The organism is Bradyrhizobium nitroreducens, from assembly GCF_002776695.1.
Classification (GTDB): domain Bacteria; phylum Pseudomonadota; class Alphaproteobacteria; order Rhizobiales; family Xanthobacteraceae; genus Bradyrhizobium; species Bradyrhizobium nitroreducens.
This window is the reverse complement of sequence record NZ_LFJC01000003.1, coordinates 4,208,166-4,318,336: the sequence shown is the minus strand read 5'-3', so window position 1 is coordinate 4,318,336 and position 110,171 is coordinate 4,208,166. Positions and strand designations below refer to the sequence as shown.

118 protein-coding genes and 1 tRNA gene (2 of these 119 cut by a window edge) are annotated in these 110,171 nt (G+C 62.3%); 51 read left to right on the top strand and 68 right to left on the bottom strand.

The window, feature by feature from the left end; translation table 11 throughout:
* The 4 genes in view from TSA1_RS20820 to TSA1_RS20805 are tightly spaced (at most 32 nt apart) and all read left to right on the top strand, a layout consistent with a single transcriptional unit that may run on beyond the window.
* Positions 1-573, top strand: partial view of a TonB-dependent receptor gene (locus TSA1_RS20820; RefSeq protein ID WP_100177972.1) — the 3' portion only. Its footprint begins 1,791 nt before the window's first position; 573 of the gene's 2,364 nt are visible here — the last part of the coding sequence; its start codon lies off the left edge, out of view; it ends in the stop codon at positions 571-573.
* A 32-nt stretch (positions 574-605) separates the two neighbouring features.
* On the top strand, positions 606-881 hold the full coding sequence (locus tag TSA1_RS20815; RefSeq protein ID WP_100177971.1) for a hypothetical protein: 276 nt from the start codon (positions 606-608) through the stop codon (positions 879-881).
* 5 nt (positions 882-886) lie between these two features.
* Positions 887-2,431, top strand: a complete 1,545-nt coding sequence (locus TSA1_RS20810; RefSeq protein ID WP_100177970.1) for a PepSY-associated TM helix domain-containing protein — start codon at positions 887-889, stop codon at positions 2,429-2,431.
* Positions 2,428-2,751 carry a DUF3325 family protein gene (locus TSA1_RS20805; RefSeq protein ID WP_100177969.1) on the top strand — a complete coding sequence of 108 codons (324 nt, stop codon included), beginning with the start codon at positions 2,428-2,430 and terminating at the stop codon, positions 2,749-2,751. Before TSA1_RS20810 ends, TSA1_RS20805 begins: the two co-directional genes overlap by 4 nt.
* On the opposite strand, the gene TSA1_RS20800 is transcribed toward TSA1_RS20805, so the two are convergent.
* Positions 2,712-4,034 carry an ATP-binding protein gene (locus TSA1_RS20800; RefSeq protein ID WP_100177968.1) on the bottom strand — a complete coding sequence of 441 codons (1,323 nt, stop codon included), beginning with the start codon at positions 4,032-4,034 and terminating at the stop codon, positions 2,712-2,714. The two genes, TSA1_RS20805 and TSA1_RS20800, sit on opposite strands and share 40 nt — an antisense overlap.
* A gap of 85 nt (positions 4,035-4,119) precedes the next feature.
* Between TSA1_RS20800 and TSA1_RS20795 the strand changes: the two genes are divergently transcribed.
* From TSA1_RS20795 to TSA1_RS20775, 5 genes are all read left to right on the top strand, one after another.
* Positions 4,120-4,764 (top strand): response regulator transcription factor, encoded by a 645-nt coding sequence (locus TSA1_RS20795; RefSeq protein WP_100177967.1) that lies wholly within the window; start codon positions 4,120-4,122, stop codon positions 4,762-4,764.
* 442 nt (positions 4,765-5,206) lie between these two features.
* Positions 5,207-6,625, top strand: a complete 1,419-nt coding sequence (thrC, locus tag TSA1_RS20790) for a threonine synthase (RefSeq protein WP_174718993.1) — start codon at positions 5,207-5,209, stop codon at positions 6,623-6,625.
* The gene (locus TSA1_RS20785) at positions 6,622-7,911 is read left to right on the top strand and encodes a M16 family metallopeptidase (protein ID WP_100177965.1); all 1,290 of its coding nucleotides are present in this window, start codon (positions 6,622-6,624) and stop codon (positions 7,909-7,911) included. The genes thrC and TSA1_RS20785 overlap by 4 nt, the downstream gene beginning before the upstream one ends.
* 39 nt (positions 7,912-7,950) lie before the next feature.
* A complete protein-coding gene (locus tag TSA1_RS20780; RefSeq protein ID WP_100177964.1) occupies positions 7,951-8,538 on the top strand; it encodes a GNAT family N-acetyltransferase in 588 nt (195 codons plus the stop codon).
* A 123-nt stretch (positions 8,539-8,661) separates the two neighbouring features.
* Entirely contained in the window at positions 8,662-9,312 is a 651-nt protein-coding gene (locus tag TSA1_RS20775) for a hypothetical protein (protein ID WP_100177963.1), read from the top strand.
* Positions 9,313-9,511: 199 nt separating this feature from the next.
* Here TSA1_RS20775 and TSA1_RS20770 read toward each other — a convergent pair whose 3' ends face one another.
* The 5 genes from TSA1_RS20770 to TSA1_RS20750 form a co-directional block, all read right to left on the bottom strand.
* Positions 9,512-9,997, bottom strand: a complete 486-nt coding sequence (locus TSA1_RS20770; protein ID WP_100177962.1) for a F0F1 ATP synthase subunit B family protein — start codon at positions 9,995-9,997, stop codon at positions 9,512-9,514.
* 5 nt (positions 9,998-10,002) lie between these two features.
* Entirely contained in the window at positions 10,003-10,569 is a 567-nt protein-coding gene (locus TSA1_RS20765) for a F0F1 ATP synthase subunit B family protein (RefSeq protein WP_100177961.1), read from the bottom strand.
* Between the two features lie 61 nt (positions 10,570-10,630).
* Positions 10,631-10,858: a F0F1 ATP synthase subunit C gene (locus tag TSA1_RS20760; RefSeq protein WP_018643436.1), complete on the bottom strand. Its 228-nt coding sequence runs from the start codon at positions 10,856-10,858 to the stop codon at positions 10,631-10,633.
* A 53-nt stretch (positions 10,859-10,911) separates the two neighbouring features.
* On the bottom strand, positions 10,912-11,661 hold the full coding sequence (locus tag TSA1_RS20755; RefSeq protein WP_100177960.1) for a F0F1 ATP synthase subunit A: 750 nt from the start codon (positions 11,659-11,661) through the stop codon (positions 10,912-10,914).
* A 112-nt stretch (positions 11,662-11,773) separates the two neighbouring features.
* Entirely contained in the window at positions 11,774-12,148 is a 375-nt protein-coding gene (locus TSA1_RS20750) for an AtpZ/AtpI family protein (RefSeq protein ID WP_100177959.1), read from the bottom strand.
* A 75-nt stretch (positions 12,149-12,223) separates the two neighbouring features.
* Here TSA1_RS20750 and TSA1_RS39790 point away from each other — a divergent pair, with 75 nt between their 5' ends.
* The 3 genes from TSA1_RS39790 to TSA1_RS20735 all read left to right on the top strand — a co-directional run bounded on the left by TSA1_RS39790 (position 12,224) and on the right by TSA1_RS20735 (position 13,669).
* Positions 12,224-12,466, top strand: a complete 243-nt coding sequence (locus tag TSA1_RS39790; protein WP_174718992.1) for a hypothetical protein — start codon at positions 12,224-12,226, stop codon at positions 12,464-12,466.
* A 42-nt stretch (positions 12,467-12,508) separates the two neighbouring features.
* Positions 12,509-13,027: a hypothetical protein gene (locus TSA1_RS20740; protein ID WP_100181247.1), complete on the top strand. Its 519-nt coding sequence runs from the start codon at positions 12,509-12,511 to the stop codon at positions 13,025-13,027.
* Between the two features lie 162 nt (positions 13,028-13,189).
* On the top strand, positions 13,190-13,669 hold the full coding sequence (locus TSA1_RS20735) for a secondary thiamine-phosphate synthase enzyme YjbQ (RefSeq protein ID WP_100181246.1): 480 nt from the start codon (positions 13,190-13,192) through the stop codon (positions 13,667-13,669).
* A 182-nt stretch (positions 13,670-13,851) separates the two neighbouring features.
* On the opposite strand, the gene TSA1_RS20730 is transcribed toward TSA1_RS20735, so the two are convergent.
* On the bottom strand, positions 13,852-15,477 hold the full coding sequence (locus TSA1_RS20730; RefSeq protein WP_174718991.1) for an MFS transporter: 1,626 nt from the start codon (positions 15,475-15,477) through the stop codon (positions 13,852-13,854).
* A 338-nt stretch (positions 15,478-15,815) separates the two neighbouring features.
* Here TSA1_RS20730 and TSA1_RS20725 point away from each other — a divergent pair, with 338 nt between their 5' ends.
* The gene (locus TSA1_RS20725) at positions 15,816-16,487 is read left to right on the top strand and encodes a response regulator (protein WP_100177957.1); all 672 of its coding nucleotides are present in this window, start codon (positions 15,816-15,818) and stop codon (positions 16,485-16,487) included.
* Positions 16,488-16,510: 23 nt separating this feature from the next.
* On the opposite strand, the gene TSA1_RS20720 is transcribed toward TSA1_RS20725, so the two are convergent.
* On the bottom strand, positions 16,511-19,351 hold the full coding sequence (locus TSA1_RS20720) for an ATP-binding protein (RefSeq protein ID WP_100181245.1): 2,841 nt from the start codon (positions 19,349-19,351) through the stop codon (positions 16,511-16,513).
* Between the two features lie 199 nt (positions 19,352-19,550).
* Between TSA1_RS20720 and TSA1_RS20715 the strand changes: the two genes are divergently transcribed.
* From TSA1_RS20715 to TSA1_RS20700, 4 genes are all read left to right on the top strand, one after another.
* Entirely contained in the window at positions 19,551-19,970 is a 420-nt protein-coding gene (locus tag TSA1_RS20715) for an organic hydroperoxide resistance protein (protein WP_100177956.1), read from the top strand.
* A gap of 32 nt (positions 19,971-20,002) precedes the next feature.
* Complete coding sequence (locus TSA1_RS20710; protein ID WP_100177955.1) at positions 20,003-21,031, top strand: alpha/beta fold hydrolase; 1,029 nt, start codon at positions 20,003-20,005, stop codon at positions 21,029-21,031.
* A gap of 71 nt (positions 21,032-21,102) precedes the next feature.
* The gene (locus tag TSA1_RS20705; RefSeq protein WP_100177954.1) at positions 21,103-21,666 is read left to right on the top strand and encodes a cytochrome P460 family protein; all 564 of its coding nucleotides are present in this window, start codon (positions 21,103-21,105) and stop codon (positions 21,664-21,666) included.
* 185 nt (positions 21,667-21,851) lie between these two features.
* Entirely contained in the window at positions 21,852-22,481 is a 630-nt protein-coding gene (locus TSA1_RS20700) for a hypothetical protein (RefSeq protein ID WP_100177953.1), read from the top strand.
* Between the two features lie 869 nt (positions 22,482-23,350).
* Here the strand turns inward: TSA1_RS20700 and TSA1_RS20690 are convergent.
* Complete coding sequence (locus tag TSA1_RS20690) at positions 23,351-26,860, bottom strand: PAS domain-containing hybrid sensor histidine kinase/response regulator (RefSeq protein ID WP_100177952.1); 3,510 nt, start codon at positions 26,858-26,860, stop codon at positions 23,351-23,353.
* Positions 26,861-27,182: 322 nt separating this feature from the next.
* Positions 27,183-28,412 (bottom strand): 5-aminolevulinate synthase, encoded by a 1,230-nt coding sequence (gene hemA / locus TSA1_RS20685; RefSeq protein WP_100177951.1) that lies wholly within the window; start codon positions 28,410-28,412, stop codon positions 27,183-27,185.
* Between the two features lie 341 nt (positions 28,413-28,753).
* On the opposite strand from hemA, the gene aroQ reads away from it, so the two are divergent.
* Entirely contained in the window at positions 28,754-29,185 is a 432-nt protein-coding gene (aroQ, locus tag TSA1_RS20680; protein ID WP_100177950.1) for a type II 3-dehydroquinate dehydratase, read from the top strand.
* A 57-nt stretch (positions 29,186-29,242) separates the two neighbouring features.
* On the opposite strand, the gene TSA1_RS20675 is transcribed toward aroQ, so the two are convergent.
* From TSA1_RS20675 to TSA1_RS20660, 4 genes are all read right to left on the bottom strand, one after another.
* Entirely contained in the window at positions 29,243-30,316 is a 1,074-nt protein-coding gene (locus TSA1_RS20675) for an MBL fold metallo-hydrolase (RefSeq protein WP_100177949.1), read from the bottom strand.
* A 132-nt stretch (positions 30,317-30,448) separates the two neighbouring features.
* Positions 30,449-32,599: a methyl-accepting chemotaxis protein gene (locus tag TSA1_RS20670; protein ID WP_100177948.1), complete on the bottom strand. Its 2,151-nt coding sequence runs from the start codon at positions 32,597-32,599 to the stop codon at positions 30,449-30,451.
* Positions 32,600-32,762: 163 nt separating this feature from the next.
* Positions 32,763-33,488 (bottom strand): outer membrane protein, encoded by a 726-nt coding sequence (locus tag TSA1_RS20665; RefSeq protein ID WP_100177947.1) that lies wholly within the window; start codon positions 33,486-33,488, stop codon positions 32,763-32,765.
* Positions 33,489-33,712: 224 nt separating this feature from the next.
* Positions 33,713-34,033, bottom strand: coding sequence for a hypothetical protein (locus tag TSA1_RS20660; RefSeq protein WP_100177946.1), 321 nt, complete (start codon positions 34,031-34,033; stop codon positions 33,713-33,715).
* 119 nt (positions 34,034-34,152) lie between these two features.
* Here TSA1_RS20660 and TSA1_RS20655 point away from each other — a divergent pair, with 119 nt between their 5' ends.
* Together TSA1_RS20655 and TSA1_RS20650 are read left to right on the top strand one after the other, a co-directional pair.
* Complete coding sequence (locus TSA1_RS20655; RefSeq protein WP_100177945.1) at positions 34,153-34,494, top strand: hypothetical protein; 342 nt, start codon at positions 34,153-34,155, stop codon at positions 34,492-34,494.
* Positions 34,495-34,612: 118 nt separating this feature from the next.
* Positions 34,613-34,891 (top strand): hypothetical protein, encoded by a 279-nt coding sequence (locus TSA1_RS20650; protein WP_100177944.1) that lies wholly within the window; start codon positions 34,613-34,615, stop codon positions 34,889-34,891.
* Between the two features lie 24 nt (positions 34,892-34,915).
* Here the strand turns inward: TSA1_RS20650 and TSA1_RS20645 are convergent, their stop codons facing one another.
* The 6 genes from TSA1_RS20645 to TSA1_RS20625 all read right to left on the bottom strand — a co-directional run bounded on the left by TSA1_RS20645 (position 34,916) and on the right by TSA1_RS20625 (position 40,858).
* On the bottom strand, positions 34,916-35,125 hold the full coding sequence (locus TSA1_RS20645) for a hypothetical protein (protein ID WP_100177943.1): 210 nt from the start codon (positions 35,123-35,125) through the stop codon (positions 34,916-34,918).
* Positions 35,122-35,295: a hypothetical protein gene (locus TSA1_RS39785; RefSeq protein ID WP_174718990.1), complete on the bottom strand. Its 174-nt coding sequence runs from the start codon at positions 35,293-35,295 to the stop codon at positions 35,122-35,124. Before TSA1_RS39785 ends, TSA1_RS20645 begins: the two co-directional genes overlap by 4 nt.
* A gap of 378 nt (positions 35,296-35,673) precedes the next feature.
* Complete coding sequence (locus tag TSA1_RS20640; RefSeq protein WP_174719321.1) at positions 35,674-37,293, bottom strand: ABC transporter ATP-binding protein; 1,620 nt, start codon at positions 37,291-37,293, stop codon at positions 35,674-35,676.
* Between the two features lie 2 nt (positions 37,294-37,295).
* Complete coding sequence (locus tag TSA1_RS20635; protein ID WP_145984351.1) at positions 37,296-38,135, bottom strand: ABC transporter permease; 840 nt, start codon at positions 38,133-38,135, stop codon at positions 37,296-37,298.
* Positions 38,132-39,103 (bottom strand): ABC transporter permease, encoded by a 972-nt coding sequence (locus TSA1_RS20630; protein WP_100177941.1) that lies wholly within the window; start codon positions 39,101-39,103, stop codon positions 38,132-38,134. Before TSA1_RS20630 ends, TSA1_RS20635 begins: the two co-directional genes overlap by 4 nt.
* Before the next feature lie 204 nt (positions 39,104-39,307).
* Positions 39,308-40,858 carry an ABC transporter substrate-binding protein gene (locus TSA1_RS20625; RefSeq protein ID WP_100177940.1) on the bottom strand — a complete coding sequence of 517 codons (1,551 nt, stop codon included), beginning with the start codon at positions 40,856-40,858 and terminating at the stop codon, positions 39,308-39,310.
* A gap of 216 nt (positions 40,859-41,074) precedes the next feature.
* Between TSA1_RS20625 and TSA1_RS20620 the strand changes: the two genes are divergently transcribed.
* The 3 genes from TSA1_RS20620 to TSA1_RS20610 all read left to right on the top strand — a co-directional run bounded on the left by TSA1_RS20620 (position 41,075) and on the right by TSA1_RS20610 (position 43,227).
* Complete coding sequence (locus tag TSA1_RS20620; RefSeq protein WP_100177939.1) at positions 41,075-41,713, top strand: TetR/AcrR family transcriptional regulator; 639 nt, start codon at positions 41,075-41,077, stop codon at positions 41,711-41,713.
* A gap of 249 nt (positions 41,714-41,962) precedes the next feature.
* A complete protein-coding gene (locus tag TSA1_RS20615; protein ID WP_100177938.1) occupies positions 41,963-42,625 on the top strand; it encodes a DUF3313 domain-containing protein in 663 nt (220 codons plus the stop codon).
* A gap of 32 nt (positions 42,626-42,657) precedes the next feature.
* Entirely contained in the window at positions 42,658-43,227 is a 570-nt protein-coding gene (locus TSA1_RS20610; RefSeq protein ID WP_100177937.1) for a DUF2147 domain-containing protein, read from the top strand.
* 9 nt (positions 43,228-43,236) lie between these two features.
* On the opposite strand, the gene TSA1_RS20605 is transcribed toward TSA1_RS20610, so the two are convergent.
* On the bottom strand, positions 43,237-43,548 hold the full coding sequence (locus TSA1_RS20605; protein ID WP_100181244.1) for a hypothetical protein: 312 nt from the start codon (positions 43,546-43,548) through the stop codon (positions 43,237-43,239).
* Between the two features lie 178 nt (positions 43,549-43,726).
* Between TSA1_RS20605 and irr the strand changes: the two genes are divergently transcribed.
* On the top strand, positions 43,727-44,212 hold the full coding sequence (irr, locus tag TSA1_RS20600; protein ID WP_100177936.1) for a Fur family transcriptional regulator Irr: 486 nt from the start codon (positions 43,727-43,729) through the stop codon (positions 44,210-44,212).
* 97 nt (positions 44,213-44,309) lie between these two features.
* On the opposite strand, the gene TSA1_RS20595 is transcribed toward irr, so the two are convergent.
* Positions 44,310-45,857 carry a winged helix-turn-helix domain-containing tetratricopeptide repeat protein gene (locus tag TSA1_RS20595; RefSeq protein WP_100177935.1) on the bottom strand — a complete coding sequence of 516 codons (1,548 nt, stop codon included), beginning with the start codon at positions 45,855-45,857 and terminating at the stop codon, positions 44,310-44,312.
* 133 nt (positions 45,858-45,990) lie between these two features.
* Between TSA1_RS20595 and mddA the strand changes: the two genes are divergently transcribed.
* Together mddA and TSA1_RS20585 are read left to right on the top strand one after the other, a co-directional pair.
* Positions 45,991-46,779, top strand: coding sequence for a methanethiol S-methyltransferase (gene mddA, locus TSA1_RS20590; protein WP_174718989.1), 789 nt, complete (start codon positions 45,991-45,993; stop codon positions 46,777-46,779).
* A 216-nt stretch (positions 46,780-46,995) separates the two neighbouring features.
* Positions 46,996-47,418, top strand: a complete 423-nt coding sequence (locus TSA1_RS20585; RefSeq protein ID WP_100177934.1) for a GFA family protein — start codon at positions 46,996-46,998, stop codon at positions 47,416-47,418.
* 163 nt (positions 47,419-47,581) lie between these two features.
* Here the strand turns inward: TSA1_RS20585 and TSA1_RS20580 are convergent, their stop codons facing one another.
* On the bottom strand, positions 47,582-47,806 hold the full coding sequence (locus TSA1_RS20580; RefSeq protein WP_094895875.1) for a hypothetical protein: 225 nt from the start codon (positions 47,804-47,806) through the stop codon (positions 47,582-47,584).
* A 237-nt stretch (positions 47,807-48,043) separates the two neighbouring features.
* Between TSA1_RS20580 and TSA1_RS20575 the strand changes: the two genes are divergently transcribed.
* Positions 48,044-48,334, top strand: coding sequence for a hypothetical protein (locus TSA1_RS20575; RefSeq protein WP_100177933.1), 291 nt, complete (start codon positions 48,044-48,046; stop codon positions 48,332-48,334).
* Positions 48,335-48,599: 265 nt separating this feature from the next.
* Here the strand turns inward: TSA1_RS20575 and TSA1_RS20570 are convergent, their stop codons facing one another.
* From TSA1_RS20570 to TSA1_RS20520, 11 genes are all read right to left on the bottom strand, one after another.
* Positions 48,600-50,558 carry a sensor histidine kinase gene (locus TSA1_RS20570; RefSeq protein WP_100177932.1) on the bottom strand — a complete coding sequence of 653 codons (1,959 nt, stop codon included), beginning with the start codon at positions 50,556-50,558 and terminating at the stop codon, positions 48,600-48,602.
* Positions 50,555-51,238, bottom strand: a complete 684-nt coding sequence (locus TSA1_RS20565; protein WP_174719320.1) for a response regulator transcription factor — start codon at positions 51,236-51,238, stop codon at positions 50,555-50,557. The genes TSA1_RS20570 and TSA1_RS20565 overlap by 4 nt, the downstream gene beginning before the upstream one ends.
* A 166-nt stretch (positions 51,239-51,404) precedes the next feature.
* Entirely contained in the window at positions 51,405-51,632 is a 228-nt protein-coding gene (locus tag TSA1_RS20560) for a hypothetical protein (protein WP_142251285.1), read from the bottom strand.
* A 16-nt stretch (positions 51,633-51,648) separates the two neighbouring features.
* The gene (locus TSA1_RS39780; protein ID WP_174718988.1) at positions 51,649-51,999 is read right to left on the bottom strand and encodes a hypothetical protein; all 351 of its coding nucleotides are present in this window, start codon (positions 51,997-51,999) and stop codon (positions 51,649-51,651) included.
* A gap of 466 nt (positions 52,000-52,465) precedes the next feature.
* Positions 52,466-52,768, bottom strand: a complete 303-nt coding sequence (locus TSA1_RS20550; RefSeq protein WP_100177929.1) for a hypothetical protein — start codon at positions 52,766-52,768, stop codon at positions 52,466-52,468.
* A gap of 443 nt (positions 52,769-53,211) precedes the next feature.
* Complete coding sequence (locus TSA1_RS20545) at positions 53,212-54,132, bottom strand: class I SAM-dependent methyltransferase (protein ID WP_100177928.1); 921 nt, start codon at positions 54,130-54,132, stop codon at positions 53,212-53,214.
* A gap of 24 nt (positions 54,133-54,156) precedes the next feature.
* Positions 54,157-56,754, bottom strand: coding sequence for a hypothetical protein (locus tag TSA1_RS20540; protein WP_145984350.1), 2,598 nt, complete (start codon positions 56,752-56,754; stop codon positions 54,157-54,159).
* Positions 56,744-57,391, bottom strand: a complete 648-nt coding sequence (locus TSA1_RS20535; RefSeq protein WP_161497253.1) for an ABC transporter permease — start codon at positions 57,389-57,391, stop codon at positions 56,744-56,746. The genes TSA1_RS20540 and TSA1_RS20535 overlap by 11 nt, the downstream gene beginning before the upstream one ends.
* A 113-nt stretch (positions 57,392-57,504) precedes the next feature.
* Positions 57,505-58,494 (bottom strand): ABC transporter substrate-binding protein, encoded by a 990-nt coding sequence (locus tag TSA1_RS20530; RefSeq protein WP_100177925.1) that lies wholly within the window; start codon positions 58,492-58,494, stop codon positions 57,505-57,507.
* Positions 58,491-59,306 carry an ABC transporter ATP-binding protein gene (locus TSA1_RS41170; RefSeq protein WP_100177924.1) on the bottom strand — a complete coding sequence of 272 codons (816 nt, stop codon included), beginning with the start codon at positions 59,304-59,306 and terminating at the stop codon, positions 58,491-58,493. The genes TSA1_RS20530 and TSA1_RS41170 overlap by 4 nt, the downstream gene beginning before the upstream one ends.
* Positions 59,307-60,143: 837 nt before the next feature.
* The gene (locus TSA1_RS20520; RefSeq protein WP_161497252.1) at positions 60,144-60,926 is read right to left on the bottom strand and encodes a CHC2 zinc finger domain-containing protein; all 783 of its coding nucleotides are present in this window, start codon (positions 60,924-60,926) and stop codon (positions 60,144-60,146) included.
* 149 nt (positions 60,927-61,075) lie between these two features.
* On the opposite strand from TSA1_RS20520, the gene TSA1_RS20515 reads away from it, so the two are divergent.
* Complete coding sequence (locus TSA1_RS20515; RefSeq protein ID WP_145984349.1) at positions 61,076-61,324, top strand: hypothetical protein; 249 nt, start codon at positions 61,076-61,078, stop codon at positions 61,322-61,324.
* A 56-nt stretch (positions 61,325-61,380) separates the two neighbouring features.
* Here the strand turns inward: TSA1_RS20515 and TSA1_RS20510 are convergent, their stop codons facing one another.
* From TSA1_RS20510 to TSA1_RS20490, 5 genes are all read right to left on the bottom strand, one after another.
* A complete protein-coding gene (locus tag TSA1_RS20510; protein WP_161497251.1) occupies positions 61,381-61,560 on the bottom strand; it encodes a C2HC-type zinc finger protein in 180 nt (59 codons plus the stop codon).
* A gap of 5 nt (positions 61,561-61,565) precedes the next feature.
* Positions 61,566-62,615: a hypothetical protein gene (locus TSA1_RS20505; RefSeq protein WP_145984348.1), complete on the bottom strand. Its 1,050-nt coding sequence runs from the start codon at positions 62,613-62,615 to the stop codon at positions 61,566-61,568.
* A 106-nt stretch (positions 62,616-62,721) separates the two neighbouring features.
* The gene (locus tag TSA1_RS20500) at positions 62,722-65,007 is read right to left on the bottom strand and encodes a type IV secretory system conjugative DNA transfer family protein (protein ID WP_100177919.1); all 2,286 of its coding nucleotides are present in this window, start codon (positions 65,005-65,007) and stop codon (positions 62,722-62,724) included.
* Positions 65,004-65,525, bottom strand: coding sequence for a hypothetical protein (locus TSA1_RS20495; protein ID WP_100177918.1), 522 nt, complete (start codon positions 65,523-65,525; stop codon positions 65,004-65,006). The genes TSA1_RS20500 and TSA1_RS20495 overlap by 4 nt, the downstream gene beginning before the upstream one ends.
* Before the next feature lie 74 nt (positions 65,526-65,599).
* Positions 65,600-66,871: a type IV secretory system conjugative DNA transfer family protein gene (locus tag TSA1_RS20490; RefSeq protein WP_100177917.1), complete on the bottom strand. Its 1,272-nt coding sequence runs from the start codon at positions 66,869-66,871 to the stop codon at positions 65,600-65,602.
* A gap of 721 nt (positions 66,872-67,592) precedes the next feature.
* Between TSA1_RS20490 and TSA1_RS20485 the strand changes: the two genes are divergently transcribed.
* Complete coding sequence (locus TSA1_RS20485) at positions 67,593-67,904, top strand: hypothetical protein (RefSeq protein WP_100177916.1); 312 nt, start codon at positions 67,593-67,595, stop codon at positions 67,902-67,904.
* 36 nt (positions 67,905-67,940) lie between these two features.
* On the opposite strand, the gene TSA1_RS20480 is transcribed toward TSA1_RS20485, so the two are convergent.
* Both TSA1_RS20480 and TSA1_RS20475 read right to left on the bottom strand, forming a co-directional pair.
* Positions 67,941-68,168, bottom strand: coding sequence for a type II toxin-antitoxin system HicA family toxin (locus tag TSA1_RS20480; protein ID WP_100177915.1), 228 nt, complete (start codon positions 68,166-68,168; stop codon positions 67,941-67,943).
* A 1-nt stretch (position 68,169) separates the two neighbouring features.
* The gene (locus tag TSA1_RS20475) at positions 68,170-68,421 is read right to left on the bottom strand and encodes a type II toxin-antitoxin system HicB family antitoxin (protein WP_100177914.1); all 252 of its coding nucleotides are present in this window, start codon (positions 68,419-68,421) and stop codon (positions 68,170-68,172) included.
* Between the two features lie 75 nt (positions 68,422-68,496).
* Between TSA1_RS20475 and TSA1_RS20470 the strand changes: the two genes are divergently transcribed.
* Complete coding sequence (locus tag TSA1_RS20470) at positions 68,497-68,913, top strand: hypothetical protein (RefSeq protein WP_100177913.1); 417 nt, start codon at positions 68,497-68,499, stop codon at positions 68,911-68,913.
* A 46-nt stretch (positions 68,914-68,959) separates the two neighbouring features.
* Here TSA1_RS20470 and TSA1_RS20465 read toward each other — a convergent pair whose 3' ends face one another.
* The 11 genes from TSA1_RS20465 to TSA1_RS20410 form a co-directional block, all read right to left on the bottom strand.
* The gene (locus TSA1_RS20465; protein ID WP_100177912.1) at positions 68,960-70,201 is read right to left on the bottom strand and encodes a hypothetical protein; all 1,242 of its coding nucleotides are present in this window, start codon (positions 70,199-70,201) and stop codon (positions 68,960-68,962) included.
* Positions 70,202-70,429: 228 nt separating this feature from the next.
* Positions 70,430-70,753, bottom strand: a complete 324-nt coding sequence (locus TSA1_RS38940; protein WP_145984347.1) for a DUF3768 domain-containing protein — start codon at positions 70,751-70,753, stop codon at positions 70,430-70,432.
* A gap of 376 nt (positions 70,754-71,129) precedes the next feature.
* Positions 71,130-71,519, bottom strand: a complete 390-nt coding sequence (locus TSA1_RS20455) for a helix-turn-helix domain-containing protein (RefSeq protein WP_100177910.1) — start codon at positions 71,517-71,519, stop codon at positions 71,130-71,132.
* Positions 71,520-71,557: 38 nt separating this feature from the next.
* Complete coding sequence (locus TSA1_RS20450) at positions 71,558-72,121, bottom strand: hypothetical protein (protein WP_145984346.1); 564 nt, start codon at positions 72,119-72,121, stop codon at positions 71,558-71,560.
* 214 nt (positions 72,122-72,335) lie between these two features.
* Positions 72,336-73,376, bottom strand: a complete 1,041-nt coding sequence (locus tag TSA1_RS39205) for a TIR domain-containing protein (protein WP_148666863.1) — start codon at positions 73,374-73,376, stop codon at positions 72,336-72,338.
* A 23-nt stretch (positions 73,377-73,399) separates the two neighbouring features.
* Positions 73,400-74,869 carry an SAVED domain-containing protein gene (locus tag TSA1_RS20440; RefSeq protein ID WP_145984345.1) on the bottom strand — a complete coding sequence of 490 codons (1,470 nt, stop codon included), beginning with the start codon at positions 74,867-74,869 and terminating at the stop codon, positions 73,400-73,402.
* A gap of 9 nt (positions 74,870-74,878) precedes the next feature.
* A complete protein-coding gene (locus TSA1_RS38935) occupies positions 74,879-75,751 on the bottom strand; it encodes an SMODS domain-containing nucleotidyltransferase (RefSeq protein WP_145984344.1) in 873 nt (290 codons plus the stop codon).
* Positions 75,752-75,754: 3 nt separating this feature from the next.
* Positions 75,755-77,206: a ThiF family adenylyltransferase gene (locus tag TSA1_RS20425; RefSeq protein WP_100177905.1), complete on the bottom strand. Its 1,452-nt coding sequence runs from the start codon at positions 77,204-77,206 to the stop codon at positions 75,755-75,757.
* The gene (locus TSA1_RS20420) at positions 77,203-77,658 is read right to left on the bottom strand and encodes a hypothetical protein (RefSeq protein WP_145984343.1); all 456 of its coding nucleotides are present in this window, start codon (positions 77,656-77,658) and stop codon (positions 77,203-77,205) included. Before TSA1_RS20420 ends, TSA1_RS20425 begins: the two co-directional genes overlap by 4 nt.
* 8 nt (positions 77,659-77,666) lie before the next feature.
* The gene (locus TSA1_RS20415) at positions 77,667-78,608 is read right to left on the bottom strand and encodes a Mov34/MPN/PAD-1 family protein (protein ID WP_161497250.1); all 942 of its coding nucleotides are present in this window, start codon (positions 78,606-78,608) and stop codon (positions 77,667-77,669) included.
* A gap of 531 nt (positions 78,609-79,139) precedes the next feature.
* On the bottom strand, positions 79,140-80,093 hold the full coding sequence (locus TSA1_RS20410; protein WP_100177902.1) for a DUF4238 domain-containing protein: 954 nt from the start codon (positions 80,091-80,093) through the stop codon (positions 79,140-79,142).
* Positions 80,094-80,204: 111 nt separating this feature from the next.
* On the opposite strand from TSA1_RS20410, the gene TSA1_RS20405 reads away from it, so the two are divergent.
* Together TSA1_RS20405 and TSA1_RS41165 are read left to right on the top strand one after the other, a co-directional pair.
* A complete protein-coding gene (locus TSA1_RS20405; RefSeq protein WP_100177901.1) occupies positions 80,205-80,411 on the top strand; it encodes a hypothetical protein in 207 nt (68 codons plus the stop codon).
* Positions 80,412-80,419: 8 nt separating this feature from the next.
* Positions 80,420-80,692 (top strand): DUF559 domain-containing protein, encoded by a 273-nt coding sequence (locus tag TSA1_RS41165; RefSeq protein WP_100181241.1) that lies wholly within the window; start codon positions 80,420-80,422, stop codon positions 80,690-80,692.
* On the opposite strand, the gene TSA1_RS38930 is transcribed toward TSA1_RS41165, so the two are convergent.
* The gene (locus TSA1_RS38930) at positions 80,600-80,800 is read right to left on the bottom strand and encodes a hypothetical protein (protein WP_145984341.1); all 201 of its coding nucleotides are present in this window, start codon (positions 80,798-80,800) and stop codon (positions 80,600-80,602) included. The two genes, TSA1_RS41165 and TSA1_RS38930, sit on opposite strands and share 93 nt — an antisense overlap.
* 20 nt (positions 80,801-80,820) lie before the next feature.
* Here TSA1_RS38930 and TSA1_RS20395 point away from each other — a divergent pair, with 20 nt between their 5' ends.
* Entirely contained in the window at positions 80,821-81,393 is a 573-nt protein-coding gene (locus TSA1_RS20395; protein WP_100177900.1) for a hypothetical protein, read from the top strand.
* A gap of 236 nt (positions 81,394-81,629) precedes the next feature.
* Here the strand turns inward: TSA1_RS20395 and TSA1_RS20390 are convergent, their stop codons facing one another.
* From TSA1_RS20390 to TSA1_RS20375, 4 genes are read right to left on the bottom strand one after another with little or no spacing between them, the layout of a single operon-like run.
* Positions 81,630-82,820 (bottom strand): SCO family protein, encoded by a 1,191-nt coding sequence (locus TSA1_RS20390; RefSeq protein ID WP_100177899.1) that lies wholly within the window; start codon positions 82,818-82,820, stop codon positions 81,630-81,632.
* 13 nt (positions 82,821-82,833) lie between these two features.
* Positions 82,834-83,676 (bottom strand): hypothetical protein, encoded by an 843-nt coding sequence (locus TSA1_RS20385; protein WP_100177898.1) that lies wholly within the window; start codon positions 83,674-83,676, stop codon positions 82,834-82,836.
* Between the two features lie 35 nt (positions 83,677-83,711).
* Complete coding sequence (locus tag TSA1_RS20380; protein WP_145984339.1) at positions 83,712-85,175, bottom strand: tyrosinase family protein; 1,464 nt, start codon at positions 85,173-85,175, stop codon at positions 83,712-83,714.
* A 44-nt stretch (positions 85,176-85,219) separates the two neighbouring features.
* Complete coding sequence (locus tag TSA1_RS20375) at positions 85,220-85,618, bottom strand: hypothetical protein (RefSeq protein WP_100177897.1); 399 nt, start codon at positions 85,616-85,618, stop codon at positions 85,220-85,222.
* A 208-nt stretch (positions 85,619-85,826) separates the two neighbouring features.
* Here TSA1_RS20375 and TSA1_RS20370 point away from each other — a divergent pair, with 208 nt between their 5' ends.
* The 3 genes from TSA1_RS20370 (at position 85,827) to TSA1_RS20360 (ending at position 87,767) form a co-directional block, all read left to right on the top strand.
* The gene (locus TSA1_RS20370) at positions 85,827-86,252 is read left to right on the top strand and encodes a hypothetical protein (RefSeq protein WP_100177896.1); all 426 of its coding nucleotides are present in this window, start codon (positions 85,827-85,829) and stop codon (positions 86,250-86,252) included.
* A 545-nt stretch (positions 86,253-86,797) separates the two neighbouring features.
* A complete protein-coding gene (locus TSA1_RS38925; RefSeq protein ID WP_145984338.1) occupies positions 86,798-86,986 on the top strand; it encodes a hypothetical protein in 189 nt (62 codons plus the stop codon).
* 13 nt (positions 86,987-86,999) lie between these two features.
* Positions 87,000-87,767: a DUF2182 domain-containing protein gene (locus TSA1_RS20360; protein ID WP_210421901.1), complete on the top strand. Its 768-nt coding sequence runs from the start codon at positions 87,000-87,002 to the stop codon at positions 87,765-87,767.
* A gap of 119 nt (positions 87,768-87,886) precedes the next feature.
* On the opposite strand, the gene TSA1_RS20355 is transcribed toward TSA1_RS20360, so the two are convergent.
* From TSA1_RS20355 to TSA1_RS20335, 5 genes are all read right to left on the bottom strand, one after another.
* Complete coding sequence (locus TSA1_RS20355) at positions 87,887-88,174, bottom strand: cupredoxin domain-containing protein (protein WP_100177895.1); 288 nt, start codon at positions 88,172-88,174, stop codon at positions 87,887-87,889.
* A gap of 12 nt (positions 88,175-88,186) precedes the next feature.
* On the bottom strand, positions 88,187-89,989 hold the full coding sequence (locus tag TSA1_RS20350) for a multicopper oxidase family protein (protein WP_161497249.1): 1,803 nt from the start codon (positions 89,987-89,989) through the stop codon (positions 88,187-88,189).
* A gap of 397 nt (positions 89,990-90,386) precedes the next feature.
* Positions 90,387-90,575 carry a helix-turn-helix transcriptional regulator gene (locus tag TSA1_RS20345; RefSeq protein WP_100177893.1) on the bottom strand — a complete coding sequence of 63 codons (189 nt, stop codon included), beginning with the start codon at positions 90,573-90,575 and terminating at the stop codon, positions 90,387-90,389.
* A 100-nt stretch (positions 90,576-90,675) separates the two neighbouring features.
* Positions 90,676-91,881, bottom strand: coding sequence for a tyrosine-type recombinase/integrase (locus tag TSA1_RS20340; protein ID WP_100177892.1), 1,206 nt, complete (start codon positions 91,879-91,881; stop codon positions 90,676-90,678).
* Between the two features lie 162 nt (positions 91,882-92,043).
* Positions 92,044-92,128 (bottom strand) — tRNA-Leu (locus TSA1_RS20335).
* Positions 92,129-92,284: 156 nt separating this feature from the next.
* On the opposite strand from TSA1_RS20335, the gene TSA1_RS20330 reads away from it, so the two are divergent.
* The gene (locus tag TSA1_RS20330) at positions 92,285-92,824 is read left to right on the top strand and encodes a disulfide bond formation protein B (protein WP_100177891.1); all 540 of its coding nucleotides are present in this window, start codon (positions 92,285-92,287) and stop codon (positions 92,822-92,824) included.
* Between the two features lie 3 nt (positions 92,825-92,827).
* On the opposite strand, the gene TSA1_RS20325 is transcribed toward TSA1_RS20330, so the two are convergent.
* Together TSA1_RS20325 and TSA1_RS20320 are read right to left on the bottom strand one after the other, a co-directional pair.
* Positions 92,828-93,913 carry an AbrB family transcriptional regulator gene (locus TSA1_RS20325; RefSeq protein ID WP_100177890.1) on the bottom strand — a complete coding sequence of 362 codons (1,086 nt, stop codon included), beginning with the start codon at positions 93,911-93,913 and terminating at the stop codon, positions 92,828-92,830.
* A 100-nt stretch (positions 93,914-94,013) separates the two neighbouring features.
* Entirely contained in the window at positions 94,014-94,295 is a 282-nt protein-coding gene (locus TSA1_RS20320; protein WP_100177889.1) for a PsiF family protein, read from the bottom strand.
* Between the two features lie 204 nt (positions 94,296-94,499).
* Between TSA1_RS20320 and TSA1_RS20315 the strand changes: the two genes are divergently transcribed.
* Positions 94,500-94,997, top strand: a complete 498-nt coding sequence (locus TSA1_RS20315; RefSeq protein WP_100177888.1) for a hypothetical protein — start codon at positions 94,500-94,502, stop codon at positions 94,995-94,997.
* A gap of 46 nt (positions 94,998-95,043) precedes the next feature.
* Here TSA1_RS20315 and TSA1_RS20310 read toward each other — a convergent pair whose 3' ends face one another.
* Positions 95,044-95,592 carry a TetR/AcrR family transcriptional regulator gene (locus TSA1_RS20310; protein WP_100177887.1) on the bottom strand — a complete coding sequence of 183 codons (549 nt, stop codon included), beginning with the start codon at positions 95,590-95,592 and terminating at the stop codon, positions 95,044-95,046.
* A 140-nt stretch (positions 95,593-95,732) separates the two neighbouring features.
* Here TSA1_RS20310 and TSA1_RS20305 point away from each other — a divergent pair, with 140 nt between their 5' ends.
* The 4 genes from TSA1_RS20305 (at position 95,733) to TSA1_RS20290 (ending at position 98,102) form a co-directional block, all read left to right on the top strand.
* Positions 95,733-96,182 (top strand): PaaI family thioesterase, encoded by a 450-nt coding sequence (locus tag TSA1_RS20305; RefSeq protein ID WP_100181239.1) that lies wholly within the window; start codon positions 95,733-95,735, stop codon positions 96,180-96,182.
* Positions 96,183-96,253: 71 nt separating this feature from the next.
* Positions 96,254-96,637 (top strand): CidA/LrgA family protein, encoded by a 384-nt coding sequence (locus TSA1_RS20300; protein ID WP_100177886.1) that lies wholly within the window; start codon positions 96,254-96,256, stop codon positions 96,635-96,637.
* Positions 96,634-97,356, top strand: coding sequence for an LrgB family protein (locus TSA1_RS20295; RefSeq protein ID WP_100177885.1), 723 nt, complete (start codon positions 96,634-96,636; stop codon positions 97,354-97,356). The genes TSA1_RS20300 and TSA1_RS20295 overlap by 4 nt, the downstream gene beginning before the upstream one ends.
* Positions 97,357-97,442: 86 nt before the next feature.
* Positions 97,443-98,102 carry a DsbA family protein gene (locus TSA1_RS20290; RefSeq protein ID WP_174718987.1) on the top strand — a complete coding sequence of 220 codons (660 nt, stop codon included), beginning with the start codon at positions 97,443-97,445 and terminating at the stop codon, positions 98,100-98,102.
* A gap of 79 nt (positions 98,103-98,181) precedes the next feature.
* Here TSA1_RS20290 and TSA1_RS20285 read toward each other — a convergent pair whose 3' ends face one another.
* From TSA1_RS20285 to TSA1_RS20275, 3 genes are all read right to left on the bottom strand, one after another.
* Positions 98,182-98,388: a hypothetical protein gene (locus TSA1_RS20285; protein ID WP_008142940.1), complete on the bottom strand. Its 207-nt coding sequence runs from the start codon at positions 98,386-98,388 to the stop codon at positions 98,182-98,184.
* 82 nt (positions 98,389-98,470) lie between these two features.
* Positions 98,471-99,541, bottom strand: coding sequence for an alpha/beta hydrolase (locus TSA1_RS20280; protein WP_100177883.1), 1,071 nt, complete (start codon positions 99,539-99,541; stop codon positions 98,471-98,473).
* Positions 99,542-99,563: 22 nt separating this feature from the next.
* Complete coding sequence (locus TSA1_RS20275; RefSeq protein ID WP_100177882.1) at positions 99,564-100,535, bottom strand: S1C family serine protease; 972 nt, start codon at positions 100,533-100,535, stop codon at positions 99,564-99,566.
* Between the two features lie 235 nt (positions 100,536-100,770).
* On the opposite strand from TSA1_RS20275, the gene TSA1_RS20270 reads away from it, so the two are divergent.
* From TSA1_RS20270 to TSA1_RS20230, 9 genes are all read left to right on the top strand, one after another.
* Positions 100,771-101,385, top strand: coding sequence for a hypothetical protein (locus tag TSA1_RS20270; protein WP_142250933.1), 615 nt, complete (start codon positions 100,771-100,773; stop codon positions 101,383-101,385).
* Positions 101,382-101,771: a hypothetical protein gene (locus tag TSA1_RS20265; protein ID WP_028134102.1), complete on the top strand. Its 390-nt coding sequence runs from the start codon at positions 101,382-101,384 to the stop codon at positions 101,769-101,771. The genes TSA1_RS20270 and TSA1_RS20265 overlap by 4 nt, the downstream gene beginning before the upstream one ends.
* Before the next feature lie 151 nt (positions 101,772-101,922).
* Positions 101,923-103,341, top strand: coding sequence for a M20 family metallopeptidase (locus TSA1_RS20260; RefSeq protein WP_100177880.1), 1,419 nt, complete (start codon positions 101,923-101,925; stop codon positions 103,339-103,341).
* Positions 103,342-103,602: 261 nt separating this feature from the next.
* Positions 103,603-105,393, top strand: a complete 1,791-nt coding sequence (locus TSA1_RS20255; protein ID WP_100177879.1) for a peptide ABC transporter substrate-binding protein — start codon at positions 103,603-103,605, stop codon at positions 105,391-105,393.
* A gap of 29 nt (positions 105,394-105,422) precedes the next feature.
* Positions 105,423-106,382, top strand: a complete 960-nt coding sequence (locus TSA1_RS20250; RefSeq protein ID WP_100177878.1) for an ABC transporter permease — start codon at positions 105,423-105,425, stop codon at positions 106,380-106,382.
* Positions 106,348-107,265, top strand: a complete 918-nt coding sequence (locus TSA1_RS20245; RefSeq protein ID WP_063197783.1) for an ABC transporter permease — start codon at positions 106,348-106,350, stop codon at positions 107,263-107,265. The genes TSA1_RS20250 and TSA1_RS20245 overlap by 35 nt, the downstream gene beginning before the upstream one ends.
* Positions 107,265-108,260, top strand: a complete 996-nt coding sequence (locus TSA1_RS20240; protein WP_100177877.1) for an ABC transporter ATP-binding protein — start codon at positions 107,265-107,267, stop codon at positions 108,258-108,260. Before TSA1_RS20245 ends, TSA1_RS20240 begins: the two co-directional genes overlap by 1 nt.
* Positions 108,257-109,225: an ABC transporter ATP-binding protein gene (locus TSA1_RS20235; RefSeq protein WP_100177876.1), complete on the top strand. Its 969-nt coding sequence runs from the start codon at positions 108,257-108,259 to the stop codon at positions 109,223-109,225. The genes TSA1_RS20240 and TSA1_RS20235 overlap by 4 nt, the downstream gene beginning before the upstream one ends.
* 46 nt (positions 109,226-109,271) lie before the next feature.
* Positions 109,272-110,171 carry the 5' portion of an MFS transporter gene (locus tag TSA1_RS20230; protein ID WP_245448371.1) on the top strand. It continues 354 nt past the right edge of the window, so 900 of the gene's 1,254 nt are visible here — the first part of the coding sequence; the start codon lies at positions 109,272-109,274; its stop codon lies beyond the right edge, outside the window.

Sequence of the window (110,171 nt, the reverse complement as noted above, 5' to 3'; positions counted from 1 at the left end):
GCCGGAATCAAGATCGATGCCGGGCGCATCACCACGACCCTGAGCGGGTTCGATATCTCGCAGCCGAGCATCATCTCCGTTGCCGTGCCGGGCGGAACGGAGCAGCGGCTCAACGGACGCCAGCGCAATCGCGGCATCGAGCTCAACGTGTTCGGCGAGGTCACGCCGGCGATCAGGCTGCTCGGCGGCGTCGCCATGATCCATGGCGTGCAGGAGCAGGCGGCGCTGGCCTCGAACAACGGCAAGGATGCGGTCGGCGTGCCGGGCGTGACAGCCAATATCGGCGCGGAATGGGATACGCCCTTCCTCCGTGATTTCACCCTCACCGGGCGCGTCGTCTATACCAGCTGGCAATATGTCGACGTCGCCAACACGTTGACGATTCCGGAATGGACCCGGGTCGACCTCGGCGCGCGCTACACCTTCACCTCGCCGTGGAACGGCAAGCCCATCGTGGTCCGCGGCAGCATCGAGAACGTCTTCAACAAGGCCTATTGGGCCTCCGCCTATAGCGGCGTGATCACGCTGGCGGCACCCCGGACCTATCTGGTCTCGACCACTTTCAACTTTTGACATTGCGGGGATTCGCAGCAGGCCGGCAACACATGAAGACCTTCGCCAGAACCATGCTCGCCATCGTCGGCGGCTATGTCGGGACATCGGCGATCATCGCCGCGCTCGCCGGCATCGCCGTCGCCGCGGGCGGCATGGAGCGCAGCGAAGCCGCCACATTGACGTCCATGCTCGGGTTCGTGATCTATCTCGCCGTCATCATCTGGTCGTTCGCCGATCCCGCTTTGCTGCGTGTCGCGCTCGGCCTCGGCGCGGTCTCGGGGCTGAGCTACGCGGTCGTCTTGCTGCTCGCCCGGGCTCCGGTGTAGCGCGCATGCAAGTAGGCTTCCGCGCATCGATGAACTGGCTCCACACCTGGTCGGGCGTGGTGCTGGGCTCGCTCTTGTTCGCGATCTTCTGGATGGGGACCCTGTCGGTGTTCGACAAGGAGATCGACCGCTGGATGATGCCGGCGACGCGGCTGGCCATGCCGGCGGCGTTTTCCTACGAGACCATGCGCCCGGCCTACCTGGCGGGCGTGGCGGCCAAGGCGCCGGCCGTGCTGCTGCTGGTGCCGAACGAGCGCAATCCGGTCGTCACGGCGCTGTGGCGCAATGCCGACGGCTCCTTCACCCAGCGCCTGTTCGATCCGTCGACGGGCGCCGAACTGCCGGATCAGGGCACGCTGGCCGCCTCCCGCTTCATCTATCCGTTCCACTACACACTGAACCTGAAAATGTTCGGTGTCGGCTACTGGATCGTCGGTCTTTGCGGCATGATGATGATGGCGCTGTGCGTGTCGGGCGTCGTCATCCACCGCAAGATCTTCGCCGACTTCTTCACGTTCCGGCCCGAGCGCAAGGTCGGCCGTGCCACGCTCGATCTGCACAATGTCGCGGGCGTGCTCGGCCTGCCGTTTCACGTCGTGATCAGCCTGTCGGGCCTCGTGATCCTGTTCGCGATCTACTTTCCCAGCAGCATCTGGGCGGTCTACGGCAAGGATGCGCGCCTGTTCGGCCGCGAGGCCTACGGCTCCTATGCGCGGCCGCCGGCCAAGCAGGCCGCCGACCTGATCTCGTTCGATGCGATCGTCGCCAGGGCAAAGGCATCATGGGGGCAGGGCGAACCCAACTATCTCTACGTCTTCAATCCCGGCGACGCCACCGTCTATGTCCAGGCCAACCGCGCCTCCGAGGATGTCGTCGGCAACATCTCGGCCGTCGCCTATATCGACGGCGTCAGCGGCGACCTGCTCGCGGCCAGCAAGCCCGAAAAGCCGGCGGCCGTGGTGCAGCGCTTCATCGCTGGCCTGCATTTCATCCAGTTCAGGCACTGGACGTTGCGGTGGCTGTATTTCGGGCTTGGCCTCGCCGGATGCGTGCTGATCGCCACCGGCCTGTTGTTCTGGGTGGAATCGCGGCGCGAGCGGCACCGCAGGCTCGGTCGCTCCGGCGCTGGAATCGTCGAGGCGGTGACGGTCGCGAGCGTCACCGGCATATTGATTGCGACCTGTTGCTACATGATATCCAATCGTGTCCTGCCGCTCGGCGTGACGGTCCTCGGCCTAGATCGGATCGCGATCGAGATCATCGTCTTTCATCTCGCATGGTTGGCCACCTTGCTGCACGCCTGGGTCGCCGGCCGCAAGGCCTGGGCCGGCCAATGCATGGTCGTCGCCGTGCTGGCCGCCTCAGCCGTTCTGCTCAACGCCCTGACGACGGGAGATCATCTGCTCAAGGCGGTGGCGCATCGTCATTCGTGGCCGGTAGCCGGCATCGACGCCATGCTGCTGCTGACGGCGGTCGTCGCGGCGCTGGTGGCGCGTCGACTGGCCGGAGAACGGCCGCCCGAGCGGGCGGCCCGGGAGGCGCGCGCGTGATCGTTGCGTTCGCGCTGCTCATGGCGGGGTGGAGCCTGATCGCCGGCAGTCAGCCCAAGCAGTACGGCCGGGTCTTTCACGGTGGGCATCTGTCCGGGCCGCTCAGGAAGGCGATCCGAGGCGTGGGCGTGGCGCTGCTGCTGGCCGCTCTGGCGGTCATGGCGCGCTCCGACAGTGCGGCCTTTGCGGTGCTGAGCTGGGTCTGCCTGTTGAGCGTCAGCGCGATGCTCGTGGCGTTGATCCTGGCCTGGCTGCCCCGATGGGTATCTGCGCGTCGGCCTCAGGCGGATTCCGTCACGGGCAGGCGGCAGCGCACGTAAGTTCGCTCATCAACGCGCAAAAGCGACAGCGATCCGCTCAGCGCCCGCACGCGCTCGTGCATGCCGGTGAGGCCCCGGCCGAAGACGTTGTCGGCAGGAAATCCGGCGCCGTCGTCGGAGATCTCTATGTCGAGCGTCTCGCCGATGACGGTCACCTGCACGTGGGCCTGGTGCGCGCCGGCATGACGCAGCACGTTGGTGAGAGCTTCCTGGACCACCCGGTAGACGGTCCGGGCCAACGGCCCGTCGATCACGTTCAGATCCGGATCGATCGTGTCCGTCAGGACGATATGCGGTGCCTGCTTGCGATAGCTCTGGAGCAGCGTCTGCACGCTGGTCGAAAGGCCCAGTTCCTCGATGTAGAGCGGTCGCAGCCGGTCGAGGATGCGGCGGTTGGTCTGTTGGAGCGCTTCGACCGATTGCAGCAGCTCCTCGGCCGAATTGCTGAAATTTCCTGCCTGCGGCGCGGCGTCGATCAGCGCGATCGTGCCGGCGCGGATGCTGAACAGCAGCGGTCCGAGCTCGTCGTGCAATTCGCGGGCGAGATCACGCCGCTCGTCGTCCTGGAGCGACACCAGGCGATGCATCAGATCGCGATTGTCCTGGCTCAATTGCGCAAGCGTTGCAGCCAGTGCGTTCGCCTCCGCACAGCTCTGCCGAATCTCCGGCGGCCCTCCGACCGGGATCGGCTTCGTGTAATCGCCACGCCGCATCCGCGTCAGGCCTTCGCCGAGATGCTGCAGGGGGCGCAGTGCCGATCCCGCGAAGACATAGGCGATGATTCCGGTGAGCACCGTCAGCACGGCGACGAGGCTGGTCAGCGCCAGGAAGCCGATCCACTTCTCGAACACGTCGGCGGACAGGTCTGGCAGGAACACGATATCGCCGATACGTCTGCCATCGATCAGCACCGGGGCTGCAGTGTCCGTGTCGGGTACCATGATCAGGTTTATGAACCACTGCGGTACCCCTTTTAGGTTGTGAATGCGGTCCTGTGGCGAAGGCGCAGGAGCGCCTTCCGCGGAGCGGAATTGAATGTCGGAAGAGGTGGTCAAGGATTGGATGAAGGCGTCGAGCGTCTTCCGAGGATTGTCCGCGGCGCTCAAAGTGTTGTTGAGTGCGGCGGCGATCGTGCGGGTCGAACGTCGGGCGGGCTCATTCTCGTCGGCCAGCTGACCGCTCGCGAATATCTGGAGCAGCACGCCGGCGAGGATCAGCGCTGCGAGAAAGCTCGCGCCGAGTGGAACAAACAGTTGCGTTCTGAACGAGAGTCGTTGCCACATTGGGACAATTCTAACGCGCACCGGCGGAATTACTCTTTCCATTTGTTCCCGCCGGTCTATGAGTTGAAAAACAAGAGAGCGCGCGATGCAAGATACCGCCAAACCCGGGACCCGGGTTCTGATTGTCGACGACCATCCCGTGGTGCTGTCCGGTTGCCGCACCCTGTTCGCGGCGGATCATTCGATCCGTATCGACGAGGCGTCCGACGCCAAATCCGGGCATCGCGCCTATGTCAGCAAGCGGCCCGACGTCACCGTGATCGACATCAGCCTGCCCGACGTCTCCGGTTTCGAGCTGATGCGGCGCATCCGCAAGGACGACCCCGGCGCCAAGATCATCATGTTCAGCATGAACGACGACCCGGCCTTCGTGGTGCGGGCAGTCGAGCTTGGGGCGCAGGGCTATGTCTCCAAGGGCGACGATCCCCGGATCCTGCTCAAGGCGGTGCGCAAGGTGGTGGCGGGCGACAATTTCATCTCCCCGCAGCTCGCGGAAGCCGTGACGTTTTCCGGCGCGGCCATCAAGGCCAACCCTGCCTCGCAGATGACGCCACGGGAGCTCGAGATTCTCCGTTTGCTCGGACGCGGCGACAAGATCGTGGAAGTGGCCGAGGCACTCGGCATTTCCTACAAGACGGTCGCCAACACCACGTCCTTGCTCAAGCAGAAGTTGGGAGCCAAGAACCATTCCGACCTGATCAGGATCGCGGTGGAAATCGGGATGAATTGATGGTCCGGGGGACCCGGCATTGATTTGCCCCCGAGATGTCCCGGAATTCGGGAAATGACGGCAACGCGCAGGCGTGCTGCGGCCTGGCTGTCCTTGTCGGCGCCGAACTTCGATCGGGAAAAATAGGAACATTCTCTCGCATATCTCGTTTTCGCCCTTGACGGTTTCGTGACAGGCGACGAAAGGTTGCGCGATCAGTTTTGACGGGTCGGGCGACCCGGACGAGGCAAACCGGTCTGCACATATCAACGACAGACCTTCCAAGAGAGGGGCTGCGGCATCGCCGCAGCCCTTTTTCGTTGGGCGGGGTGGGGGCGGGAAGCGGTTTCCCGATGCCGCAAAACACTTTATGGTGGCCCAAAGCCTCTGGCTGTTAGCAAGTAGTTTCACAGAATCAAAGGCTTAACGAGCGGCTCAGGCCGGTCGGCCTTTGGAGGGCAGTTTGACTCGTTATATCTCGACCCGGGGCGAGGCCCCCGAACTCGGCTTCTGCGACGTGATGCTGACCGGGCTTGCCCGCGACGGCGGCCTGTATGTGCCGACCGTCTGGCCGCAACTCTCCACTGATGCCATCGCCGGCTTCTTCGGTCGCCCCTATTGGGAGGTCGCGGTCGACGTGATCCGTCCCTTTGTCGGCGGTGAGATCTCCGACGCCGAGCTCGGCCGCATGGCGAACGAGGCCTATGCCACCTTCCGCCATCCCGCCGTGGTGCCGCTGCGCCAGATGTCGCCGCACCAGTTCGTGCTGGAGCTGTTCCACGGCCCGACGCTCGCCTTCAAGGACGTGGCGATGCAGCTGATTTCGCGGCTGATGGACCACGTGCTCGCCAAGCGCGGTCAGCGCACCACCATCGTGGTCGCGACGTCGGGCGATACCGGCGGCGCCGCCGTGGAAGCCTTCGCCGGCCTCGAGAATGTCGATCTCATCGTGCTGTTCCCGCACGGCCGCATCTCCGAGGTGCAGAGGCGGATGATGACGACGACGGGCGCGGCCAATGTCCATGCGCTCGCCATCGAGGGCAATTTCGACGATTGCCAGGCGCTGGTGAAGGGCATGTTCAACAACCATCGCTTCCGCGACGCGACCTCGCTCTCCGGCGTCAATTCCATCAACTGGGCGCGCATCGTCGCCCAGGTGGTCTACTATTTCACCTCCGCCGTTGCCGTCGGCGCGCCGGCGCGCGCGGTGGATTTCGTGGTCCCGACCGGCAATTTCGGCGACATCTTCGCCGGCTACGTCGCCAAGCGCATGGGACTGCCGGTGCGAACCCTGCGCATCGCCGCCAACGTCAACGACATCCTGGCGCGCACCCTGAAGACCGGGATCTACGAGGTGCGCGAGGTGCATGCGACGGCGTCGCCCTCGATGGACATCCAGATCTCGTCGAATTTCGAACGGCTGCTGTTCGAGGCCGGCCGGCGCGATGCGGCGGGCGTGCGCCGTCTGATGGATTCGCTGAAGCAGTCCGGACGTTTCGTGCTGCCCGATGCGACGCTGGCGGCCATCCGCGAGGAGTTCGACGCCGGTCGCGCCGACGAGACCGAGACTGCGGCAGCGATCCGCGCCGGCTGGCGCGAGGCGGGCGAGCTGGTCGATCCCCATACGGCGGTGGCGCTCGCTGTCGCCGACCGCGACACCACCGACACGCGGGTTCCGAGCATCGTGCTCTCGACCGCCCATCCGGCCAAATTCCCCGACGCTGTCGAAGCGGCCTGCGGCCAGCGGCCGCAACTGCCGGCCTGGCTCGACGGGTTGATGACCAAATCCGAACACATGAAGGTGATGAAGAACGATCAGGCCGAGCTCGAGCGGTTCGTGTTGTCGGTCAGCCGCGCCGCAAAGCAGGGAGTTGCCGGATGAGTGTCGAGATTTCCAAGCTTGCCTCCGGCCTGACCGTCGTCACCGACAAGATGCCTCATCTGGAGACCGCCGCGCTCGGCGTCTGGGCCGGCGTCGGCGGGCGCGACGAGAAGCCGAACGAGCACGGCATCTCGCATCTGCTCGAGCACATGGCGTTCAAGGGCACGACGAAGCGCTCCTCGCGCGAGATCGTCGAGGAGATCGAGGCGGTCGGCGGCGACCTCAATGCCGGCACCTCGACCGAGACGACGTCCTATTACGCGCGGGTGCTGAAGGCCGACGTGCCGCTCGCGCTCGACGTGCTCGCCGACATCCTGGCCAATCCCGCCTTCGAGCCGGACGAGCTGGAGCGCGAGAAGAACGTCATCGTGCAGGAGATCGGGGCGGCGCAGGACACGCCCGACGACGTCGTGTTCGAGCATCTCAACGAGCTCTGCTATCCCGACCAGCCGATGGGCCGCTCGCTGCTCGGCACGGCCAAGACGCTGCGCAGCTTCAACCGCGACATGCTGCGCGGCTATCTGTCCACGCATTATCGCGGGCCCGACATGGTGGTGGCGGCGGCCGGCGCGGTCGATCACGGCCAAGTGGTCGCCGAGGCCGAGAAGCGCTTTGCGAGTTTCGAGGCGGCGCCGGGCCCGAAGCCGCAAACCGCTCAATTCGGCAAGGGCGGCGCCAAGGTGGTGCATCGCGAGCTGGAACAGGCGCATCTGACGCTGGCGCTGGAAGGCGTGCCGCAGGCCGATGCGTCGCTGTTCTCGCTCCAGGTCTTCACCAACATCCTCGGCGGCGGAATGTCGTCGCGCCTGTTCCAGGAGGTGCGCGAGAAGCGCGGTCTCTGTTACTCGATCTACTCGTTCCACGCGCCCTATACCGATACCGGCTTCTTCGGCCTCTACACCGGCACCGATCCGGCCGATGCGCCGGAGATGATGGAGGTCGTGATCGACATCATGAATGAGTCGGTGGAAACGCTGACCGAGGCCGAGATCGCACGGGCCAAGGCGCAGATGAAGGCGGGCCTGCTGATGGCGCTGGAGAGCTGTTCGTCCCGCGCCGAGCAGCTCGCCCGGCATGTTCTCGCCTATGGGCGGCCGCAGACGGTCGAGGAGCTGGTTGGCCGGATCGACGCCGTCAGCGTCGAATCGACCCGGGACGCGGCGCGTGCACTGCTTTCGCGCAGTCGCCCTGCCGTTGTCGCATTAGGCAGTGGCAGGGGTCTGGACACGGCGGTGTCTTTTGCGGAAGGATTGACCCGGGCACGTGCCAAGGCGCGGCTGCATTAGGAGCCGCACACGGGCCGATCTGCCCCGGAAAGCATCACCATGGCCCTCTTTCGTCTGCCGTCCAGTGGACCCGCCGCCCTCGCGCCGCGCGGCAACGGGCTGCTCTTGCGCGCACCGCAGATGTCGGACTTCCTGCAATGGGCGCATTTGCGCGAAACCAGCCGCGACTACCTGACGCCCTGGGAGCCGATCTGGCCCTCGGACGACCTGACGCGCTCCGGCTTCCGTCGTCGCCTGCGCCGCTATTCCGAGGATATCGCCGCGGACCGCTCCTATCCCTTCCTGATCTTTCGCGAGCTCGACGGCGCCATGGTCGGCGGCATCACGCTGGCCAATGTCCGGCGCGGCATCGTGCAGGCCGGCACCATCGGTTACTGGATCGGTCAGCCCCATGCGCATCGCGGCTACATGACGGCGGCGCTGCGGGTGCTGCTGCCGACGTTGTTCGGCGAGCTGAACCTGCACCGGGTGGAGGCGGCCTGCATTCCCACCAATGCGCCCTCGATCCGGGTGCTGGAGAAATGCGGCTTCTCCCGCGAGGGTCTGGCGCGCCGCTACCTCTGCATCAACGGGGTCTGGCAGGACCATTTGCTGTTCGGCCTCTTGCACGAGGATTTCCGCGGCTGAGCCGCCCCATTCGTGCGGCCAAATCCCCCTTTTTGCTGCCTTGGGTTCGCCGGTTTTGGCGATATAACCCGCATGTTCCGGCCGGTGATCGGCCGGACAAGTGTCATTGGAGTACGGGCTTTGATGGTGAAGCAGCTTCGGTCATCGGAGAATGTGCTGCGGCGGATGCCGGCGATCATGCTGGCATTGTCGATGTCGTTCGCGGCGGTTTCGCCGGTGGCCGCCCAGTCCCTGACCGACCGTTTCAAGAACCTGTTCGGCGGCAAGTCCGACGAGCCGGCTCAGCCCAAGCCGCCGCCCGCGCCCGGCCAGCCGGCTGAAGACGATCTCGATTGCCCGCAGGTGACGGTGCGCGCGGGGGCCTCGACCTACGCGGTCGGCGCCGGCAACAAGCCGGCGGTCGGCAATGAGATCCGCTTCCAGGCCACGATCACCAAGATGGCGCGCGAATGTGCCCGCAGCAGCGGCGGCATCACGGCCCGGATCGGCATTCAGGGCCGCGTCATTGCCGGACCTGCCGGTGCGCCTGCCACGGTCGAGGTGCCGCTGCGCATCGCCGTCGTGCAGGGTGGCGTCGGCGAGAAGGTGATTGCTTCGAAGGCCTATCGGACCACGGTCGACATGACCGAGGGCGGCAGTGTGCCCTTCACCTTCGTCGTCGAGGATGTGACCTATCCGGTGCCGCCGCCTGCGGTCGCCGACAACTACATCTTCTATGTCGGCTTCGACCCGCAGGCGCTCTCGCCCGAGCCGAAGGGGCGGAAGAAGAAGTAGCGAACGACTCGTGCCCCGGACGCAGCGCAGCGCTTCTTCAGCGGTGCGCTGCAGAGCCGGGGCCCATGCCGCGACACACTGGGTCCCGGCTCTGCGTCGCGTCATTTCATGCCGCGCCGCGTCCGGGACACGAAGTTCTTTCAACAAAAAAAGCCGGCGCTCATCGCGCCGGCTTTTTTGATTGGTGAGGGCGACGCCCTCAGTTCAGCTTCTGCCTGACTTCGGTGATGCCCTTGGCGAGCAGGTCGTCGGCCACCTGGCCCTTGACCGACTGCGACAGGATCGTGGAGGCGGCCTGGACGGCGGCTTCCGCGGCTGCGGCGCGGACATCGGCCAGCGCCTGGGCCTCGGCGAGCGCGATCTTGCCCTCCGCGGTCTTGGTCCGGCGGGCGACGAAGTCTTCCACCTTCGCCTTGGCCTCAGTCGCGATGCGCTCGGCTTCGCCTCTGGCGTTGGCGATGATCTCGGCGGCCTCGCGTTCCGCCGAGGCGGTGCGCGCCTTGTAGTCGGCGAGAACCTTGGCCGCTTCCTGCTTGAGGCGCTGGGCGTCGTCGAGCTCGGCCTTGATGCGGGCGGCGCGATGATCGAGCGCGGTCATCGCCGACTTGAAGACCCCGAGATAGCCGAACACGACCATCAGGATCACGAAGGCGACGGCGACCCAAGTCTCCGGATCGAAGAACATATCGACTAACCCTTCAAGGACGCGTCAACGGCGGCATTGACCGAGGCCGCATCCGGAACGACGCCGGTGAGCTGCTGCACGATCTGGCCTGCCGCATCGGCCGCGATGCCGCGGACGTTGCTCATGGCGGCGGCGCGGGTCGAGGCGATGGTCTTCTCCGCCTCGGCGAGCTTGGCCGCCAATTGTTCTTCCAGCGCCTTGCGCTCGGCGTCAGCCTGCGCATTCGCCTTGTCGCGGGATTCGTTGCCGATCGCCTGTGCTCGCGTGCGCGCCGAGGCGAGCTCGCTTTCATAGGCCTTCAGCGCCGCCTCGGACTGATCCTTCAGCTTCTGCGCCTCAGTGAGGTCACCCTCGATCTTGTTCTGACGCGCCTCGATCGCACCACCGACCTTCGGCAGAGCGAGCTTGGACACGATCACGTAAAGCAGGACGAAGAAGATCGCGAGCGACACCAGCTGCGAAGCAAAAGTGCTGCTCTCGAACGGCGGAAAACCGCCGCCGTGATGACCGCCATCGGCTTCGGTGTGAGCGCCCGCCGCCGGACCTTTTGCCCCGCCATGACTCTCGGCCATGGAGTACTCCTGTTGCTGTCACGCGCCGCTTCGGATGAAGCGGCGCGAAAGAAGTCGTTCTTTAGAAAACGAACAGCAGAAGCAGCGCGATCAGCAGCGAGAAGATGCCGAGCGCTTCGGTCACGGCGAAGCCGAAGATCAGGTTGCCGAACTGGCCCTGAGCGGCCGACGGGTTGCGGACGGCTGCGGCGAGGTAGTTGCCGAAGATCACGCCCACGCCGACGCCCGCACCGCCCATGCCGATGCACGCGATGCCCGCGCCGATAAGTTTTGCTGCTGCCGGATCCATTTTAGACTCCTTGGAAGAAAGATGGGGTTGTGGGTGGAAATTCCCCGGACCGCTCAGTGTCCCGGATGAATGGCGTCGTTGAGGTAGATGCAGGTCAGGATCGCAAACACATAGGCTTGCAGGAACGCGACCAGAATCTCGAGGGCGTAGAGCGCGACCGTGAGTGCCAGCGGCAGCACGCCGCCGACCCAGCCGATGGCGCCGAGCGAGAAGCCCAGCATGGCGACGAAGCCCGCGAACACCTTCAGCGCGATGTGGCCGGCCAGCATGTTGGCGAACAGACGAATGCTGTGCGAGACCGGCCGCAGGAAGAACGACAGGACCTCGATGAACATGACCAGCGGCAGGACGTAACCGGGGACGCCGTGGGGAACGAAAATCTTGAAGAACTTCACGCCGTTCTTGGCGATGCCGTAGATCAGCACGGTGAAGAAGACCAGCAGCGCCAGCCCCGCGGTGACGATCAGATGGCTCGAGATCGTGAAGGTGTAGGGAATGATGCCGACCAGGTTCGAGACGCAGATGAACATGAACAGCGAGAAGATCAGCGGGAAGAACTTCATGCCTTCCGAGCCGGCCGTCGAACGGATGGTCGAGGCGACGAACTCGTAGGAGATTTCGGCGACCGACTGCAGGCGCCCGGGAACCAGCTGCGTGCCGCTGGCGAGCATCAGGAGCGAGATGATCGCAACTGCCACCAGCATGTAGAGCGACGAATTGGTGAAGGCGATCGTCTGATTGCCGATATGGCCGATCGTGAAGAGAGGCTCGATGTTGAACTGGTGGATCGGATCGATTTTCATCGGCGCGGCATCTCTTGGTCTGCCGGGCGATGCCGGCGGGTCTCGGTCTGCCGGCCGGGCCGGCCCGTACCGGCGGAACCGGCACGATCATTCCTCTCCTGGTGGGATTGCCTTAAGAACCACCGCGCCTGTTTTGACCCGCGCCCGCCGATCTCACCACATTCACCACGCCGGCCACGAAGCCGAGCAGCAGGAACACGATAAATCCGAAAGGCGACGTCGACAGCAAGCGGTCGAACCCCCAGCCAATCCCCGCCCCGACAGCGACACCGGCGACCAACTCGGAGGATAACCGAAAACCAAGCGCCATCGCCGAGGCTCTGGCCGCTCCGTCTCCACCGTCACCTGCGGGTTGCTCGGTCTTGATCCGGCGGTCGCGAAATTCGGACAACCGCTGATCGAGACTTCCGAGCCGTTCGGAAAGCGCAGCTTCCTCGGACGATCTATCGCGATCTCCATTCTCGCCGTGTCCCGTGCCCTGTGTCATGCAACGAAGACCCGAAACGCCGCGGCTGAATGGAAATTGCGCCCGCCACCCTCAAAAGCCGCGCGGACCATACTGATGGCCCATAATCAAGTCAAGCCAAGTCACGATTGCGTCTCTTTCGCTTATGTCATTGATTTGTTTGATGATATCGGCGCGCACGGCAGCGCTGCACACAGCGTGACGCCGCACCGCAGCAGCTCGCCTCGTGATCCGCTGACACGGTCGCCATTTCGCCGCGCTGCCGGGATCAATGGGGATGGCTGGATCGTTCATGTCCGGCGGGTGTTTTGGGCGGCGGATCACCTCGCCGGGGTGTAGAATTTGCGGGAGTGCCACCTCGACGTCGTGGCGGAGAGCGCGATGAGACCAGTGACATCATCCACAACATCCTGGCTGGCGGCGGCGTTCGCCGCGGCGATGACCGTCAGCGGCGGCATCGTGGCGGCACAATCCGCGCCCGATGGCGAAAACGGCCGCTACAGCATGACGCCGATTCCCGAGGGCGTGCTGCGGCTCGACACGCGCACGGGCACGGTTTCGACCTGCAGCAAGAACGGCGCCGGCTGGGCCTGCTACGCCGTTCCCGACGAACGGACCGCACTCGACGCCGAGATCGGCAGGCTCCAGGCCGAGGTCGAGAAGCTGAAAGGGCAGCTCGCGGCGGGGCCGACGGTGGCGGGCAAGATCGACGAGGCGCTGCCGAAATCCGACCCGTTGAAGAAAGCCGAGCCCAAGGTGGCCGAGGGCGAGCGCAAGATCGAGATCCCGCTGCCGAGCGACCAGGACGTCGATCGTGTCATGTCGTTTCTGGAAAAGGCCTGGCGGCGGCTGATCGACATGGCCAACCGCGTGCAGAAGGACGTGTCGCGGAAGATTTGAGGACCCCTTCGCGCCGTCCACGCGTTGAGGTGGCGTAGGATGGGCAAAGGCGTTCTTACGCCGTGCCCACGATGTCTCTACGACGGAAAAGAAGATGTGGGCAGGTCGCTTCGCGCCCTTGCCCACCCTGCGGCAGTGTCCGATGCAGCGAGACCTTTGATGATGACATCAGCCAAATCCATCACGCGCTCGGCGCCGTCGTCGGTGCAAGCCACCACCATCGCGTCGTCGCTGCTGACCGTGCAGACGCCGGGCTGCGGCTTCATCGATCTCACCAGCGAGGCTGCGAAGTTCGTCGCCGAGGTCCGCGCGCGCGACGGCGCGCTGACGCTGTTTATCCGCCATACCTCGGCGTCGCTGACCATCCAGGAGAACGCCGACCCTTCCGTGCTGGTCGACCTCACCGCGGCGCTGGCGCGCTTCGCGCCGGACGACGAGGATGCAGGTTGGACTCACGACACCGAAGGGCCGGACGACATGCCGGCGCACGTCAAGACCATGCTGACGGGGACTTCGCTCCACGTGCCGGTCCTGGACGGCAAGCTCGCACTCGGGACCTGGCAGGCCATTTATCTGATCGAGCATCGGAACCGTCCGCATCGCCGCGAGGTCGTGCTGCAATTCGTCGGCGCGTCGCGCTAAAGCATGATCCGGATCCGCAGGACCGCGTCAGCGCAAAGTGCGCAGCGGTTTTCCGAAAAGCTCATGCGCAATAACCTGAAACGCGATGGCGATTCTTCCCAATCGCATCGCGCTTTAGCCAAAACAAAACCGGCCGCGGGAAGCCGCGGCCGGTTCGTGTTGGTTGAGATCGCTGCTTTCGATCAGGTCGCCTTGATGTCGACGTCCTTGGTCTCGGGCAGGAAGAAGAAGCCGATCACGACGGTAATCGAGGCGAAGATGATCGGATACCAGAGGCCGGCATAGATGTCGCCGGTCGAGGCCACGATGGCGAAGGCGGTCGCCGGCAGCAGGCCGCCGAACCAGCCGTTACCGATGTGGTAGGGCAGCGACATCGAGGTGTAGCGGATGCGGGTCGGGAACAGTTCGACCAGCATCGCTGCAATCGGGCCGTACACCATGGTGACGTAGACCACGAGCACGAACAACAGCCCGATGATCGCCGCCACCTGCGGACGGAAGATGTCGAACGGATGCGCCATCTTCACGATCCCGGCGTCGCCGGTCTTCGGATAGCCGGCGGCCAGCACGGCGGCGAGCACTGCCGGGTTGCCGTCCTTGGCGTTGGCGTAGGCGACGTCCTTGCCGTTGACCATCACCTTCACGCCCGAACCGGCCGGACCCGACGTGGTCGAGTACTTGACCGACGACTGCGACAGGAAGGCACGTGCGGTGTCGCAAGGCGCGCTGAAGACGCGGGTGCCGACCGGGTTGAACAGGTCGCCGCAGCCCGCGGGATCGGCCACCACCTCGACCTTGACCGATTCGATCGCCTTTTCCAGCGCCGGGTTGGCGTTGGTGGTGATCATCTTGAAGATCGGGAAGAAGGTCAGCGCCGCGATCAGGCAGCCGCCGAGGATGATCGGCTTGCGGCCGATCTTGTCGGACAGCATGCCGAACACGATGAAGAAGCCGGTGCCGAGCAGCAGCGACCAGGCGATCAAGAGGTTGGCGGTGTAGCCGTCGACCTTCAGGATCGATTGCAGGAAGAACAGCGCGTAGAACTGGCCGGTGTACCAGACCACGCCCTGGCCCATCACGCCGCCGAGCAGCGCGAGCAGCACGAGCTTGCCGTTCTGCCAGTTGCCGAAGGCTTCCGTGAGCGGCGCCTTCGAGCTCTTGCCCTCGTCCTTCATCTTCTGGAAGATCGGGGACTCGTTGAGGCGAAGCCGGATCCAGACCGAGACGCCGAGCAGCAGCACCGAGACCAGGAACGGGATGCGCCAGCCCCAGGCGGCGAAATCGGGTTCGCCGGTCGCGGTGCGGGTGAACAGGATCACCAGCAGCGACAGGAACAGGCCGAGCGTCGCCGTGGTCTGGATGAAGGAGGTGTAGTAGCCGCGCTTGCCGTTCGGAGCGTGCTCCGCGACGTAAGTCGCCGCGCCGCCATATTCACCGCCGAGCGCCAGGCCCTGGGCGAGGCGCAGCGCGATCAGGATGATCGGGGCCGCGATGCCGATGGTGGCCGCGCTGGGCAGCAGGCCGACGATGAAGGTCGACAGGCCCATGATCAGGATGGTGACGAGGAAGGTGTATTTGCGGCCGACGATGTCGCCGATGCGGCCGAACACGATCGCGCCGAACGGACGCACCAGGAAGCCGGCTGCGAACGCCAGCAGCGCGAAGATGTCGCGGGTTGCCGGCGGATAGGCCGAGAAGAACTGCGCGCCGATGATGCTGGCCAGCGAGCCGTAGAGGTAGAAATCGTACCACTCGAAGACGGTACCGAGCGAGGAGGCGAGAATGACGAACCGTTCGTCCTTCGTCATCCCTCCCGCGCCTGCTTGAGATACAGCCATTGTCGACATGTTGAGTCGCTCCCCGAAATGCGTTTCCTCGCGCCCCGGATGTCCGGCCACGCCGGATCAACCCAGGTCTTGGCTGCCAAAGTAACATCGCCGTGAAACCGGCCCCAATACGACTTTCGGCCTTGCGCACTGACGCGCAGCTGACGTCCGGTATCATGCGCCGGCACGAGGCCACGGAGGCTTGGGGATTAACCCCTTTGCGGCAAAGGGATAATGTGTACTTGCATGCCACGGCCGCTCGGGGAAGAATTGAGACATTCGGATCGGTCCGCCGGCCTGCGAACGACAGCAAGAGAACGATGAACGCTCCCTCGACCCATCTCGTCATTGCCGATGACCATCCCCTGTTCCGCGACGCGCTGCGACAGGCGGTGGCGGGCGTGCTGACCTCCGCGCGAATCGACGAAGCCGGATCGTTCGAGGATCTGACCAAGCTTCTGGAACAGACCTCGGACGTCGATCTGATCCTGCTCGACCTCTCGATGCCTGGAATTTCCGGCTTTTCCGGTCTGATCTATCTGCGCGCGCAATATCCGGCGATCCCGGTGGTGATCGTCTCGGCGTCAGACGACAGCGCGACGATTCGCCGCTCGCTCGATTTCGGCGCGTCCGGCTTCATTCCGAAGCGTTTCGGCGTCGAGACGCTGCGCGATGCCATCCTCAAGGTGATGGAAGGCGACGTCTGGGTTCCCAACGACACCGATTTGTCGGCAGCCGCCGATCCCGACATGACGCGCCTGCGCGACCGTCTGGTGACGCTGACGCCGCAGCAGGTCCGGGTCCTGATGATGCTGTCGGAGGGCCTCCTCAACAAGCAGATCGCCTACGAGCTCGGCGTCTCCGAGGCCACCATCAAGGCGCACGTCTCGGCGATCCTGCAAAAGCTCGGCGTGGAGAGCCGCACCCAGGCCGTGATCGCCGCGGCGAAGATCGCCGGCGGCCAGTGGAAGCAGGGCACGCCGACGGGGTGAACGGAGTTGGTGCGGAGCCCCGGCTATAGCGTCTCGAGGAGGCTGTCGGCGGCTCGAATATCCGCCGTCGCCGAGCCCTCCGCAAAACCCTCGAGCGCCGATTGAAGCAATTGCCTGGCTTCGTCGCGCCGGCCGCGTTCGGCGATGACGCCGGCGAGGTCGATCGCGGCCCGCAGTTCCCATGCCTTGGCGCCATTGCGGCGGCTCAAATCCAGCGCCTGCATGAAGCGGGCTTCCGCCTGCTCTGCATCGGGCTCCGGCAACGACAGCAGGACCCTGCCCTTCATCCGCAGCAGCTCCGGCATGTAGAGATGATCGCCGCTCCGATCGACGAGGCGAGTGGCCTCGTCGATCAGCTCCGCGCCCTGCTCGATCCGTCCGAGCGCGAGCAGGCCCTGGACCAGCGCGATGTCGAAGGTCGTGGTGAGCAGCTCGTAGCCGGCCTCGTGGAGCTCGCGCAGGCAGGTCCGGATCGTCTCGACGCCGCCGGCGGCATCGCCGCGCCGGATCGCCAGCTCGCCTTTGACGCCGCGGCCGACGGCGAGATAGGGGCCCATCGAGCGCGAATTGGCATGCGCGATGAAGCGGTCGATGCTTGCCTCCGCGCCATCGAGATCTCCGCTCCAGAGCGCGATCGAGACCGCCCAGATCAGCGCAATGCAGAGCGTGATCGGGTGATCCATCTCCGCGGCCTCGGTGACCGTCTGCTGCGCCAGTTGCAACGCATCCGCAGGCCGTCCCTGCAGCCAGAGCTCGCGGGCCAGCGTGATGCCGGCCCGGTTGCGGTGATCGAAGCCGTACACCGTGCTGATTCGCGCCGTGCCCGGTCCCTGCCAGGCAACCTCCAGCATCTTCAGCGCCTCGTGATGCCGGCCTGCCAGATGCAGCGAGACGCCGAGGAGGGAATGGGCGAGGGCGATCGAGGCGGTATCGCCCAGCGAGCTTGCGACTGCGAGGCTCTGCTGCGCATAGCCGAGCGCGGCGTCGAACTCCCCCATCCGCTCGTGAAAGATATGCATGCGGCCGAGCAGCTGGAGCTGGTTGACCTCGTCGCCGCGCGCCTCGGCGATCGCAAGGCTCCGGCTCAAGGCGCTGCGCGCCGCTTCGCTGCCGCCGCGGGTGAACATCAAGGTCAGTCCGAGGGCGGCCTGGATGTGCATCTCCTCGGCGCTGCCGCGCGAGGAGGGGGCGATTGTTTGCAGCGCCCGTTCCGACCAGCGCCGGCATTCGATCAGCAAGGACATCGCCAGGAAGATCGGTGCCGCGGCGGCGGCGAGCGCGATGCCGATGCCGGGATCGCCGTTCGCGCCGAAGCACCAGTCGAGCGCGGCGCGCACGTTGTGAAGCGCGGAGAAGTGCACCGCCCGTTCGTCCGCGCTCGGCGTCGTCGCCCATGACAGGCCGGCCTGCTCCAGCCATCGCCGGTAATAGGTCGCATGGCGGGCGGCGAGCGCCGCGTCGTCGGGTTCGATCTCGCGCAGATAGGCGCGCGTGGTGTCGAGCAGGCGGTAGCGCATCATGGCGCCGATCGGGCGCGGCGCGACCATCGATTTGGCAACGAGGCTGTCGACGGCGTCGAACAGATGGGCGTGATCGACGCGCGCATCCGGCACGACCTCGAGTGCCGCGTCGAGGGTGAAATGGCCGGCGAAGATCGCGAGCCTGCGCAGCACGATCCGTTCGCGATCCGAGAGCAGTCCGTAGCTCCAGTCGAGCGTGGCCTGCAGCGTCTTCTGCCGGGGTGGCGCGGTGCGCTGGCCCTGCCAGAGCAGGTTGAGGCGCTCGTCCAGCAGTGCGGCGGTCTGCGTGAGGCCATAGGCCTCGACCCGGCCGGCGGCGAGCTCGATCGCCAGCGCCATGCCGTCGAGCTTGCGGCAGATGCTCGCGATGACCGGGGCGTTGGCGTCATCGAGCGCGATCTGCGCGCCGCCGGACGTGGCGCGTTCGAGGAACAATTGCAGCGCCGGATAAGTCCGTGCCGCGGCGGCCGTCAGCGCGGCACCGTCGGGTGGAACGGCCAGCGGGGCCAGGCGATAGACCTGCTCGCCCTCGACGCGCAGCGCCTCGCGGCTGGTGGCGAGGATATGGACGTGCGGCGCGGCGTGGAAGATCTCCGCTGCCAGCGGCGCGGCGGCTGCGATGACGTGCTCGCAATTGTCGAGGATCAGCAGCATCCGCTTGTCACGCAGATGCGCCAGCAGCGCGGGCAGGGGATCGTCGGTCTGGGCCGGCAAGCCCAGCATCAGCAGGATCGACGTGATCACGAGATCGGGATCGCTCAGCGCGGCAAGGTCCACGAAGTGCGCGGCGTCCGAAAATGTCTCGAGCAGATCGTGGGCGATGGCCACGGCGACCGCGGTCTTGCCGACGCCGCCGGGGCCGGCGATCGTGACGAAGCGCGAGGTGACGAGCTTGTCGGAGACGGCGGCGATCGCATCGGCGCGTCCGACCATCCGCTGCAGCCGGTTCGGCAATTTCACGGGCGGCAGCTCCAGCCGCGGTCCGGGGCGCTGACCTGGCGCGCCATCTGTTTGCGAGATCGGCGCCACGAAGCAATAACCGCGGCCGGAGAGCGTCGTGATGTAGCGGGCGCCGTCCTTGCCGTCGCCGAGCGCCTTGCGAAGCGCAGCGACGTGAAAGCGCAGATTGGTCTCTTCGACCGTGACGCCGGGCCACACCAGCGCCATCAGGTCCCATTTGCTGACGACCTCGTTCGGCCGCGACATCAGCGCCATCAGCGTGTCGAACGCTTTCGCGCCGAGCGGCAGCACCACGCCGTCGCGCGTCACGAGCCTTTCATGTGGCGTCACGGAGAATGGCCCGAACGACAAGGTTCCCGTCGTGGTGCCGGCCGGCTCGGTCATGGCGAAAATCATGGTTCCTTCGACAGACCCGATAGCCAGATGAACGCGATCCAGCAAGGCCGTGCCTGCATCGACATAGGCCGCGAACGCAGGCCTTGTGAGGCCCGTAAGCCAAGGCCTCACAATTTCTCACAAGTCCAAACGGGTTTGCTGCCGCATCCGCTGCTAGTCAGTGCCGTGACGGCAAGGAGGCTTCCCGATGACGCAGGCGGCAAAGACACTCTATACGGCGAGGACCCACACCAGCGGCGGACGCGGCGACGGCAGCTCGCGCAGCTCGGACGGCCGCCTGGACGTCAAGCTGTCGCCGCCGGGCGGCGCGGGCAGCGGCACCAATCCCGAGCAATTGTTCGCCGCCGGCTGGTCGGCGTGTTTCGAAGGCGCGATGGAGATCGCGGCGCGCAAGCGGAAGATCGAGCTTCCCAGGAAATGCGCGATCGATGCCGAAATCGATCTCGTGCTCGAAGACGGCGCCTATTCGCTGCGGGCGCGCCTCAATGTGAGTCTTCCGGGCCTGGACGGCGAGACCGCACGCGGCATCATCGATGATGCGCACCAGACCTGTCCCTATTCGAAGGCCGTTCGCGGCAACATCGACGTCACCGTCGCGCTGATCTGACGCATCATCATCAACATCGAGAGGTAGCAATCATGATTGAGATTATCGACCAGCATCGCCGGACGTTCTTCGGCCTCGCGGCCGGAACCGTCGCCGTCGGCCTCGGCGTGATCGACCTTGCGCGCGCCGAAACCGACGCGCCGCGATCATCCGGATCGACCGCGTCCTTCGGCCCGATCAAGCAGATCGATGCCGGCGTCCTCAATGTCGGCTATGCCGAGGCGGGGCCGTCGAACGGTCCCGTGGCGATCCTGCTGCACGGCTGGCCCTACGACATCCACGCCTTCGTCGACGTCGCGCCGATCCTGGCCAAGGCCGGCTATCGCGTGATCATCCCCCATTTGCGCGGCTATGGCACGACGCAATTCCTCGCCAGTGAGACGCCGCGCAACGGCGAGCCCGCCGCGATGGCCGCCGACATCATCGCGCTGATGGACAAGCTCGACATCAAGAACGCGGTCGTCGCCGGCTTCGACTGGGGCGCGCGCACCGCCGACATCATCGCCGCGCTGTGGCCCGAGCGCTGCCGCGCGCTGGTGTCGGTCAGCGGCTATCTGATCTCGAGCCAGGCTGCCGGCAACGTGCCGCTGCCGCCGCAGGCCGAGCTGCAATGGTGGTACCAGTTCTATTTCGCGACCGAGCGTGGCCGCGCCGGCTACGAGAAGTACACGCACGATTTCGCGAAACTGATCTGGAAGCTCGCCTCACCGCAGTGGAAGTTCGACGACGCCACCTTCGCCCGGAGCGCGGCCTCGCTCGACAACAAGGATCATGTCGCGATCACGGTCCACAATTACCGCTGGCGGCTCGGGCTTGCCCAGGGCGAGGCGAAATACGACGAGCTCGAAAGGAAACTCGCGGCCGGCCCGGTGATCAGCGTTCCCACCATCACGATGGAAGGCGATGCCAACGGCGCGCCGCATCCCGAGCCCAGCGCCTATGCCAAGAAGTTCTCGGGCCGTTACGAGTTTCGCCTGATCACCGGCGGCATCGGTCACAATCTGCCGCAGGAAGCACCGCAAGCCTTTGCCAAGGCGGTCATCGACGCCGATGGCACCTGATCATCGCTGTGATGCCTCGGTCCGGCGTGCTGGACCGAGGATGTGCCGCGCCTCCAGCCCGAGGAAAGGTCATGACATTGATCGAACCTGAAAAGAACAAGCGTTCCTACGTCACGGCGATCACGCTGGCCGTGCTGCTGCTGGTCGTTCTGCTGACTTGCGTGCCCTATCTGGTCTCGATCGCGCTCGCCGAGGGGCCCGCGCAGGTCGACAGAGCCGACGCTTCGCCGATCTTCGGCGTCACGATTCCGCCGGGCTACAAGCAGTGGGAGCTGATCGCGCCGGCGGAAGAGGCCGCGCCGCTCGACGAGCTTCGCGCCGTCGTCGGCAACCAGACCGCGATCGATGCGTATCAGGCCGGCAAGCTGCCGTTCCCCGACGGCACCATCCTGGTCAAGCGTGCCTGGAAGCGGAAGCAGTCGCCGGAGTTCGCCTCCGCGACGATCCCGGGCGCTGCCACCACCGTGCAGGTGATGGTCAAGGACTCCCGGAAATACGCGGCGACCGGCGGCTGGGGCTTCGGCCGCTTCGTTGGCGGCAAGCCGGTCGATGAAGCCCAGCACCGCACCTGCTGGGGCTGTCACGAAGCCCGCGCCAGGAGCCGCGACTACGTCTTCACCCGGCCTGCGCCCTGAAGCGGATTTCGGCCGGCGATCATGCGGCGCGCTGAGAGCCTTGCTGGCTTTGCCCGAACCGGAAGCTGCCCGGGTTCGCGGATGAACCATTTGAAGTGTGAACCCGACCAAGGTCGGAAGAGTGTCCGGGGAATAGCGATCGGCTATCCCTGCCGCTCCGATCCACGTGCGGAAATTGTGGGCCGATGCGGTTGAAAAAGACGCTCTTCTTGCTGCTTCTGTTTCTCGCGATTCCAGCGGACCACTGCTCCGCGCAGACACCGCCGCCGCCACTCCACGAACATGCGTTCGAGCGCGTGCCGTCGACGGTCGCGAAGAGATTGGCGATCCGTTTTTCGCTGGGCGCATTCGCCGGCCGCTTCGAGGAGACGCCGCTCGGCGCGGTCCGCAAGGCCGTGGGCGCAGGAACCATCCAACACCAGGGCGATGCTGGAGATAGCATCTATTGGCTGTGTTACAGGCGCGCGCAGCATCGGTTATGGGTCGTGTCCAGCGGAGAGATGGGCGGTCCGGACCACCGCGTCACGGAGATCGTTGAAGAGCTCACCGAGAAGGACGCGGAGACCCCGACCGATTGCGCCGTCATCCCGGAGAAGTTCGCGCCCGTCGTCTTCGACGGCAAGCTGCATTTGGGTATGTCGCGTTCGGAGGTCGTCACGGCGCTGGGACCGCCGTCGAAGTCGGAAGCTGCCGGGATGGTGTATTCTCACGACGGAAAGCTCGCAAACGGCTTCGATGAGACCGCATGGCTCATTCTCCGGTTTCGCGAGGACAAGCTCGTGTCCATGCGCGGCGGCAAGACGACGACGAATTGAAGCAGCTCACCCCAAGGGCTTGCGTCTTGGTCGGGCGAAACAGCAATTGCTGGGTCAATCGGTTCGCTGGCAGATATTCTGCTTTACAGAAATTCGGATTTATCGTAGATGTCGCCCGTCCTGATCCGACGAAGAGGGGCGGTCGTACGTCGTCACGAGCCGCGGATCAGGTTGCGGTGGACGCCTTGGAGCCGTCGCGGATGCGGGACGCAGGGCGGGGTGATGGATTGAGCCGATCCCCGTGAGCTTCTCGCAAGCCGCGTTGTACGAACGGCGCCGTGTGCGTACGGCAAAACCGTGTGGTCCTGGCCGTCGTTGCTACGGTCAAGTCTTGCGGAGGCGACATGGCGCCAACCGGTGCCATGTCGGTGAATTCCGTGAGGCGAGGGAGGCCAGAGGGAAAGTTCGGCTCCCGGGAGAGCACGGCATAAGCCGTCCGACCATCGCGCAGGGAAGGCCGAGCGTTCGGCGTCACCTGTATGCTGCTGTGCGGTTCTTCCTGCGTGTGCATTTCGCGCAGCGGACCGCGGGTGCCAGCCGGCGCCCGGCCTTCCCTGCGCCCTTTTCTCCAGGAGGGCGTGACGAGAAGCGCAAAACTCGGGCGAAACGCGCCGCGGGAAGGCGAAGGCGTGTCAATCGGTCAACAGCAGTCTCTCGTGCCCCGGACGCAGCGCAGCGCTCCCCTGGCGATGCGAAGCATCGTCCAGCGAGCGATGCGCTGCAGAGCCGGGGCCCATGCATCAGCAATCCGTGCGGCTTCCTGGGTCCCGGCTCTGCGCCGCAGCGTTTCACGCTGCGTCGCGTCCGGGACACGAGAGAACGAATGCTTCGCTCGCAACGACGATGTGGAGAAAGCAGAGCCGTCCGTCCTACTCCGCCGCCACCATCTGCTGCGTGCGCCACTGGCCGAGCAGGGCGCGGAGCGAGGCCGGCTTCACCGGCTTGTTGAGCACGGCGATCTTCTCGTCGCGCGCGGCCATTTGCACGGCGGGGCTGCGGTCGGCGGTGATCAGGATCGCGGGGATGCCGTCGCCAAAGCGGCGGCGGATCTCGCGGATCGCGGCGATGCCGTTGCCGCGGTCGAGATGATAGTCGACCAAAAGGCCGGTGACGCGGCGGCCGGCCGTCTCGATCGCGGCGATCGCGCCTTCGGGATCGGCGACCGCGATCACCTCGGCATCCCACGCCTTCAGGAGCGTGCGCATGCCGTCGAGGATCGCCGCGTCGTTCTCGATGCAGACGATCAGCGCGCCCGAGATCGGCGTCCGCGCCAGCGGCGTCGCGCTGGTCACGGCGGCGGTGTGGGTGATCGCCTTCGCGGTCGGCACCGTCACCGAGAACACCGAGCCGCCGCTTCTGTTGCCGTCGATGGCGATGCCGTGCTTGAGCACGCGGGCGAGGCGCTCGACGATCGACAGGCCAAGGCCGAGGCCGCGCGCGATCCGCGCGCCCTGCTCCAGGCGGTGGAATTCCTTGAAGATCTCGCCGCGCTTGACCTGGGGAATGCCGACGCCGGTGTCGTAGACGCAGATCTTGAGCGAAGCGCCCTGGCGGCGGCAGCCGACCAGCACGCGGCCGCGCGGGGTGTATTTGATCGCGTTCGAGATCAGGTTCTGCAGCAGGCGCCGCAGCAGCAGCCGGTCCGACTCGACCGGCAGCGAGCAGGGCACGAAAGTGAGCTCCAGGTTCTTGGCGCGCGCGATCGGCGCGAACTCGATCTCCAGCGAACGCATCAGGTCGGCCATCTTGAAGCTCGAGATCGAGGTCGTCATCGCCCCGGCGTCCAGCCTGGAGATGTCGAGCAGCGCGCCGAGGATCTCTTCGATGGCCTGCAGCGATTCGTCGATGTTCTCGACCAGCCGGGTCTCCTCGCCGCTGTGCTGGCGTTCGACCAGGCTCGTGACATAGAGCCGCGCCGCGTTCAGCGGCTGGAGAATGTCGTGGCTGGCGGCGGCGAGGAAGCGCGTCTTGGAGATGCTGGCATCTTCGGCCGCGCTCTTGGCCAGCGCCAGCTCGGAGTTCAGCCGCGTCAGCTCCTCGGTGCGATCGCGCACGCGCTTTTCCAGCGTCGCATTGGCGCGCTCCAGCGCTTCGGCGGCCTCGAAGGTGGGTGTGACGTCGGTGAAGGTGATGACGAAGCCGCCGCCGGGCATGCGGTTGGTGAGCACCTCGATCACCATGTGGCGTTCCGGCAGGCGTTCGAGATATGGCTCGCTGTCGGTGGTGTAGGCTATGAGCCGCTGCTCGATCATCGCCTCACGGTCGGCCTGATGGTCCGGATCGCTCACGCCCATGAATTCCAGGATCTCGCGCAGGGGCGTACCGAACTGGACGATGTGCGGGGGCACGTTGAGGAGATCGCCGAACTGCCGGTTGGAGCAGATCAGCTGCAGGTCGGCATCGAACACGGCGATGCCCTGGCGCACGTGGTTGAGCGCAGTCTGCAGGATCTCGCGGTTGAAATGCAGGGCCGCATGCGAATCGTCGAGCAGTTTCAGCGCAGCCTTCGCCGACACCGTGCGCTTGCGCAGCAGCAGCGACATCACGAGGCGCGAGGAGGCCGCGCCGATCGAGGAGGCGATCAGGTGCTCGGCGTGCTGCAGCAGCTCGAAATCGGCAGGTGCACCTAGCTCCAGCCGCAGATTGCGCCGCGCGGAAAAGGCCTCGAAGGAATGCCGTGCACGGTCGGGGCCGAGATATTGCGCGACGGTGGTCTGGATGTCCTGAACGGTGACGGTGGTGCGCCAGCGCCGGAAGCCCGGCGAGATCGGCGCGAGCGTGTTGGGCACGAACAGGTCGGCCTGCAACAGCTCGATGGACGAGGGCCTTCGCGCCAGCGACAGCAGCACATAGGTCAGGATGTTGAGCGACAGCGACCAGATCACGCCGTGCATCAGCGGCGGCAGATCGGCGCCGAACAGCGCCTGGGGCCGCAGCGCCTCGATGCCGAACGGGCCGTGCTGCAGCAGCAGGATGCCCGATGTCGAGGAATCCATGAAGCTCGGGATGAACAGCGTGTAGAGCCACACCGCAAAGCCCACCAGCATGCCGCCGATCGCGCCGCGCGCGGTGGCGCGCCGCCACAGGAGGCCGCCGAAGAAGCTCGGTGCCAGCTGGGCGATGGCGGCAAAGGACAACAGGCCGATCGCCGCGAGCTGGGTGTTGCCGAGCGCGCGGTAGTAGAAATACGCCATCACCATGATGGCGAAGATCGCGAGCCGCCGCGAGCGCAGCAGGAAGTCGCTGAAATCGGCGCCGCCGGTGCGCCCCTCCGGCCGCCGCTGCAGCACCAGGGGCACGATGAGGTCGTTCGAGACCATGATCGAGAGCGCAACGCATTCGACGATCACCATCGCGGTCGCCGCCGACAGGCCGCCGACGAAGACGGCGACGCTGAGCAGGTCCGCGCCGCCCTCCATCGGCAGCGCCAGCACGTACATGTCGGGGTCGGCCGCGCCGAACGGGAAGCTGACGAGGCCGGCGAGCGCGATCGGGATCACGAACAGATTGATGGCGACGAGGTAGAGCGGGAACAGCCAGCGCGCCCGGCCGACCTCGGCATCGGACGAATTCTCGACGACACTGACGTGGAACTGGCGCGGCAGCAGCATGATCGCGCACAGCGACAGCAGCGTCATGGTGAGAAAATTGCCGATCGACGGCGAATAGTTGATGGCGCGCACCGCCTCCGGCGTCTTCATGGCGCGCTCGATCAGTTCGTGCGGCGAGAACATCACGAAGGTGACGAAGATGCCGGCGGTGAGGAAGGCGACCAGCTTGATGATGGATTCGGTCGCCACCGCCAGCATCAGGCCGTGCTGGTGCTCGGTCGCGTCGGTCTGCCGCGTGCCGAACAGCACGGCGAAGGCCGCCATCGCCAGCGTCACCATCAGCGCGACGTCGCCGATGATCGGGATGTGGGAGAAGGCCTGGTCTTCGCTCAGGATCGTCGCGAGCGAGGAGGCGACCGCCTTGAGCTGCAGCGCGATGTAGGGCACCGAGCCGATGATCGCGATTCCGGCGACGGTGGCCGCCACGGCCTGGCTCTTGCCGTAGCGGGCGCCGATGAAGTCGGCGATCGAGGTGATGTTGTGGGCTTTCGCCAGCTGGATCACGCGGCGCAGGATGCCGGCCCCGAGCCCGATCATCAGGATCGGGCCGACATAGATCGCGAGGAAGTCGGTCGAGGTGCGCGTCGCAAAGCCCACCGAGCCGAAGAAGGTCCAGGAGGTGCAGTAGATCGCCAGCGACAGCGGATAGATCAGCCCGGAGGCGCGGCCGCGCCCGGCCGGCGAGCGGCGGTCGCCGTGGCTCGCCACCAGGAACAGGAAGCCGATATAGCCGAAGGCGGCGGCGATCACGCCCCAGTCGTGCAGCATGGCGAGCGTGTTTCTCCCATGGGCGCGAGGGCCGCGCCCGCTCTCATTTTCCCTGCAAACCTAGCGCGTTGGACGGTCGCAAGCGACAGCGAAATGCCGGGGCGGGGGGAGGAACCGGGGTTGTCGTTAAGGTGCAAGCATGCACCGCGGGTGCCTACCCTCCCCTGGAGGGGGAGGGTCGATCGCGCGCAGCGCGAGCGGGGTGGGGTGATCTATCCACTTGGGCACTGTTGGATGAGGAGACACCGTCACCCCACCCCGGCCCACATTTCGCTGCGCTCAATGTGAGCCGACCCTCCCCCTCCAGGGGAGGGTAAGAACCCTACTCCGCGGCCAGCGACTTTGCGCGCAGCGGCAGGCCGAGACGCTCCCACACTTGCAGCAGGGCCTCGGCGAGCTGATCGATCAGGCCGTCGTCGTGATACGGCGAGGGCGTGATGCGCAGCCGCTCGCTGCCTTTGGGAACGGTCGGATAGTTGATCGGCTGGATGTAGATGCCGTGCTCCTCGAGCAGGAGGTCGGACGCCTGCTTGCACTTCTCGGGATCGCCGACGAACAGCGGCACGATGTGGGTGTCGCTCGACATGACAGGCAGGCCGGCGGCGTTGAGGATCGCCTTGACGCGGGCGGCACGGTCCTGGTGGCGCTCGCGCTCCCAGTTCGAGGTCTTCAGATGCTTGATCGCGGCGGTCGCGGCCGAGCAGATCGCCGGCGGCAGCGCGGTGGTGAAGATGAAGCCCGGCGCATAGGAGCGCACGGCGTCGATGATCTGGCCGTTGGCGGCGATGTAGCCGCCGAGGCAGCCGAACGCCTTGGCGAGGGTGCCTTCCAGCACGTCGATGCGGTGCATGACGCCGTCACGCTCGGCGATGCCGCCGCCGCGCGGGCCGTACATGCCGACGGCGTGGACCTCGTCGACATAGGTCATCGCGTTGTATTTTTCGGCGAGATCGCAGATCTTGGCGAGCGGGGCGACGTCGCCGTCCATGGAATAGAGGCTCTCGCAGACGATCAGCTTCGGACGGTTCGGGTCCGCCGCCTTCAGCAGCTCCTCGAGATGGGCCAGATCGTTGTGACGGAACACGACCCGCTCGCAGCCGGACTGGCGGATGCCCTCGATCATCGAATTGTGGTTGAGCTCGTCCGACAGAATGAGACAATTCGGAATGAGCTTGGCGATGGTCGGAATGCCGGTCTGGTTCGAGACATAGCCCGAGGTGAACAGCAGCGCGGCTTCCTTGCCGTGGAGATCGGCGAGCTCGGCCTCGAGCTGGACCAGCGGATGATGCGTGCCGGCGATGTTGCGGGTGCCGCCGGCCCCGGTACCGACGCGGGTCGCGGTCTCGACCATGGCGCCGACCACCTTGGGGTGCTGGCCCATGCCGAGATAATCGTTGGAGCACCAGATCACGACGTCGCGCTTGCCCTTGGGCGAGTGCCAGACCGCGTGCGGGAATCGGCCGGCCGTGCGCTCGAGGTCGGCGAACACGCGGTAGCGCCGCTCAGCGTGGAGACGATCGAGGGCGGTATCGAAGAACTGGTTGTAATCCATCGGAGAAACCTGTCACGGAACCTGACCACGGCGGCCACTCGTTTTTAGAGCTTTTCCAGCTCCAATGTCTATGCGCCAGCACACATTTGTGGCGAGGCGTGCGGGTATATTGATAGCGCCGCCTGGCGGGCGATAGTTGATGTGGATCAAACGCCTAGCACTTGCCCGCAGGCGCAGGCAGAGGCTTTCGGAAAAGCACGGGACTGTTGCAGCCGGCTTGGGCATTTTGTCCATGGGGCACGCTCCGTCCATGATGGCTGAGCCGGTCGCACCGATGTCGTAGCCTCGCATTCTGCGAGGCGCGGATCGGCGCCCGGCAAGCTTATGCGAAAGGACGCCCGATGAAGCGTGTGATGATCTTGAACGGTCCCAACCTCAATATGCTCGGTATCCGCGAGCCGCACATCTACGGCACGACGACGCTCGCCGAGGTCAACGCCGGCTGCGAGGAGGTCGCGGCCAAGCTCGGCCTCAAGCTCGCCTTCCACCAATCCAACCATGAGGGCGTGCTGGTCGACCTGATCCAGTCGGCGAGGCAGGATGCCGACGCCATCATCATCAATCCGGCCGGCCTCTCCTTCACCTCGGTCGCGATCATGGATGCGATCAAGACGTTCGAAGGCCCGGTGCTGGAAGTCCACATCTCCAACATCCACGCCCGCGACGAGTATCACCGCCACTCCAGGATCTCGTTCGTGGCGACCGGTGTGATCTGCGGACTCGGACCGTTCGGCTACATCGCAGCGCTGCACGCGATCGCGAACATGAAGTGAGGGGGATCCGCGGGGACGGTGCGCTTCCTCCCCCCGCGAGCGGGGAGAGGCGAAGACTCACGTCGTCCGGAACTGCAGCACGCCGTCCTTCGTCTCGGCCGTCAGGCGGCCCTCGACGAGCATGTAATTGACGTGGGCGACGAGCTCGCCGGCGGCAAAGCCCATCTGGTGCTCGTCGAGCACGTGCTTGTTGAAGACGACAGGCACCAGAGCGCGCGAGGTCTGCGGCACCTCGCGGCAGGCCTCCGCGATCAGGCGGCAGCGCTCTTCATGGTGGTCGGCGAGCTGCTTGATGCGGGTCTTCAGTCCGTAGAACGGCACGCCGTGGCCCGGCAGCACCAGCACGTCATAGGGCAGCGTCGTGGTGAGGCTGGCGAGCGAGGCGAGATATTCGCCGAGCGAGTTCTGGTCGGGCTCGACCGCCCAGACGCTGACATTGGGCGAGATCTTGCTCAGCACCTGGTCGGCGGAGAGGAACAGCTTGTCGTCGGCGCAATACAGCATCACCTGGTCGAGCGCGTGGCCGCCGCCGGTGATCACCTTGAAGCGGCGCGTGCCGATCACGACGTCCTCGCCATGGGAGATGCGGCGGTAGGAAGGCGGCAGCACCGAGACGCGCTTGAGATAATCCTGGCCGCGGCCGAGCAGCTTCTCGGTGAGCGACTCGTCCATGCCGTGACGGCGGAAGAACAGCCGCTGCGCTTCCTGCCGCTCCGCAGTGCCGCGGTTCTGGTGATAGACCGATTGCAGATATTCGACCTGCGACATCACCAGCGGGCAGTTGAAGCGCTCGACGACCCAGCCCGCAAGCCCGACATGGTCGGGGTGGGAGTGGGTCACGATCAGGCGCGTGATGGTGATGCCCTTCAGCGGTCCGTCGAACAGCTTGGTCCAGGCCTCGATCGTCTCCTCGTTGCCGAAGCCGGTGTCGACCATCGCATAGCCGTCGCCGTCGGCGAGCAGGTAGATGTTCACGTGGTTGAGGCGGAACGGCAATTTCAGCCGCGCCCACAACACGCCGGGCCTGACCTCGACGATCTCGTCGTGGCCGGGATGCTGTTCCCAGGGGTAGCGCAGGGCCTCGGCCGAGGACTGGGCCAAGGACTGCGCAGTGTCGGTTTTCGCGTTCATGCTATCGGCTTAAACCCAGCGCGCGCGGGGCGCCAGCCGAAAAAGGCTGGCCCGTGGTCTGCGCATGGCGGTCATACCGGCAGTTTCCCGTAGCCCGGACGAAGCCGCCGCCCGGGCCACGGGACGGCGCTGCTACGCCGCCCGCATGTTGTTGAGGAACGCGTCGATCTCTCCGCGCAGCATGTCGGCTTCGCGGCGGAGCGCGTCGGAGGCGCCGAGCACCTCGTTTGCCGCCGCGCCGGCTTCGGCGGAGGCAGTGGAGACGCCGACGATGTTGCTGGAGACCTCGCTGGTGCCGCCAGCCGCATGCTGGATGTTGCGGGCGATCTCGCGCGTCGCCGCGCCCTGCTCCTCGACCGCGGCCGCGATCGTCGTGGTCACGTTGTCGATCTCGCCGATGATCCGGCCGATGCCCTGGATGGCGCCGACTGCCGACGTGGTGATGTCCTGCATGCTGGCGATCTGGGTGCGGATTTCCTCCGTCGCCTTGGCGGTCTGGCTGGCGAGGCTCTTCACCTCGGAGGCAACCACGGCGAAGCCGCGGCCGGCCTCGCCCGCACGCGCCGCCTCGATGGTGGCGTTGAGCGCGAGCAGATTGGTCTGCGAGGCGATGGTCTGGATCAGATCGACCACGACGCTGATGCGGCTCGCGCTGTCGGCGAGGCTCTGTACCGTGGCGTCGGTCGCGCCGGCCTCGTCGACCGCCTTTTTGGCAATCGCGGCCGAGGTCACGACCTGCTTGCTGATCTCCTCGATCGAGGACGACAGCTGCTCGGTGCCCGACGACACGGTCTGCACGTTGACCGAGGTCTCCTCGGCGGCGGAGGCCACCGCGTTCACCAGCGCGTTGGACTGGTCGGCGGTGGTCGACATGCTCTGCGCGGTCGACTGCATCGAATTGGCCGACTGCGCCAGATTGTCGAGCGCGGAGCGCACCGTGTTCTCGAATTCGGCGATCTTCGCTTCCATGCGCGCGGCGCGCTCGGCCTTGGCGATCCGGTCCTTCTCCTGCTCGCCGGCGAGTGCCCGGGCCTCGATCATGCTGTCGCGGAACACGGTCAGCGTTTCCTTCATCACGCCGATCTCGTCGTTCTGCCGGGAGCGGACGATCTCGGTGTCGAGGTCGCCGGCCGACAGCAGCTGCATGGCGCGCTGAAGCTCGCGGATGCGGCGCAGGATGTTGCGGCCGACATAGAGCCAGACGAACAGCGCCGAGCCGACCAGCATCAGGGCGCCGAGCGCCAGCATCACGGTCGTCGCGAGCGAGGTTTCCTGCTGCGCCTGGGAGGTCGAGGCGTTGGTCTCTTTCTGCACGCCGTCGACGAGCTGCTGCACGCTGATGCCGAGGCCGACATTGAGCTTGCGCGTCTCGTCCAGGATGGTCTGGCCGTAGTCGATGGAGTCGAGCTCCTTTTCACGCAGATTGAACACGCCCGTCTTGCCGGTGCCGAGCGCGAGCAGCTTCTCCGCCGTCTCGCGCAGCATCTTGTTGCCTTGGTTGTCGGGCAGCAGATCGAGGTTGGAGCGCAGGCGGCCCTGTGCCGTCTTGAATTCCTTCTGGATGTCGTCGAGCTTGTCGCTCGTGCTCGCCGACAGCGCCGCGCTCATGTCGGCGGCGGCGAGATTGCCGCTGGCGACGACGTTGCCGAGCTGGCCGACGGTCTGCGCGGCGTCGCTGGCATCCGCGGCCGACAGGTCGGCCGAGCCGAGAATGGCGTTGACCCGGGTCTGCGCGTCGAGCATCGCCGGGCTGGCCGCGCCGACGAAGGCGCCCTGCGCGTTGCGCAGGGCATCATATTGTTTCTCATGAAGCGCGGCGATATCCAGCCGCTCGCGGGCGGCCTTGGTGAGGCTCTGGGCCGCCTCGTTGATGCTCTTCATGGTTTCGCTGAGGCCGGAGACGACGCTCTTGTCGCCGCCGAGCTGGATGATCTCGGTGAGCTTCGTTTGCGTCTGCTCCTGCAATTCCCTGAGCTTCTTGGTGCGCTCGTTCAGCGCTTCCTCGCTTTGCGCCGCGAGCAAGGCCGGTCCCTGCGCCGCCAGACTCGCGCTCAGTGCCGACAATTGCAGGCTGGCGGCAAGGCGCGGAATGTCCCGCCCGCTCAGTTCGGTCATGCGTCCGCCGAGATTCTGCAGCGCGAGGCCCGCGCCGGCCGCGATCACGAGGCCCATGCCCGCGATCACCGCGAAGGCCGCGAACAGGCTGCCGCGCACGCCCCATGTCGGCAGTTTGAAGCGCGGCAGAAAACGGCCCAAGCGGCCAAGCCCCAGACGGATCGCCATCGAAAATTCCCCCAGCTCTTGCTTATCTTTGTGGCCGGCAGTATCGGCACCGCCGGTTAAGAATTCGCAATCTCCGCAAACGCTTGCATCTGTTCCGCAGGGCGAAAAAAGGAAGGGCCGGCGAGATCGCCGGCCCTTCCGTCGTAAAGGTCCTGGTAACCGATCAGTAGCGCGCGACCGCCGGGCTGGCCCAGTTGAAGCGGTAGTTCACGCCCGCCTTGATGGTGTGGTCGTCGGTCGTGAAGCTGCCGGTGCCGGTGAGCGGGCCGCCGGTGAAGCTCGCGTCGCCGAAATTGTAATACTGGTACTCGGCCTTGGCCGACCAGTTCGGGGCGAACATGTATTCGAGGCCGGCGCCGACGGTGTAGCCGTTTTTGTGATCGCCGGTGATGACGAAGGCAGCCGGCACGCCGCCGACGGTCACCTTCTCGTTGTTGTCGGAATAGGCGTAGCCGCCCTTCACGTAGACCAGGCCCGGGCCCCAGGTGTAGCCGACGCGGCCGGTGATCGAGCCGAGGCCGCGCTGGTCGTTGGTGTAGGCGATGCCGCCCGGAAACACGGCGCCGACGCTGCCGGAGAGCCAGGAATACTGGCCCTCGACGCCGACCACGAAGTTCGGGTGGAACTGCCAGTCCGCACCGACCTGCACGCCGCCGAGGAAACGGCCGTTGCCGTTGTTGCCGGTGGAGAGGCCGCTGAAATTGTTGTCGCTGGAGAACGCGCCGCCGACATGGCCACCGATGTAGAAACCGGTCCAGTTGTAGATTGGCGCGGCATAGGCCGGCGCGGGCGCCTTGTAATAGTTGCGGTTGCCGAGATCGGCACCGACGGCCGGCGCAGCCGCGCCCACCACGAGCAGCGCAACGGTCGCAAACAGAATCTTCTTCATCGTCCTGAACTCCAGCACTCAATGTCCCCGGCAGGCGCGCTTTCCGCGCCGCGTTGGTTTTGCAGATAGCTCGCTTTTGACGAAAATGCTGTCACATGCATGGCACAACGGCAGCCAACCCAACTTATTGGGCTGCAATTGGTTTTCGTGCTTAATGCCGGCTTAAGAAGTGGTGAAGGAAGGCTTAATTCCGGATCGTCCCGGTAACATCCACGCGCGCTTCGTTAACCGAGGCGCCGGCGCGCCTCGTCGCGCATCTGCTGGCGGAATGCGGCGCGCTTTGCGGGACGATCCTCCTCGCGCACATCATGGCGATCGAAGATGTCGAACTTCTCCAGGATCGGATAGCGCTCGCTCGCCATCGCGAGCACGCGCAGCACCTTGGTCGCCGATGGCGTCGGGCCGCTCACTTCCCAGCGCCGGATGGTGTCGCCGCCGCCTTGCTCCGGCAATCCGCAGAGCTTTGCCATGTCGGCCGCAGTGAGCTTCCGCTCGAGGGCATCGGAAAGGTCGGCGCGGAGTTGCTTCAGTTCGGGGCCGGTCATGTCGCCTCAATGCGGGAAGTCCTCGAGGGCAATGCCCTAGCGCTGATTCGGGTCCATCCGAAGGCGGGCATGATCGTGATAGTGTTTTCTCGCCGGCCAAAGTCAGCGAGGGAAATCGCATGCCCGTGTTCAAGCTGCCCCTGTCGGGAGATGTCGTCCAGTCCATCTATCCGTCGTTCTTCAGCCCAACCGGCGGCCAGTTCGGCCTCGTCAACATCACCGTCGGACAGTCCTCGGCACCCGATGTCGAGAAGGACGTGTTGTCGGATGTCGGCAGCTACGGCAAGCAGATCGGGCAGGTCGCCGATGCGCTGCTGGCCGTGATCGAGCATCTTGAGGCAAATGACGCCGGCCCCCTCGGCGAGGACAAGGCGATCACCGCCTTCAAGGACTTGATGCATTCGGTCGCGAACGTGAAGGACCGGCACGGCCGTCATGCCTGCCGTCCGAAGCGGAGGTGACTAATGGCATCGCTTCGGCACATTCGCCCGCGCACGAAGTTATGAACTTGTGCCTCTGGACATCGCCCGGTGAGTGAACACATGGCACAAGGGGCTCCCAGCGACCGAGGGATCAGCCATGACAGGCATCAAACTCGCCATTGCCGCGCTCGTCACGACCGGGTTGCTTGCCGCGCCCTTCGCAGCTGAAGCGAAGAAGGCCCGGTCGAGCCGTAACTACAACACCGGCGTGGTGGCTCCGAATTACGGTGCCTCGCCGGCGGCGCAGCCGACAGCACCCTATGGCTCGTCCGGACAGACCGTCGGCACCGTCACGGCGCCCTCGATCGGATCGTACAATTGGCCTTCGGTCGGCGTGACCAACGCGGTGCCCACCTGGAGCAATACTACGAGATAGGGCGCGATGAGGCGGCCTCCGGGCTCAGATGCCCCGCCCACCCTGGTTTCCGATGACGCAGCGCCATGCTGCAAGCCGCTCGGCCGGATGCTGGCTCATCCAGTCGGCGAGCTGCGGCGCGCCCATCAGGCAGGACTGCACCGAGACCTCGGCAAAATCCGAGCTGGTGACCAGCTGCTCGTGACAATTGCTCGGAGAGGCGAGACTGCAAAGCACCGCAATGATCTTGATCACGACCGGGTGCTCCCGTCGCCGACGAACGTCCGGCCCATCGGTGTCTTGTCCTGACCTTCGCCAGCCGGATCGGCCGACGGGAAGATGCTGTCGTAGATGGCGCGCGCTTCCTGGATGAGACGCGTTCGCTCGCGCTCGGACTTCGAGACAAATCGTATAACTTCGCCCATGATGGCTCCGTATCAATTGCTGTCCGTCATCAGATGACGTTGATCATTCAATTTCGATCTATGGTGTCGTCCTCGCCTTTGAAGCGACGCCGTCGATCACGGGGGAACAAAAATGCGTGAGCGCATCCGGGGCTTCCCACACTTCCGGCGTCTGATGCGCCGGGTCGGGAAGCCGCTCACCACATGTGTTCGCCGCAAGACTCCAGCCAAAGACTTTTCTGGCCGCATGGGCGAACGCCGGTATCAGCCTGCTTCTTGCCGTCGTCGGCAAGACCGTTCACGCAAAGCAAATTCCGTCGAATCAAATATGTTTCACGTCTCGAGGTCGCCAAGTTTTTGGAACCATCCCGGCGTCCGGTGATCGATGCGGGCACCGTTTCACGCCGCCGGTGCGCGCTCCTTCCGTCCCGGCACCGCCGCCAGCAATTCGCGCGTGTACGCGTGCTCGGGCGCGGCGAAGAGCTGCGCGGTCGGCTTCAGCTCGACGATGGCGCCGCGCTGCATCACCGCGATGCGGTCGCAGATTTGCGCGGCGACGCGCAAGTCGTGGGTGATGAACAGCATCGAAAGCCCAAGGCGGGTCTTGAGATCTTCGAGCAGCCTCAACACTTGCGCCTGCACGGAGACGTCGAGCGCGGAGACGGCTTCGTCCGCGACGATGATCTCGGGTTCGAGCGCGAGCGCGCGCGCGATGCCGATACGTTGGCGCTGGCCGCCGGAGAATTCATGCGGGTAGCGGTCGAGCGCGCCGGCATCGAGGCCCACCATTTTCAGGAGATCGCGGGCGCGCTCGAACGCCACCTTCGGATCGGTGCCGGCAGCGATGGGGCCGTCGGCGATGATGTGTCCGATCTTGCGGCGCGGATTGAGCGAGGCGAACGGATCCTGGAAGATCATCTGGATGCGATGGCGCTCGGTGCGCAGCGCCTTGCCGGACAGCGAGGTGAGTTCGGTGTCACCGATCCAAATCGTGCCGCGGTCGGCCTCGATCAGCCGCATCACGAGGCGCGCCACCGACGACTTGCCGGAGCCGGATTCGCCGACGAGGCCGAGCGTCTCGCCCTTGAGGATGTTGAAGTTGACTTGTCGCGCGGCATCGACGCGACGGTCCTCGCGGAACCAGCCGCCTGACGTGACATAGGTCTTGTCCAGCCCGATCACCTCGACGGCCCTGGCCTGCTCGTCGAGCGGCTCCCGCGCGGGCGGATCCATCGTCGGCACCGCGGCGAGCAACGCCTTGGTGTAGTCGTGCTGCGGGGCGTTGAAGACGGTCGCGGCGGGGCCTTCCTCCACGACCTTGCCATGCCTGAGCACGACCACCTGATCGGCGATGTCGGCGACCACGCCGAAATCGTGGGTGATGAACATCACCGCCATGTTGCGGTTGCGCTGGAGGTTGCGGATCAGCTTCAGGATCTGCGCCTGCGTGGTGACGTCGAGGGCGGTGGTCGGCTCGTCCGCAACGAGCACGGCCGGTTCGAGCGCGAGCGCCATCGCGATCATGGCGCGCTGGCGCTGGCCGCCGGAGAGCTGGTGCGGATAGGCGCGGACGATGCGCTCGGGGTCGGGCAGGCCGACTTCGCGCGCCAGCGACAGGGCCTTGGCGCGACGTTCCTTCGGCGTGAGGAGGCCGTGGGCCTCGAACATCTCGGCCATCTGGTCGCCGATCCGCATCAAGGGATTGAGCGCGGTCATCGGCTCCTGGAAGATCATCGCCAGACGGCGGCCGCGCAGATCGCGCCAGCCGTCGTCGTCGAGCTTGAGCAGGTCGCGGCCCTCGAACTGGATTTCGCCTGACGTGATCGACACCGTATCCGGCAACAAGCCCATCAGCGCATGCGCGCACATCGACTTGCCAGAGCCGGATTCGCCGACGACGCAGACGATCTTGCCGGGCCGCAGGTCGAGCGAGACGCCATCGACGGCGAAGGGACGCTCGGCGCCCTTGGGCAGCGCGATCCGCAAGTTCCTGATCGAGACGGCGGGGGGCGCGGTCATCATCAGCGTCCCTCCCGCGACAGGCGCGGATTGAGCGCGTCGTTGAGGCCTTCGCCGATCAGGTTGAGACCCAGCACCGAGATCAGGATCGCGACGCCGGGAAACACCGTGATCCACCAGGCCTGGCGGATCACGGTGCGGCCGGCGCCGACCATGTAGCCCCAGGAGATCAGGTTGGGATCGCCGAGGCCGAGGAAGGCCAGCGAGGATTCCAGCAGGATCGCGGTCGCCACCATCAGCGAGGCCAGCACGATCACCGGCGACAGCGCGTTGGGCAGGATCTCGCGCAGGATGATCCAGGTGTTGCTCTGGCCGGTGACCACGGCGGCCTGGACATATTCGCGCGTGCGCAGCGACAGCACCTCGCCGCGGACGAGGCGCGCGACCGGCGGCCAGCTCACCACCGCGATCGAGGCCACGATCGAATAGATCGAGGGCTGCAGGATCGCCACCAGCATGATCGCGAGCGCGAAGCTCGGAATGGTCTGGAAGAATTCGGTGAAGCGCATCAGGGCGTCGTCGACCTTGCCGCCGAAATAGCCGGCCATGGCGCCGATGGGAATGCCGACGACCAGCGCGACCAGCGTCGAGACGAGGCCGACCAGCAGCGAGACGCGGGCGCCAAAGATCATGCCGGCGAACACGTCGCGGCCGAGCGCATCGGTGCCGAGCGGCACCGCCCCGAGCGTGAACGGCGGCAGGAACGGCCGCTGCACCATGCGCCAGGGCGAGTTCGGAAACAGCATCGGTCCGAACACCGCGATGGTGATCGCGAGCAGAAGGATGACGAGCCCGATGACGCCGCTCGGGCTTTTGAGCATCGATTTCCAGAACTGTTTCATGAGGCGAATTCGATGCGCGGATCGACCAGGCGGTAGACGAGGTCGGTGATGAGGTTGAAGATCAGGACCATGGCGGAGCAGATCACGAAGACGCCGAGCAGCAGGTTGTAGTCCCGCTGCAGCAGCGCGTCGTACATCAGGCGCCCGATGCCGGGCCAGGCGAACACGGTCTCGGTGATGACGGCGCCGCCGATCAGCGTGCCGGAATGCACGCCGGCCAGCGTTACGACCGGCAGCAGCGCGTTGCGCAGCACGTGGCGGCGCTGGATCACGGCGTCGGACAGGCCCTTGGCGCGCGCGGTCTTGACGAAGTCGAGCCGCTTCACCTCCAGCATCGAGGCACGCGTCATGCGGGTGTAGGTCGCCATGAAGAACAGGCCGAGCGTCATCGCCGGCATGATCAGGTGTTTTGCGACGTCGACGGCGTGGGAAAGGCCGGTGAGGTTGGCGCCGACCGTCTCGTAGCCGAAGCTGGGCAGCCAGTCGAAGGTCACCGAGAACAAGAGGATGCCCATCAGCGCCACCCAGAAGATCGGCATGGCGTAGAAGATCAGCGCGAACACGGTGATGGCGGTGTCGAGGAAGGTTCCGGCAAAGCGCGCGGCGAAGGTGCCGAAGAGAACACCGAGCATCAGCGAGATCGCAAACGCCGTCAGCGTCAGCAGTAGTGTTGCCGGCAGCCGTTCTGCAATCAGCTTTGCGACCGGCGCCTGCTGGCGGAAGGAGAAGCCGAGGTCGAGGGTCGCGATGCCCTTGACGTAGATGAAGAGCTGCTCGGGCAGCGGCTTGTCGAGGCCGAACTTCTCCCGGAGCTGCTTGACGAAGACCTGGTCGGAGGCGCCGGCCTCGCCGGCCATCACGACTGCGGGGTCGCCGGGCGCGAGCCGGATCAGGAAGAAATTGAGAACGACGATCGCGAGCAGGACGATCACGCCCTTCACGACACGCTGAGCGACAAAGGAGAGCATTAGGGAGTCATATTGGTGATGTGAGCTGAAGCCACGAGGGCGGTGCGCTCCCTCGCCCCGCCTGCGGGGAGAGGGTTGGGGTGAGGGGGGCTCTCCGCGAGGGCGGTGAGAATTGGATTCGTGGAGACTCCCCCTCACCCGAATGCGCGCTTTGCGCATATTCGACCTCTCCCCGCAAGCGGGGAGAGGTGAAGAAGCAGTTCCTCACTTGTCGAGCCATGCGTCCTTGAAGCCGTCATTGACCCCGATCCCCGTGGTGATCAGGTTCTTGACCTTGCAGCGCATGATGGTCGGGAATTGCAGCTCGAGCATCCAGGCCACCGGCACGTCCTCGACCAGGATCTTCTGCGCCTTCTCGTAGAGCTCCTTGCGCTTGGAATCCGGTGTCGCGACCGCGCCGTCGGCGAACAGCTTGTCGATCTCCGGGTTGGAATAGCCCTCGACGTTGTTGAACACCTGACCCTTGGCGATGTTGCTGGAGATGTAGTTGCGGCCAACCCCGAGCGCGGGATCGCCATACTGGTAGAGATAGGTGAAGGCGATGTCGTAGTCCCAGTCGCCGATCTTCTGGTTGCCGCCGGCAACGTCGGTGGCGATCGTCTCGATGTTCATGCCGACGTCCATGAGGTTCTGCTTCACCGCTTCACCCCAGCGCTGCCAGGTCTCGCCATAGGCCAGCGGCAGCAGGCGGATCTTCTCGCCCTTGTAGCCGGCTTCCTTCAGCAGCGCCTTGGCCTTGGCCGGATCGTACGGATATTTCTTCACATCGTCGGTGTAATACTTGATGGTCGAGGCGGACGGGCCGGTGGCGACCTTGCCGAGCCCGTTCCAGATCACGTCCTTGGCGAAATCGCGATCGATCGCGTACATGACCGCCTGCCGCACCCGCTTGTCGGCGAGCGGTCCCTGCCGGTTGTTCAGCCACAGCCAGGCCAGCGGCGAGAAGAACTCCCAGCCGGCGCCGGTGACGCAGGTGTCCTTCAGCTTGGACAGCCGCGGCACGTCGAAATTCTCGACCGAGCCGCCGGGCAGCACGTCGACCTTGCCGGTCTCGTACGCCACCGAGCGCGCCGCGGCGTCGGGGATGATCTGCCAGTAGATCTCGTCGAGATAGGGCTTGCCCTTCTCGTGGTAGTTCGGGTTCTTGACCAGGCGGATGAACGAGCCCTTCTGCCACTCCTTGAACATGAAGGGGCCGGTGCCGACAGGCGCATTGTTGTAGGGGTTGGTCTTCCAGTCGGTGCCTTCGTAGAGATGTTTCGGCACGATCGGCATCGAGCCGACCTCGAAGATGCCGAGGAAGGGGCCGAACGGCTGCTTCAGCGTGAACACCACCGTATAGTCGTCCGGCGTCTCGATCTTGTCGACCTGCGCCAGATTGGTGCGGGCACGCGCATGCGTCTGCTTGAGCATCTCCATCGAGAACAGCACGTCGGCGGCGGTGAAGGGCTTGCCGTCATGCCAGGTGACGCCCTTCTTGAGCTTGAAGGTGTAGGTCTTGGCGTCCTCGCTGACGCTCCAGCTTTCTGCAAGCTCCGGCAGCGGCTCGAGCTTCGGGCTGTAGCGCAGCAGGCCCTCGAAGATGTTGCCCGACACCATCTGGGTCGGGCCGTTCTGGACCTGCGCAAGCATCAGGCCGGGCGGCTCGGGCTGGATCACGGCATTGATCACGCCCCCCGTCTTCGGCTCTTGTGCCAGCGCCGGGGCCGCAAGGCCGCAAGCCAGGAGGAGACCAAGCAACACTCGTTTTGGCATGTCGTATCTTTCTCAAGCGCGACCAGCCGAAAACACTTCGCGACGTCATGGCGTGCAAAGCTGTGGCCAGCCCATCCCAGTCCCCATCCGATGTCGAGGCTCACACAGTCTCGTTCGGCGCCGCAAGATGAAAGTCTCGACAGCGTCAGCACAAAAAATGTACAGCGCGTCCTGTTTTCACTTGATTCATCGTCGTGTCACGGAGACAAGTCGGCCATGGACAATGCCACGCGTTCCGAACGGTCCCGCAACGCTGCACTCGAAGCAGCCATCGCGATCATCGCGCGCGACGGGCCCGGGCGGCTGACGCTCGATGCGATCGCTCGCGAGAGCGGCCTCAGCAAGGGCGGCGTGATGCACCAGTTCCGCACCAAGGAAGCGGTGCTGAAGGCGCTGCTCGAGCGGCAGATGGCGCATTTCGAGGAGTTCTCCACCGACTATATGGCCAGGGTGCGCGCGACCTCCGCCAATCCCAATCTGGCGACCCAGCTCGCGACCGTGCGCGAAGCGGCGACCTCGCCGAATTCCGCTGCGCTGGCGCTGGTTGCGGCCATGGTCGAGAATCCCAACCTGATGGCGCTGCCGCGCGAGCGCGAGATGAGAAGGATGGCGGCGATCAGGGAAGAGGCCGCTGATCCGGATCTGGCGATGCTGCGCTGGGCCGGCGCGATGGGATTGCTGCTGAGCTCGCTGTTCGGCATGTCGCCGCTCAGCAAGGACGAGCATCAGCGACTGTTCGCGCGTCTGCTCGACGACGCGCAATGGACCGGCCTCGAACGGCCGGCGGCATCACGCGCCGCCAAATCCGGAGCGGCGCCGGGCGCAAAGGCCGCAACGCGGCGCAAGCGCGCCTGATTCATCGTTAACGAAACCCGATCATGGCCTGCACAAAGCCGCGCCAGCGGCGAAATGCATCAGGCCTTCATTTTCGATCTTTACAAACCGTCTGGTCGGTTTTATAAATCGGGACACTGAGGCGATCCGAAGCTTCCGACATGGCCCCGGACGAAGCCTAGGGTTGGCAATGGCGAGCCCCGCAGCCGCGTCCGGTCCCTGGCGCGGCTGCGGCCGCCATCGCCCCAACAGTGCCAAGAGGAGTCGGGAATGAGGAGCTCGATCGCGCTGCGCGGTCTGGGAGCGCTGGCGCTTTGCGCAGGCATGGGCGGCTGCGCCTCGGTCGCGCCGGTTCCCTATTCGGAGATGGCGTCCTCGGCCTACATGGCTCCGGACAAATCGGACGCCTCCGGCCGCGTGCCCTACCGCTACTCCACACCGGTCGATTGGCGCGCCTATAATAAGGTGATCCTCGATCCCGTCGTGGTCTATCGCGGGCGGGACCACCAGTTCGGCGACATGTCCGGCAAGGACAAGGCGACGCTCGCCGCCTACATGCAGAGCTGTTTCACCGAGCGGCTGCGCAGCCGCTTCGCGCTGGTGCAGGAGCGCGGACCGAATACCCTGCGGGTCAGGCTGACGCTCACCGGTGCGGTCGCCAACACGCCCGTGCTCGGCACGCTCTCGCGGTTCGATATGGCCGGCGCGGTCTACAACGGCGTGCAGGCCGCACGCGACGGCGAGGGCATGATGACCGGCTCGGTGATCTACGGCGTCGAGATCTTCGACGCGACGACCTCTCGTCTGCTCTCTGCCTACGTCACCAAGCAATACCCAGCCGCCTACGACATCAAGGCCACCGCCGGCGCGCTCGCGGCCGCCACTGCTGGCCTCGACAAGGGCGCCGATGCGCTGATGGCGCAGCTCAACTGACGCCGCGATCCATTCAACGAAAGGCATTGCCGATGAATATTCTCCTTCGCTTCGTGCTGCGCGTGGCGATCACCGTCGTGATGATGATCATCGGCGGCCGCGCCGGCGCCGTCATGCCGGCAGATCCGAGCGGCACCTGGCTGGTCGAGGATGGCCGCGCCCGCATCCGCCTCGAGCGCTGCGGGCCGTCGCGCGACCGCCTTTGCGGCTTCATCGTCTGGATGAAGGAGCCAACGGACAAGCGCGGCCAGCCTTACCGCGACAGCCAGAATCCGGATCCGGACAAGCGCGCCCGCACACTGCTCGGCCATCAGCTCATCATGGGCCTGCAAGCGACGGCGGAAGGGCGCTTCGCCGGCGACATCTATAATGCCGAGGACGGCAAATCCTATTCAGTCTCGATCTGGCGCGAATCTCCCGAGCGCCTCAAGCTGAAAGGCTGCCTGATCAAGTTCCTGTGCCAGACCCAGACCTGGCAGCAGACCCTCGACGTCGTGCCCGGTCAGCTCGTCGGCCTCACCGGCGATCTGAACGGCCCGCGCGCCGACAAGGAATGGGCTGTTGTGCCGGCCCCGAAGCCGATACCGGCGAAGGTGAAATAGCGGTCTCGCTCAGGAGGTCCGCAGCGCCCGCCGCAATTCGTCGAGCGCCTCCGCGAGCTGCTCGCGGTGCGCGATGTCGTCCTTGGGGATGGCAGCGACGCTGCCGGCGAGCTCACGCAGGATGCCGGCGAGCAGGCCGAAATTGATGTGCAGGTGCACCGATTTGCGCTCGTCGGCCGCGCCCGGATGTTGCAGCACCAGCGCAACCCCGCTGCCGTCGAGCCGCGCCTCGAACCGCGACGAATGCTCGAAGGTGCCGACATAGAACTTGTCGGGATATTCGAGCGCGATCTCTGCCTTGTCGGGAACCGGCCTGGACATGTGAGCCTCGTTGATGCCGGCCAAGTCTCGCCGGGAATAGATCGGGCCGCCTTGCGATACATCAGAGGCGGCTTCCGATTTGATCCGGATCAAAGTCAGGCCGCCGCTTTTGCGATCCAATAGCAACTGGCGGGACCCGGCACCGGGCGTCCTGCTCCCTTGAGCCGTGAGACGAGCGATGGACATCCAGGCCACCACTATCCCTGCGGCTGACGATAACGGACCCGATGTCGCCGGTCGCGAGGCGGCGCCGGATGCGGGGGTGCAGCATTGCCTGCGATTGCTCGGCAATGCCGGCCTGCGCCCGACGCGCCAGCGCCTCGCGCTCGGCCAGTTGCTGTTCCTGGGCGGCCATCGTCATGTCACGGCAGAGAGCCTCTATGAAGAGGCGATGGCGGCGAACGCCTATCTGTCGCTCGCGACCGTCTACAACACGCTGAACCAGTTCACCGAGGCCGGCCTGCTGCGCCGGATCGCCGCCGACGGCCTCAAGTCGTTCTTCGACACCGACACATCGGTGCATCCGCACTTCTATCTCGAAGGCGAGGATATGCTGGTCGACGTCGCCGAAGGCCTCGCCTTCACCAGGATCCCCGAGGCGCTTCCCGGCCACGAGATCGCGCGGCTGGACGTCATCGTCCATTTGCGCCGCAAGCGAACCTGAAGCGCAATGAGATTTGGATGGATCATCATTGCGCCTTCAGTTGTTGTTTGCGCATGATCTTTCCGGAAAACCGCTTCGCACTTTTCCGGATCGCGCCTCAGCGCAATCCGGCGCGCCGGAATCCTTCCAGATAGTGCTCGCAATCCGCCGCATTCGCCCATGGCAGCTGGGTTTCGATCCAGTGCAGCGAGATGCCCGGCTGGGCGCGGCGGAGCTCGCCCAGCGCCGTCTCCGCCAGCATCTCGTCGCCGGTCATGCCGGCCGAGACCGCGAGCACGCGGTAGGCGCCGGTGAGATCGCCGCGATGGCGGATCGCCTCGCGCGCCAGCGCGATGGCCTCGTCATAATGGCGTTCGGTGAAGCGCGCATAGCCGGCGATGCCGTGATAGATCGCCAGCGACGGATCGCGCGGTGACAGCCGGATCGCTCTTTGCGCGGCCTCGAACGCTTCCCTGGAGCGTCCGGCATAGGACAGCGCCAGCGCGTCATAGCCTTGCGCCAGCGAGAAGTTCGGATTGAGCGCGAGCGCCTGCTCGAACTCGGACAGCGCATCCGCGAGCCTGCGTGTCGAGAAATAGACGCTGCCGAGCGCGACATGGGCCCAGGCATCCTCGTGGTCGCAGCGCACCGCGGCGAGCGCAGCGGCCTCCGCCACCGGCGCCACCGCGGCGAGCTCGGCCCAGCCGAGATGCGCGCCGAACATGTGGTTTGCCGCCAACAGCGACAGCGCCTGGCCGTAGCTCGGATCGATCGCGATCGCGCGTTCGAGCAGCGCGCGTGCGGTGTCGTGATCGCGCCGCGTCACCCGCCAGAAATGCGACAGCGCCCGCATCAGGAGATCCCACGCGTCCAGGCTCGCAGGCGGCTTGCTGTGGGCGCGAAAGCTCTCCGCCGCGTAAATCTGCGGCTCGATCGCCGCAGCGATCGCATTGGTGATCTCGTCCTGGACGGCGAAGACGTCGACCAGCTCGCGGTCGTAGCGCTCGGCCCACAGATGGCTGCCCGAATTGGCATCGTTGAGCTGCGCGGTGATGCGCACCCGGCTGCCAGCCTTGCGCACGCTGCCTTCGACGACGTAGCGGACGCCGAGCTCCTCGGCGATCTGCCTGATATGGACCGCGCGTCCCTTGTAGGTGAAGGACGAGTTGCGGGCGATCACCATGAACCAGCGCTGCTTCGACAGTGCGGTGAGAATGTCCTCGCTGATGCCGTCGCCGAAATACTCCTGTGCGGGATCGCCGCTCATGTTCTCGAAGGCAAGCACCGCGACCGCCGGACGGTCTGCCGCGCGCGGCAGAGCCGGCCTTGCCTCGGCTGGCACGATCGACGCTGCCGTTTCTTCCCGGACCTCGCCGACGAAGCGAAAGCCCTTGCGCGGAATGGTCTTGATCAGTCGCTGGGTCGCGCCGTCGTCGCCGAGTGCCTTGCGCGCGGCGTTGATCCGGCTGTTCAGCGCCGAATCCGAGATGATCCGGTCGCTCCAGATCTGGCTGATCAGGTCATCCTTGCTGACCACACGCGCGCGCTGCGCGACGAGATAGAGCAGCAGATCGAACACTTGCGGCTGCAACGGAACGGTCGCCCCGCCGCAGCTGAGTTCCCGCAGGTTGCCGTCGAGCACGTTGTTTTCAAAGCGAAATCGCACGTTTCTGTCGTCTCAAGAGAAAATCAAAGTCGTCTCAGGCGAAAATCAACCGTCCGCGAAAGTCTCGGGGCGTCCGATCCGGCATGGTGGAAGGACCAAACAGTGTCGATGTCTCGGCACAACGGAGCGTTCTATGACCCAACTTGATCACCAGGTTCATTACGTCGGCCCGGAGATTACCGGCTCACGCATTTTCAAGCTCATCGCCTTTCTGTACGGAATTTCCGCCTATCTCGTGTTCTTCGTCACCGTTCTCTACGCCATCGGCTTCGTCACGGGGTTGGTGGTGCCGAAGACCATCGACACCGGAACCGACACGCCGACTGTCGAGGCGGTCATCATCAATCTACTCTTGATGACGCTGTTCGCCGTTCAGCACAGCGTGATGGCGCGCCAGCAATTCAAGGCATGGTGGACACAGTTCGTCCCCAAGCCGGTCGAGCGCTCGACCTATGTGCTGTTCGCAAGTCTGGCGCTGCTCCTCCTGTTCTGGCAGTGGCGTCCGTTGCCTGCGGTCATATGGAACGTCGAGAATCCCGATCTCGCGGTGACTCTGGTCACGCTGTCCTTTGCCGGCTGGGTTCTGGTGTTCACCAGCACCTACCTGATCAATCACTTCGAATTGTTCGGATTGCATCAGGTGACCAACCATCTGATCGGGAAGGAGACGCCGCCGCCGCGCTTCAAGACGCCGCTGCTCTACAATTTCGTGCGCCATCCGATCTATCTCGGCTTCATCATTGCGTTCTGGGCGGCGCCGACCATGACCGCGGGCCATCTGCTGTTCGCGGCCGTCACCACGCTCTACATCTTCGTCGGCATCGCGCTGGAGGAGCACGACCTCGTCGCGCTCTTCGGCGACGAGTACCGGCAGTACAAACAACGGGTGTCGATGCTTATTCCCTGGCGCCGGTCACTGTAACCTCGGTGCGGCACTGCGCGCGTCCGCCGAACGGAGGACGCGCGGGCGCGCCGGGTAAGCTACGCGAGCATCTCACGCGCCCGTCCCTCCAACGTCCCCCGGGGTGATCTCCCCCTTCACCCCGACACCTCTCCCTGCACCCGCCAGTCCCGACATGTCGTGGACCCCGGGGCAGGGAGAGGATTTCTCCCCCTTCAACCAAACGGAGACGACCCAATGAAACATGTCGGAAACTGCTTCTGTGGCGCGGTGACGATCGAGGTCACCGGTGCACCGGAGGCGATGGGCTACTGCCATTGCCGCTCCTGCCGGTCGTGGTCGGGCGGGCCGGTCAACGCCTTCAGCCTGTGGAAGCCCGAGGCCGTGCGCGTCACCGAGGGCGCCGCCAATGTCGAGACCTTCGCCAAGACGCCGCTCAGCCAGCGCAAATATTGCAAGAAGTGCGGCGGCCATCTCATGACCAACCATCCGCCGCTCGGTCTGGTCGACGTCTTCAGCGCCACCATCCCGACGCTGGCCTTCGCGCCCGGGGTTCACGTCAACTATGCCGAGACCGTGCTGCCGATGCGGGATGGCCTGCCCAAGCTGAAGGATTTTCCGGCCGAGTTCGGCGGCAGCGGCGAGATGATGCAGGAGTAGCGGCGCGCAGGCGAGGGTTTTTCCCGCGGCCATCCTTCGAGACGCCCGCTTTTAGCGGGCTCCTTGAGGAGGCGCGTTAGCGCCGTCTCGAAGGACGAGGCGCGCGCTCAGAGAGGGCGGCAGTGCGCCGCCCTCAATGTGTTTTCTCGACGGAGACGCAAGACTAGCCGCCGCGCGATTCAACGACCTTGCGGCAGCTGTCCGACAGCTTCGACTTGTTCTCGCGCAGGCAGGCGTTCATCTGCGGCGGCTTGCCGATATGCTCGGCGCAGAATTTGCTGGCATCGCCGCGGCAGGCCATCTGTTCCTGGACCGACGGACCGGATTGCGCGGCAGCGGGCAGGGCGGCCGCAGTGAGCAGCAGCGCGGCAAGAACCGAAATCTTCATGAAGCACCTCTTTTGGAATCCTCGTTGGTCCCGACCGGGATCAATCGGGCCGGACCATCCCGCAAGGGCTGGGCGGGGGTCCATGCCATGTTCATGGCACCGGCAGGCCTTGAGGGACGCGGTACCCCCATCTTCATGGCATGTATTCGCGCGCCGTCTTTTGTCATTCAGGCTGCACCTCGGCTGCGAGACCCGGTGATTGCATCGGGACGCCGAACGGGAAGCAGGAGAGCAAGAATGTCGAAGAGAGCTGGAGCGCTGAGCGCAGGGCTGACGGTCATGGCGCTCGCGAGCGCGGCGATGGTGTCGCTGGGCACGAGCCCGGCGCAGGCGGTGGTCTATTGCAAGACCGTCGGCGTGCCCAAGGGCTGCGTGGTGCGGCCGACGGCGGCGGTGGTGGTTGCCCCGGGAGCGCCGGTTGCGGCCGCGGCGGTCGCAACGCCCGGCGTCGGTGCGCCCGGTGTCGGCGTGCGCGCGGGAACCCCGATGAACCGCGGCGGCCCGGTCAATCGCGTCGGCGTGCGCTGATTGCTTCTTCACCTCGCCCCGCTTGCGGGGAGAGGTCGAATTCGAGCGTAGCTCGAATTCGGGTGAGGGGGACTCTCCACGAGTCCAACTGCCACCGTCCTCGCGGAGACTCCCCCTCACCCCGACCCTCTCCCCGCAAGCGGGGCGAGGGAGAAGAGTTCGGGCCAACGGGGCCTGCGGACGAACACCCCCCGTCCTCCGCAGGCAGATTTACCCGGCCCGTCCCCTCTCTCCGTGCGCCCCACACGTTCGGGGAGGGGGTTTTTCAGCCCGCAGCCATGTCGCTGTCGGGAAAACGCTGCGGCAATTGCAGCCGCACGCGGGTGCCCGAGCCATCGGAGCTCAGATCGAGCACGGCGCCGCAGCGCGCGGCGCGGTTTCTCATGTTGCGCAGGCCGCGCGCGGTCTGGCCGTTGCGTCCGGCCTCGCCGTTGCCTGCAATCGCGAAGCCGCGGCCGTCGTCGGTCACGCTGATCACGCCGTAGGGCCCCTGGCCCGCGTCGAACGTGTCGATGGTCACCGCGATGCGGCGCGCCTGCGCATGCTTGACCGCATTGGTCACGGCCTCGTCGAGGATGCGCACGATCTGGACGACGTGCCAGGGCCGCAGTTCCGGATGCAGCGGCACGCCCTGCGGCGTCGCCACGCGCCAGTCGAGCGTGATGTCGTGCGGCCGCAATTGCGCGCTCGCGCGCTCGCGCCAGGAGCCGAGCGCGAGCATCAGGTCGCCGCCGATGTCGTCCATGGAATCGATGACGAGACGCAGATCCTTCAGCGCGGCACGCGCGGCATCGGTGATGCTCGCGCCCTCGTGGCCGCGCTCCGACAGCGCGACGATGCTGACGAGCTGGCCGCCGAGGCCGTCATGCAGGTCGCGCATCAGGCGCGTGCGTTCGTTGGCGAGCGCGGCGGCGCGGGCGCGTTCCTCTTCGCGCGCAAAGCTCGCCTTCAGCCGCTCCTCGGCCTCGCGCACCCGCGTCACGAGCTGGTCGGCAAAGTTGTCGACCTGGTTCAGCGCGCGGGCGAAGCGCCAGGTCAGCCCGGCCCCGATCGCGACCAGCATCGCCGAATAGGACAGGCGCGAGACGAAGATGCGATCGGTGTTCACGATCTCGATCACCGTGAGCATGTCCCGGATCCAGCAGACCAGCACGATGGTGACGGCGCAGCCGATCGTGAAGCTTGCGGCGTCCTGCCGCCGCACGACCGCGGTCGCGGTGACCCAGGCCATCAGCAACAGGCAAAGCCCGACCGTGGGGATGCCGAGCACCAGGAAGAGGATGCGCGGCAGCGGCGGTCCCCCGATCAACCCGACCACGAACACGACGAGGCCCGGCACGAACAGCAGCATGCCGTAGCGCGGCCAGCGCCAGCCGAAGAACAGCACGCCGAACATGACGACCAACGCGCTCTCGATCGGCGCGGACGCCAGCAGCACGGAGGCAAGCCGCGACGTGGCGGCCGGCGGCACCGGCGGCGGAACGTACGCCTGCACCACACCGAGCACCATCGCGACCGCTAGCACGCCGTAGACCGGCTCGCGGCGCCGCATCAGCCACATGATCGCGAGGATGACGGCCAGGATCGACTGCCAGGCCGAAAACACCACCGGCAGGGTGACGAACAGCAGCGTGCGCGTCTCGTACGCCGGACGCAGGGCGGCGTCCGGTCCGACATAGACCGTGTCGAGAAAGCCCTTGAGCGGTCCCCACACGAACAGCCGCACCGTGATCTCGTTGGCGCCCTCGCGCAGCAGCGAGGCGGGAATCGCTGCGATCTGCGGCGTGTTGCGGTCGGGCCGGTTGGCATTGGCATCGCGCCGGGAGTCGAGCACGACGACGCCGTCGACGGCGACCTCGACCGCGTTGCTGAAGCGCGGCAGGTAGACCGACCATCCCGATGCCGCTTCGCCGCGCCGGAACGTGAAGCTGCCGGTGTAGAGCGGCGGGTCGTCCACGGAATAGCGCGACGCAGTGAAATGCGGCAGCGTCACCGGGAGCGTCACGCCGTCCTGCCGCAGCGAAAACCCGCTCAAAGCAAAATCGTCGGGATCGCTCGGCTGCAGCAGCCGCAGCCCGAGCACGGTGGCGATCACGATCAGGGCCTGGAGCAGCAGATAGGGCACGAGGCGCGAGGCGATCAACCGCCGCCGCGGGCGTGGCTGCGCCTCCGCAGGTGCCTCCGCAGGTGTCTCCGCAGGTGACTTGGCCGCGACCTCGCTCACAGCTTGATCAGGCCCTGCTGCACCGCCTCGAACACCGCTTCGCTGCGCGTGTGCACCTCGAGCTTGCGATAGATGTTCTTGATGTGGCCGGGCACGGTCTGCTTGGACAGGCCGAGATGGCTCGCGATCTCGGCATAGCTGAAGCCCTTGGCGATGCCCCAGAGGATGTCGATCTCGCGCGGCGTCAGCCTCGCGGTGTTGAGCACGGGGCCGGGCGGCGGCTCTGCCGAGCTCTGCGCCGCACCTTGCGTCCGGCGCACGATGAAGCGTGCGATCGAGGCCGAGATCGGCGAATGGCCGGCGACGAGATCGCGCACGGTGGTGGCGATGTCGGTCGGGAAGGCGTCCTTGAGCAGATAGCCGGTGGCGCCGACCGTGATCGCGGAGATCACGCTCTCCTCGTCCCCGAGCGCCGAGATCACCATGATCTCGGTGTCGGGGAAGCGCTGCCGCATCTCGCGGATCAGCTCGATGCCGTGACCGTCGGGCAGCCGCAGATCGGTCAGCAGCACGCGCGGCGCGCCGGCGGCCAGGGCGGCGCGGGCTTCGCCGAGCGTGCCGGCGCTGCGCACCTCGTAGCCGGCCTTGACCAGCGCATCCTGCAGCCGCCAGCAAGTCGGCGCGTCGTCCTCGACGAGGAGGATGGTGATGGTCTCACCCGTCTCGCCCTGTTCGGTCATGATCATGGTCTCGCACCCCGCGTGTCCCCCGCAGCGCAAGGGCAAGTTTAACCGGTGCCGGGATGGCAGGACACCCATAATCATGGGGGCGGGGATGACACGGAACGGCCATGTACTGGTCTGGCATTGCGGGGCGATGGACGGCGAGCGCCGCCGGCAATTCTGGTCACGAAAGATCCACCCGCGGCGGTGGATAGCGCCTCGCCAGCATCGACAGCGACAGACGCCGTTCGTCTTCCGGCAGCTCCAGATACGCCAGCACCAGCGGCCGCTTCCAATCGCCGATGCCGAAATCCATCGCCATCCATTTCTGCGGCTCGGGGCCTTCGAGGCCCCGGACCCAGACGAAATAGCGGGGAAGGTCGTCGGCGTCCGTCGTGCGTGTCCTGGCCATCAAGCTGTCCGCTGCATCAGATCGGTTGCCGGAAGATATAGGGATTGCCGCGGCGAAGTCGAATGCCTCGGGACGCGCCATCTCTCTCCTCGTCATTGCTGTGCATGTTCACTAATTCGCTGATCGAATTCATCCTGTTCAGGGAGGATTCCGTTGCGCTCGCAATGCCGGCGTGGATAGAGGCGGGCAACTGCTGAACATGATCCCTGGCCGGGACGAGGTCGGTCCGCCCCGCTTCGGGATCCCAAAATTCTGCTTGACCGAAATTCGGAAATATCGTATGTGTCGCGCATCCCGGCCCATGGACAAGGGGCGTTTCGCGATCGTCACGATACGCGGGCGGGGTGGCGGTGGACGTGGAGTGCATCGGCGCGCCGGCAATCGCCGGGCGGGTTTGGCCCGTGAGCGGTTGAGCAGCGCGCACACGACCGGTGTGGTCCGCGTACGGCAAAAGCGTGTCGTCCTGACGCCCGGGGTCTGTGCGTCAAGGCTTGCGGTGATGTGGCCGCCCGACCGGGCGTGCACATCAGCTATCCGCAAGGCGACGGGGGCAATAGTGCAACGCTCCCCGGGGAGAGCGCGCCATAAGCCGTCAAACCACTGCGCAGGGAAAGGCCGGGATGTCCCGGGCTGCCCTGTATGCCGCTGTGCATCTGTTTTCGCGCAATTTGCGCGCAGCGGATCGCGGGTGCCAGCCGGCGCCCGGCCTTCCCTGCGCCCTTTCCAAGGAAGGGGTGTCAAGAAAGGTCCAAGACTCGGGCGTCAGCGTCGCGAGGTCGTGGAGGCGTGTGCTGCTGTCTGAAATCCTGGGCGTCCGCGCTTCCACCTGCAGATCACTGCCACAGCTCGCAGGTCGCCACGCGGTTGATGTCGGCGAGGCGGCGCGCGGCATCTCCCTGCAGATCGAGGCTTTCCACCAGCGTCAGCAGGCGACGATAGGCGCCCTCGGCGATCTCGACCGGAAGCGGGGCCTCGTCAAAGGCCTCGACATAGCTGCCGACGATACCGCTGAGCAGGCGGCAAAGGCCGCGCTGCGCGGGATCGTCCCGGCCGAGCGTCTCGAGCTTGTGCTGAAAGGTCTGGAAGGTCCGCAAACCGTGGTGCTGCTGTGAAAGCCACGCGTGCAGGTCGTTCATATGAGCTCCTTCGAATAACGGAAGAAGCTACCGGTTTATACAGGGGGGATGCGGGGATGGGAAGGGAGACCGGGTGTGTTGGGACAGTCCGCCTTCGCCAAGAGGCTTCGCCGGACACGCTTCACCCTTCGGGCTACAGGTGGCTTCGCACGGCCGCGCCACGCGTAGCCCGAAGGGCGAAGCGTGGTGCCCTGGCCGGAATCGAACTACTACCGATAGTCAAACAAAAACAAGGCCTCCTGCAATCCTCCGAACCCTGTACTCACAGCGTTACTCACGCCATTTTTGGTCCCAAGTTTGGGCTGGTTCGGTTCCGGTTCTATTTCGCTTCGACCTATTGCCGACCCATAGTGGATCTTTCGATCGCGTATTTTACTGCCATGCCTGTCAGCACAAAGGTTGCAGAGACCCCGATCGCCGGTAGACGAACGTTCGGTGGTAACTCAGGACGTCACAAAAAAAATCTCGCGATGTGGCAAGAACACTGTTGCGTCGGCAGGGGAGCCGAGCGCGGCAGGAAATTCCTTCATCCGTTTCTGTAACTCTGGAGTGGCGCTTCTAAATTGCAAGATGTGACGATTGATTATTTTGCGCAGCAGGTCTTGGCCGAGCATTTGAAGTTGGTTTTCGGGAACTCTACAGAAATAAGAACACCATTTGATCATCGCTGAACTGTCGTCCAATATTTCTGTAACGTCCATATAGCTTGAGTGGTATGTGGCCTTAGCCCCCGATCCAGCCAGAATGAGATAACTCTGCAACTCTTCGCCATGAGCAGAAGGGTTTTTCAGATTCAAGACTCTCAGAATATCTCTTTTGACCTCGTAGGCAGGGCTGTTAGCGCTAGCCAGCGACATAAATACGAGACCGTCAGGGGCCACGCTGCTCAAAATTCGTCTGATTTGGTTGACTCTTTCAGTCCCAGTTAGGCTGGGATTTTCCATCATGCCATACAGGGAATGAGAGCATATGACCAAATCAGAGGATCGATCTAACTGGGCCCGCTCAAGCGTCGAATTGCTCGTCGTAAGTGCGAGTTCGTTGCACCCGCGTAATCTGGATTTATAGAACGTCAAATTTTCGATATCGGGGTCAAAAGCGTAGATGCTCTGCGGACCGGCCACCCCGACTATCTGCATCTCTCGAATTAACGTCGAAGTGAATGTGCCCTCCCCGCAGCCGATATCAAGCGCTCTGTGTATCGCTCGTCGCGAACGCCGGGCGAGTTCGTTCGCGAGGTAAGCTGCGCCGACCCGATGATAGCTTAGCGATCGCAGAAAGATGCTCAACGCGTCATTGCGCGAATAGAGGTGAAGATCATATGTGAGGGGGAGATCGGCAACGTCATTCAAGTGTTCGTGCATAGGGTATCCCGCCTAACAAGAGCTTCAAACTCCACCGCGTTCCGTAACGGGCGTTGCCGTGCGATTGTCCTTAACCCTATCTATGAATAAGCGTAACTTATTCGTTCCTCTTAGTAGTTGCCAAAAGAGACGAAACGACCGAGCCAGAAGTGCCAAAAACGCGAGTGTCGGCGACAAAGGGGCTGACGGTGGAACTGCAGCTCTTATCAGGCGAAAACCGCCGGAGATGAGCACGACGATCGCGAAAAGAGCTGCTATGATATAGGTTATCATGCTTTTCGCCACAGCGAGGACTATATCTTTAACGGCGTCCAGTCCTGCCCAACCCGCGGCGAAAACGACCAGGGCTACGAAGAAGTACAAGCCAAGATAAATCCGGAGAAGGGCCGCTAAGGTTTTCTCGCCTTCCAGCGAAAAAGAGCACCTCTCCTTACCACCGAATGCACATTCGCCGTGATTGTTCATGGCGCACTCGTTTTTCAGGACCGAACACCATCCGGCCTTCAAAGCCTCGTCGATTTCGACTGTTGCGGCCCACAGCCACCTGAATTGGCGAATCAGAAAGGCAGAATGAGCGCAAAATGCCGTGGCGAGTACAGCGAGCTCCGCCCCCGAATGGGAAGAGAACGAGGAAAAAAAATGGCCGGTGTAGAAATAGACAAAAGCCGCGAGCGGAAAGTTGATGATAAGAAGCAGAACTCCATTCCATGCGTCAAAGCGTCTTCCGCCGTTGGTAGCTGGATATCCGTAGCCTGCAATGTAACCGCTAAAGTCGCTAAGCAGGTTTGCACGGGCCACATTGTGATCGAGGTTCGCCTGCGCCTCCTTCAGTTGCTCGACAATTTTGTTCTCTCCACCTCGCTGTCGAGACCATTCCATAAGCGCCAATAGAGCGTGTGCCGTGGCCCACGTGTATACCTTCGGGGTGTATTCGCCGCCCTTCGGATCGCTGTAGCTTGAAAGAAAAGCGCCAACAATAGGCTTCCCTAGCAACCCATTCGGCTTCGAATCACGCAAGGCCTTGGCGATTTCGTCTTCCTCGTAGTCCGTTATTACCCTGGCGCGCACATGATCTACCATTGTTGCAAAAATTGGCAGACCAACAGGCAACTCAATAAGTCCATCGGCCCCCTTGCCAACAATCCTCTCAAAGTATTCGCCAAATTTGCGATAGTTATTTCGTGCCGCCTGGGCATTGAATCGCCCGCGTCCGATCAACAGAGCAAAAGTAACAAAGCCAATATCGACTCCAGGCGCGTGAGCAAATTCGTTGCCGGAAACGAACTCCTGTGGGATCGCCTCGAATGGCAATGTGCGATTTTCTACCGTGGTCTGGTATGTCCTAATTAGCAGCGCAGAGTACAAACATTCGAAACATTCGTAGATCATGGGGTGCAGTGGCGCGGTGGCTTGAACCGTCAGGATTTGCGCCAGGTACACAACATTTCGCGCCAAGAATTCAATTGACCATTTCTTTGACAGAGTCAGGTCGTTTCCGAGTTCTTCGAATTTTCCGTTGGTGGCCTTTTTGGCGAGCTCTCGGCGAAAATCAGCCATTCCAATTTCGGCCACCTTAAGTAAGTTGCCAGGATCTCCTCCCAGTTCCAGCCCATAAGCGATGATTTCCAGGGCAGGAAGAGCTGCAGTGGCATCCGTCTCAGTGACATGGTTTTGGGAGGAGTAGGACCATCCACATGAAGCTTTGCACGGCCAGAGACACCCAATGATTCCCTTAGGCAAATCGCCTATGGAAAGCTTTTCACGCAGGTAGCGACCAAGGCTAATTTCCTGCGCCGCGATGTTAATCGTTGAGCTCAGACCAATAAGGCCATATTTTTCCGTGCTCTCTTTTGCCAATTTCTGGTACTTGCTTTGCAAGTTCGTGATGAACGCCGGCACGTCGGCTTCCCGTTCGCTGATTTCTGTTTGACGGATCGCGGTACGAAGAAGAGAGAGATCGGCACGAGATACGTAGGCTGTCATATTTCTCAGAAACTGCTTCGCCTTTTCTTCAAGCGTGACATCTTGGATCAACTTCGCGATGATGATTTCTCTCAAGGAGCGACAAACTACAGCGGTTACGGCAAGATTTGCAGTTCCCCATTCAAGGTGGGTGCCGCTCATAGCGTCCCCGTCCGTATCAATAACGACCGACCGCGGCATACCAACATAGCTTTGGATGTCTTTGACAGTTATGCGTAGCGCCCGCTTTAAGGGGGACTGTTCGTTATAAACGCCCCTGACGATTGACTCGGTAACAATCATAAACTCTTCGTTTGCGCGTTCCCTGATTCTGTCGTCGAACGCCAAGAGAGAAACTGCTGCGAGTTGAAAGAAACCGTGGAGTTCTCTATCAATCGAACTAGATTGCTCAGCCGAAAAGTATTCTCTGCCGGATGCAGCTTTGGCTAGGCTGTAGATGATATCTGCGGTCGTCCAAATTGAACCATGCAAGCTATTCTCCGATTGCGCAGAAAACCGATCCGGGAGATGCTCGCGCCAGATGCACGCCTTCTGTTGCGGCAATAGTTTGGTGGAAGCCAAGTGAAAGATAACCCGTTGTCCGACTAAGAAGCTGACAACGTTCCTTATCGTATTTCCGAGGGTGCTTTCAGTCAGCACGCGACATCCTCATAGCTTTCAGGGTGGCGACTTCTGCTGCTACTGCAACTTGAAACATCAGAATTCCCAAGAGGGACACAACAATCACGCCGGCAAACAGCAAAGCAACATCGGCACGATAGGCGGCGATGATAACCACGTGTCCCAGACCGGAGTTCGCACCTGAGAATTCAGCCACTACCGCGCCTACGAGGCTCAGTGGCGCTGCAATCTTGAGTGCGGATAACGCGCTCGGAATGGAGAGAGGCAGATCAATATTGAGAAGCACTCGAAGTTTTGATTTTGCCCACACTTGGGCAACGTGATCTAACTCAATTGGCTTTGAGTGCAACCCATCCCTAAACCCGATCAATAATGGGAAAAATGAGACAATCGAGGCAAGCACAATTTTGCCAACGATGCCGTTCCCAGTCCAGATAACGAGTAGCGGAGCCATGGCAACGACGGGAATTGATTTTAGAGCTACGGCATAAGGCATAAGGACGTCTTCGATTGGCCACGAGAAGTAAAATGCGAGAGCAAGTGTGAGGCTGAATGCAGTCGCCAAGACGAGTCCAAAAAATGTTTCGAGGAAAGTAATTGCGACATCTTTCGGGAGAGTCTGTCCTGAATCCCTTATCGCAATTAAGACGTCCATGGGCGTCGGGAATAGATATGTCGGAACGCATTGATTTAGGATCAGCCATAAACCGCCGAGAACTCCCACCGTTACAACAGAGCGTCTGAGCACCAGAAGTAAGGGGGGCATGGCTATCGAGACACGTCGTTGCCGCGAATCAATTCAGGAATCGGTACGGTTTGTTTGAGCAATCCTTGATTTGTGAGAAGAGACTCGATCGATTGCCAGGTGGCCGGATCGAGAAGAAATTTAGAATTCGACTTCAAGTTTAGGTACTCTCCAACGACATCGAGCATTTTGCGTTGCTGCTCACGATTGAGGTTGGGCGCGCGCGCCATCACGATATCTGTCGCTTCGTCGCGGTGAGCCAATGCGTAAGTCCAGCCTTCAACCGTCGCGCTCAAAAAGGCCGATACAATTTCGCTATTCTTTTGCAGGTAGTCACTGCGCGTAAACAGCACATCCGAGTAGTACTTGATCCCGTACTGCTTGGGAGTCAGTAAGCGCACTTTAATGCCGTTTTGCTCAGCGGCGATTGGTTGGTTGATAACGTACGCGGGCCAAACGTCAACGTCCCCCGTGAAGAAACGACCAAGATCAAACTGAACGGGCGTCTCTCGCACTTTCGTTCGATCGACTCCGAATCTCTTCAGCAACTCCAGGTAGATCGTCTCCGTGTCGTAACCGTAATACATCCCGACGGTGTGACCTTCAAAATCCTTCGGAGAACGGATGCTGGAATCAGCCTTGACCATGAAGGCTGCCAAGCTTTGATCGAAAATAGCGGCGATCGGAACGAGCGGAAGGCCTTTTGACATTCCTAGGGCGATCTGATCCCCTGTCCAGATTCCGAATGTGTCGCTACCGGAAGCGACGAGTGTCATCGCGTTAAAATCAGGGCCGCCTGGATTGATTTCAACGTCAAGGCCGCGTTTCTTGTAGAAACCCTTGGCGGCGGCCACGTAGAATCCCGCGAATTGAGCCTGATCGAGCCACTGAAGCCTAAGGGAAACTCGCGTTAGGTTTGTAATCTCGGTTCTTTGACGGAATTGAAAAAGCCAAAAAATCGATGCGGCAATCAAGAGTATAACCGCAATTGTCGCAATCAGTCGTCTGTTCATATCCCCTCCTCATCACTGAAGCAGGCTGCGAGCTCGGCAAGCATCCTCCTGAATGCTTCGGAGCTCGTAATGCTAGATGTTTGATTTCGAAATGCCGCACTGAACTCATTGATGATGCAAACGGGCTTCGTGGAATCTCTCGGTCGACCTAGAAGTACTATACGATCCGAAATCAGCAGCGCCTCGGTCATATTGTGCGTTACGAAAATCATCGTCGATTTAGAAGCAGCTTGCAGCGACGATACCAAGATAGCCATCTGCGTGCGAGTAAACTCGTCCAAGCTTGAGAATGGTTCATCCAGCACGAATATGGGGGGAGCGCACGCTAGCGCTCGAGCTAGCGAGACGCGACTTCGCATTCCACCACTCAAATCGCCGGGATATGCATGCCGATACTTCCAGAGTCCAACCCCCGCAAGCAGTGCTTCGGCCCTTTCCAGGTCGGCGGGGACTCCTCTCAACCGCCATGGCAAGGTGACATTCTGGAATATGTTTAGCCAAGGCAACAATACAGGATTCTGAAATGCAACACCGAATGCTCCACCTCGACGAGCCGCGAGTGGAGCATCACCTTCAATAGCAATCTTGCCGTGGTCCGGCTTAACTAACCCAAGGATAAGCGAGAGGAGAGTCGTTTTTCCGACGCCTGATCGGCCAATAATCGAAACGGCCTCACCTCGATGAATTCGGAGGGTGGGAATCGAGAGGGCAAACTGAGGGGAATTGTATTGGAATAATATATCTTCGAGCACTACCGAGCCGAGCGAGGACTCGTTCGACTTGGTCGGCGCTGAGGCAAGAAGGTTACTCATAGAAGGGGTCAAAAAATTACATGGTAGAAGTCACCGGTTAATTCACATCGCAACGGCGGTGTCGAAGAGAATAACACACATACTCGCCCAGGAGGGTGTATCTCGACCCTGGGTTGAGCCTACCATGCGGGGGGCTCCGTGCAAGTAAGAGTTTCGATCCTCGAACAATCAATGCTCAGGCTGCGTGACGCCATCCCCGCGGTTTAGTTCGCGGTTTAAGGGGATTTGGCCCTACCCTAGGTCATCAATTCCTGGATAGCCGACAAGGGGGCTTGCATTGCACAATCGGTCGTTCGTCAACCATCATGATGGCTCGCGATTTATAGGCAGAACGTGTTTCCCGAAGCGCAAGCCAGGCGGTTACTTTCCGGCAGAGTCGCTGAGCCGCCTCTCGCGTAAGCTCGCGTGTGATCGTCATGTGGGCGCGCGCTTTCGACCCGTGAGGGTTGTTTGGCTTGGCCTCGGTCGCGGGCAACAGCGCCTTCCAAGAGCACCAGGCGCCTTTTCGCTTCTCCAGATTGTGTGGGGACGGCAGTGGTGATGTGGCTACGGTGCCGTGGCAAGCACGCCGACGACTCGGCGAACTGCCATGCGCATTGGATCGAATTGTCTTTCGGGGTGCGCAAGCGGGCGCGGCTTCTCGGGTCTTGTCATTGCAAAATGCGGCGTTGCGGGGTGATGTGCACTGCAAGAAAGCAGCCCGCGCAAACGCGGGCTGTTAGATCGCACTGTTGGGAACTCCGGCAGAATACGCGCCACTGACCGGCTCCGAAAGAGACACACATCCGCGCCGTCCGGTAACGGCGTGCTCGGCTTGGTTCGTACGAGGTCTGGCGATCAGTACAATTCCACGCTGTCGCACTTCTTCTCGTCCATGAGCGCCGCCAACATTTCGAGCTGCTGCGCCGAAATGTCGTCCGTGAGGAACGCAACGACATTTTCCACCCCTTGTTCATAGGCGGTGAGGACATCCAGTGGATCGCGGACCAGGCAGAGCTGGCCTGGCTGGACCCGTTCGGCGGCAAAGATGACGCTGTGCGGGTCGAAGCCGTTGGGAAAGATCAGGGTCGGGCTCTCGCCTTTGACGCTGCGCCCGCAATAGGCGAGCAAGGTGCCGCCGCGGTCATGGATCGGGATCGCGAGCCGTCCGCGCATGATGCCTTTTGGGGCATAGCCGGCGCCCCAAGCCTTGCAGGTGGCCTCCGACAACCCCAGGCCCTCGACTGCCTCGTTGAAGACGAGGTAGTCGAGGGGTTTTAGCTCCCGACCTTGCTGAGCCGGGGGGCTGGGGGAACTGTTCCGGGAACTGTGCACAGCGTCACCGTGAGACTGTGCACTGTTCCCGAATTGCTGGTCGAGATAGGCGGCGGCATCCTTCTGGGTCACGCCGCGCAGGTGGGCGACGAGAGCGATCACGTCGCCGCCCTTTTTCTGGGAGAAGCAGTAGTAGCTCTCCTTGCCGGAATTGATGGCGAGAGCGCGGTCTCCGCCCTGCTTGCAGGCCGGACAGGGGCCGCGATACTGCTCGCCGTGCTGTCGCATTTGCAGGCCGAGCCAGGCGATGGTTTGCTCGATCTTGACGCGGGTCTTGAGGTCCTTGAAGTCAACGAACGTGCTCATGGTGAGCCTCCTTTCCTGCGACCATTTTGACATGCAGTTTTGGAAGGGCTTGGTACACTTGGGGATAGGACTGGAGTGCGGGTGCGGATGGCGCAGATACGCGCGACGTTCGCACCCGCACTTCAAGCTGCGGGAGAAGGGAGTGCATCATGGCAGATGCTTCGATCTCGCGGCGTTCGGGACAGCCGCAGGAAAGGCGTGAAGTGAAGTTCGTGGTTCGTGCGCCGGATTCCAACAATCGCGGGCGTTGGGTCACGGTCGGCGTCGCCTTCGAACGGAAGAACGGCGAGGAGGGCTTCTCGGTGAAGCTCAACACGCTGCCCGTCGGGCAATGGGACGGGACGTTGATCCTGCTTCCGCCGTTGCCGCCGGAGGGCGATGGTCCGCCGGACGAATAATATCGCTTATGCGGCGCATCGAAACGAGGGCTGGCCCGTGGGCCAGCCCTCACTCTTTATTGTGCCTGCAATTGCGGACAGGTGCGGGCGCTGTGGCCCTCTTCGTTGCAGTTCGAGCATCGCTGCGGCTTCCGAGCTTTCGGCGTGACGCCCAGGATTGAGGACAGCTCGGTGTCGATCTCTTCGCGTTTGGCGATGAGGTCTTTGACGCGGGCGATCTGGGTATCGATATCCAAATTATTCACCTCCCTTCTTCAGCCGTTAAGAGGTTGAAGGCGCCGCCGATCCGCTGCCATGGTTCCGATGCGAGGTGGAGCAGCGTGGTGGCATTCAAGAGCGGATCGACGGGGGGAATCGCCTTGAATAGAAATTGAGCCGGATAAATCGCGTGCGCTTTGGTGAGGCGCATGACGTGCGCCATACGGGTGGCATCCGAGAAGACGCAGAGCACGAGCAGATTCGGAATTTTTAGATAGGTTTGGTAGACGGGTTTCGGCTTCACTGAGGCGGAGGAATACGAAAGAATTTTCCGCAGCCACGACGCTCGCTGCAAATTCTTGGTCGGCTCGACATCCTCGGTGCTGCGATCGAATTCCAGCGCGAAGAATTTGTGATCGCGCTCATATCCGATACCGAACATGGCGTCCGGCTTAACGTGAACGTCGGCAAGCACAATGGACTTGCCGTCGGGGAAGGTGTGCCGCAATTGCGGCAGGGGAATCGAGAGTGGGCTTTGGGCATTCTGCGCTTCGCTCGACGCATGGCGTAGGATCTCGAGATGGCTGATGAAGCGGAGATTGGCCTTGCGCCTAACGCCGATCTCGATCGACGACATCACTAGCGAGAGGCCGGCATCGTGGTCGGACGGCTCCTGGCGGGGATCGTCGGAAAGCTGCACGACGCGCGTGGTGTTGGCCCAGCGCATCATCATGGGGTCGAGCAGGCCCTTGGCATGGAGCAGGCGGCTGGTCCCCATGGCACGGCGATAGATGGTCTGGTGGTTGTAGCCGTAGCGCCATTGGTAGTCAGGCCGCAGCAGGATCTTGCTGGTGGCGGGCAATCCTTCCGATTCATGGAAGAGCTGCTTCAGCCGCGCCAAGGTATGGGCGCTGCGCGGCGGTAGATCATGGATTGCATTGTAGAGGGCAACAATCTGGCAGGTCAGCAACTCGCCATAGCGCTCCAACGGTTCGGCAATCCCGCGGGCATCGTGGTCGGTTCGGACCAGGACGCCGGTGGTCTTCTGTGCTCGGTTGCGCGGTCGGCGCTGGCGGTCAGTTCGAGGCTCCATAGTGATGGTGTGCCGGAAGACCGGCGCGAAGAAAACGTTCGGGAAACGAAGCTAAGGGATGCAATGGACAACCGTGATGCGTAGTGTTCACAGCAAATATTTTACATCACATCGGCCATCGTTTCTTGTCCGGATCGGTCGCTGTCTTCTTTGTCCCATCGTCGCCTTCGCTGCTCGCCGCGGTCGCCTTTTCCTCTGGACCCGCCGTCAACAGTGACCGTTCTGGTGTCGCGTCCGACAGTGGTGTGCCGGGGTTGGCCGGGTCCGGCCGCGGCTGGTCGGGCCAAGTCGCGTACCGCTTTCGATTTCGCATGACGAGATCTGCGGCCTCATCGGACGACATGGTGGGTGCGGCCTCCAGAGCGCCAAATGGGATGGTGAGCCGGACTGCGCTGGCGGTATAGTTGCGGACGTGGCAGGCGAATTCGGTCGAGCGAGCACGCTTGGCCATGCCTGTGATGAAGTCCGGCGTTGTCCGCATGTCGGATGCAAGAGCGCGTGCGTCCTTGTCGGATACGCCGCCGGCAAACTTGATGGACGTATTGGCGGCGACCGAGGCGCGGAGGGCAGGGGTCAACTGATCGAGGTGCTGGTGGGCGAACAGCACGCCGACCTTGAACTTGCGGGCCTGCGATAACAGGGTTTCTAGGTTCTCGTCGAAATATTCCTCGGCTTCATCGACGATGAGGAAGGCGGGATTGCGCTTTTCCGCTGGGATCGCGATCCGCTCGAATGCGGCCGAAATGACGCGCGCGATTATGTAGCGGCCGAACAGCGCCGACGCGTCTGTCTTGAGCAGGGCCTTACTGGTGTTGATCAAGACGATCGAGCCGCCTTGCAAGGCTTCGAACATGTCCAAGCGGTTCGCCTTGGAGGCAAACATCCGGTCAAAAGCGGGCACTTGCAGGACGCTGTAAAGGCGGCGCGCAATCTGCTGCTTGGTTTGCGAGTACGTCTTGGTGAAGAATTGATTCTGGAAATAGGCCTGCGAGGTGGTGTCGAGCTTGCGGATATGTTCTGCGAACGGACTCGCATCGATGCTTGCGGCGCCATCCTCGAACAGTTCGCGCAACGTGTGCATGGTAGCGCCGGGGATCGACAGCAACAACCGAGTCACAAAGGCGAAGGTGGTGTTTTGGCGGCTGGTCAGTTCGGCGGCCAGCGCGCCAAATACGTAGTTGAATGTTTCGATAGTCGATGCTTCGATCTGCTCTTTGACCATCTGCGAATAGTCGCCGAGGCGTGCCGCCTTCAGGTCAAACATGTTGAGGGCCGGGGGATATTCGACGTCCTCGGGATCGATGATGACGATCCGCTCCGACAGCGGCTTACCGGTGGCGAACAGGTCTAGGTGTTGAATCTTGCGCAGCATGTCGCCCTGGCTGTCCAGGATGACGAGGGCTGGCGGCTTCTCGCGCTGAAGATCGTTGATGATGAGGCGTTGCAAGAGTTGCGTCTTTCCGTGCCCGGAGCCACCGACGACGTGGGTGTGTTCGTATCTTTGCTGGTCGCCGATGGAGAAGGGGATAGGGGCGTAAAACAGCGCCTCGAACGGGGTATTGCCGAGATAGGCGGAGACGATTTGCCGCGGTGTACCCTTATATTTGTCCGGAAAGATCAGCTTGTGGCTCGGGGCGGGATATTCGACGCCGGAGGCGTCGTGAACATTGCGTTCGAATTGCTTGCGGAGCGCGGCGAACAGCCCAAGCTGTTCCACCTCCGGGGTGAAGAACGGGCGGATCAGCGGCCAAACCAATTGGGCGGCGTCCGGCAGCACGTCGATGAGGGGGAAGGTCGCAAAGGTCTCCACTTCGTCGCACTTGGCGAATTCGGCCGGGGTGGCTTTTGCGATCGAAGGTAGCGCGGCTATGAAGTCGAGATAGCACTTGCCGAGTGTGGAGTTGAAGACTTCGAGCGTGTGCGGAGCATCGGCACTCTTGCGTTGATGGGCAATGAGTTGGTCGCGGTAACGGCCCTCCTCGATCGCGTTTGCGGCTAGCAGTGGCGGCAGGGGATTGTTCAGGTTCTCTTCCTTGTAGATTGCCTCGGTGATCTGGGAGATGAGAAGAAACGCTTGGTAAGCGGGGAGGTCATCTCGGATGGCGTCGATAAAGCGGTCGAGGTATGCCTCCATGAACTTGTCGGTGTCGGGGAAATTGGCCGATATGCTGCGCTGCTGGGTTTGAGCAAATATCTGATCGGTCGGCGTGGGCTTGTTGACGTACCAGTGAATGCCCTTGGCAATGCCGACGACCAATGCGAGAGGAATTAGGATGGTCGCGCCCGCCACCAGCGCGCCGATGATAATGATGCCGAGGAAAACCGCGATGGCGGCGTTGGCGGCCGGGTCAGTGGACTTGGTCGGCCACTCCAGCCAATCCCCGATCTTCATAGCTCGAATGTCTGGCTGGCCGGGAGCTGGGCGCTGTTTTGGATCAGGGCCTTCAGCGCGACGAGATGTTGCCGGATTTCATCCTCGATGCTCTTGGCGTATCCGGCGTTCCAGGCATGAACCGTGAAGGCGGGATTGGCCAGAAGCTGCTTCACGGTGATGGTCTGTTCGTCGCTTTCCAGGCGCTTGTCCTGGCGCCGCATTCGAACCCAACCGTAGATTTCGAGCCCCATACCGACGAAGAACAGGAAGCCGAAGTTGGTGCCGGCAATGCCGAGAATGACGCCGGTGATCATCAAGATACGTCCGACGACGCGGAGGACGCCGGTGCTTACGAATTGGGTCGGGGTTGGGAGCGGCGTCGAGGTCCTGACGGTAAAACCCTCGCGGAGGAGGTCGCGCTCTTTGATGATGGCGCGCTCCTCTTCGGAGAACTCCACTTTGCAGTCGACGTAGCACTCCTTGTTCGACCCGGTAACGCCGACTGCTTCCTCCCGATGCTCAATTGTGACGCGCATGGTTTGTCCCCCGCATCCCCGAAGATACCGAAAATCAGACTCAACCGAAGGTTGGAGTCAATCAAAAATACGCATTAGTCGTAAAATAGGCGCTTGACGTCGGCTTCGACGTCTTCGCACTTGCGAGTGAATCGCACATGAGAATTGCGGATGAGCTGGGCGGCCCGGTCGTGCATGGGGTTAGGCGGCGGGAGCAGGTCGACATATTCCGGGCTACCCGGATTGCCGTCCACCAGCGGACGAATCCGTGCCGTGAAATTCGGCAGGTCGAGGAACGCCTGGCTTTCGATGCCGAATTGGTTTGCCATTTCGGGGGCGTCGTCGCTGCCAAGCCGCAAGGAGATATAGGTCCCGGCATTGCCAAAGACCGCGGCAAGGATGTCGTCCGGGATCTGGGAAAGATACTGGCTCGCGAGCGTCAATCGAAGGCGGTACTTGCGTGCCTCCGAAAGAATGGTGGTGATGTCGCTGGTGACGACCGAGCTGAATTCATCAAGCACCAGGTCGAATGGCACTCTTCGATCTTCTGCGATGTCGTTCCGCGAGAACGCCGCGCTGGTGATGGCGGACACCAGCAAGGCGCCGAACAATCGGCAGGCATGTTCGCCGACGCTGCCTTTGCTCAAGTTCGCGATTAGGATGCGCCGCTCGTCCATGATCTTGCGGATATCGATTTTGTTTCTGGGTTGGCTGAGGATGTGTCGGAGAGCTGGGTGCGACAGGCAGGCATCGAGCTTGTTGCTGATCGGCGCGATGACCTGATCGCGGAATCGATCGTCCCAGGTTCCGAACGCTTCGACCCAATAACTCCGTACCAATGGGTCCTTGACCTTGGACACGATCCGAGCGCGGTAGGTATCGCTCCGCAACAACCGAAGTACGGCCAGCAGGGTCGCTTCGCCCGCTTCCATCAATGCCAGCAGCGAGTTCCGAAGTACTTCCTGCGATCGATCACCGACGGCCTCCCGACCCCAGATGTGGACGAACGCCGTGACGATGTTGGCGGCGGCGGTCGCTCGCCGCTTGGGTGGGACACCGTCGAGAAAGTTGAGGCCGACAAAGTCGTCGACATTGGCAAGATCGATGTAGACCAATTCGGACGCGCGGGCGGCCGGAATGAGGGAAACGATAGCTTCGGCATTCTCACCGTGAGGGTCGAGAAATGCCAGGCCGCCGGATTGGGCAGCGATTTGCGCACAGATGTTGCGGAGCAGGACGGATTTGCCGGTCCCAGTCTGGCCAAAGATGACCGTATGCCGATCGCGCGCGAGCGCGTCGATGTTGACGGGCATCTTCAGAGACAGCCCACGTGTCGCCGTGCCGATTGTGATGTGTTCGGAAGTCATGGCCAGAGGGGAGCCCTGCGTCGTGCAGGGCAGGGGATTGCCCCGGGCCGACGATTATCCCCATGCTCCGGAGGAGTTTCGCCTGCCTTCTCCGGACGACACTACGCTCGCCGCGACGGCTGGTGGCCGGCGCCCGCTCGCAGGGATCTACCCCGGCCACAACGGTGTGGCCCCACTGACATTGTACAATGCAAAAAGTTTGAAAGATCGAAAAGTGATCTTTGCGACGTTCAAAAGTTCAGAAGCGCAAAACCGAAAATTCGCAAACCGCAAAAGCTGGAATTGTGAAAGTGAAAATTGGACGCGAACGATTCGTTGTACGAATAGTTCGCGTGCTTAAGACCGCTCGAGCGGAGCCGTCTCACAGTGGAATGCTCCGCCACACAGTCCCGTCGTTGCCCGAAAGGGCACGACTCCAATAGGATTCCCCGAGTTCATGTGTGTCCCCCATGAAGCGACGATATCTGCCTGTCTCATATTATTGAGCAGGCAGTGAGGAGCGAATGTCAGGGGACACCATGAACGAGTGGGTGGAGCACGCAGCCGGTGAGGCGGAGTGAAGCCTATTGGAGTCGTGCCGTAAGGTCGACGGGCTGTGTGTGCGGAATTTGTTGAATTGTATGGGGAATTGGGAACGGCGCACCACATGCCGGGACCACATGCCGTATGTGGGGTGGTAAGTGGGGGAGTATGTTGGACGGGGTTACTGTGATGACGACGATTGGCGCCGCTCCAGGTCGCGCATGAGATCATCATCGAATTGGTCTTCGGCCGTGCCTGGCTTCTGCTCGCCGACGACCGGACTTTCGTCTTCATCCATGTCCATTCAAACATTGTAGCGGAGGTCAGCGGCCTGACCATGAAGTTCGGCCGCCCTTGTGGATTGCTTTCAGCGATGGCGACGAAGGTCGAATGTTTCGATTGGGCTGCTGAGCGTATGGCGAGCGGCAACGATCGTGACCCGGAGGGCCGAGACCCGCGATCTCCTTCGCGGGGCTCGGTCGCGCGGCTCCTGCCGCGTGATAGAGCGTGACCCGGCCTGTGGCCGGGGGCCGCTGAAAATATTGGGCTAGAAAAAGTGCCGGAATTGTTCTTCTGTCAGTCCGGCATCTTTGATGATTTTCTTGAGCAGCCAGCGCGGGAAGTCGCCGGGGTGCATCGGGACCAACGTCGTTCTTTCCGTTCGGAAGCTGTGCAGGGTGATGTGGCTGCCCTTCTGCCGGATCACTTCGAAGCCTGCCTTTTCAAGTGCCTTGACCAGCTCTGTCGCCCGGACCCCCGGGAGCCTTGCGAACATACTAGGCGATGACGGGCACCCGAACGGTTACGCCCAAAGACACCGGTTGGCTGATATCCTTTTCTTCGGGGATTGTCTTGCCTAGCTCGTCGAGGGTTTCGAGATACAGCGCCAAAGCCTCTTCGGCATGTTTGACCGCCTCCTCAAAAGTCCGGCCCCAGGTATGGCAGCCCGGGAGCGCCGGGAAGAAGGCAAGGTATCCGTTGTCGTGACGCTCGATCGACAGGGTGTATGTGCGGCTGGTGATCCTCATACCGACAAGCCATTATAGCATACCGTGGTTTGCAAGCTCCCTAGATTCAAAGAGTGTTGCCCTGCGAGGAAGGACATGGCGGTAGTCGTTAGCAGCGATCGTGTCGAGAGAGTTCTAAGAAGGGAATTGAAGGGCCTCGGATACAAGCTTTCTAGACAGCTCGGAAATGGCGAGACGGGATGCGATGTGATCGCGACAACGGGCGGTCAGAAAATCAAGATCGAAGTTGTTTCGTTCAAGAGTTCGGGGCTAGCCTGGTCGATAGACTTCTTCCAAGGTTTCTTTCGTGTGGTTTCGCGCTTGAACGATGGAGCAACGCAATGTGTCATTGCGTTGCCATCCCATTTCGGCAAGGGGCTTCCGAGACGCGCTGCTGGGTACAGAATGGCTTGGCGGCGCGTCGGATCGGCGTTTCCGGAGCTGGAGATCTGGCTCGTGGATGTTATCGAAGAGACAATCAAGCGCACAAGCTGGAATAGTTGGATCGATTAAGATTCTTGCCCATGAAATGCACAGAGCCGAGCGAAGTAACGTAGTATCAGTGGATCAGGAATAGCTTGTAAAATTCAGTGTCGTGTGTGTTCGGATGGGGAAACTCTTTCACCTTTTGGGTATCGACATCATCTGATTCTGGATCAAAAGAGACGAACACGTGTCGCATGTCTCTTAGTTCTCGTTTTAGCGTTGTATTTTCAGGATCAAGCGACGCCCTTACTGAGGCACTGTATCTGTAGAGGATCGACGATGCCTTCGCGCGGTACGTTGTTACAAGACGTACACTGTCAACGCTCACTGGACTGTCGGGATGTTCCGTGTTGACCTCGTGATAGCTCTCACGCGAGTTGGCTAATAACTGCTCCGCGCGCAATAGCTGCTCCGCGTGCGCTTTAGTTATGTCGAGGAGTTTTCCAAGAGGGGCAATGATATAGTTCTCGTTCGAAACGTTCATAATAGTTTGCTTGAAATCGAGATGGCCGGGACCTCTCGCAAGAGGTATTGGGCAAATAGGGTGCTTCCGCCTAAGTCGAACCCAGTTGCCGGTCACCAGCGAAATATTGTAACTTCCCTCACGGTCATCAAGTAATGTTTTTATGGACGTTTGGGTGTCCTCTCCAGTGACCGCGACATAACTCGTTAGCAGTTGCCCCGCGACGACGGTACATTTGATCGGAACGCGTGGCGCATCCGTGGTCGAAGGGCTCCTTGTTGCTCTCATCAGATTGAAGACCCCGGGCAGGTTGTTTGTAATTATTTCGACTTTATCAACCCACGGTGCCGATCGATCTGCCGCTAATACGGCCTTACCAAGGTGCTCAAACAACGGATAAAGAGTTGTTCCAGAATCAATGATGAGACAAATTCTTGGATGGACCTCCGCTAGTTGCTCCAAATGCGGAACGAGCAAAGCGGAAAACTGCTGAGCGAGGCAATTCTTTTCTTCCTTGTAATGCTCGGACCTACGACCGAAGATGCTTGACTCGTATGGAAATAGTTCACTTCGCCTGAGCGCGTCGGCGATCCACTCGGGGTCGGCTTTGAGTTGGTCCTTTAACCGGTCGGCCAAAGGAAAGGCAAATTTTTCGAGGCGTGACGCCTGAGCGCCGATGTGTTCGGCTTCAAACTGCCATTTTGTATTATCGAATTTCAGACGCTCTTCTTGGATCCGTAGCTCTTGGGCGCCGCGACGTCCATGGGCTCGTATTTCAAATAGTACGAAGCCAACGCTAACCAGCGCGAGAGCAAATCCTGCAAGTTCAATGACGAAATGGAACTCCGGCATAGTTGCCCCCTAGGCCACGAGAATGCTTGCCATCGTTAGAATGAGAGATCCTTGCCGTTCGGTACGAAGTTGATCGAAATTTAACGACAACTCGGGGTAGAATGCAACGATTGTACGTGCGGACAAGAGGGCTCGGCTCGGATGAGAGAGCAGAGCGACTTTCAGGATGAACCAAAGAGTACCGCCGGACTTCGTCCGGCGGATATTTCTGACCACTGACGGGTGGGCCTAATGCTCATCCACCTTCGTCACGGTCAGGACGCGAAGAGTTCTTCCGCTGTCTGCGGGATCATCGGATCGAAAAAGCAAATCCCGCGTATAATATTCGATCTGGCCCGAGAACTTCGTTCCGCCGACCTCAATCTTGATCTGGTCGTGTTCGTCGGAATATTCGAGCGGTGCGAAATCACTGAACATTCTGATCTTGGAAAGGACTGCACTCTTTGCTGCCGGGCTCAATCGATCGACGCCAGCGGACAGCATAACTACACCGCCGACGAAGCTTTGCCGAAACGAGTCGTTGAGCGCTCGGATGCGTGAACTTCTCTCCATCTTGGTACCTCCACACAACTAGCATCCGACGATCGGGTGCTAGTTAGTGCAGAGGACCCTAGGTTGGATTCTACTCTGACGTATTGCGAAGGACAACTCAGTCGGTCTGAGGTGGTCTTACGTCGTAAATCGGATATTGTCCGACGCAGAAAATATGGCTCTGTTGAGCCCTAAAATAGGATTTGCCCATTCGAGGGCTTCGTTGAGCCGTTTTCTGACGCATTGTTAGATCGCGTTGCTATATCGTGCATCCCTTCCCTTAATTGAAAATTGCATTTTGAATACTGGGTATTTTTAAATGGGTCTTATTGAATGCGTATCACTAATAGAGGATCGGACGTTTTCGCCCGCTCAAGAGGAGTAGGTTTTGTCCGGTCTAGACCGGGCGTTTTTGTCCGGTCTGGGTCGGCCATAGTTTGCTCGGCTTGAGGTTCAGTTCGTAGATGTTGGTCTTGCCTTGGCCGCGGCGCCGGATGGTCAGGAGGCCATTCAGCTCGAGGGTTTTCAGGTGCCGGCGGACATTACGCTCGTGCAGGCCGAGGTCTTCCGCGAGGCGGATCTGGCCCGGAAAGCAGTAGTCGTTTTGCCAAGCATAGCTGAGCAACATCGCGAACGCCATCTTGTCGCCAGCGCTGAGCTTCTTCGATTTCAGGAGGAAATTTGGGACTTGGGTGAAGCCGCCTCGGGTCGCCGCATCAGCGCCCTTGAGGATAATGTTGCGCTCCTTGAGGATATCGCTGATGTGACGGTCGGAGTGGAAATCCATACAGACTATTATAGCCCGGCGGCGGGCGGCTCCATCGGTTATCCCCTTCCCTGATCTTCGGTCTGATGCGGCGGACCTTCGCGTCGGCCAGCGTCCGGAGCGCCAAGCAACGGCCCGAGCATTCGCTGCAAGCCGTTGATGAGCGCGTTGGTCTCGTGGTCGCGCTCCAGCAACGCGGCGATCTGGGTGTCCTTGGATGTGATCTGGGACTTGAGGAAGACGTTTTCGCTTTCGAGCTGCGCCAAGTAACGATCATCGGCCGCGGCCGGCCGCGGCGGGTCGGGGCTGGTCGGCGGGTCCTTCGACCGCAGCTCTTGCCCATCTTCCCGTGCGACATCTATCGCGGCAGGCCGCGGCATGTCGCGTCCTGTCGTGCTTGCAAGTTCGGCGATCTGGGCGATGTGACGAGCGACAGACTCCGGCGTGATCATGTACTTGTCGCCGAACGACGTTTCCTGTCGCAGGCAGTCGAGATGCCCCTTGGCGCAATAGCGCTGGATGGTCCTGATGGTGCGGGGGTGGCCGGCATGCTCATAGCGTACGGCGGCCTCGTCGATGGTGAGGGTGTATTGGTGGGGGTTGGTCGCGGCTTGCCGCGACATGTCGTGATCCATTGCACTGATGATACCTCGGCTCGACGCACGGCTCGCCGGTTATCCCCACCTCGGCCAAAGAAAGGAACTGGAGGAGAAGCGACAATCGCCGGCGCTCGTCCGTGAACCATCTTGGCCCTTTCCAGAGGCCAGTGCACGGTCTCGGTCAGCCCGCCGATATCTGGCGCGATAGCCTCTGAGTTCCGAGGCAAGCGCGCAAGCGCTAAGCATCATTCGACCGCAGACGCTTGACGATTGCCTCGGCGGTTTTGGCCGGTGTCCATGTAGACACATCGATGTACCCATCAATGCTAAACACGCCCGGTACGTCTGCTTGATCGAAGCGCAGGAGCATCACGGTCGCGTCGCGGCGCTGCTTGACGATGTCACGTATGGCTCGCCATTCGAGGCCGCACCACTCTTTGTCGTTGTAGTCACCACACAGAAATACGACAACCAGGTCAGAGTTGTCGTGATAAATGCGCTGTAACAGTACATCCAGGTTTGGCCGCGCCAACTCCGCGACATAGTCATTGTCATAGAAGACGGAATCGCTCCCGAGCTCGCTCTTCAAATGGTCGGCGACCGCGCAGACGAACGGACGATGCTCTCCAGGAAATGAAAGCGCAATCCTAAAGTGCCGTGTATCAATCGCCGGTGGTGCAGGCGATTTACGTTTCGCCTTGGTAAGCATCGCATCGATTGCAGAGAGGGAGGCAGCGTATGGATCAACGCCAATCTTTGCTTCCATGAGGTAGCGAGGATGCGTTCGCCCAAGGTGATGCAGGAGATGATTGAGCCAAATCGCCAAGCGGTTCGCATTACTGCAAGATATCGGCTTGCCCGTCGTTGACGGAGGGAGGTTCGAGGTGAAATCGGCGATAGCCTGAGTCTTGATCCGGTCGCACTCCTTCTCTGAAAAGAGGTTACCTGCCCGCTGTGCCATGCGAATAAAATGCGCGGTCGGCTCGCCTTCCAGCAACGCATAGCAGGAGAACTGGCAGCCTCTTAATCCAGCCATGGCGAAGTTGCTGGTTTGCATATTGTTGTACAGTCGAGCGGTTGCATCGTCGGAGCCGTCGTACTGACCGTAGTACTGCCAGAGCATAATCTGGTGATTGGGCTTTCTGAATGTTCGATCCGTCGGAATTTTCTCTTGCGAGAAATACAAGATCGACAGCGAGAGGTCAGGAAACTTCCCGGCCTCGTCCTCGAAAGCCTTTTGAAGCCGTATCAATTCTGGTCGTTTTCCAGGGGTAGGCATGGGAAGGGATGCGATAAACGGGGTTAGGTTTTCAAAAGGCTGCTCGGAACATAACTGGGGTCTTGATACTCGAACAACTGGATCTTCCCGATCGATGTAAGGTGCTGGCCAAGGAACACCGAGAGCGCGAACGGCCCATAGAAGAAGAGCCTTGTCATACCAAGCTGACGAGCCTTCAGCAGCTTACCAAGCTCCTCCCGAACGGCCATCGCCATAGCGACAGCGTCGCTGTCCCCACCAATCGATTGCGCTCCCTGGCTCGGGGGCGCCATAAAAACGAAGGCATTGGGCGCCTGACCGGTGGACTCGATATACCGCATGACATCGGTGCGGCCGTCACCCCGGATATTCAAGCCAAGAACGAGGTCGGTACCATCCGGATCGGCCTCCGTGATTTCCGTCTGCAAGGCGTATCCGGGCGTGGGCGTCGCATCTGAACGCCAATGATCCTTCGCCGGCGGTTGCGGAATTTCGAACGTCCAGCTACCGACTGCCGGGAATGTCGCGCCTATGGCAACGCCGGTAGAGAGAGCACATTTTCCGCGGAGCCGTATCGTACGCACGGCACCCGCCGCCATGATCTGTTTCCGCAACGCATCAAGTTGCGGCACAAGATCATTGGTCCAGGCGACCGGTGACGGTACTTTCCTCGACCCGCGATCAAAGAGATGCGTCCAATCCACCTCGTAGTCGGCTGGAGGCGTGAACGCCTCCTTCGTCCAGTTGTGAACCCAAAGCGTAACACTAGCTTCTGCGGATAAGTCAGCGAGAACCACAGAACGCAGCAAAGTTTCGAGCGACGACTTGTCCAGAACGACGCCTTTGCTCGCGCCGATTTTGCTCGAAAGTGCAGTGTAGGCGGGCAGAACCATCGCTCGAATCTTATTGGCAAACTCAGGATGGCTAAGCATTCGACCAATGAAGATATCAAGTGCTCGGTCATCATGCGCCAGATCGCCATGCCCGACATCGATGAAGACTTTCTCATTAACGAAGGCGATGCCCTCGTCATTTAGACCGATGTTCCGCATGCGCTCGCCAACATCGTGTTGAGTTTGCGCGAGTGCCGAAGGTTCGTCGTCGTAAAAGGGCTTGGCGTTCCGGAAGCGGGAGAGGCCCGTCTCGATGGGGCGCATCTGCTGCGAAAGACTGGGGCACGCCAGCCGGAATTCCTGATAGGTGCCCGGCATATCTGCATCAAACTTACGAAACGCCCCAATGACCTCCTTGAATTCGGCGGGCGCTACGTCGTGGTCTTTGGTCTGAATGTGCTTTCGGCGGGATTTCCCGCCCTCGACATAGCGAATGTCGATGTCGCCGGTTCCTTCCGTGAGGAGTTGATGAAAGGTGCCATCCTGCAGCCAGATCGGTAGGTGACATACCGTGTAGCGCGTCTGGAAATCAAAGCCCTTCCCAGCATTAATCCCTCCCATCGCGTCCGGCGAGAGAAGCGATCCCTTATCATTGGCCGATCCGGAAGGGCTTTTGGCCATTAGCTTCTCCTACGCGCCGAACGTCGAACCGAAAAGCTTCCGCCATAGCTTTCGGCTTTCGGCTTCATCGATCGCATCGAGCGCCTGGCGCGCCGTCGTGGCGGCCGATTTCACTTGGTCGAGGAATGCGTCAAAATCGGCGCTACTCCAGCGCTTCGCAACGTTTACGCTTGCGAAGCCCGGGTCGGCGATGGTCGGGACGATACCGGAACCGCGATAAAACCCATACGACGAGTTGATGCCCTCGAGCACGCTGACAACGGCCCGCGCGTGCGCGGTGGGAACGCCGATCGTTTGATTCACAAGCGTTTCAAGGATGTAGGACTTCGGCTTTGACTTCTCGGTCGGCAGCCGGTCGCGCCAAGCCTTCATCAGCTTCACGGTTTGCACGTAATAACCGTCCGTCGACTTGTTCTTCTCGGATGCGGCGCTGATCTGTCCCTTGGGGTGCGACTGCACCCATTTCTTGGCGTCTCGATCCGGAATCCAGAGTGGACCGTCTTTGTAAACCGGCGACCCGGGCACGATGTCCAGCCAGACGCCTTTAGCACTAATACCGATCGAACGACCCTGTGGCCGCGTTTCGCTGTAATATTTGTCCAGCACGCCCTGGAGCCAAGTGAGAACCACCTCGGGTTCAGATCCCTCAGCATGAATATCCAAATCGAGGATACACACCACATCGACGTCTTCGATGTTGTGGATGGCGGTATGTCGCCGATAGGAGCCCGTCAAAAATGTTTCTTCGTGAGCATCCCTGGTGTCCTCGTCCGTCTTAAGCTCATCCCGGACTTTCTCATGCGCCTTCTTGGCTGTGGTGACAGCGTCATCATCAGGCTCGCACGAGCTTACATATTTGGCGAAGTCTCCTGAAAGCTCCACGCGTTAATCCTTTTCCGGAAGCGCCGGAAGCTGCGATGGGTCGATACCGTAAGCGGCTGCGAATCCCGCGAGGAAATCGCCACAAACGGGGCACTGTTCGTCCCGTTCAAAATAGATGCCGTACCAACGGTTGATCGTCATTTCGTCCCGGCTCTCGCTCAATGGGGGCATCTCGGCATACTGGGTGCCGGGTTCAGGCCGGTTGAGCCAGAGATACCAGGGTGCATCGAAGTCGCGTTTGAGCACATTGAGCGTGGAGGATTTGTCGGCGAGAAGTTCGAGCAAGGCTAGCTTGGCGAGTTGCGTTGCAATGGGAAGCACATCTAAGGAAAGTCCCGGTTCCACCGCTACCGGGCGATCGGAATAGGCGATTGCGTCGGCGTCATCCTGCGAGGATACCTCCACGTCGGATGCTTCTTCCGGCAACGCGGAAACGAAGCACTGTTGACACGGGGACTCCTTCGGACGGACCCGCAAGATCTGGCCACCATAGGCGCGGCGGAACGCACCGCCGTAGACGGCCGGTTTGTTCGCCGATACGCAAAGCTCGTTGATCAGCAACTTGCTTTGGCGGTTGTCCGTTCCGCAGACTACGAGATCGGCCGCCTGCACGAGCCCGGCGATCATCTCGCGGTTCTCGAAACTGACGTCGACCGCATGGACATCGACCTGCGCGTTCGGATTTTTCTCGAGGATGAGATCGCGTGTAACGTTCACTTTGGCGCGGCCCACTTGCGAGATTCCGCCAGGGTGTCGCACCACATTGCCGACTGACAGGCGGTCTCGATCCACGAGCATAAAATGGCCCACGCCGGATTTGGCCAATTCGACCGCGACATGTGCTCCGCCTGTTCCAAGACCGATACACAGGACCGTCCGGTCCTTCAGGATGGTCGTTTCCAATATTCCTGCGCGGCGCAGATCAAGCTGAGGCTCAATATCGGCAAACACCACCTCGCGTCGATCAACGGCAGGCTCACCAGACTCAAATAGCTCTGCCCGATAGGCGATGTTGTCGGGCGATACAAACACATCGGCCCGGTGCGTGGGTTTGTCGGTCGGGGTGATTGAGATCACCATCCCTTCGGGAGGCGAGCCCTGCTGCTGGCCAAACACGAGCGTCGCTGGCGCTTGAGTGCCACTGCCTTGAATGCACAATTCCAACTGAGTGAGCGCGTCGCCATCGTCCCAGGAGCTGAAGTTAACTGGAATTGAGCCGATCTTTGTCAAGTGGGGCCACTTTTCGCGCAACCACCCCGACGAAAGTGTCACGACACCAAACATATCCGCATCGTCAGCCGTGATATTCAGCGCCTTCGCGGTGGTAACCCCTTCGGAAACCGCAACGATCGTGCGCTTCGTCTTGTCATAGACAAGCTTCGACTTGCCGGGTTTCCGCTGGGCGATAGATTGCATCGCTTCGCGGATCATCGAGCGTTGGTCGCCGTTGCTCATGCGGCCTCCTGCATGGTGCCAACGAAGTCAGCAAGATCGCGCCCCGTGGCGAGGTGCTGTTCGTAAGCTTCGAGCCAAAGCATCGCCTTGAGAAAGACCTTCTGCAGGACGATGCCTGCATGCCAGCGGGCGCTGCGCCAATGGCAAATCTGAACCCAACCCGCCGAGTGCGGCTCCAATGTGTGCATCGCGTGAGAGACGCCCAACCCCGAAATGGCTGCACCATGATAATTCAGCAGTGGCTTCGGATCGGTGATGTAGAGTGACGGCCGCTCCGTGGGATAACCGGGCGGGATTATGCAGAAAAGTTGATAGTTCCGACCCGAGCTCGTCGTCGCTGTGCCCGATGCGTTGTACGAATCGTACGTCGCGTAATGATAGACGCCGAACTGCGTAAAACCCTCATTTTGAAGAATTTGGTGCTCAGCCGCCAAGCGTTGCCGTTGTGTCATTGTCCACGTCACGCAGCACCTCTCTCAGCCTTGGCCGCACGATACACCTGCACGATGCCGTTGATGTCGGGAACCATGAGCCCCGATGGCGCCTCAATTTGATCTGCACCGCCGGTTGCCCGGTCAAGGCGATGAACCTCAAGGACACTCATCGGCCATTTCTGGTCGATGGCGAATGCGAGGTGATGCGGCTCCTTTAACCGGGCGACTAGAATTTTTCCGAACGCCGTCGTGTGCTGCTCGATGGGAGCGCCGCTCTCCCGTTCCAGAGCTTCGGCAAGATGCGAGATCGCTCGCTCCCGCGTCGACGGGTCCGCCGCAGGAGTGCCAACGAGAATGGGCGACTCGTCCGCATCGCCGATGCGAACGCGGTCCAGCGCGACGCTCTGCCATTCATTCAGTGCTTGTTCCGGAAATGCACGACGCGCGCTCAAGGCTTCTCGGACCGGACTGCATCCGGCGTAAACCGCAACGCCCATCGCGGACGGTTCGTCCTCATTGACGAGATCGTAGAACCATGGATGAATGCGCACGATGGGCGTTTGGCGAGACCCCTCCGTCGTGACGATGATTTCCACCATCCCGGGAAAGTTGTTACGTTTTCCAAGCTGACGGATGCGCCTGCGATCGCCAGAGCTCGGCGCGGAGAGACCGAGCCGGTGATGGGAATGCCAATCACCGAAGTAGCGGAGCGCCCAATCAGCCGCGAGCGGCTCGCTGAGCTGCCTCAGATACTCGACGTCCAGGCGGAAATGCGCGTTGTCGCGCTGCGCGTTCGGCCCTGCTTTCGTGGCGAGAAAGACGGTCGGGTTAGCTTCCCAACGTCCAAAAAGGTCGCCTCCGGTCTCGACCGTCCACGCCGCAGCTTCAGCGGCAATCGCCCGAAGCTCTGACTCCCAGGTAACAAGCGTTCTGCTCGGCACCTGCCGAACGGAAGGCATTTCGGGCACGCATTCTACCCTGGGCGCGGACGCAGATGGCGCCAGCACCTTGGATTTGCGACGGCCAAGAAAGCTGGCAATCCGTTTGATTACCACTGTGCCTCACACTCATCACGCAACCCAACTCAACCAAGAATCGGGGATCGGCTAAGTCTGCACCATATAGTCGCAAAGAACAATAAGTGAACGAATCTTTTCCACGCAAATCGGGCCTGCTATAATGCTCTGGTGATCTTATGTTTTCTTCGCTCCGGCAAAGGCGGTGAGGCCTGCGGGACCAATGCGCCCTCGCGTCCAGCGCTGGGCGGTGGAGATTGAGATTTACGGCCAATTACCCGCCCTGCTCAGGATATCTGAGAGGGCGGCCGAGCCGCTAGAGTCTAGTGGGATACTGTTGCGGGGATAGGATTTAAACATATGACCTTCAGGTTATGAGCCACTGCCAAGATCGAAAAAACCTGAACGAATTCACGAGTGGCACCTCGTTATGTGCCAAATATGTGCCATGTTTCGTTTGGAAAGCCCTGACAACACATCGATTTATGATGCAGCTGGCTTGCACTCGATGGTCGTCGAGACTGAAGGGGTCCAATCCGCAGGACGATGAAACACCATCTTTCGGTCGCTACCTTTCAGCAACCGGTAATGCGCCCAGGTCATATCCCGGGCCAGCTCTTCGCCGGCATCCGTGATCATGTGCCGCACCCGCGGGAAGTGACCAAACTGGCCCATGAAGTGCCGGTTCATGCCAAGCCGGAAATCCTCGCCCTGTTCGACATTGAGAAATGCGTCGTCAAAATCCGCAAGGACGAGGTTCACGAGGGTCGTTGGATTGACGACGAGATTGTACATAAAGGGCACCATACCCGGCAGCGGCAACCGCAGTGCTGGGTGTTCGGGCGCTCCCGTGACCAGGACGGGTGTGGTCGAGGCCCGCAGCGGCTTAGCCGTACGCACGACCGTTATTCCGCACCCACGATACGCTGCCTCGGTCCAATCGGCTGAGGCAGACATGTAGTTGAAGATTTCCTTGGTTAGACCGGGATTTGCCCGCATCTCCGCGTAGTGTTCCTTCTCCTCGTCGGAAAACGGAATATCGCTGTCGGCTTGACCCGCGAGCTGCGCAAGCTCTGACTGGCTGGCAAGGTAGTGAGGCGTGCGCGCTTCAAGGTGCCGTATCAACGCATAGAGTACCGGCTTGTCGGACCGGTCGAGGGCGTAGGTCCGATCACTCTGAATCTTCGCCCACGTATCGCTTTGCGAAATGGGCGTCTCAACGGAGCGATTGATGGCCTCCTCGACCGACACCGGAATGCCAGCGTAGGAATGAACATAGAGGTCTTTTTCGAAGCCAAGGCGTTCGATAGAGCGCTCTGCCCAAACGGCATAATCGCCGTTCTTGGCGAGCGTCCTGATCTTCTTCCTCTCAGGATCGCAGGCGAAGTTTCGCAAGTAGAACTGCGGCACATAGTGATGATCGCGAGGATTGTTCATAAGACCCTATGCTATCAACGCCACCCTATAACACATTGGTTGAAATGTTCGCAGGGTGCGGTGGCTTCTCCGAGGGCGGCCTATACAATCATTTCGTGGAAGGAGATTCGCATGGAACGCCTATTCGGCCACGAGCGCCTCGCTCAACAGGTTGGAGAGATGGTCGCCGCGCAGGTCTATAAGGGTTCGACTTCAGATTATCGGGGCGCTCTCGGTGGTCAGGTCGGCACGACCGCGATCGAAAATCTCTTTCTCTACGCGCTTGATGCATACTGCGAATATCATTCTTGTGAGCGAGAGCCGGTTCTCATTTATTAGCCGCCGACATCGCAAAGGAGCCGTTCTCAGGGGTCTGCGTCGAGCAGCAGGTCGAGCTGGGTGACTGGCGTGCCGACTTCGTCATTCACGAATACGATTGGACCTGCGAAAAATGGCGAAGCGTCATTGTTGAATGTGACGGTCATGACTTCCACGAACGCACCAAGGAACAGGCGGCGCGCGATCGCTCAAGGGATCGTCGCGCCAGCCTGAGTGGTGCGACGGTCCTTCGCTTCACCGGCTCCGAGATCTGGAATGATCCGCTCGGATGCGCCGAGTAGGTCATGCGCTGGTTCACGGCCGAGAGCATTCGTGAAAAGCCCCAAGGAATATTGCAGGCCGCCGCGCAATAGGCTGAGACGTTCGATGTCGCGGCGAAAATTCGGCATCGCGATTTCAGAGAAAGTCGATGGGCTACTCGACGCCAAATAGAATGGTCTGGCTCTATTTCTCCGCGCTCCAACGGCGCGTACAGGCGATCCAGGCGACCGGAAATGGGGCCGCCCAGGCGGACATAGCGCTTTGCCTCATGCTCACGGTGGCCGTAGTTGAGACCTTTCTGAATTTGTTTTTTAGGGTTGCCGTATCGGAGCCGGCTTTCGCTCAACATAAAGGACGCATTACCCGTGATCTTGAGCGTCGCGCCTCGCTTGATCATAAGTTGCGGAGATGGCCTGAAGCAGTGTTCGGAAGGCCGCTTGATCCCGATGATCCGATCCTCCGGTCGTTCTTTGCATTGAAGGAGAAGCGCAACAGATTGATGCACTTCACGAGCACTCACGAGACGTTTGCCGGCGACGGATTTCAGATTGAAGGATTGACCGATACGTCCGTACTCGATGACCTTGCGCCAACCGATGCGCTAACGGCGCTTCAAGTTGCCGAGGACATGATGCGCTTTTTGCTGCGTCATCGCGGAGTTGCCGAAGCCGCGCTGCCCGCAGCGCTTCACATGTGGACGGGCCAACCGCCATTGGAATGAAATCGGTTGCGGGGACCCGCAACAGACGCCCCCACAGACTTGAGCCGGTTGTGATTACGCTCCGATTAAAATAGCTCAGAATCCTTCATTCCACACTACAAGGAATAGCGGTCTCTTTTCAGATGGCACGAAGTTGCTTGGAAAGCCCAACGTCTGTGAAGGCGTGCTCGGCTACCGTTGTTGCGATCCGCAAGCTTAGCAAGCTCATCGCCCAGCTATTGGTCCTTTGTCCCACTTTACTGACCACTCGCGCTCGCCCGTGATTTGCTCGTAAGTCGCGCCAACTCGGCGATCGCGTGTTCGGGATTGGCCTGGAGCCGCAGGAACGCGTGAGCAATTTTGCCCTCGCAATCGAGCAGGTAGAGTTCGACGCGGTGGTCATTGACTTGGTTGCCGATGTAGTTGACACCCAGGTCAAAAGCGTCAACGACGCCGTCAAACTGGCTAGGCGCGCGCATCATCTTGCAGTCCGCGCCAAAGCGCATGCCTTTAGACTCACCGTATTGGCGCAGCACGGCAGGCGTATCCCGCTGAGGGTCGTACGTGATTGCTGCAACTCTGACCTGACCATCAAGGCCGGCATCCAACAGGCCGTTGTGGATGTTCACGAGGTTATAGATGGTCTGAGCGCACTTTCGCGGGTTCATGCAGGTCGCATAGAAAAACGCCAACGCGCTCGGTTTGCCTCTGAAGAACTGGCGCCACTCAAACCTGCGACCGTCCTGGTCCTCCAGTTCAATCGAGGCGATATCCAGATCCTCTCCAGTCACGGCGCCGGACTCGACCAGCGGCACCGAACAACAGCACGTCCTGGGAAAATCTGCAGCAGATGACCGCAAGGTTTCGACGCAATGGGCGATCGAGGCACGGACTCGCGGATTAAACCGTTTCGAAAAGGTAGAAAGCAGCGTCTCAAGTTCTGGAATTACGTGATGAGCGCTGGCCGCCAGCCAAGCGAGTGTGCCCAACACCTCCAGGAGTGCCGTAGAGAAGCTCGTGAGCGGCCAGCTAACGTCATATGATTCGAAGCTCACCGGCTGGTCGTTCTGCCAGATGTTGTAGATTGAACGGATGAGGTAGTCGGCCAGTCGCGCATCGGGGACCGCCATCCCCCGAACCGCTCGGGCTGCGGCGGCCACCAGGTTCGGATCAAAGGAGGTCTCCAGGACTTCCACGACGTAGGGGACCGCTTGATCCGGGAGACCGGTGTCATGGAATGCCGCCATGGCGTAGGCGCGCATCCTCGCCGCCGAGCTGGCGAAGCGACCTCGAAAAACCTCGTGGCTGACCGACAACAAAGGCACCAAATCCGGTGCGGACTCGCCACCGCGTTGTCGTAGCCGGTCGACCAGGGCGGCGAACGTTTGCTCCGATAGCGATCCGTCCAACCGGGGTAAGCCCGCCTCGATCACCGCGTCAGCACGCATCACTGAACTGTCCTTACTTGTCCGGCAGGATCGGGTTGTTCAGTTGACTGACTGCTTTCTGGAACGCGTCCGAGCCCTCCGCTGCCAGCGAACGTATCAACGTCTTGGTTTCTTCGACCTGGTGCTGGTTCTTGTCCGACTGAATATTGGCGACGCCACTCGCCAGGAACGGCGCAATCTCGCTGGCGGCGCCGTATTGCTCGAGCTTCTGTTTCGCGTAGGCGGTGAAAGCACTTGAATCGACGTTGTTGACAATGTCGGGAATGAGCGCACGCGCGGCCAAAGGCTTAGAGTCGTCCTGGAGGATACCCATCAATACAGCAGCGGTGTCCTTGTCGGCCGGCAAGTGCCGGACCGCTTGAACTAAGCTCTCATCATCCGGCGGGTTTTTGGCAATGTTTAGGAGTAGCGCCTTATCGATGGCCTTTTTGTCCACGCCCAGCATGGCGATGGCCTGAGAGGTAGGAACGGACTTGTCCGCTTCCGGTTTACTCGATTGCAGCTCAGAGCGTAGATGCTGCTGGGCGACCGCGTCCCCTCTAAGCGTCAGATAGGACAGCGCCTGGCGCCGCACCTCGGCATCGGGCGAATTGATCAACCCGCGTAGCGCGTTGGTAAGTTCCGCCGATTGCGTCGGCAGTACCTTGGAGAAGATGCTCACTGCGGCAAGGGTGCCGATGGCATTGACTAGGTCGGCCGCCGGCGTGGCGGGATTCGACAGCAACTTGATAAGCGCCGTGATCCGCTCTTCGCTCCCCGCCAAGTCCAACATTTCCTGGGCGCCTGAATCAGGTTGATCGCCTGCCTTCTGGAGCCGTTGCAGGAGCTGAGCTTTATAGTCTGAGACTGTGGTCATGCGGTTTCTCCTATGAAGTCGCCGAAACGGCAGCTTCAGGAAGTGACTGCTTGGGCGTGGTCGTACGGAACGTCGTCATAGCCGAAGCCCAGATCGTGCTTCGAGTCGTGGTATCCGTATGGGTCGATCGCATGCAGCAGTTGCGGGCTGTTACTTGGAAAATTGGCGACGAGACTCGACTTTGTAAAGTTCGCTTTTCGTGTCCCCGGAGGCCGCAGGTCTCCATCATGGGACGTCCCTCCATCCCAGGGCCACTGACTTGCGTCGATTATCTCCCACGCCGCGGCTGTATCCCCCGCCTTCTGGTAGGGATAGCTGCGTTTGTCATTCCAGTCGTCGCGTTTGAACACGCTCTGCCAGCGGGCCCAGAGACGATCGACATTGCAGTGCAGTAGAAAGAATAAAGGGTCTTCCGGGGCCGTCGGGACGTTGTTGAGGCGACCGTTAAAGCTCATATGGGCGGCGCCGTGCGGGCTGCCTTCCATTCGGGCGAACCCCGGCGGGGGCTGAGCCGAACTCCCGAGAGTGGCCTTTTCGGGATTTTCGGGAGGCACACCGCCGCCCAGCTTCAGTGTTGCGTCTTCGTCAGCAAGGGTGAAATTGATAACACGGCCGGAATTGGGGTCCACAAGGATCACTCCATTTGCTGCGTCCGTTTGAGGATTGAATCGCGCGGTTCGCGGTATTCCTTGCACATCGCCGATCTGCCAAAGGCGAAGAAAATTATTTAGGGCGAAGCGCGCGGGGGGCGTAGTGGCTCCACTATCGAGCTCTCCTCCTGGCTCCCGGCTGTCCCTGGGTATCCGATCAATGGCGCCCATGAAGTCCTCCGTGAACACGTTGGGCGCCGGATTATCAAATTGCCAATACGGCAGTGTCACCGTGGGCCTGACAGCCTGGAGCTGCCTTTCCAGATCCACAAGGTAGAGACGGTGCCAGGGCAAAAAGTGAGAATCTCCATGTTCAGAAGCTATCGCTCCTTCGACGTGCATTGCGACGAAGTCGGAGACGTAGATTCCGCGGCCTGGACCCGGCGTCGGGTCAGCATCCACCTGAATTCCATTCAGTTTTGCCAGCGCGAACAAGAAGTCCCCGCGGGCCTTATCGCTCAATTCGTTCGCATTCCGCCGCACTCGAATCATGATGTCGACGGACGCCACGACGTTGCCGGGGTCGCTAACCCATCGGGCCTCGACGGTTACGTCCTTACCGTCCACACTCGCTCCGTTGTGCCGTTGGCCGGGCTGGAACGCGCCGGCTATGAAAATCGTCCGCTGTTGACCTGCAGGCAGATCAATGTCGATTTGCGATTGCGGCGGCTGGTCGCGTCCTTGCAGAAAAACGACCTTGGCTACCGAGCCGGCCGCGGAATGGGAACTCAATCGGAGAGTTCCGGTGGTGCCATCTGTCGAATTGACGACATCCAGGGGTACGGGGGTCCAGGCAATATAGCCGCTGTCCGGAGAATTGGAGCCGTATGGTCGTAACGAAACTGACATTTTTGTGCACTCCCGAGAAAATTGAAAATCGGGGCTCCGACGAGCTATTTTTCGACGGCCGTTGACGCGGGTACAAGGCCTACGATGACCCTCTGTTTGCCATAGGCAATCGAGATGCCATAAGGGCACGACATGAAGTCCGGATCGGAATAGCTAACCGGCATGAGCGTAAGCAATTGGGTCACGTTTCCGGCAGGAGGCGTGGCAACGAGTTCCAATTCGTGAATAGTTGGCGTCGCCTGCGGCGTAACCTTCTTCACCGTGAGCTGATAGCCGGGCGTGGGGGCAATAAACTGGCCGGTCACCAGCAATGATTTACAATCGGCACCGTCGCCCAACGTGTAGGTCGCCGAAAAAGAGGCCTGAACCAATCCCACTGTTTGCGCAAAACTAGGGACGCTCATCACCAGAATGAGCGCAGCGCCGACCGACACCCGCTTCATATCAACACCTTTCGCTGGTCATCAGCAATAAGCTCTCAGAAAAATGCAATTAGTGCTTGTTCTATCTGTATACTCTACCATAATTGATATGCACGCAATAGGCGAGCTGAGGCCGTTCGACGCAGCACTTCGATTTGCGAAGCTACCGAGCCTCCTTAAGCCGGCTTGCTCCATTGCGGCTGCCATTCGCTTGTGAAGGATTCGGCACATGGCCAGTTCAAGTTTAGTCGGTTCCTGGACCTATCGGAGTTTCCGCAATGACTCGAGGCCGGTCGATGGCGATCCACAAAAAGCGCTCGGACTCTTCTTCGCCGAGGCCGAATTTCGTTTCGAGGCGATCTCTAACACGACCTTCAAGGGCGTGATCGATTGGGGCAGTGGCGGGCTGGATCTCTCCGGGGAAATCAGACCGGGTAACACTGATACTCCTGTCGCCTTTGCGATCGTCGGCGTCGGCCGACCAGGCAGCCAAACAGACGGTTGGGAATACGACTACAATGGCTGCGTGGCATACAAGTGGCCCGCCGGCGTCGAGCAGGTCCCTGCGCTGGTCGGATCGCTAATACGCGCCAAACCTCACAATGGAACACCGGCGGGCTACACCGCGTCTTTCGTCGCCGTGCGCAAGCCATAGACACGCGAGGTGCAAGACGATGAAGTTGGGAATTTCAGTTTATCAGGATGTCAATTTTCTGAACGTTGCCGCCCCCCTTGGGTCTCGGGCGGACAGCCCGTGGCACTGGAGGCAATCATGCGAGACCGCGACTCGGCTTATCTATAAAATATCTGCGACAGATCGCACCGAAGGCAACATGGATTTGCTCGGTGTGCGAGGGCGCGCTGCTGCTGGGAAGGGCCGGCCTACTCGACGGCCATGCAGCAACGAGGCATTGGTGGGCATTCGTCAATTGTTTGGAGAAATTTCCGGCGATCGATGTCGGTTACCGAGCACAAGCGCTTTGTCGTTTCCGATAAGCGGCTGACGGGCGGTGGCATCTCGTCGAGACCGGATGAGTCGTTGGAGCTAATTCGGCTGCTCTTCGGGGCCGATGTCGCTGAGGGGTGTTCAACGTACCACGCAGTACTTTCCCAAGCCACCCGTGCATGCGCAACTGCCGACGACCGCGCCGGTTTGTCGGATGGTGTGGGACTAGGGCTGCTTCTGTTTAGAAAATACTCGTGCAGTTGTCAGCGGCGTGGCGCACTATTTTGAAGGAAGGCGATATGTCATTCACGCGACAAAACGCTTTGGAATTGGGTGGGAATGCCGATCCGATTTTGCGGCATTCACGCGGTGTTCTGTTGAAGAAGGCGCGCGCATTTATTGTGGCAACAGCGCGCATCAGCGTGTTCAGGCAAGCCGATTGAGCGGAGTCAACCGATGTGGCACGCTAGGCGTCGGATCGATGCGCTGCTCGCTATTCTTGGATCGACCAGTGTGATTGCGTGGTCAGTGCTGGGGCTTCACGAGAGCGGCCTGGCGTTGCCCGCCTTCTGCTCCGCCGAAACGTCGCGGGCAATGCCATTCTCGGTGTCATTTGACCATGCACTGCTGCTTAATTCCCCGGCGAAGCTCGCTGCCGGCTGGGCGTTGATGATAACCGCCATGATGTCGCCGCTGTTGATCGAGCCGCTCCGGCATGTTCGGAAGCGCAGCTTCGCGAAGCAGCGCGCGGAGGCGATGCTGCTCTTCGCCGCCGGTTATATGGCGGTTTGGATGGCAGCGGGATTGGCGTTTCAGCCTGCCGCGCTCGCCGCGCGGTGGGCCGAGCCCGCACCACTCCTCGGCTGCGCAACAGCCGTAGCATTGCTGTGGCAGGTATCCCCGGCTAAGCAGTGGTGCCTGAACCGCTGCCATCGCCGGCCGCATTTCGCCGCGTTTGGCGCAGCTGCCCATCGTGACGTTTTTGGTTGCGGGCTGGCGCACGGTGCGGCATGCGTTGGGGCATGCTGGGCGCTTATGGTGCTGCCGCTGTTACTGGTGCAGGCTCACCTTCTGGCGATGGTCGCCGTCACGCTGTTTATCCTGGCCGAAAGGCTCGATCGAAAGCCTCGCGCCCCTCGCTTGGCGCAGGCAAGGCCTCGGCAGGGAGCTGCGCATCAGTGCAATGCAGGCGCACACGCATTGGACTCCGGAGAGCACCATTAGCGAGGTTTTGCCATGAAGCGCGCGACATGGACCGATCCGAGGCCAGCGAACAAGGAATACACGCAAGCGAGGGGCGGTATCCTACTTGCGGATACCGGGCTTGAGCAATGAGTTCGGAATTAGGGATCGATTGTGACGGTACCCTTCATGTGAAGCGGATGGACTTGGCAAGTATAGGGAATAACCGTTCCGGGCTTTCCTTCAATCTTCACCGGAGAAGAAGACTTTCCGGGGTCTACATAATCGGTATCGAACGTCGTCCCATCGTCCGAGGTCGCCGTGTGTTGATCGCCACCGGCGGGCTCCACGTTCTTCCAGACGATTTCATCGCCCGATTTTACATGGATATCCTTCGGATCGAAACGGTCAGCAGGGGTGGGAGTCATCTGTACAACGTGCTGGGCCATAAACAAGTTCTCCTATGGTTTTATGGTGATCTTCTCCATCATGCCCCGATCCTCGTGGCTTAACACGTGACAGTGCATCACAAAGCTTCCTGTAAAATCCAGATACCGTGTCCATATCGGCTTTGGCGCCTCGCTATTGATAATTATCAGCGTATCTCGCCAGATCCTCTTATCCGTAACGCTATCCGGCTCAGCGCGATCAACCTGAAATGGATTGACGTGGATGTGAAAGACATGCGCCTCGCCCACGCCGTCAAGGAGCCACTTCGAGGTCTGGTTTAGTTGAAAGGTCCGGCCGGTATCGGGCATGAAGACCTGATCGCCACGAGGGCCAGCAAGAAACCGTTGTTCGCAATCCGGAGTGCCCGGCAGGCAATTTGGTGGGGCACAGAGGCCGGTATTGGAGTCGCAGCGTCGACCCCTCATGTTGAAGAGTACCTCTTCCGGGGGCAGCTTGATTTCGGTGTCGCTAATCGGTTTAAACTCCGGAACGGCCTTTTTCAGTTGATCAGGGGTCGGCAATTTCATCTCCAGCGGATCGCCCTCGACAACAATGCGGGCAATAAGGTCTCCGGGACTAACCTCGATCCGCTGCGGAAATCGCGCAATGATATCTTGAGGGGTTTCATCTTGATTTCGAACGGCGGACAACCGCGCCGCCGACCGCAGACTCTTGAATGAGGCGAGCAAGGGAAGAGGCTTGGCGCGCAAAGAGTAGGTTCCCGGCGCCCCGGCTTTTACAAGCACGTCGGTGCGATTTCCCGGACCGAGTTCGACTTGGTCCCATGGCACAATGCGGTCGAGAGAGATGCCGTCTACAGCGACTTCATAGAGTTTGTGTTCATCGAGGGCGAGATCTATTCTTTCCGAAATTCCGGCGTGCACGAATCTCCACCGCTGAACCTCTCCCGGACGCAGCTTCAGGGTAGGAACGGCCTGACCGTTGACCGTGGTGTCTCTTGCCCACTCCGGATGATCGATGAACCCGCTCTTGAAATCCTCCAGTTTTCCGTCCGGTCCGAATACCAACTGCTGAAGCACGAATATCCGCTCTTCGGCGGCGGCGATTTCCGGAATGGTCTTCAGTTCGCCATTGGTTGCACCGCCGCCCTCGATGACCAGCGCTCCCGACATTCCGCTCGACACCTGAACCGCGGTCGATCCGTGCAGATGGGCGTGATACCAAAAGGTGCCCGAGGGATGGTTAAGTGGAATCTTGATCTCATAGTCCTGCGTAGCACCCGGCGCGATTTCGACAAAAACATTGTCGCTTTCTGGCTTGCCTAGAGGTCCGTTCGGGGCGACATGCAAGCCGTGGGTGTGCAAATTCGTAATATTGAAGCTGAAATGTCCGGCATGGCCCGCAGGGGCCGGATGCTGCGGGAAATCATCGCCGACGGCGCGGTCTGGAAGATTGTTGGTAAGCCTGATGTACAATGTATCACCCGGCTTGGCCTTGATCGTATCCCCGACAAGGAAGTCTCGTTGCACATTTGCGGGCGAGTTGTAGGATCTGAGACTTACCTTGCAGCCCGCAATGGTGGCCGTTACGAACTCGGCGGACAGTTCGTACGGCTTGTCCTTGCTGATCGGCTGAACGACTTTCGCGGACTTGAAGGGTTGGTGAATGAGTGGCGGATTTAGCGTGTCCCAGTGGACACCCGGCGCACAGGTGGGATCGGCCTGAGCGGCGGCCGTGGAGACGAAACCCGCTTGCGTAACCGCAGATGACACAAACGCAACCACGGCGAGCAGCGGACCGTATCCTGAAAGAATTACCGTCCCTAAAACTATTCTGCCAAAATTTACGAGCATCGAAGAGCCTCTGCTCCATTTTGAATCTAATAACCGAAGCAAACGCCATGGGTAGCGTTCGAAGTATGACAAGCAAGACGAAACATTTTCGCAACAATTCAAATGAATAATAGAAATTGCAAAGTTAGTAGATACAACTAATTGAGGCAAGGCAAGGCTGAACTCAGCCACAGCCCAATGAGTGGTCGATTGCGCTCCTTCAAACCGCCTTTGCGCGGTCCGGTGGTCGGAAGTCGGGTCTGTGGGCATGATCTGGGATAGGATTTGAACCTATGACCTTCAGGTTATGAGCCTGAAGATCAGGGGGATTCTCGCGGCCAGCAATCTACGTCCCGCCCTAGAGAAGAAGGGTCTGGGTTGGACCCCAGACCCCGTGCCCTTCTGAGAAGAAGATGTTTTAGCGGTTGCCGATCCTCTCCTCGATCCAGGCTTCCACTTCTTCCGCGACCCACGCCACTCGACAGGCGCCGAGCGTTATCCGCTTGGGAAATTGGTCGGCAGCTTCGAGCCGCGCAATGTGCGCGGGGCAGTAGGGGACACCGTAGATCGACTTGAGTTCCTTCTTTGAGACTAGCTTCCGTATCATTGCAAATCCCTCGTCAAAGGGACGTTGCAACGCCCGGTTAGCCCTGGGCAATACAGAGCATAGGTGTAAATGTGGTGCGTCGCAACCTAAACATAGCGCTTCATGCCGCCCGCCGGGCCGGCTTCTTTCCTTTGAAGCTGTCCAAAAGGTCGGCCCAATCCTGCATCAATTGGGTTCGTTCAGGCAGGTAAAGCGACCGGTTGTAGATGCGGCGGATTTCGTTTTGATCTTGATGGGCAAGTGCGGCCTCGATCACGTCACGGTCGAAGCGGCGGCCGTTCAAGATGGTGCTCGCAGTCGCGCGGAAGCCGTGAGCCGTCGCCTTGTCTTGCGGATAGCCCATGTTTCGGAGAACAGAGTTAAACGCATTTTCCGACAGCGGTTTCTTGTGGGATCTGAGCGACGGGAAAACCAATTCGTGTTCCTCGTTGAGCGGCCAGACCTCCTTGAGGACCGCCAGGGCTTGGCGCGATAGAGGCACATCATGCGGCTCACGCATCTTCATCCGCTCGCCTGGAATGCACCACAAGCGCTTTTCAAAGTTTACTTCGGTCCGCTTCATGCCCCGCACGTCGCCCGGCCGCGTCATCGTGAGGATCAGGAATTTGAAGGCGGCTTGGACAATGGGCCAGCCCTCGTACTGGTCGAGCCCGGTGAGAAACGCGCCAAGCTCCTTTTCGTCGGTGATGGCTGCGCGGTGTTTGACCTTCACTTTCAACAGCGCGCCGCGGAGTGGATAGGTGGGGTCGGTTTCTGCGCGGAGTGTCGCGATGGCATAGCGGAAGACGGCGCCGACAACGGAGCGAAGGCGATGAGCGGTGTCTCTCCGGCCGCTCGTTTCGATCTTCTTGAGAAGGTCGAGCACTTCGACGGGCCTAATCTCGGCGATCGGCCGGTTCCGAATAGGGCCCGCGAGGTCTTGCAGCATCCAGCGGTTCTTGTTGAGGGTTTGTTCGGCCGCGTCGTTCCTCTTCAAGTTGGCAAGGTATTCATCGGCGACCGCACCGAAGGTGTTCTGTGCGGCCGCTGAGTTGGCCAGCTTTTCGAGCTTTCTAGTGAGTGACGGATTTATTCCGGCCGCCAGTTGCTCCTTGATCCGGTCCCGTTTTCTTCGCGCCTGGAGCAAGGAGACGGCAGGGTAAGGGCCGAGCGACATCATGTTGGCCTTGCCGCCGAACCTGAAGCGCAACCGCCATTGCTGGCCGCCCTTCGGGTGAATTCGCAGGTGCAAACCGTCGCCATCCGACAAGAGATACGGCTTGTCTTTCGGCTTCGCTCTGTCGATGGCGAACTGAGAGAGACTCATGTGAGTACGCCTCCTCGCGATCCCGTTTTGTACTCGCGAAGTTACTCACATTCGGGGGAGAAAGCCAGAGTCGCGATGCGTCAAAGTGGCGTGAAGAAATCTCAGAAGTGCCTGTCTTCCAAGGGTTTCTGAGAAACTATGAGTCGCTATGCGAAGTGCTTCTGGTGCCCCTGGCCGGAATCGAACCAGCACTCCTTGCGGAACTCGATTTTGAGTCGAGCGCGTCTACCAGTTCCGCCACAGGGGCCCTCGGTCGGCCCTTGAAGGGAGCGTCGCGAAGCCGGCGGACTATAGCCATGGACAAAGCGGGGTCAACCCGCGCCAAAGTGATCCCGGCCGTTCTCGACAGCCGCATGGACCGGAGCTAGAGCCTTGGGGCGAGAGACCTGCGAAAGAGGCCGCCGTGACCACCCAGAGTGCCGCCATACCTGCATTCAGGCCGGGGGCCGCGAGCCCCGCGCTGACGGCCTCGCTGCTCGTCACGCTGATCGCGGCCGCCACCATCGCGGGCGCCTGGTTCTTCCAGCTCGTGCTGGAGATCCTGCCCTGTCCGCTCTGCCTGGAGCAGCGCTACGCCTATTACCTCGCAATCCCGCTCGGTGTGCTCACGGCGGCTGCGGCTCGAAGCGGCGCGCCGCGGCCGCTGCTGCTGGCGGGGCTTGCGATCCTCGCGCTGGTGACGCTCGCCAATGCCGGTCTCGGCACCTACCATTCCGGCGTCGAATGGGGATTCTGGAAAGGGCCGACCGATTGCACCGGTCCCGTCGTCAATCTCGGCAATGCCGGTGATCTCTTTTCACGGCTCGACACCGTGAAGGTGGTGCGCTGCGACGAGGTGCAGTGGCGCTTCCTCGGCCTCTCGCTCGCCGGCTACAATGTGCTGATCTCGCTGCTGATGGCTGCGATCGCCGCGTGGGGATTTGTCCGGACCGCGAAGCGCTAAAGCTCAATCGTCCACGTCGTCCTGCGTGCGTCCGAACAGATGCACGATGCCCGGCGTTGCGATCGTCACGAACACGAACCGCGACAGATGATGGGCCCCGACGAAGATCGGGTCGATGTGCAGCGTCAGCGCCAGCGCCAGCATGGCGTCCATCGCGCCGGGCGCGAAGGCGACGACGACGTCGGAGAATTTGACCTGCGTGGTGAGCGCGACGATGCCGACGAAGACGGCGGAGACGGCGATCGCCACCGTGAACGAGCCCAGCGCCGCGTTGATGTGGCCGGCGAGCGTCTTGATCCGCATCCGCGCGAACCGGCTGCCGATCAGCGCGCCGATCCCGACCAGCGCCACGCCGCGCACCCAGTCCGGCAGGCCGCCCTCGACCCAGCCGGCGCCGTGCAGCACGCTGGAGGCGATCATGGCGCCGAACATCCAGCTCGCCGGAAACTTGATTAGCCGCAGGAGCAGCGCCATGGCGAGCGAGGCGCCGACCAGCTCCACGAGATCGAGCGGCGAGGCGATCGTCGTGGTCAGCGACGGCGCGGCGGAAGGCGCGACGCCTGCAAGCGCGAGCACCATCGGGAGAGCCGCGGTGAGGATGATGACGCGCATGGTCTGCACCACCGCGATGCCCGGCAGGTCGGCGCCGCGCTCGACCGCCAGGATCGTGATCTGCGACAGCGCGCCGGGACTGCCGGCCAGGAAGGCCGAGGTGCGGTCCCAGCCATGGACTCGCTGGAGGTAATAGCTGGAGCCGAAGGTCGAGCAGAAGGTTGCGAGCGCAAGCAGCCCGATGGTGACGGGATAGGCGCCGACCTGCTGCAGCAGATGGCGCGAGACCACCGAGCCCAGCGAAATGCCGAGCAGCACCAGCACGGTCTGGGTCAACAGCGGCGGCAGTGCCAATTGGCGGCCGGCGATTGCGGCAATCCCGACCGCGATCATCGAGCCTGAGATCAGCCCGCCGGGCAGGCCGGCGAGGAGAAACACCAGGCCGCCGGCCGTGCCGATGACGAGCGTCTCCGCCGTGCTCAAGAGCTTGGCACGGCTCGGCCATTCGAACGGCAGGGAGGCGACGATTTGCTTCACGCCGCCTTATCGCAAATCAGCGGGAGGCGCACAATTGCAGGCTCGTCATGCCGCAATGCGCGCGGCTCCCGGTGACGCGCGCGGAGGACCCGCGAGGGGATTACCTCTTGTCGGCGGCAGGGGCGGCGGGCGCGGCGGTGCCGGCCCTCGCTTCCTTCTTGCACTCGCGACGGAATTTCTTGCGCTCCTTGCCCTTCAGCCCCTTGGCGTCCGCCTGCTTGGAGCACTCGATCGACTCGGCCGTACGCTCCTTCGTTGCCTTCTTGTCGATGGTGGTCGCCGTATCGGTCTTGGCCGCCGGCGCGGCGGTCTGCGCGAAGGCGGCGCCGCTGGCGAGCAGCGAGGCGAGGACGACGGCGGCGAGGCGAGAGGCGAGGGTCATGGTGTTGCGCTCTTTGCGAGATTGCGAAGGGCTGCGAACCTCGGCTCGCCTTGCTGAACGCGACATGAATAAATCCGAACGAGGCGCTCACTATATTTTGGCGGCAGAGGCGATCGCTTTCTTGTCGCGAGCGGCCGGCACGCTAGGATAGCAATTCTCGTTTCACTTCCCCGTCGGGGGAAGACCAAGGAGGAGACCCAAGGGATGACCATCCAATCGAAACTGCTGTGCGCGATCGCGTTGTCGGGATTTGCTGCGCTCGCGGCGTCGGCGCCGGCGCAGGCGCTGACCTCGCAGGAGTGCAGCGCGAAGTACCAGGCGGCCAAGAAGGACGGCTCGCTCGGCACCATGAAGTGGAATGACTTCCGCAAGGCCCAGTGCGGCGCGGACGCAACGCCGCCCGCCGCGCCAGCGGCTGCTGCGCCGACCGCAGCTGCGCCCGCAGCTCCCGCCGAGCCGAAGCAGGCGAAGAAGGAGGCGGCCCCGGCTGCCGCACCTGCCCTGCCGGCCGGGCCTGCGATCTATCCGAACGCGGTCGATCCGAAATACGCCAAGGAAACTCCCGGCAAGGCTCGGATGCATACCTGCGTCGACCAATACAACGCCAACAAGACCACCAACGGCAATGGCGGTCTGAAGTGGATCCAGAAGGGCGGCGGCTATTACAGCGAATGCACCAAGAAGCTGAAGGGCGCCGCCTGAGCCTCGAATTGATACGATGGCCGGAGCAACGCTCCGGCCATCTCGTCTAATCGAGTAATTTCTCCGCCGATTTCGCCACCAGCTGCGATCGCTTGCGCGGACCGCGCTCGACGAACAAGAGGCTCTGGCCGAAGATGAAGCAGTAGAACAGGAAGGCCTGCGCCTCGGCCTCCTCGGCCGCAAGTCCGGTGGCGCGATAGAGCTCGGCGACGTGCTTGAGTCGCGCTGCATCGACGCCCGCCACCGCCGATGCGGCACTCTCGTCCGAGCGGGCCCATTGCCGGATCGCGAGCTCGATCGCCATGGCTTCCGGATTGAGCCGCTCCGAATAGAGCTGGATCACCGCCTTCAGCCGTTCGCGGGGCTCCTGGCCGTCGAGGCGCGTCTGCTGTGCGATCGATGCGGCACGCCCCTCGCGCCAGCGCTGTAGCATGGCATCGAGCAGCGCGGCGCGGTCGGCGAAGCGGCGGTAGAAGCCGCCCTTGGTGACGCCGAGATTCTTGGCGAGCACCTCGACCCTGACACCCTCGACTCCCGAGCGGGCGAGCTCGGCAAACCCCGCCTCGACCCATACATCGCCCTTGCCGTCGCTCATGAAGCGAGCTCTCCGATTCTTGATACGGTGCCGTATTGCTAACGCGGGAATGCCTTGATACGCTACCGTATCAATCGCCGAAGGGCGCAACCGCGAGAGTTTCCCGAGCCCGCTCCCGATGCCGGCCGAGGGTGCAGGTCATGTCCGCGTTCCAGCCGAAAAATCCGGATTACCGCACCGCCGCCACCGCGATGTTCGCCGCCCAGCCGGCGATGGGCACGCTGGGCATTTCGATCGTCGATCTCGCCCCCGGCGCGGTCGAGCTGGTGATGCCGCATTCGGCCGCCTTCACGCAGCAGAACGGCTTCATCCATGCCGGCATCATTACCGCAGGTCTCGACAACGCCTGCGGCGTCGCCGCCTTCAGCCTGATGCCGCGCGAGGCCGACATCCTCACCGTCGAGTTCAAGACCACGCTGCTCGCCCCCGCCCGCGGCGGGCGGTTCGTGTTCAAGGCCGAGGTCGTCAAGCCCGGCCGCACGCTCACCTTCTGTGAGGCCAGAGCGTTTGCCGAACACGAAGGCAAGACGGGTTTGATCGCCACCATGACCGCGACGCTGATGGCGATGCTGCCTCGCAATGCTGCCTAGCGTGTGCCGCGCGCCTCCCACGCAGGGCGGCGATTGACAAGCCTGTCGACGCATCCCTTGATGCGAAGATCATGCTTGCGAGTCTCGGCCTCATCCTGCTGTGCCAGTTGATCGGCGAAGCCGTCGTGCGCGGCCTCGGCCTGCCGTTGCCGGGACCGGTGCTCGGCCTGCTGCTGCTCCTGGTGCTCCTCCTCGCTCGCGATCGTTTCGCGTTGCTCGCGTGCGGACCGCTGCGCAACGCCGGCGTCGAGACGGCAAGCAAGGGCCTGCTCGCGCATCTGTCGCTGCTGTTCGTCCCGGCCGGCGTCGGCGTCGTGCAGAAGCTCGATCTGCTCGCGTCCCACGGCATCGCGATCGTCCTGGTGCTCGCGCTGTCGGTGATCGTCACGCTGCTGGCGACGGTGCTGACCTTTCGCCTCGTCAGCCGCCTGTTGCGGCAACAGGATGCGCGATGAAGGACAATCCATTCTCGCTCTGGGTCTATCTCTCGCAGTCTCCGCTGCTGTGGCTGACCGTGACGCTGCTGGTCTATGCGACCACGGACGCGGTGTCGCTGGCGACGCGGCGCCATCCGCTGGCCAATCCCGTGCTGCATGCGATGTGGATCATCGGTGCGTTCCTGCTGATGACCGGCACCTCCTACACGACCTATTTCGCCGGCGCGCAGTTCGTGCACTTCCTGCTGGGGCCCGCCACCGTCGCGCTCGCCGTGCCGCTGTACGAGAACCGCAAGCGCGTGGTCACCTCCATCGTGCCGATGCTGGTGGCGCTGCTCGCGGGATCGGTCACGGCCGTGGTCTCGGTGGTGCTGCTGGCCGAGCTCGCCGGCCTTCCCCGCGACGTCGTGCTGTCGCTGGCGCCGAAATCGGTCACCGCCGGCGTTGCCATGGGGATCGCCGAATCCATGCATGCCGATCCTTCGCTCACGGCGGTGGCGGTGATCCTCACCGGTATCATGGGCGCCATCATCGTGACGCCGCTGATGGACCGCACCGGCATCACCGATTACCGGGCGCGCGGATTCGCGGCGGGCCTTGCCGCGCATGGTATCGGGACCGCGCGCGCCTTCCAGGTCGACGAGATCGCCGGCGTCTTCTCCGGTATCGCCATGAGCCTGAACGCTTTGGTGACCTCGTTCCTGGTCCCCTTGGCGGTCACGCTGCTGGTGCGATGACATCGCCGCCGCGACCCTCTATATGACCAGTAACAATTCCCGGTCCCGAACCGTATTCGGGGGATGGGGCCGAAATGGGACGAGATATGGCTGGACTTAAGGATAAGGGCCTCATGCCGACGCGGCGCGCAGCGTTGACGCTGATCGGGGCCAGCGCTTTTGCGGCGGGCGGGATCACCGCGGTGCTGGCCGCCCCCGGCGACGATGAAGTGCTGACCGAAGCCAAGGTGCTGCGCGATCCCGACACGCCCGTCGCCGGCAATCCCAACGGCAACATCACCATCGTCGAATGGTCCGATTACAATTGCCCCTATTGCCGCAAGCTTGAGCCCGAGCTGCGCCAGGTCGTCCAGGACGACGGCAAGGTGCGGCTGGTGATGAAGGACTGGCCGATCCTCGGGCCGGTCTCGGTCACGGCGGCGCGAACCGCGCTCGCGGCGAAGTTCCAGGACAAATATCATCAGGCCCATGACGCCATGATGGGCGTCAGCTCGCGCCTGACCGAGCCCCGCATCAACGAATTGCTGGCGGCCGCCGGCGTCGACATGGATCGCCTGAAGCGCGATCTTGCCGGTCATGGCAGCGACATCGATGCGCTCCTCAAGCGCAACAACGAGCAGGCCGAAGCCTTCGGCTTCCGCGGCACCCCGGCCTTCATCGTCGGCAAGTACCGCGTTCCCGGCGTGCTCAGCATGGCCGAGTTCGAGCAGGTCATCGCCGATGCCCGCAAGGCCAAGATGAACTGATACGCGCAGCGTTGACCGCAGCCGACACAAAGGCGCCGCCGCGAGTTCGCGACGGCGCCTTGTTCATGATACCGCGTCGTTACTTCGACGAGATCCGGACCCAGTCCTTGTGCGCGCGATCGCGCAGCGCATCCCAATCCGCCTTCGCGACGTCCCAGTTCACGATGGTGCGATTGCTGGTTGCGACCTCGCCATTGGCGACGGATGAGGTCTGCATGGAGTCATAGACGTAGACGCCGCCGGCAAGAAGCAGCGCGCCCAAAATCATTCCAAAAAACGTCCTCATAGCGAACCTCCGGTGACGCGCCGATAACGTCGGCGCGGCACGATGGTTCCGCGGCCATGCGGCGCATCTAAGGACAGGTTGTTCATTTTCCATTCAGCCACCGCACCAGCTCCGCATTGATCTCGCGCGGATAGGTGTGGCTGAGGCCGTCGATCTCGCGATAAATGACGTCGGCGCCGGCGGCCGCGAGCGCCGCCTGCGTCTGGCGCGCGGTCTGCACCGGAAACATCCAGTCAAGCTTGCCGTGGGTGATGAAGATCGGCAGCCCCTGCAAGCGCGTAGCGTCGGCCATCTCCGCCATCAGCGGATGGAACGTCGCCGCAACAGGCGCAAGATGCGTGAAGGGCGAGGCGCCGTCGAGCCCGCTCACGTAACAGAAGGTGCCGCCGTCGCTCATGCCGGTCAGCAGCATGCGTGAGGTGTCGATGGTCCAGCGGCCGCGCACGCTCTCGAGGATGCGCATGAGATTGGGCGTATCGGCATCATCGCCCATCAACGCCCAGGTCGGGCCGGTCGCGGTCGGCGCCACCAGGATCGCACCAAGGCTGCGGGCGTCGCGCAGCCAGCTCCACAGAAAGCCGCGTCCGTTGCCGCTGCCGCCATGCAGCGCCATCACCAGCGGCATGGCGTGACCTGGCGTGTAATATTCGGGCACATAGACCGAGAAGCCGCCGCGGCTGCCGGGTTCGTTGTGATCGTGGAAGATGCCGGTATCTTCGCTCGCGCCGGCTTCGAGCCGCGACAACAGATCCGCATTGTCGCGATTGGCGGCGTTGAGGAAGAAGCTGCTCACCGGTGGAAACTGCTGCGACAGCGGATAAAGCGCCTCCTGCGCGCGCGGAAGATGGCGCAGCGCACGGAAAACCGCGACCAGATCGCCGTTGCCGCGCTCGACCTCGCGGATGCCGGCAAAGGCGGCGAGCGTCTCGTCGCAGGTCCGATCCAGTCGTGCGCGCAAGTCCGCGAACTGCTCCGGCCAATCCCCGGTCGATACCCGCGCCGCCCGCAGCGCCTCGTCCGGTGTGCCGACTGCGCTCATGACGGAGGCAAAGGCCGGCGGATGCAGATTCCGCTGGAAGAACCCAAGCGCCTCCAGCGCGTTCAGCAGCGGCGGCAGCACGGCCACGATGTCGTCGATCACGGCCTCGCTCATCGCGGCTTCCTCGAGCTTGGGATCAATGCAGCTTCGGCGCCTTCAGAAGCTTGAAGCGGTCGGTCGAGGTCACCGTGACGTCGAAGGTGACGCCGTGGTGGTGCACGGTCAGCGGCACGTCGACGCCGGCGGCGCCGAGGGCCCACATCTTCTTGTAGAATTGGGTCTGGCTCGTGACCTTGTCGCCGTTGACGGCGAGGATGACGTCGCCGGTCTTGAGCTCGGCACGGGCGGCGGGGCCGTTGGTGGAGATTCCGATCACCACCACGCGGTTATCGATCTCGGTCGAGAACAGCCCGAGCCAGGGCCGCGCCGGCTTGTTGACGCGGCCGAACTTGCGCAAGTCGTCCAGGATCGGCTTCAACAGGTCGATCGGCACGACCATGTTGACGTGCTCGGCCTTGCCGTCGCGTTCGCGGTCGAGCTGAAGCGAGCCGATGCCGATCAGCTCGCCGCGCTCATTGAGCAGTGCCGTGCCGCCCCAGTTCGGATGCGCGGGATAGGTGAAGATGGCCTCGTCCAGTAGATATTCCCAATAGCCGGCGAATTCCTGCTTGGCCACGATCTGGCTCGCGACCGAGCGCGTGCGGCCGCCGGCGCCGCCGACCACGACGCGGTCGCCGACCCGGGTCTCCGCCGAATTGCCGAGCGGCAGCGGCTCGACGTCGAGCTCACCGAGAGCCTGTACCAGGCCGAAGCCGGTGACGGAATCGAAGCCGAGCGCATGCCCTTCGACCACCCGCCCGTCGGCGCGGTGCAGCCACACCGATTCCGCCTCGGTGATGAGATAGCCGATGGTGAGCACCAGCCCGTCGTCGATCACGACGCCGTTGCCGGCGCGTTCGGTGCCCAGCGTCTCGGCGCTGAAGGCGTCCGGAGGGATGATGGCGTGCAGGCCGACGACGGATCCGAGCGCGCGGTCGAGGTCGAAACCGTAGTCGCTCGCACGCGGCTGATTGGCCGGCGGCACTCTCCATTCGGTCAGGGTGGACATGGAGTTCTCCTGGTCTTTCTCTTGGCGCTTGACATGCCTCTAGCGCGAGAAGTGCCGCGTGAAATCAGAGACAATCTATGCCGCGAACGTCTCTCTTTAAAGACCGCCGTGCGTGGACCGGCCGCGAAATGCAGAATTCTGGAGCAGGCGCACCTGGTAAGTCTCGGCGCTCGCTCGAAAAGACATTGTCGGTCCCATGTGGCAGGCGTATCGTTCCTCATCTGTGGAACAAGCCATGAGCGATGACAAGAATTTCGATCGGTTGACTCTGGAAAATGCGCTGACCGAGCTTGGCCGCCGGGCCTACGCCGCAGGCCGTACCGTCGAAATCGTAATCTATGGCGGATCGGCCCTCCTACTGACCTTGAACCGGCAGATCAACACCGGGGACGTCGACGCGGTGTTCGAAGGCAACAAGGATTTCATCAAGAGGCTTGCGGTCGAGATGGCGGAGGAGTTCGGCTGGGACGAGAACTGGTTGAACGACGGAGTGAAGGGGTGGTTGAGCAAGAGAGACGCGGATCCAGACGTGAAGGCCCTATTTAAGACCTACCCCACCGAGGATCAGCCAGGCCTCCGCGTCTACACCGCCAGACCGGAATACTTGTTTGCCATGAAATGCCGGGCGATGCGTGTCGGCGGTGTGGAAACGAACTCGGACATCGACGACATCAAGCTCCTCGCACGCGCGATAGGCGTCAAGAACAGCCGGGATGCACTGACATTGGTCGAAAAATTCTATCCGCAGAATATGCTTGAACCCAAGACCCGGTTAGGTCTCGAGGAGATTTTCTCAAATCTCGAAAATGGAACGGAAGACGATCACACGCCTCCGGCGAGCCAGTCATGAGCCTGTTCAGCAAGAAGCCCGCGACGCTAAGTGATGTCGTTCGCCGCGTACGAGCTGGCGAGCAGAAGTTCGACCCGTCGCTTCGCGAATTTCTCGATTGGTTCTACATGAACCCGCACGCGCGCCAGCAGGCCATCGAAGAACGACCTGCATCGATCGACCCTGTACACGACGCCTATGCAGCGGCAGTGGCGGAGCACCTTGCGCGCGTGTACGGATTGCAGATACCGGAGTGGACCGAGGTTCACGGCAACGAGCTTCGGGAGCCCTTCTTTGCAGGCGGTCTACAATCTCTGAAGGGGGTGCTGGTTGCAGAGAGCCCGACGGCCTTCCGCCGGCGTCTCCTGTTTGTCAGTAAAGACGCGCTGTCGAGGCCGAGAATGTAGTGGTGCGGTGGTGTGTGCGGCCAGTCGCCTTGGACCGCGCCGTGAGACCCTGCTGGGCCGCATGGCTGGTGTCCCTGCCCCTGCTAGGCGGCTCCTACCTAAGCTGCTAACCATTGTCGCTTCGTTTGACCAGGGATCACGGACGACAAGCATGGACAACCGCAGCGACATCTGGCGTGGCGTCGACACGATCAAGGCGCGTTTCATCGACCTCAGCGACAGGGTCTGGGGCATGCCGGAGGTGTGCTACACCGAGGCGCGGTCCGCCGCCGAGCACCTCGCCGAGCTGCGCCATCAGGGCTTCCGCGTCACCGAGAACGTCGCCGGCATTCCGACCGCGGTGATGGGGGAGTGGGGCGAGGGCGGTCCGGTCATTGCCTTCATGGGTGAATACGACGCGCTGCCGGGCCTCAGCCAGGAGGCGGGTGTCGCCGAGCATCGCCCCGTCGAAACCGGCGGCCATGGTCATGGCTGCGGTCACAACCTGCTCGGTTCCGCCGCACTGCTCGCCGCGACCGCCATGAAGGATTGGCTCGCCGAGAACAAGGTGCCCGGCCGCGTGCGCTATTACGGCTGCCCGGCTGAAGAGGGCGGCGCCGCAAAGGCCTTCATGGTGCGTTCCGGCGCGTTCGAGGACGCCGACATCGCCATCACCTGGCATCCGCACAGCTTCTGGGAAGTCGCGGTGACGCCCTCGCTCGCCAACACGCGCGCGGACTTCATCTTCACCGGCCGCACCTCGCATGCGGCGGCCTCGCCGCATCTCGGCCGTTCCGCGCTCGACGCGGTGGAATTGATGAATGTCGGCGTGAACTACATGCGCGAGCACATGCCGAGCGACGCGCGCGTCCACTATGCGCTGCTCGATACCGGCGGCATCGCGCCGAACGTGGTGCAGGCCCATGCGCGGGTGCGCTATTCGATCCGCGCGCGTGATCTGCCCGGCATGAACGAGCTGGTCGGGCGCGTGAGCAAGATCGCGGAGGGCGCGGCGCTGATGACCGAGACCAAGGTGGAGATGAAGATCATTTCCGCGGTCTCCAACATCCTGCCGAACGCGCCGCTGGAACAGGCACTGCACCGGGTCATGGAAGAGCTCGGGCCGCCGCATTTCGATGACGCGGACAAGAGCTTTGCCAGCCAGATCCGCGCGACGCTGAGCGACAAGGACATCGCGTCCGTCTACTACGCGATCGGCATGGAGCCGACGGATAGGCCGCTGGCCGATTTCCTGGTGCCGCTCGATGCCAAGCGCAACCCGCTGGTCGGTTCGACCGACGTCGGCGACGTCAGCTGGGTGGTGCCGACCGTGCAGGTGCACGCACCCACAGTTGCAATCGGCACGCCCTTCCACACCTGGCAGGTGGTGGCGCAGGGTAAGAGTTCGCACGCCCACAAGGCCATGGTGCAGGCGGCCAAGGCGATGGCCGGTCTCGGCATCAAGGCGCTGACGGATCCGGAGCTGATCAAGGCGGCGAAGGCCGACCTGAAGAAGCGGACGGCGAGGACACCGTATGTCTGTCCGCTGCCGGATCACGTCGAGCCGCCGCTCACCATGTCCGTGGCGTAGAATTTCGCCTCGATACTTCGTCTGATCCCACGAACAAATTTTCCGCAGTGCAGCGTGCAATCCGGCATGTTTTGATGCTGGATTGCCGAACAGATGGGCTGCAGAACACGGTTTTGCCCAACAGACAGCCAGAAGACCGTTTGCATACACACGGTCCCAGTTGACGCGCCCCCCATTCGGTGTGCCATCTACTGCCAGCAAATTGGGCGGCCGCTCTTGTCGACCGTCTTCATCACGATGGGAACCAGACGGGGGACAACCATGCTGGATAAAGAACTGCGTTCGATGATCGGTCAGGTGAAGGACGGGCGGATGGATCGCCGCGCCTTCATCAAGCGCATGGCCGCGGTCGGTCTCACCGCGCCCCTCGCCAACCAGATCCTCGCGCTCGGCGGCGTCGCCATGGCCGAGGGCGCCTCGACCTACAAGCCGACCAAGCGTGGCGGCGGCGGTGCGCTGAAGCTGCTGTGGTGGCAGGGCCCGACCCTGCTCAATCCGCATTTCGCCACCGGCACCAAGGACCAGGACGGCTCGCGCCTGTTCTACGAACCGCTCGCGTCCTGGGATCCCGAAGGCAACATGAAGCTGGTTCTGGCGGCGGAGATTCCCTCGCTCCAGAATGGCGGGCTCGCCGCTGACGGCAAATCGGTGACCTGGAAGCTCAAGCCCGGCGTCAAATGGCACGATGGCAAGCCGTTCTCCGCCGACGACGTCGTGTTCAACTGGGAATACGCCAGCGATCCCGCGACCGCAGCCGTCACCATCGGCACCTATCGCGACATCAAGGTCGAGAAGATCGACGATCTCACGGTGCGCATCGTCTTCAACAAGCCGACGCCCTTCTGGGCCGATGCTTTCGTCGGCGCTCCCAATACCATCATCCCCAAGCATCTTTTTGCGGACTACAAAGGCGCCAAATCCCGCGAGGCTCCGAACAACCTGTCGCCGGTCGGCACCGGTCCCTACAAATTCGTGGAGTTCAAGCCCGGCGATCTCGTGCGCGGCGTGATCAATCCCGATTACCACATGCCGAACCGCCCCTACTTCGACACGCTCGAAATGAAGGGCGGCGGCGACGCCGTTTCGGCCGCGCGCGCGGTGATCCAGACCGGCGAATACGATTTCGGCTATAACATCCAGGTCGAAGACGATGTGCTGCTGCGCCTGGAGAAGGGCGGCAAGGGCAAGGCCGTCTACGCCGTGGGCGGCGACACCGAGTTCATCGCGCTCAATTTCACCGACCCCAATACCGAGGTCGATGGCGAGCGCTCCTCGATGAAGACCAAGCACCCGCTGTTCTCCGACCCGGCCGTGCGCAAGGCGCTTGCGATGCTGGTCGATCGCGAGTCGGTCAAGAAGGCGATCTACGGCCGCGCCGGCCGCACCACCGCCAATTTCCTGAACGGGCCCGAGAAGTTCGTGTCCAAGAACAACACCTGGGAATTCAACGTCGAGAAGGCGGCGAAACTCCTCGACGACGCCGGCTGGAAGCCGGGCGCGGACGGCATCCGCGAAAAGGACGGCAAGAAGCTGAAGCTTCTGTACCAGACCTCGATCAACGGCCCGCGCCAGAAGACCCAGGCCATCGTCAAGCAGGCTTGCCAGAAGGCCGGCATCGAAGTCGAACTCAAATCAGTCGTCGCCTCGGTGTTCTTCTCCTCGGACGTCGGCAATCCCGACACCTATCCGAAGTTCTACGCGGACCTGGAGATGTTCCAGATCCCGATGAGCCAGCCGGATCCGTCGCAGCACATGCGCCGCTACACGTCGGACAGGGTGGCGACCAAGGAAAACAAGTGGCAGGGCACGAATTATCCGCGCTGGGTCAACAAGGACTATGATGCGATCATCGCAGCGGCTGAGGGCGAAATGGACCCGATCAAGCGCGCCGAGCTCTACATCAAGGCCAATGACCTCCTGATCCAGGAGGTCGTGTTCATCCCCGTGCAGCATCGCCTCAAGGTGGAAGCCGCAGCCAATAACCTCGTCTGTATCATCAGCGGCTGGGCCAACGAAACCGACAACCTGTTCGACTGGTACCGGGAGGCGTGATCACGCGGGCGTAATCGGGATATTTCCCCATGAGTCAGTATGTCCTGCGTCGCCTGCTGATCGCGATTCCGAGCCTGCTCGGAATCTCGGCCGTGCTGTTCTTCGTGCTGGCGCTAGCGCCCGGCGATCCCTTCTCCGAACTGGCGACGAACCCGAACGTCCCGCCCGAAGTGCAGGCCGCACTTCGGGCCAAGTTCGGCCTCGACGACCCGATCTACCTCCGTTACGTCCACTGGCTCAACGCCATGCTGCACGGCGACTGGGGCTTCTCCTTCGTCAGCCGGATGGACGTCGACAAGCTGATCCTGCAGCGCCTGCCGACCACGCTCTTTGTGATCGGCTCGGCGCAGATCCTCGCGCTGCTGATCGCGATCCCGGTCGGCGTATATGCCGCGACCAAGCCGTACTCGCTGTTCGACCAGATCGCCAACACGCTCGCCTTCGTCGGCTTCTCGCTGCCGACCTTCTTCACTGGCATCCTGTTCATCCTGATCTTCTCGGTCACGCTGGACTGGCTGCCGTTCGTCTACACCACCGACATCAAGGCGACCGGCATCCGCTGGGTGCTCGAAATGATCCGCCAGGCGATCATGCCGGTGGCCGTGCTCGGCCTGTTCCAGGCGGCGTCGATGACGCGCTTCGTGCGCTCGGCGATGCTGGACGTGATCCGGCTCGACTACGTCACCACGGCGCGCGCCAAGGGCCTCGGCCAGGCCAAGGTCATCGTCAAGCACGTGATGCGCAACGCCATGATCCCGGTCGTGACGCTGATCGCCTTGCAGATCCCCGCGGTGTTCGGCGGCGCCATCGTCACCGAGCAGATCTTCCGCATCCCCGGCATCGGCTCGCTGCTGATCTCTTCGATCCTGTCCAACGACACGCCGGTGGTGATGGCCGTCACCTTCGTCTTCGCGTGCCTGGTCGTGCTGTTCAATCTCATCGCGGACATCCTGTATGGCTGGCTTGACCCTCGCATCTCCTTCCGCTGAGCGGCGCGTCTATTCGCCCTGGCGCGAGACGTGGCGGCGCTATAGCCGCCACAAGCTCGCCGTGGTCAGCGCCTTCTTGCTGCTTGTTCTCATTCTCGCCGTCTTGCTCGGGCCCTTCCTCTGGCGTGTGAAGATGAGCGACATCGACATCGTCGCGGGCCTGCAAGGGCCCTCGCTCGCCCATCCCTTCGGCACCGACGATCTCGGTCAGGACATCCTGGCGCGCATGATCTATGGCGGCCGCATCTCGCTCGCGGTCGGCCTCGCCGCGATGCTGGTCTCGGTCTTCATCGGCACGCTGATCGGCGCGCTCGCCGGCATGTCGCGCGGTGCGCTCGGGCACGGCTTGATGTGGCTCACCGACCTGTTCCTGTCGCTGCCGCAGCTGCCGCTGCTGCTGCTGCTGATCTATCTGTTCCGCGACGGGCTGAAGCAGGTGTTCGGGCCCGAAGGCGGCATCTTCATCCTGATCGTGCTGGTGATCGGCGGCCTGCGCTGGATGCCGGTCGCGAGGCTCGTGCGCGCCCAGTTCCTGTCGATCCGCGAGAAGGAGTTCGTCGAGGCTGCGCGGGCGCTCGGCGCCAGCCCGGTGCGGCAGGTGGTGCGGCATATCCTGCCCAATGCGCTCGGCCCGGTGATCATCGCCGGCACCATCGACGTTGCCGCCGCGATCATCGCGGAATCGACACTGTCCTTCCTCGGCCTCGGTTTCCCGCCGGATACGCCGACCTGGGGCCGGCTGCTCTATGATGCCAAGGACTTTCTCGACATCGGCCCGCATTGGGCGCTGTTTCCGGGCGGCGCGATCTTCATCGCGGTGGTCGCGATCAACTTCATCGGCGACGGTCTGCGGGACGCGCTCGATGCGCGACGGGTGATCTGATGGCGCCGCTGCTCGAGATCAAAGGACTGAAAACCCATTTCTCCACCGACGACGGCATTTTGCAGGCCGTCGACGGTGTCGACATCTCCATCAACCGGGGCGAGACGCTCTGCGTGGTCGGCGAATCCGGCTGCGGCAAGACCGTCACCGCGATGTCGATCCTGAAGCTGATCGCAATGCCACCGGGCCGTATCGCGGCGGGGCAGATCATCTTCGAGGGCCGCGATCTGGTGCCGCTGACCAGCAACCAGCTCGACGAGATCAGGGCCAAGGAAATCGGCTTCATCTTCCAGGAGCCGATGACCTCGCTCAACCCGGTGCTCACTATCGGCGAACAGATCGCCGAGAGCCTGCGCCGGCACGAGGCCGTGACCAAGAAGCAGGCGCTCGACCGCACCATCGAGATGCTGAAGCTGGTGCAGATCCCCAACGCCGAAGGCCGCGTGCACAATTATCCGCACCAGTTCTCCGGCGGCATGCGCCAGCGCGTGATGATCGCGATGGCGCTCGCCTGCAAGCCGAAGCTGATCATCGCCGACGAGCCCACCACCGCGCTCGACGTCACCATCCAGGCGCAGATCCTCGACCTCCTGCAGGACATGAAGGAGCGCTTCGGCATGGCGGTGATGCTGATCACCCATGCCATGGGCGTCGTCGCCGAGACCGCGCAGCGCGTCGTCGTGATGTATGCCGGCAAGGTGGTCGAGGAGGCGGGCGTCGACGAGCTGTTCGGCGATCCCCGCCATCCCTATACGCAAGGGTTGATCCGCTCGATCCCGCGCATCGACCTCGACAGCGAGCACAAGACGCGGCTCGAGGCGATCGGCGGTTCGGTGCCGATCCTGATCAACCCGCCGGTCGGCTGCCGCTTTGCGCCGCGCTGCAAGTTCGCCATGAACGTCTGCACCGAGAAGGAGCCGCTGCTGCGCGAGATCGCACCCGGCCATCGCATGGCCTGTCATCTGGGAGATACTAGCCTGGGAGGCGCGTCATGAGCGAACCCCTGCTGCGCGTCAGCGGCCTGAAGAAACATTTCCCCGTGCTCGGCGGCCTGCTGTCGCGCCAGGTCGGGACCGTCTATGCGGTCGACGGCGTGTCGTTCTCGGTCAATCGCGGCGAGACGCTCGGTCTCGTCGGCGAATCCGGTTGCGGCAAGTCGACCACGGGGCGCTGCGTGCTGCGCCTGATCGAGCCGACCGACGGCGAGGTCACTTTCGACGGCCAGGACGTGCGCAAGCTTGGCGGCGACGATCTGCGGGCGATGCGGCGGAACATGCAACTGGTGTTCCAGGACCCGTTCGCCTCGCTCAATCCGCGCATGACGGTCGGTGCGATCCTCGGCGAGGCGCTGATCATCCACAAGCTCGGCTCCTCGGCCAAGGAGCGCGAAGAGCGTGTCGCCAGCCTGCTGGTCAAGGTCGGACTCAAGGCCGAGCACATGCGGCGCTACCCGCACGAGTTCTCCGGCGGTCAGCGCCAGCGCATCGTGATCGCGCGGGCACTCGCGGTCGAGCCGAAGCTGATCGTCTGCGACGAGCCGGTCTCGGCACTCGACGTGTCGATCCAGGCCCAGGTCATCAACCTGCTGGAAGATCTCCAGGCCGAGCTGAACCTCACCTATCTCTTCGTCGCGCACGACCTCTCTGTGGTCGAGCACATCTCCGACCGCGTCGCGGTGATGTATCTCGGCCGCATCGTCGAGCTGGCGAAGGCCAGCGATCTCTACCGCAATCCGCAGCATCCCTACACCAGGGCGTTGCTGTCGGCGGTGCCGGTGCCCGATCCAAAACTCAAGCGTGAGCGCATCCGCCTCAAGGGTGACGTGCCGAGTCCGATGAAGCCGCCGTCCGGGTGCCATTTCCACACCCGCTGTCCGATCGCCCAGCCGCGCTGCGCCGAAAGTGCGCCCGTGCTGAAGGAAGGGGCGGGCGGGCACTTCGTGGCGTGTCATTTGGCCTGACGCCGGCAGGCGAAGGGATCGGTGCCGGGAGGAAAACGAGAGCCAGATGCAGGACGCCGGTCTCACCACGGCTGAAGCGCAGCCGCTTTCGAGCCGAAGCACTGACGTCGGCGCTGATGCGCGCCGGGCACTGTGGGGATCTGCGCTGGGCTACGGCATGGATGGGTTCGATCTTCTCATCCTTGGTTTCATGCTGACGGCGATTTCGAAAGATCTTCATCTGACGCAGCCGCAGGCCGCCTCGCTGGTGACTGCAACGCTGGTCGGCGCGGTGCTCGGCGGCTTCATATTCGGCCTGTTGTCTGACCGGCTCGGGCGGGTCCGCGTCCTGACCTGGAGCATCGTTCTGTTCGCGGTCTTCACCGGACTATGCGCGTTGGCTCAGGGCTATTGGGATCTCATGATCTACCGAGCCATCGCAGGCGTCGGGCTCGGCGGCGAATTCGGCATCGGCATGGCGCTGGTCGCCGAGGCCTGGCCGTCGGACAAGCGGGCGCGAGCGACCTCTTATGTCGGTCTCGGCTGGCAATTCGGTGTGCTCACTGCGGCGCTGGTGACGCCGCTGCTCCTGCCCCTCATCGGCTGGCGCGGCATGTTCGCGCTTGGTTTGTTTCCGGCTCTCGCTGCCTATGTGATCCGACGCAGGCTGCATGAGCCGGACATCTTCCTGGCACGGAGAGGCACGACGACGGACGCCATCGCCTCGCTTCGCGCGCTGGTGGCCGACAGACAGACGGCGAAAATCAGCCTGGCGATGGTCATCCTCTGTTCGGTGCAGAATTTCGGCTATTACGGCATCATGATCTGGCTGCCGAATTATCTCTCGACGCGGTTCGGCTATGGCCTCACCCAATCGGCGATCTGGACTTCCGTCACCATTGCCGGCATGGCGCTCGGCATCTTTCTGTTTGGTCATGCGGCCGATCGCTTCGGCCGACGCCCTGCG

Excerpts from the sequence above, each read along its gene's own strand:
- TSA1_RS20815 (WP_100177971.1), top strand. The coding sequence starts at position 606 with ATGAAGACCTTCGCCAGAACCATGCTCGCCATCGTCGGCGGCTATGTC.
- TSA1_RS20810 (WP_100177970.1), top strand. The coding sequence starts at position 887 with ATGCAAGTAGGCTTCCGCGCATCGATGAACTGGCTCCACACCTGGTCG.
- TSA1_RS20800 (WP_100177968.1), bottom strand. The coding sequence starts at position 4,034 with ATGTGGCAACGACTCTCGTTCAGAACGCAACTGTTTGTTCCACTCGGC.
- TSA1_RS20795 (WP_100177967.1), top strand. The coding sequence starts at position 4,120 with ATGCAAGATACCGCCAAACCCGGGACCCGGGTTCTGATTGTCGACGAC.
- TSA1_RS20785 (WP_100177965.1), top strand. The coding sequence starts at position 6,622 with ATGAGTGTCGAGATTTCCAAGCTTGCCTCCGGCCTGACCGTCGTCACC.
- TSA1_RS20780 (WP_100177964.1), top strand. The coding sequence starts at position 7,951 with ATGGCCCTCTTTCGTCTGCCGTCCAGTGGACCCGCCGCCCTCGCGCCG.
- TSA1_RS20775 (WP_100177963.1), top strand. The coding sequence starts at position 8,662 with ATGGTGAAGCAGCTTCGGTCATCGGAGAATGTGCTGCGGCGGATGCCG.
- TSA1_RS20770 (WP_100177962.1), bottom strand. The coding sequence starts at position 9,997 with ATGTTCTTCGATCCGGAGACTTGGGTCGCCGTCGCCTTCGTGATCCTG.
- TSA1_RS20765 (WP_100177961.1), bottom strand. The coding sequence starts at position 10,569 with ATGGCCGAGAGTCATGGCGGGGCAAAAGGTCCGGCGGCGGGCGCTCAC.
- TSA1_RS20760 (WP_018643436.1), bottom strand. The coding sequence starts at position 10,858 with ATGGATCCGGCAGCAGCAAAACTTATCGGCGCGGGCATCGCGTGCATC.
- TSA1_RS20755 (WP_100177960.1), bottom strand. The coding sequence starts at position 11,661 with ATGAAAATCGATCCGATCCACCAGTTCAACATCGAGCCTCTCTTCACG.
- TSA1_RS20750 (WP_100177959.1), bottom strand. The coding sequence starts at position 12,148 with ATGACACAGGGCACGGGACACGGCGAGAATGGAGATCGCGATAGATCG.
- TSA1_RS39790 (WP_174718992.1), top strand. The coding sequence starts at position 12,224 with ATGGCCCATAATCAAGTCAAGCCAAGTCACGATTGCGTCTCTTTCGCT.
- TSA1_RS20740 (WP_100181247.1), top strand. The coding sequence starts at position 12,509 with ATGAGACCAGTGACATCATCCACAACATCCTGGCTGGCGGCGGCGTTC.
- TSA1_RS20735 (WP_100181246.1), top strand. The coding sequence starts at position 13,190 with ATGACATCAGCCAAATCCATCACGCGCTCGGCGCCGTCGTCGGTGCAA.
- TSA1_RS20730 (WP_174718991.1), bottom strand. The coding sequence starts at position 15,477 with ATGACGAAGGACGAACGGTTCGTCATTCTCGCCTCCTCGCTCGGTACC.
- TSA1_RS20725 (WP_100177957.1), top strand. The coding sequence starts at position 15,816 with ATGAACGCTCCCTCGACCCATCTCGTCATTGCCGATGACCATCCCCTG.
- TSA1_RS20720 (WP_100181245.1), bottom strand. The coding sequence starts at position 19,351 with ATGACCGAGCCGGCCGGCACCACGACGGGAACCTTGTCGTTCGGGCCA.
- TSA1_RS20715 (WP_100177956.1), top strand. The coding sequence starts at position 19,551 with ATGACGCAGGCGGCAAAGACACTCTATACGGCGAGGACCCACACCAGC.
- TSA1_RS20710 (WP_100177955.1), top strand. The coding sequence starts at position 20,003 with ATGATTGAGATTATCGACCAGCATCGCCGGACGTTCTTCGGCCTCGCG.
- TSA1_RS20705 (WP_100177954.1), top strand. The coding sequence starts at position 21,103 with ATGACATTGATCGAACCTGAAAAGAACAAGCGTTCCTACGTCACGGCG.
- TSA1_RS20700 (WP_100177953.1), top strand. The coding sequence starts at position 21,852 with ATGCGGTTGAAAAAGACGCTCTTCTTGCTGCTTCTGTTTCTCGCGATT.
- TSA1_RS20690 (WP_100177952.1), bottom strand. The coding sequence starts at position 26,860 with ATGCTGCACGACTGGGGCGTGATCGCCGCCGCCTTCGGCTATATCGGC.
- hemA (WP_100177951.1), bottom strand. The coding sequence starts at position 28,412 with ATGGATTACAACCAGTTCTTCGATACCGCCCTCGATCGTCTCCACGCT.
- aroQ (WP_100177950.1), top strand. The coding sequence starts at position 28,754 with ATGAAGCGTGTGATGATCTTGAACGGTCCCAACCTCAATATGCTCGGT.
- TSA1_RS20675 (WP_100177949.1), bottom strand. The coding sequence starts at position 30,316 with ATGAACGCGAAAACCGACACTGCGCAGTCCTTGGCCCAGTCCTCGGCC.
- TSA1_RS20670 (WP_100177948.1), bottom strand. The coding sequence starts at position 32,599 with ATGGCGATCCGTCTGGGGCTTGGCCGCTTGGGCCGTTTTCTGCCGCGC.
- TSA1_RS20665 (WP_100177947.1), bottom strand. The coding sequence starts at position 33,488 with ATGAAGAAGATTCTGTTTGCGACCGTTGCGCTGCTCGTGGTGGGCGCG.
- TSA1_RS20660 (WP_100177946.1), bottom strand. The coding sequence starts at position 34,033 with ATGACCGGCCCCGAACTGAAGCAACTCCGCGCCGACCTTTCCGATGCC.
- TSA1_RS20655 (WP_100177945.1), top strand. The coding sequence starts at position 34,153 with ATGCCCGTGTTCAAGCTGCCCCTGTCGGGAGATGTCGTCCAGTCCATC.
- TSA1_RS20650 (WP_100177944.1), top strand. The coding sequence starts at position 34,613 with ATGACAGGCATCAAACTCGCCATTGCCGCGCTCGTCACGACCGGGTTG.
- TSA1_RS39785 (WP_174718990.1), bottom strand. The coding sequence starts at position 35,295 with ATGGGCGAAGTTATACGATTTGTCTCGAAGTCCGAGCGCGAGCGAACG.
- TSA1_RS20640 (WP_174719321.1), bottom strand. The coding sequence starts at position 37,293 with ATGACCGCGCCCCCCGCCGTCTCGATCAGGAACTTGCGGATCGCGCTG.
- TSA1_RS20635 (WP_145984351.1), bottom strand. The coding sequence starts at position 38,135 with ATGAAACAGTTCTGGAAATCGATGCTCAAAAGCCCGAGCGGCGTCATC.
- TSA1_RS20630 (WP_100177941.1), bottom strand. The coding sequence starts at position 39,103 with ATGCTCTCCTTTGTCGCTCAGCGTGTCGTGAAGGGCGTGATCGTCCTG.
- TSA1_RS20625 (WP_100177940.1), bottom strand. The coding sequence starts at position 40,858 with ATGCCAAAACGAGTGTTGCTTGGTCTCCTCCTGGCTTGCGGCCTTGCG.
- TSA1_RS20620 (WP_100177939.1), top strand. The coding sequence starts at position 41,075 with ATGGACAATGCCACGCGTTCCGAACGGTCCCGCAACGCTGCACTCGAA.
- TSA1_RS20615 (WP_100177938.1), top strand. The coding sequence starts at position 41,963 with ATGAGGAGCTCGATCGCGCTGCGCGGTCTGGGAGCGCTGGCGCTTTGC.
- TSA1_RS20610 (WP_100177937.1), top strand. The coding sequence starts at position 42,658 with ATGAATATTCTCCTTCGCTTCGTGCTGCGCGTGGCGATCACCGTCGTG.
- TSA1_RS20605 (WP_100181244.1), bottom strand. The coding sequence starts at position 43,548 with ATGTCCAGGCCGGTTCCCGACAAGGCAGAGATCGCGCTCGAATATCCC.
- irr (WP_100177936.1), top strand. The coding sequence starts at position 43,727 with ATGGACATCCAGGCCACCACTATCCCTGCGGCTGACGATAACGGACCC.
- mddA (WP_174718989.1), top strand. The coding sequence starts at position 45,991 with ATGACCCAACTTGATCACCAGGTTCATTACGTCGGCCCGGAGATTACC.
- TSA1_RS20585 (WP_100177934.1), top strand. The coding sequence starts at position 46,996 with ATGAAACATGTCGGAAACTGCTTCTGTGGCGCGGTGACGATCGAGGTC.
- TSA1_RS20580 (WP_094895875.1), bottom strand. The coding sequence starts at position 47,806 with ATGAAGATTTCGGTTCTTGCCGCGCTGCTGCTCACTGCGGCCGCCCTG.
- TSA1_RS20575 (WP_100177933.1), top strand. The coding sequence starts at position 48,044 with ATGTCGAAGAGAGCTGGAGCGCTGAGCGCAGGGCTGACGGTCATGGCG.
- TSA1_RS20565 (WP_174719320.1), bottom strand. The coding sequence starts at position 51,238 with ATGACCGAACAGGGCGAGACGGGTGAGACCATCACCATCCTCCTCGTC.
- TSA1_RS20560 (WP_142251285.1), bottom strand. The coding sequence starts at position 51,632 with ATGGCCAGGACACGCACGACGGACGCCGACGACCTTCCCCGCTATTTC.
- TSA1_RS39780 (WP_174718988.1), bottom strand. The coding sequence starts at position 51,999 with ATGCACTCCACGTCCACCGCCACCCCGCCCGCGTATCGTGACGATCGC.
- TSA1_RS20550 (WP_100177929.1), bottom strand. The coding sequence starts at position 52,768 with ATGAACGACCTGCACGCGTGGCTTTCACAGCAGCACCACGGTTTGCGG.
- TSA1_RS20545 (WP_100177928.1), bottom strand. The coding sequence starts at position 54,132 with ATGCACGAACACTTGAATGACGTTGCCGATCTCCCCCTCACATATGAT.
- TSA1_RS20535 (WP_161497253.1), bottom strand. The coding sequence starts at position 57,391 with ATGGACGTCTTAATTGCGATAAGGGATTCAGGACAGACTCTCCCGAAA.
- TSA1_RS20530 (WP_100177925.1), bottom strand. The coding sequence starts at position 58,494 with ATGAACAGACGACTGATTGCGACAATTGCGGTTATACTCTTGATTGCC.
- TSA1_RS41170 (WP_100177924.1), bottom strand. The coding sequence starts at position 59,306 with ATGAGTAACCTTCTTGCCTCAGCGCCGACCAAGTCGAACGAGTCCTCG.
- TSA1_RS20520 (WP_161497252.1), bottom strand. The coding sequence starts at position 60,926 with ATGAGCACGTTCGTTGACTTCAAGGACCTCAAGACCCGCGTCAAGATC.
- TSA1_RS20515 (WP_145984349.1), top strand. The coding sequence starts at position 61,076 with ATGGCAGATGCTTCGATCTCGCGGCGTTCGGGACAGCCGCAGGAAAGG.
- TSA1_RS20505 (WP_145984348.1), bottom strand. The coding sequence starts at position 62,615 with ATGGAGCCTCGAACTGACCGCCAGCGCCGACCGCGCAACCGAGCACAG.
- TSA1_RS20500 (WP_100177919.1), bottom strand. The coding sequence starts at position 65,007 with ATGAAGATCGGGGATTGGCTGGAGTGGCCGACCAAGTCCACTGACCCG.
- TSA1_RS20495 (WP_100177918.1), bottom strand. The coding sequence starts at position 65,525 with ATGCGCGTCACAATTGAGCATCGGGAGGAAGCAGTCGGCGTTACCGGG.
- TSA1_RS20490 (WP_100177917.1), bottom strand. The coding sequence starts at position 66,871 with ATGACTTCCGAACACATCACAATCGGCACGGCGACACGTGGGCTGTCT.
- TSA1_RS20480 (WP_100177915.1), bottom strand. The coding sequence starts at position 68,168 with ATGTTCGCAAGGCTCCCGGGGGTCCGGGCGACAGAGCTGGTCAAGGCA.
- TSA1_RS20475 (WP_100177914.1), bottom strand. The coding sequence starts at position 68,421 with ATGAGGATCACCAGCCGCACATACACCCTGTCGATCGAGCGTCACGAC.
- TSA1_RS20470 (WP_100177913.1), top strand. The coding sequence starts at position 68,497 with ATGGCGGTAGTCGTTAGCAGCGATCGTGTCGAGAGAGTTCTAAGAAGG.
- TSA1_RS20465 (WP_100177912.1), bottom strand. The coding sequence starts at position 70,201 with ATGCCGGAGTTCCATTTCGTCATTGAACTTGCAGGATTTGCTCTCGCG.
- TSA1_RS38940 (WP_145984347.1), bottom strand. The coding sequence starts at position 70,753 with ATGGAGAGAAGTTCACGCATCCGAGCGCTCAACGACTCGTTTCGGCAA.
- TSA1_RS20455 (WP_100177910.1), bottom strand. The coding sequence starts at position 71,519 with ATGGATTTCCACTCCGACCGTCACATCAGCGATATCCTCAAGGAGCGC.
- TSA1_RS20450 (WP_145984346.1), bottom strand. The coding sequence starts at position 72,121 with ATGTCGCGGCAAGCCGCGACCAACCCCCACCAATACACCCTCACCATC.
- TSA1_RS39205 (WP_148666863.1), bottom strand. The coding sequence starts at position 73,376 with ATGCCTACCCCTGGAAAACGACCAGAATTGATACGGCTTCAAAAGGCT.
- TSA1_RS20440 (WP_145984345.1), bottom strand. The coding sequence starts at position 74,869 with ATGGCCAAAAGCCCTTCCGGATCGGCCAATGATAAGGGATCGCTTCTC.
- TSA1_RS20425 (WP_100177905.1), bottom strand. The coding sequence starts at position 77,206 with ATGAGCAACGGCGACCAACGCTCGATGATCCGCGAAGCGATGCAATCT.
- TSA1_RS20420 (WP_145984343.1), bottom strand. The coding sequence starts at position 77,658 with ATGACACAACGGCAACGCTTGGCGGCTGAGCACCAAATTCTTCAAAAT.
- TSA1_RS20410 (WP_100177902.1), bottom strand. The coding sequence starts at position 80,093 with ATGAACAATCCTCGCGATCATCACTATGTGCCGCAGTTCTACTTGCGA.
- TSA1_RS20405 (WP_100177901.1), top strand. The coding sequence starts at position 80,205 with ATGGAACGCCTATTCGGCCACGAGCGCCTCGCTCAACAGGTTGGAGAG.
- TSA1_RS38930 (WP_145984341.1), bottom strand. The coding sequence starts at position 80,800 with ATGCCGAATTTTCGCCGCGACATCGAACGTCTCAGCCTATTGCGCGGC.
- TSA1_RS20395 (WP_100177900.1), top strand. The coding sequence starts at position 80,821 with ATGGGCTACTCGACGCCAAATAGAATGGTCTGGCTCTATTTCTCCGCG.
- TSA1_RS20390 (WP_100177899.1), bottom strand. The coding sequence starts at position 82,820 with ATGCGTGCTGACGCGGTGATCGAGGCGGGCTTACCCCGGTTGGACGGA.
- TSA1_RS20385 (WP_100177898.1), bottom strand. The coding sequence starts at position 83,676 with ATGACCACAGTCTCAGACTATAAAGCTCAGCTCCTGCAACGGCTCCAG.
- TSA1_RS20380 (WP_145984339.1), bottom strand. The coding sequence starts at position 85,175 with ATGTCAGTTTCGTTACGACCATACGGCTCCAATTCTCCGGACAGCGGC.
- TSA1_RS20375 (WP_100177897.1), bottom strand. The coding sequence starts at position 85,618 with ATGAAGCGGGTGTCGGTCGGCGCTGCGCTCATTCTGGTGATGAGCGTC.
- TSA1_RS20370 (WP_100177896.1), top strand. The coding sequence starts at position 85,827 with ATGGCCAGTTCAAGTTTAGTCGGTTCCTGGACCTATCGGAGTTTCCGC.
- TSA1_RS20360 (WP_210421901.1), top strand. The coding sequence starts at position 87,000 with ATGTGGCACGCTAGGCGTCGGATCGATGCGCTGCTCGCTATTCTTGGA.
- TSA1_RS20355 (WP_100177895.1), bottom strand. The coding sequence starts at position 88,174 with ATGGCCCAGCACGTTGTACAGATGACTCCCACCCCTGCTGACCGTTTC.
- TSA1_RS20350 (WP_161497249.1), bottom strand. The coding sequence starts at position 89,989 with ATGCTCGTAAATTTTGGCAGAATAGTTTTAGGGACGGTAATTCTTTCA.
- TSA1_RS20345 (WP_100177893.1), bottom strand. The coding sequence starts at position 90,575 with ATGATACGGAAGCTAGTCTCAAAGAAGGAACTCAAGTCGATCTACGGT.
- TSA1_RS20340 (WP_100177892.1), bottom strand. The coding sequence starts at position 91,881 with ATGAGTCTCTCTCAGTTCGCCATCGACAGAGCGAAGCCGAAAGACAAG.
- TSA1_RS20320 (WP_100177889.1), bottom strand. The coding sequence starts at position 94,295 with ATGACCCTCGCCTCTCGCCTCGCCGCCGTCGTCCTCGCCTCGCTGCTC.
- TSA1_RS20315 (WP_100177888.1), top strand. The coding sequence starts at position 94,500 with ATGACCATCCAATCGAAACTGCTGTGCGCGATCGCGTTGTCGGGATTT.
- TSA1_RS20310 (WP_100177887.1), bottom strand. The coding sequence starts at position 95,592 with ATGAGCGACGGCAAGGGCGATGTATGGGTCGAGGCGGGGTTTGCCGAG.
- TSA1_RS20305 (WP_100181239.1), top strand. The coding sequence starts at position 95,733 with ATGTCCGCGTTCCAGCCGAAAAATCCGGATTACCGCACCGCCGCCACC.
- TSA1_RS20300 (WP_100177886.1), top strand. The coding sequence starts at position 96,254 with ATGCTTGCGAGTCTCGGCCTCATCCTGCTGTGCCAGTTGATCGGCGAA.
- TSA1_RS20295 (WP_100177885.1), top strand. The coding sequence starts at position 96,634 with ATGAAGGACAATCCATTCTCGCTCTGGGTCTATCTCTCGCAGTCTCCG.
- TSA1_RS20290 (WP_174718987.1), top strand. The coding sequence starts at position 97,443 with ATGGCTGGACTTAAGGATAAGGGCCTCATGCCGACGCGGCGCGCAGCG.
- TSA1_RS20285 (WP_008142940.1), bottom strand. The coding sequence starts at position 98,388 with ATGAGGACGTTTTTTGGAATGATTTTGGGCGCGCTGCTTCTTGCCGGC.
- TSA1_RS20280 (WP_100177883.1), bottom strand. The coding sequence starts at position 99,541 with ATGAGCGAGGCCGTGATCGACGACATCGTGGCCGTGCTGCCGCCGCTG.
- TSA1_RS20275 (WP_100177882.1), bottom strand. The coding sequence starts at position 100,535 with ATGTCCACCCTGACCGAATGGAGAGTGCCGCCGGCCAATCAGCCGCGT.
- TSA1_RS20270 (WP_142250933.1), top strand. The coding sequence starts at position 100,771 with ATGAGCGATGACAAGAATTTCGATCGGTTGACTCTGGAAAATGCGCTG.
- TSA1_RS20265 (WP_028134102.1), top strand. The coding sequence starts at position 101,382 with ATGAGCCTGTTCAGCAAGAAGCCCGCGACGCTAAGTGATGTCGTTCGC.
- TSA1_RS20260 (WP_100177880.1), top strand. The coding sequence starts at position 101,923 with ATGGACAACCGCAGCGACATCTGGCGTGGCGTCGACACGATCAAGGCG.
- TSA1_RS20255 (WP_100177879.1), top strand. The coding sequence starts at position 103,603 with ATGCTGGATAAAGAACTGCGTTCGATGATCGGTCAGGTGAAGGACGGG.
- TSA1_RS20250 (WP_100177878.1), top strand. The coding sequence starts at position 105,423 with ATGAGTCAGTATGTCCTGCGTCGCCTGCTGATCGCGATTCCGAGCCTG.
- TSA1_RS20245 (WP_063197783.1), top strand. The coding sequence starts at position 106,348 with ATGGCTGGCTTGACCCTCGCATCTCCTTCCGCTGAGCGGCGCGTCTAT.
- TSA1_RS20240 (WP_100177877.1), top strand. The coding sequence starts at position 107,265 with ATGGCGCCGCTGCTCGAGATCAAAGGACTGAAAACCCATTTCTCCACC.
- TSA1_RS20235 (WP_100177876.1), top strand. The coding sequence starts at position 108,257 with ATGAGCGAACCCCTGCTGCGCGTCAGCGGCCTGAAGAAACATTTCCCC.